This window comes from Neisseria sp. P0021.S007 (assembly GCF_051956855.1).
The window spans coordinates 456,946-569,371 of sequence record NZ_JBQCXA010000001.1; the positions used below are offsets into that span (position 1 = coordinate 456,946).

Consider the following 112,426-nt stretch of genomic DNA (forward strand, 5'->3'; position numbering starts at 1 on the left):
CACTGGCGCAAGCCGTGTTGTATCTCGCCGCCGCCGCGAAATCCAACGCGGGCTACAAGGCATACAACCAAATGCGCCGTTTCGTCAAAGAAAATGCCAGCGACGAAGTGCCTGTCCATCTGCGCAATGCGCCGACCAAACTGATGAAAGAATTGGGTTATGGACGCGAATACCGCTATGCCCATGACGAACCTAATGCCTACGCCGCTGGCGAAAGCTATATGCCCGACGGCTTGGATGAACCCGATTTCTATCAACCTGTCCCTCGTGGATTGGAAATCAAAATTGGCGAAAAGCTGAAATGGTTGAAATCCTTGGATGAAGATGCACTGGATGATTAAAACAATAAATGTACATAATACAAATCTAAGATCAAATTGAATTTTTCAGACGGCCTTTGCTGTTTGAATATTTTTAACCTATACCATACACACACACTTTTTCATGAATATTTTTAACCTATACCATACACACACACTTTTTCATGAATATTTTTGAAGCCTTACTATTATTGTGCCTGCTGATTGTCATTAGCGCGTTTGTATCCTGTTCCGAACTTGCGCTGGCTTCGGCACGCAAAATCAAATTGCAGGTCATGGCGAAAGACGGCGGCGATACGCGTGCGCTTGACGTAATCAATATGCAGCAGCAGCCGGGCAGTTTTATTACCGTTGTCCAAATCGGTTTGAACGCCGTCGCCATTCTTGCCGGTATTGTCGGCGAGGCAGCAATACGTCCGTATTTTGGCAAACTATTGGAGAACGCAGGTAGTTGGGGCAGCACAGTTGCCTCTTTGCTGACATTCTCGCTGGTTACAGGCAGCTTTATTTTAATTGCCGACCTGATGCCCAAGCGTATGGCAATGACCCATCCCGAAGCGGTGGCGGTACGCATTGTGCGTCCGATGATGTTTTTGATTTTTATCTTAAAGCCGTTTATTTTGATTTTTGACGGATTGGCAAACGCAATATTCAAGCTCTTCAAAATTTCCACCGTCCGTCAGGAACAACTGACTTCGGAAGACATTTACGCCGTCGTCGATGCCGGTGCGCAGGCTGGTGTGTTGAAAGAACAAGAACACTATCTGATTGAAAACATTTTCGATATGCAAGAGCGCAAGGTAACTTCCACCATGAGCACGCGCGAATACATTGTCTATTTTGATAAAAACGACAACAGCGATACCGTGTTGGAAATGATGTCGGACAAACCGCACAACAAATTCCTTGTGTGCGACGGCGATTTGGAACGCGTTATCGGCTATATCGAATCGCATACGTTGCTGACCTTATTTTTAAGAGAAAAAGATGTCCGGCTGACCGACAAGCGCGTGTTGCGTAAAGCCTTGTTTATCCCCGATACGCTGTCGCTTTACGATGTCTTGGAAACCTTCAAGACTTCTGGCGAAGACTTTGCCGTCGTAGTGAACGAATACGCGCTGGTGGTTGGCGTGGTAACGCTGAAAGATGTGATGAGCATTGTGATGGGCGAGCTGGTCAATACCGAAGAAGAGCCGCAAATCATCCGCCGTACCGAAGACACATGGTTGGTGGACGGCGCGACCCCGCTCGCCGATGTCATGCGTGCGTTGGATATCGAAGAGTTTCCCGATTCGGAAAACTACGAAACCATCGCCGGCTTTATGATGTATTCCCTGCGCAAAATCCCGAAACGTACAGATTTTCTGGTTTATGCCGGTTATAAGTTTGAAATTATCGATACTGAAAATTTGAAAATCGACCAGCTTTTGGTTTCCAAACAAGGAAATATGGTGGGAAAAATGTAACGGGTTGCTGGGAACACTTGAAAAGAAAATTAAAAAATGAATAAAAAGGAAAAAATATTATGACGACAACTGAACCTCAAAAATACGCCCGCAGCCTGCACGCGCCCATCAGCCTCGGCACGACTTCAGACGACCGCTTTATGCCGCGCGGCTTTCTTTCATATTTTGCCTCGCTGCCGAAATTGGTTTTAACCGAAAAATTAGATGGGCAAAACAACTGCTTTGCCGCGCACGGCCTCTATGCCCGTAGTCATGCTGCACCTACCCAGCATCCGTGGGATAAACCTTTGCTGCAACGATGGCAGCAAATCAAAGATGATTTGGGCGATCTCGAACTTTTTGGCGAGAATATGTACGGCATTCATTCGATTGCCTATTCTCAACTGGAAAGCTATTTTTATCTATTCGCCGTCCGCCGTGGCGGACATTGGCTTTCATGGGAAGAGGTTAAATTTTATGCGCAGCTGTTTGATTTTCCGACTGTGCCAGAAATCCCAATTGTCCAGCCGCTTGCAGATTCCACTCAAAAATACGCCAATGAAGATATTGCTTTAGCGCAATGGCTTGCCGCTAATTTGGGAGAGCCGTGGACAGACAGCGTACAAACTGCCGGTAAGCTTGGCGGCTACGATCCGAAAACAGGAGCGGCATGCAGTGAAGGTTTCGTTATCCGGAACGCCGCTGATTTTGCCACCAACAACGGCAACCTGCCTGTTCAATTCAATGAATTTGATAATCTTTTCAAATTGGTGCGAGCCAAACACGTTAAAACCGACGTTCATTGGACGAAAACTTGGAAGCCTGCCCGTCTTATCGATTACGACAAATATCATTGGCAAAGCTGGCAGTTTCAGACGGCCTGAAGTCCAATTATCCAATAATAAGAAAGACAATTATGTGGACATTCCCAGATTACATACCCGGTCAACTTCCTGATTGGCAAGCCTTAGAACGTCGTTTCAGCTGGTTTGCCGATATGAAGGATGTTCTGCAAGACCCTGAGTGGCATGCTGAAGGCGATGTATTTACGCATACCAAAATGGTGTGCGAAGCCCTTTTACAACTGCCCGAGTTTCAAGCGCTTGATGAACAGGAGCAACATATTCTGTTTGCTGCCGCCATACTGCATGATGTGGAAAAACGCAGTACGACCAAGCGTGAAATAGAAAACGGTAAAGAGCGTATCGTTTCGCCGCATCACGCAAAAAAAGGCGAGCATACTGCCCGTACTTTACTGTATACCGAATTTGCCGCTCCATTTGCCGTAAGAGAAGCAATCGCCAAACTTGTGCGCTTGCACGGATTGCCTTTATGGGCAATTAACAAGCCTAATCCTGATCGAGCTGTCATAGCGGCCAGTTTGCAGGTTAACACTGCACATCTTGCCATGCTGGCTAAAGCCGATGTCCTGGGTCGTATATGTTGCGACCAACAGGATATTTTGCTGCGCGTTGATTTGTTTCGTGAACTCTGTGAAGAAAATGCTTGTTGGGGTAAGGCACGTACGTTCGCCAGCGATTACGGACGCTATCTCTATCTTAACGGCCGTAGCGAAATGCCGGATTATCAGCCATTTGATGATCAGACCTTTGAGGTGTACGCCATGTGCGCCATAGCAGGTAGCGGCAAAGACAGCTACATCAGGCAACATCTTGCCCATTTACCTATGCTGTCGCTCGATGAGATTCGCCGTGAGCGTAAACTCAATCCCGCAGATTCCAAACATACCGCCGAAGCAGTGCGTTTGGGTAAAGAGCAGGCAAAAGAATACCTGCGAGCCCGTACGTCATTTGTCTTCAATGCGACCAATCTCAACCGCGACTTGCGCAGTAAATGGCTGCCGATGTTTGCCGATTACGGCGCACGTGTGCATCTCATTTATTTGGAAGTGCCTTACACGCAATTACTATCGCAAAACCGTAACCGCGAACATTCTGTTCCGAATGATGTGTTGCACCGCATGATAGAAAAGCTGGAAATCCCTGATTACAGTGAAGCGCATACGGTAGATTTTGTGGTCTCTTCTTAAAAAGTAAAGGGTTTTTGTAAGTAGGCCGTCTGAAACAATCTAATGTTTCAGACGGCCTTTTTATGAAATTAAAATTACTAGAGCTAAGGGGAAGGTCTTTATTCGCAATTTAAGCCTTTTGTTTTTTCAGCGAATGTATCCATGGCAATTTGGCACATGCGTTCACGTTGGCCTACGTCGGCAGCAGGCAGGATTTGGCGCAGGTATTTTGTGTTGTCACGTTGGAACGATGCTTTATCGCCTGCTTTTTGGTAACACGCATCCGCACGGGTAAAGTATTGCTGGCAGATTTTCGGCAATTCTTCAAAGGACAAGGGTTTGCTTTTGTGCATGCCGTGTGCGGAGACGGAGAGGGAGGAAAGGGCGCACAGCGCGATGATTAAGGTTTGGGAAATGGTTTTCATGGTAAGCCTATTTATTGAAGTGGTGTTTAAATCAATTGTTCGCCCCAATGCAGCTTTTGGCGCAGGGTTTTGAAGTATTGGTAATCGGTGGGATGGAGGACGCGCAAGGGATTGTGATAGCGGCGAATGATGATGCGGTCGAAGTTTTGCACGTCGATATGGGATTGTCCGTCAAAATGTGCGCGTGCGTCGCCGCTTTTGGTAATGAGGATTTCGATTACGCTGGTGTCGGAGATGGCAATCGGGCGGTTGGTCATGGATTGCGGACAGATAGGCACAAGCGTGAAGGCGTGCAGACCGGCTTGCATGATGGGGCCGCCGGCGGCAAGTGCATAAGCGGTCGAACCTGTCGGCGTGGAAATAATCAGGCCGTCCGAACGTTGGGTATAGACAAATTCTTGATTGATAAATACTTCAAATTCAATCATTTGGCCTGCACCGCCACGAGACAGTACGGTGTCGTTGAGGGCTAGGGCGCGTTCGATGGTTTCGCCGTCACGAATGATACTGGCTTCAATGAGGATGCGCTCTTCGGGCAGATATTTGCCTTCCAGTACGGGGCGGATACCCTCAACCATGGTGTCGCGTGAGATTTGGGTGAGAAAGCCTAAGTGGCCTTGATTGATGCCGATGATAGGAACGGCGCGCGGAGCAACTTCGCGGGCAGCGGAGAGGAAGGTACCGTCGCCGCCGAGCACAATGACGAGGTCGCAATATTTGCCCAGTTGGGCTTTGTTTACGGTTTCGCAGTAGGCGGAATCTTGGATATAGACGCAGTGTTCTTCTACGCTCAATTCATCCAGATAGATGGTGAAGCCGTTTTCGCGCAGAAAAGAAACCAATGTGTGGACGGTATCTTGAATTTCGGGCGTATTGGGACGTGTAACGATACCGATGTTTTTAAATGGGCTTTTCATGATAGTAGGCCGTCTGAAATTAAGTGTCTAATCTATCCAGATATCGCGCTCGAGGCGATCGAGGCGTTCGTTTAGGCGGGCAACGTCGTCACGCAGTTTGTCCACTTCTTCCAACCATGCGGCAAGCGTGGCTTGGTCGATAACAGGGGATTCGGGTTCGCGTGAAAAGTCGCTGATTTGCTCGGCAATGCTTTTGCCGATTTTTTTCATGGTGCGGCCGATGTCGCCGGCGCGCGAGCTGATACTTTCTGCGGCCACATGACCGAATACACGCGCCAAATCTTCGCTCGGATAATAGCGCAGTCCACCCAAAATAGGAAGGACGGACATGCCCAAGACCAAGTCGCCTTCGAGGCTGATGTCGCCCACGCCGGGCTGGCCGCCTTGGAGGATTTTTTGGATGGCGCTGTTGTGGAATGTGATGTTGGTGTCGGCGGTTTCATTTGCGGTTTCAAGAAAACCTTGTTCGCTGATGCGTCCGGTCAGTCTGAAACCGGTCAGGCTGATGCAGATGATGCTGCCTGCAAATTCAGACAGCTCGCGCTGTTGCTCTGGATTTTGCTGTATCAGGTGGTTGATAAGGGGAAATAGGGCGGACATGGTTTACTCTAAATGCCGTCTGAAACGGATTAATGGGTTGAGTCGCAATTTTACAGGCTTAGCCCGTCTGCGCAAACGGTATTTACAATTTTGCCGTTGCTTTTGTCATCAACGATGAAATCAGGAGCCGGTAGCCCGAGTTTGGCCGCTTCGGCAGTATAAAATTCGGCCCGGCTTGGGTGGCGGGGTTCGACAATATTGCGGATACGCTTGCCGTCAGCTTGGCAGGCCGTTTGAAAAAGGACTTGGACGGCAAGATCCTTATGAAGAATATTGACGGGTTGATTGCCGCCTTGAATGCGTGTTTTCTGAACCAGCTTGGTAACGGGATGACGGTCGGCAGAGTAAAGCCCGCCCAGTCGCAGTATATCGATATGGGGGACGGCGCTTTCAAGCAGGGCTTGCTCGACTACGAGGATTTGACGGGCAGATTCGGTTTGCGGATCGGGCGGCGTGCTTTCATCGCATATGCGTGCTTGGTCGCCATACACGCTGGTGCTGCTGGTAAAGATGATGTGTTGTACCTTAGATTGCTCGGCAAGTTGAATCCATTTTTTTAAGGTATCGGCGTAATGGTTTAATGATGAAGGCGGAAGCAGGCAAAACCATGTCGGCTTGTTGATATGGTTTTGCCATAAGGTCGAACTGTGAAAAATATCGTTTTGGTTTAAATCGATAATGTCGAGTTCAATTGGCAGATTGATGTCGTCGGAGGTCAGGTTGCGTTTGACGGCGGCTACCTGACTGCCTTGCTCATAAAATTTTTGTGCCAGCGGCAGGCCGAGATAGCCTAAGCCGAGAATGGAAATATCGGGAAGGTGCATAAATAAAGCATCCGAAAATTAACAGGCCGTCTGAAAATAGCTTTAACTTGGTTAAAGCCACGTTTTCAGACGGCCTTTGTATGGAAAAATTAATGGTTGCTGCCGATTTTTTGGTCGAATTCGGCACGGTGTTCCGGCAGGAGGTAGGGGCGTAACAGGCTGAGTGTGCGGCTGATGCCCCGTACTTTGGAATCCTCGGTCAACTTGGCTCGACCGCGCAGGGAGCTGTCGAAGTCGAACCAGTATTTCGTCACCATCCACATATTGACGGCAAGGTCGTTCATGGCGGTTTGGTCTGCGCTGATGATGTTCAGACCGTTGAGCTGGGTCAGCAGGTTGACCAACAGCGGGGACACTTTGGCTTGGGTAAAGGTATTGTGCTCGCCCAATAATTCGGCACTGCGGGCAAGCAGGGTATTCACATCGCTGAAAAGGAAACGGTATTCCCACATCACATCATAAATACCGGCCATGTAGTTGATGGAGTCTTCCACATTAGACGGCAATACGGCTTCGTTAAGGTAGACAAGCAGGGCTTCGCTGTAACGCTTGAACAATTGGACAATAATTTCGTCTTTGTTGCGGAAATGGTAGTAGAGGTTGCCCGGGCTGATGCCTAAGTGGGCGGCAATATGGTTGGTGCTAATATTGCGCTCGCCTTCTTCGTTGAACAAGGCGAGGCTGGCATTGATGATTCGTGTGTAAGTGTTGACTTTAGCAATGCGCGGCATGGAATACACTCCTTTGTTTTATAGGCTGTATGAAGTCGGCAGCCAGTTGGGTTCTGCGTGTAATTCTACCTGAAATTGAGTAAATACTGTATTACAAACATATTGTGCCAGCTGGTGGACATCTTGAGCGGACGCATTGTTTTTATTCACCAAAACCAAAGCCTGTCTGTCATGCACAGCCGCCCCGCCGATCTGATGGCCTTTCAGACGGCATTGGTCAATCAGCCAGCCGGCCGCGAGTTTGACCGAACCGTCAGGCTGCGGATAGCGTGGCATATTGGGGTATTGTTGCAACAAATCGGCAGCTTTTTCAGCGCTGACAACAGGGTTTTTAAAGAAACTTCCGACATTACCAAGCACGTTAGGATTAGGCAGTTTACTGTTGCGGATTGCACACACTGCATCGGAAACATCTTTAGCCGTTGCCTCGCGGTCTTGGCTTAGTTCGGCAACCGCTGCCGCCAAATCGCCATAGCCCAAGTTCGGCACAAAATGCTCTTTTAACGCGAATACAACCGAAACAATCACATAACGGCCTTTGCCTTCCTGTTTGAATAGGCTTTCACGATAGGCAAAGTCACAGTCGGCATTGGAAAGCTCGACAAAGGTTTCCGTATCCAAATCAAAGCAGCGTACGCTATGGATAACATCTTTCGCTTCAACACCATATGCACCGATATTTTGTACCGGAGACGCGCCGACCGTGCCCGGAATCAGACTGAGGTTTTCCAGCCCGCTTAAACCCAGCCCAACCGTGTGCAAAACAAAATCATGCCAAATTTCCCCAGCCTGAGCCTCGATATAAACCAGGCCGTCTGAACGCTCAATTTCGCGTATTCCCTTGTTTTCCATATGCACAACCAGACCGGCATAGTCCTCCATCAAAAGGATATTGCTGCCGCCGCCGAGCCATAAAACAGTATTTCGGTTGAACTCGGGCAGCCGGACGATGTCGCGCAACTCGTCGGCGTGTTTGAGTGCGATAAAGGCTTGGGCTTGGGCGCGAAGGCCGAAAGTGTTGTAGGGGGTGAGGTCGGTTTGGTATTGGATGGGTTGCATGATGATTTGTGATTTTGTGGATTCAGGTCGTCTGAAAACTTACTATTTAACAATTACGATAGGTAATGGGGTTTTGGGGCGCTTTATAGTTTTCTTGGGAAGAATAGGTCAGCTTGTCCACGATTTCTTGATAAATATTGGACTCTTTTGGTAACGGCTTGCCTTCAAACATCCAACGACCTTGAATAATATCGTCGGCAGAAATCCATCTTTCAATTTCATATACTGCCAATGTCCAGCCGCGATAGACTGCAACTGCATATTTTGCTTTTTCACGCCTACTTCCGATTTTCCAATATTTCCGTGTGCGCTCATAAATTTCCTTATGCCTATCGGCTTCAGGAATATTCCCTGATCTGATGTCTTTTTTCAGTTTCTCGTATTCGTTATTAATCGTAATTAAAACAATAGGTTTATCAGTTTTCAATTCTTGCGCATCATATTTTCGTTTTAATTCGGACAAGCTCATCAATCCTACTTCAGAAGAATGCGTGCCGCCTTGAATATTAGTCAGCGGCTGCTGGCTCGGCTTGACTAGGGAGAGTAGGTCTATTGCCATTGCTTCATATTCAAAAGCCTGTTTGTCTGTTTGGATGTTGTGCCGCAGAATGTAATACACGGGCTGGTTTCCGCTTTTATGTATTTCCCTAATCAAAGCAATTTTATCACTTGGCGTTTCTGTTTCTTGTAATGAACCTAGGGCATGATGGAAAACGCGATTGCCCACGCCTTTACCTACATAGAAAATATTGCCATCTCTAGGGTCAATCAAGCAATAAATATAGTAAGCAAGTTTTTCTATAATGGAAGTTGAAAACATTTTTTTCCTTAAGAGTGAATAAGCCGTAAATGAAATATCAATGGAGGTCGTCTGAAAGAAATTTCAGACGGCCTTATGTGATTTGACCATCTCTTTACTGCAAAGCTCCAAGCACCATACCAATGCAATGGCGGCAATCGTCAGCGAAACGGTCAGCGCGGTCCAGAAGCCGTAAATGCCCATATCGGCATGATAGGCAAGCAGGTAGCCGGGCAACAGGCCGCAGCCCCAGAAAGCCACGGCATGGATGAACATCGGCATTTTGGTCACTTTATAGCCGCGCAGCGCATATGAAGCGATACATTGGGTGGCATCTGCCAGTTGGAATAGGGAAGCGAAAAATAAAACGGTTGCGGCAATGCCTAATACTGCCGCATCGTTGGTGTACATACCTGCCAACTGAAAGCGAAAGACAACCAAGAGCAGCGCGGTGCAGGTGGCAAGTAGCCAGCCCAACACCAGCGAAACGCCTGAAATATAACGCGCCCGCAAAAAATCGCGCCGCCCGAGCGAAAAGCCAACGCGTACCGTGCTTGCCGAGCCGACACTTTGCGGAACCATATACAAAATACCCGACAGGCTGATGACGACTTGTTGCGCGGCGACATAATCTTCGCCGAATGGCGCCACCAAAAAGACGATAAACGAAAACGCGCTGGCTTCTAGAAAATAAGACAAGCCGATGGGTGCGCCGATTTTCCAAATCTGTTTAAAGGCCGCCAAATCGGGTTTGCCGATTTTTGCCGTCAAGCCAAACGGACGGAAGAATTTTTCTTTGGTGATATAAAGCCACAAAGCCAATGCGCTGAACCAAAATACCGCTGCCGTTGCCACGCCGCAACCTGCGCCGCCCAAAGCAGGCATACCGAATTTGCCGTAAACGAACACATAGTTCAGCGGTACATTCAACGCAAATGCCGCGAAGCTGACCAACATAATTACGCGCGGACGGTTCAAGCTTGAGGCATAGGCGTGCAGAGCGCGGTGTATCATGGCGGCCGGCATAGCCAAGCTGGTAAAGAACATATATTGCGCCATCGTGTCTTCGACATAATTGTTCAATGTCAGCCAATGACGGAAAGGCGTAATCATCGCCCACATCAACAACATGCCGAATACGCCCAAACACAAGCCAAACCAAATGCCTTGCATTCCTGTTTTGCCGACTTCTTCGGTTTTACCTGCGCCGTACAACTGGGCAATCATCGGGTTCAACGCCGCCATCACGCCCATAAAGGTAATGTAAATCGTGGAAAATGCGCTGCTGCCCAAAGCCACCGCGGCCAAATCTTCCTTACCTGCGCCACCAGCCATTACCGTATCGACAAAACCAATACCCACTTGCGCCACTTGCGCCAACAGCATAGGCAGGGCGAGGGCAGTAAGCAGGCGGGTTTCTTTTAAGAAAACAGGAAAGGCAAAGCGGTTGAGGTTCAGTAGCATAATGTGTGCGATTTGAGGATAAAGGCCGTCTGAAAACAGAAACGTAAAATTATAAAGGGTAAAGTTGATAAGCAGGCAATATGTTGTTTAATCGCTAAATTTTTCAGACGGCCTTAAAAGTCGGATGTCTTTTTACTGCTTCCAACCAGCTGTCCGGCGTTTGAAACTGCATCAGGCCGTCTGAAAGCGATACTGCGGCTTGGGTAGTCGAAGCGCGGGTCAGTTTTTCGTTGGTTTCAGCATCGTAAATGGTGTAATCGATACGCAGGCAGCTTTCGATTTCAACGATATCCATATCAACGCGGATTTTTTGGCCGAAACGGGCAGGACGGATGTATTTGAGGTTCATCTGCACAATCGGCCAGCTGTACCCCTGTCGCCCCATTTCATTGTAGTCATAACCGATGGAAGACAAAAAAGCGCAACGTGCGGTTTCAAGGTATTTGACATAGTTGCCGTGCCACACGATGTGCATGGCATCTACGTCAAAAAAAGGAACTTCGGTTTTAAAGCTGTGTTGGCAGTAGATGTGTTTTTTCATGGTTTAAAAGAGTAAGTGTGATGGTTTCAGACGGCGTCTTCGCCCCAAAAATCATAAAAATTGAACCATTGTAGCGGATTTTGCGCACATTCTTGCGCCAGAATGTCGGCAAAACCCTGCATCGCGTCTTTGACGGCAGCCTCGCGGTTGCCGCGTTTCCAGCTGGAAGTATCGGTAAAGCGGCGCAGTTTCAAATGATAGCGGCCGTTTTGTTTGACGCAAAACAGCGTGTTTACCTGCGTTTTTAAAAGCGAAGCCAACAGCCATGCGCCTTGCGGCATAGGGGCAGTGTGGCCTAAGAAATTAATGTCGGCGGTTTTCTCGCCGCGTACAGGCACGCGATCGGCCGCGATGGCAATCCATTCGCCGTTTTCGATACGGTGGTTTAATTCCATCATCAGGGTGGTGTCCAAATCTGTCACCTGAATCAGACGGATATGATCTGCGCCGGCTTTTTGCAATGCCTCGTTAAATGCCTGCGCGTGTTTGCTGTGCACCAATACGTTGAGTCTGAAATTTTTATGGTGCGACACCAGCGCACGGCAAACTTCGGTATTGCCCAAGTGTGAGCAGGCAAAAATCTGGCCGCGTTCGTTGCGCTTGACTTGCGAATAGATGTCGTCCGGATCTTCAATTACCAAATCTTCATAACGGATTTTGCGTTGCCACACGGCAAAACGGTCGCAAACTGCTTCGCCAAATGCAACGAATTGTTTGAATACGCTGTGTTTCGGCAGGACGGTATGGGGAAAGGCCGTCTGAAGACGGGTTTGATAGCGTAAGACATGACGGCGCGGTTTGGGCGCGGTTGCATAAAAATACAGCACCACAAACCAAATGCACGGCCTCATTAAAAAGGCCGGCAGATGGCGCACCATCAATGTAGTCAGGGCGAGAAACAGGCGGCTGCCGCGTTCGGGTTGGGCCGCCCAATGGGTTTGTTTATGGTCGGTCATGGTTTCAGACGGCCTTTCCAAAAACTTTGCCCAATCGGTGTTTCAACATACCGAAAAACAGCCGTGTGTGCATTTTGCTGATGCGGACATTGTCGGCAAAGGCATCGAAGTGGGACACGCCGTCGGCGGCGTATTGGACGGGTGTTTTAACCCAAACCGGTTTGACGTCGCGCCAGTACAGGCGGATAAGGATTTCCGTGTCGAAGTCCATACGGTCGCCTACGGTTTCTTCGCGGACGACGGATAGCGCGGGTGCAAGCGGATAGAGGCGGAAGCCGCACATGCCGTCTTTGATGTCGCATGACCAAGTGTGCAGCATATTCCAAAAGTCGGTAATTTTGCGTCCGTAAAGCCGTGCTTTGGGCGCGTCGTCGCCGTATTGCGGCCAACCGCAGACAACGGCTTCGGGATTTTGTTCCGCAGCAGCAAGGAGTTTGGGTGTATCGTTTAAGCAGTGTTGGCCGTCTGCATCAACCTGCAAGACGTGGGTATAACCATGCTCTTCGGCGTATTCCAAACCGGTTTTGACCGCTGCGCCTTTGCCGCCGTTAATGGGGCGGTAAAGGACATCGATGCCGTCTGAAACCAAAGCCTGCAATACAGGTTTGCATTCTTCGCGTGAACCGTCGTCCACAATTAAAACGTTTAAACCGAAGCTGCGCATGGTTTCGGCAACGTGGCTGATGGTGGTCGGGTGGTTGTAATGTGGAATGAGGGCCAGGGTTTTCATCAATATTCTTTAGGCGACGTTAACACAATGCAGAGTATAACAAATAAACATGCCATAGCGTTTGAAAAGGCCGTCTGAAACGGCACTGACAAAATCGTTTGATTTCGTTTTTCACTGTTTCAGACGGCCTTTTATATGCCATTAATTCAGCATTGTACATGACTGACATCGAGGCATAAATCATGGAACTCGTTGAGCGTGCTGCGGTGTCCGATGCTGATGATGATGCTGTCGGGCAGTTTTTGTTTTAAAGCACGGTAGAGCATGGCTTCGGTCGGTTCGTCCAAAGCGGCGGTGGCTTCGTCGAGCAGGATGATTTTGGGCTTGGAGAGCAGGGCGCGGACGAAGGCGACGCGTTGCAGTTCGCCGGGGGAGAGTTTGTGTTGCCAGTCGTCGGTTTTGTCCAATTTATCAATGAGATAACCTAGGCGGCAGGTATTCATGGCTTCGGCTAACTCAGGATGCTGTTTGTCGATGTCGGGGTAACAAATCGCGTCGCGCAGGCTGCCTTGCGCCGTGTACGGGCGTTGCGGCAGGAAGAGGATGTCTTGATGCGGTGGATGGCTGACTTTACCACTGCTGCCGAAAGGCCAAAGCCCAGCCAGCGCGCGCAGCAATGAAGTTTTACCGCAACCGCTCGGGCCGCGTATCAACAGGGAATTGCCGCTTTTGAGGTTGATGTTGATGCCGTCTAATAAAACTTCGCCGTTGTGGCGGTATAGGGCGACGTTTTCCAAGATCAGGCCATCTGAAACTTCAGTAAGCTCGGGTTGTTGTGCAGTGTGTTGTTCTTCCGTGCTCAGCAAAAAGCCGTATAGACGTTCCAATCGGGCGCGGTAGGCGGTGAATTTGTTGTAGAACATCCGGAAGAAAGACAGCGCGTTTTGCAGTCGTGCGAAGGCTTGGACGGTTTGCTGGATGTCGCCGATTTTGATTTGTCCGGCAAACAGGCGCGGGGCTTGCAAAATAATGGGGAAGAGCTTGATACCGTTGGTGAACATATCGTTAAAGCCGCTTAAGCAGACGCTTTGCCGCGCGATGCGCCAACGGTTGCGGATGATGGCTTTGAAGCGGTCGGCAAGCTGGTCGTGTTCGTGTTTTTCGCCGTTGTAAAACGCGACGCTTTCGGCATGGTCGCGCACGCGGACAAGGGAATAACGGTAGTCGCCGTTGAGTTTTTCGTTTTCATAATTAAAACGAATCAAAGGGTTGCCTATCCACATGGCGATAAAGGTCGCCAAAATTACAAACATATAGACAAACCAAACGATGCCGTGCGGAATATCGAAGCCGAACACGGTCAGGATGCCCGCCAAACCCCACAAAACAACGGCAAATTCCAGCGAGGTAACGACCGAATTGACCATGCCGCGCACAAATTCGATGGTCGAAGCGATGAATTCCTGCGCGTCCTGTTGGATACGCTGGTCGATATTGTCCGGCGCATGGCGGCGCATTTGCAGGCGGTAGTAGTTTTTGTCGGCAAGCCAGCGCGAAGTCAAAACTTCATTGAGCCGCTCCGACCATTTAATCGCCAAGCCTTGATCGAGAAAGTCGTTGACGACGTTGTTAAACGCCCGTATCAGCACCACGCCCGCATTCATCGCTGCAAACATCCAAAACGCGGAGGCGTTCAAATCCTGCATCGAGTCGTAAAGCCCTTTGGACATAAATGTACTCAACACATTCAGCCGCACTTCGGTTAACAGCAACGTAATCATCGCCGTAATCAGCAGCAATACTTTAACTGCACTTTTCGGCGTCAGGCAAAGGCGCAGGATATAGCTAAACTCGCGCCCGAAGCGTGTGTTGCGTGCAAAAAACAGAATCACCGCCGAAGCTGCGGCGACCATCAACAAGGTCTGCACCAACCAAGACGGTGAGGAATAAAGCTCGGTTTGCCATTTTTGCATGGGTGTATTCTCTAAAAGGGTCGTAAAGGCCGTCTGAAAAGGACGGCAAATTTATTAAATTATGATCACTATGAAAATAGTTTTTCAAACTGTTGTATTTTTGTATTTACAAACAGTTCTTATTTGTTTTTGTGGAAAGTAGGAATCTTATCAAATATAATCACAAAGCTAAATTACTTTGTAATTTTTTACCCGATATAAGAATTATTAATATTTCAACTCAGAAGGAATTTATGAAAAGCAAATTAGCCTTAATGCCGCTTGTGGTTGCAAGCGCATTCGCCTACGCCGCCGATGAAGCCACTCCTGCTCCCGAAGCCCATGCAGAAGTGCAGGAAGTCAAAGTCCACGCCAACGCCAAACGCGTGAAGGCCGCACGCTCGTATTCTATTGCCAGTGACGGCGATATGCGCGACCGTGTGAATTTGGGTGTATTGGGTAAAGCCAATGCCTTTACCGCACCGATTACCGTGGTCAATTACGACGAAAAAGCCCTCAATAATACCGAAGCGCGTACTTTGGTAGATGCCGTAGCGAAAAAAGACGCTTCCGTTTGGCAGTTTGGCGGCGAAAGTAATACCTTGACCGGCCTGTATTTCCGCGGTTATCAGCTTGACTCGCGCCAATTCAGCGTCAACGGCTTGGCCGGTATGTATGGCACACAAGGTACGGCCAGCGTGCAAGCCGGCTCCGCACAACTGATTAAAGGCGCGTCCACCGCCGTAAACGGCATGGACCCTGAAGGCGCGGTATCCGGTTCCGTCAATATCGAAACCAAAAAAGCCGCCGACGAAGGCAACCGCAAAATCGGTTTGGGCTGGTTCAGCAACAACCGCGCCCAAGGTACGTTCGACTTGGGCCAACGCTTCGGCGAAAACAAAGAATTCGGCGTACGCGCCAACGGCAAACTGCGCCACGGCGACACCCCGCGCCACGGTTACAGCGAAGACAACAAAGAATTTGCTTTAAATGCCGACTACCGCGGCGAAAAAGTGCGCGTGGCGTTCGACTCCATCTACGCGAAACGCAAAACCAACGGCGGCCGCGCGCGTATGCAGGACATTCAAAACCTGCAAGGCCGTCTGTTTGATGCACCTGACGGTAAAACCAACCTGCTGCCTTCTTGGAACTGGCAAAACACCGTCGGCCAAACCAATATGCTGACGTTTGAATGGGATGCGTTCGACAATGCACAGATTACAGGCGGTATCGGCTACAACAAAGCGCGTTATTACGGTACGCTGATTTCCCCTACTGTATGTTTGAATGCCACCAGTACTTGTACCGATGCGCAAAACACAAACGCCAGCGGCAAAGTAACGGCCCGCAACTATGACTACAACACCGGTACGGCCCGTCTGACCGACCAATACTTCCGCACTTTAAGCATGAACCTGTCTGCGCGAGGCGAATTTGAAACCGGTCCGGTTACGCATAACTGGAGTACGGCTTTTGACCGTGTTATCCGTCAACGCGCCACTACGCGCGGTTTGTCAGCAGGCAGCAGCAGCGCGAAAATTTCTGCAAGCGGCGATATTGCTGAGCAACTTGATTCTTTCCAACCGGACTATGCAACCGATTGGGAAAGCTCTGCCAATCTTGATGCCAATATCAAAGTCAACAGCTTAGCCTTGTCTGATACACTGGGCTTTGCCGACAACAAATACCGTCTGACTTTGGGCGGTCGTTTCCAAGCGGTTGAATATACCGATAAAAAAGCAGGCCAAAGCGGCGATGCCAAACGCTTCAGTCCTATGTTTATGGCCGCGTGGGTGCCGCAACCTGATTTGGTCGTTTACGGCAACTACATGGAAGACTTGGAGCCTGCGGATATCAAAACCGACGATGACGGTAATACCACCATGTCTAAACCGCGTGTCAGCCGTCAGTTTGAAGTGGGTGTGCGTAAAAACTGGGGCAATTTCGTGACCACGTTAAACGCGTTCCAAATCAAACGTCCGGGCTACTGGCGCGGTTCTACCACCGGCAAAACAGACTTTGCCGCGTATAAAGCTTTGGGCGGCGCGGCAGGCGACAAACAAGGCATGGAACGCAGCCGCGGTATTGAGTTCAATACCTACGCGAACTTGCTCAACAATACTTTGCGTCCGACTTTGGGCCTGATGTATCTGCAATCGACCGTGAAAGACTACCCAAATTCACGTGATATGCTGGTTAACGGCGTACAAGTTGCCAATCCGCGCGTAATTGCCAAAGCAGGTTTGGAATGGGATACCCCGTTTACCAAAGGCTTGACCTTGAGCAGCAATGTTTCGTATTTTGGTAAGTCTTACCAAGACACGCAAAAACAATACGCCTTCCCGTCCTATACCTTGGTTGACGTAGGCGCGCGCTACAAAACCAAACTGGGCAAAAATACTTTGACCGTCAGCAGCTCGGTAGAAAACCTGTTTAACAAAAACTACTGGCAAGTACAGCGCGGCCAATACGACCGCAGCTTCGCCGTCGTCGGTATGCCGCGTACTTACTGGCTGAAAGCGGAATTGGATTTCTAATCTGATTTCGGTTTGACCGTAATAGCAGGCCGTCTGAAAAGGAATGATAAAAAGCAAAAATTTGTTTTTTATCCCTTTTCAGACGGCCTGATTTGATTGCCTTATGTTTTTTGCTTGAAAAATCTTACATGTTTTTTATGGATTTCACGCGAAACAAGGTTAATATTCCATTTTCACAATACATCATTCGAGAAGACATATGAAAAAATCCATCAAACTGACCCTGTGCGCCCTCGCACTCTCACTTTCCGTGCAAGCGCAAGCGGTTACCCATGCCGTGATTGAAACCAATATGGGCAACATCCAACTGGAATTGGATGAAGTCAAAGCGCCGAAAACCGTGGCAAACTTTGTCAATTATGCCAAAAAAGGTTTTTACGACAACACGATTTTCCACCGCGTTATCGACAATTTTATGATTCAAGGCGGCGGATTTACCGAGAAAATGGTTCAAAAATCCACCGATAAAGCCATCACCAATGAAGCATACAACGGCTTGAAAAATAACGTCGGCACCATCGCTATGGCGCGCACCGGCGATCCGAATTCAGCAACCAGCCAGTTTTTTATCAATACAGCCGACAACGACTTTTTGAATTTCAAAAGCAAAACCCCTCAAGGCTACGGCTATGCCGTTTTCGGTAAAGTCACTTCCGGCATGGACGTGGTCCGTAAAATCAGCAAAGTGAAAACAGCGACACGCGGCTATCATCAAGACGTTCCAACCGAAGCCGTGATTATCCGTAAAGTCAGCATCAAATAATTTTGATTGTTTGAACCCAAACAACAGGCCATCTGAAACATTCAGACGGCCTGAATTTATTTATTTGATAATAAGCGGCAATTTGGGCGATAATTCAGCATCTACCATTTAAGGAGTCGATTATGCAAACCCGCCTGCCTTTTTTCAGCGTTGTCCGTGTCAGCGGTGAAGACAGAGCTTCATTTCTTCATGGTCAATTATCCAACGATATTAATAATTTAGCTTCTGGTCAAGCATGTTATGCTACATACAATACGCCTAAAGGCCGTGTGTTGGCCAATATGTTGGTCGTCAATCGCGGAGAAGATTTACTGTTGGTCATGGCTCAAGATTTGACCGAAGCCATCGTCAAACGCCTGAGAATGTTTGTCTTGCGTGCAAAAGTCGTCTTCGAGCTGATGCCTGATTTAGCAGTAAGCGGCGAGTTGGCAGACAATGCAGAACCTCATCCTGCTACCGAACCGCAACTGTCTTTTTCAGCCCAAATTCAAGAAAACACCGTAGAAATTGCCTTGCCGCACACAGGCCGTCTGAAAATTTCAGTAGCTGAAAATGCAGCCGAATATCAAGCAGGAGCCGAAAACGCGTGGAACCTGCACGAAATCCGCAGCGGCTATCCGTGGATTTGCGCCGCAACCAAAGAAGCGGCTGTTGCCCAAATGCTCAACCAACATATCATCGGCGCAGTCCATTTCCGTAAAGGCTGCTACCCCGGCCAAGAAATCATCGCCCGCGCCCAATACCGAGGCCAAGTCAAACGCGGTCTGGCCGTATTAAGCGGCGATTCTTTAGAAGCCGCCGGTATTGCCGTCAAAGTCGGCGAGGAAGAAGCAGGCGTTATTCTTAATACTGCACTCACAGAGCAAGGCAGCCTCAGCCTCGCCGTTATCAAGTTTTCCGTAACGGAAGCAGCATTGACCGATGCAGACGGCAATGCTTTGAAACAGGAAGAACTGTTTTTTACGGTAGAGAAAGATTGATGTTAGATGATTGAACAAAAAGCTTAAATATCAGCTTGAAATGAAAACAGAAAGGCCGTCTGAAATTCAGACGGCCTTTGATATTGAGTTTTGTTGGTACATGACCCAAGCTGCGTTTGCTGCCGACTGGATTACGGCATGGTTTGGAATCATTCGGTAGCAACAAAAACCGCGTGCGTGCGTACCGCACACACCCTACACCTCAATCTTAAGGTTTGCGTCGCCCGCAGTGGTAGGGTGTGTGGTCTAGCCACGCACGCGGTTGACAGGGGTGCGGGCTACGGCTTGCTGAAAACGGGGTTTGGGTTTTCAGACGGCCTTACAAAGATTTAAAACTGACGATTAGTTGGAAAACTTGGATTTGTAGGTCGGGCATTCATGCCCGACCTACTGCTGCTAACACAGTATATTTAGATCAATGGAATATCCTGCTTGTTTCAATTCGATAGCTAATTTTAACTTCCATCCTCCCGCGTCATCTACTTTCTGGTATACGACACCACTAATATCTGATGGAAATTCAACCTCTTCTTTAACCAATGCACACACTTTATTTCTTCCTAGTTTCCCTATAAGATAACCATGTTCAAAAACAACATTTTGTCTGGCTCTTGGTTTTAAATCGGTATCTAAATTACTTAACTTTTGACCACCAATATCACAGGGTGTATATAGAACAATTCCAAATCCAACATTCGTATATTCTTCAATTTTTTCAATAATAGTTTTTCCTGAGTTTGGTTGCTCATGTAGAATTATTGCGGATAAACCTAGTTTTTCAATAAGTCTTGCCACTTCTACTTTTAATAAATCATCTCTCCCATGCACTATAAATACGTTATTAGATACTATTGATGAGTTCTTTACTTCCATATTAGCCCCTTTCCTTGTGATGTAATTTTTATAATCTCGAGCAAATGGTATTAATACCTGCCTATTAAAGCTATGAATTCCTGCAATAATTTTATTGCCGCTATAGAAATAGTGATGGCAAAAATCAAGTACTTCGTTGGTATCATTAGATAACCAATTTACCAGCAAAATAATATAGCCCAATCTTTCTTTCATATCTGTTGGTAACAATAATTTTGAGCTACCAACAAAACTACCACCTGTGTTAGAGCTATCTTCTAGAAGTTTTTCTAAGTTTAAATTTTCTGTTAGCTCATCGTTGTGAACTTTTAAAACTTCATCATTTAATAGTTCGTTTAACCTTTTTAATGACCATTCAAAAGTTTGCAGTTCCGATGATTGCAAGTCCAATATAGCATTATTAATTTCTTCAAAAATATCTAATCCCATTTATTCACCTTTTTTGAGTCGTGCTTCGGCTGCTTCCCTAATAATTTCACTACGTGCATTTTCCTTGAGTCCCTCTAATAGCGAAGAAATTATTGGATTATTAATTTCATCTCCTGCTATTGAATCAAGACCATAATTATATTCCTGAATGGCTGATTCAATACTCAAAGGGTCAAATGGATCAAATTTAAGATTAATTGGTTGCGCCTCTAATTCGTTAAGTATCAGTTCTAGCTTATTGAGATTTTTCAAAAGAGATTTCATTTCAAATCCTTTGAGTTAAAAATATAATGATTATAGGATATATAAGGTTGGAGCATGCCCCAACATTCTTATATTTCACAAAATCTGTTGGATCGAGACCCAATCTACGGCTAGATAGTTGGCAAAGGCCGTCTGAAAACACGTTTCAGACGGCCTTTCCACATCAAGCCAGCTTCGCGCCGACCCAATCTTTCACGCTCTCAATCATCGCGGGCAGTTTCTCGACATCGCTGCCGCCGGCCTGTGCCAAGTCCGGTCTGCCACCGCCTTTGCCGCCGACTTGTTCGGCTGCAAATTTAACCAGATCGCCTGCTTTGACTTTGGCAGTCAACGGTTTGGATACGCCTGCGCACAGGGAAACTTTGCCGTCGTTTACTGCGGCGAGTAATACGATGGCTTGTTCTGATTTGCCGGTCAAGTCGGTCACGATTTCGCGCAGGGCTGCGGCATCGGCTTCGATTTGGGCGGCAACGAGTTTGGCTGCGCCCAAGTCTTTTGCGTTGTCCAAGAGTTTGGCGCCTGCGTGGACGGCGAGTTCGGCTTTGGCGCGTGCCAATTCTTTTTCCAATGCTTTGGCGTGTGCCGCGCCTGCTTGGATTTTCGCCAGTACGTCTTTTTCGGTTTGGGCTTTGGTTTCGGCAATGATGTCTTTAACCAAACGCTCTTGATCTTGCGCCCATTTGAGTGCGTTCAGGCCGGTGATGGCTTCGATACGGCGTACGCCTGCGGCAATACCGCCTTCGCTGATGATTTTGAAGAGGCCGATGTCGCCGGTGCGTGAAACGTGTGTACCGCCGCACAATTCGGTAGAGAAACCGCCCATTTGCAGTACGCGTACTTCGTCGCCGTATTTTTCGCCGAAGAGCATCATGGCGCCGGTTTTTTGGGCATCCTCCATGCTCATAATGGCGGCGTTGACGGCAACGTTGGCCAAAATGGCTTCGTTGACGCGGCGTTCGACTTCGGCGATTTCTTCGGAAGTTACTGCTTGAGGATGGGAAATGTCGAAACGGGTGGATTCGGCGGTAACTAAAGAGCCTTTTTGTTCAACGTGTTCGCCCAATACATCGCGAAGGGCTTTGTGCATCAAGTGGGTCGCGCTGTGGTTGCGCATATTGGCATTGCGGATTTCGTCATCCACTTTGGCGGTAACGCTGTCGCCGACTTTCAGACGGCCTGAAGTTTGTACGCCGAATTGACCGAATACGGCCGCTTTGATTTTTTGGGTATCGCGTACTTCAAAGCGGTTTTCGCCTGCGAAGATATAGCCGACGTCGCCGACTTGACCGCCGGATTCTGCATAGAACGGGGTAAAGTCGATAACGATGGCACCTTCGTCGCCTTCGTTCAATTCGTTGACTTGCTCGCCGTCTTTGTAGAGGGCGAGGACTTTGGATTCGGTTTGGCGTTCGCTATAACCTTTAAACTCGGTGTCCTGACCTTCGTAAGGCAGTTGGGCGTTGGCTTTGAAGCTTTGTGCGGCGCGTGCGCGTGCGCGTTGGGCTTCCATCTCACGCTCGAAGCCTGCTTCGTCCAAGTCGATGCCCAGTTCGCGCGCCATGTCGGCGGTTAGGTCGTAGGGGAAACCGTAGGTGTCGTAGAGTTTGAAGATGTGTTCGCCGCCGATAACGAGTTTGCTGTTGGCGATGTTGTCCATCAAGTAGGTGTTCAAGGCTTCGGCAAACGGTTTTTCCGCGTCGGGAATATGGGCGGTTTCCAAAGCAGCCTGCAAATCGATATACATGCCTTCGTTCAGGCTGCCTGAAACTCGAGGACGGATAACGATTTGCTTTTTGCCCGGAGTAACACGGGAAGCGGCGGTAAATTCCACACCATCTGCAGTTTTCAATGTCAGTGGTTTGCCCACACCGTCTTGCGGCAGCAGGCTTTCCAGTTTCAGGAATTTCATGCCGTTGAGCACTTGGTTGAACAAGCCCATGCCTTTTTCCAGCGTTTCGCCGAAGCGGCTTTCTTCCGCGCGCAAGGCTTCCATAATCTGTGTCTGTTTCTCTTTCAACTCAGGATACGCATCACCCATTACTTTGACTAAATCGGGCACAAGTTTGTAGAAAAACGCCTGTTTCTGACCGAGTTTGTAACCGTGGCGTACAGCGCGGCGGATAATGCGGCGCAATACGTAGCCGCGGCCTTCGTTGGAAGGCAATACGCCGTCTGCAATCAGGAAGGAGCAGGAGCGGATGTGGTCGGCGATGACTTTCAGGCTGGGTTCTTCCATGCTGAATGGCGCGCCGGTTTCGCGGGCAACGGCTTTGAGCAGGTCTTGGAACAAGTCGATTTCGTAGTTGCTGTGAACATGCTGCATGACGGCGGCCATACGCTCCAAGCCCATGCCGGTATCGACGGAAGGCTTAGGCAGCGGATTCATATTGCCTTGTTCGTCGCGGTTGAACTGCATGAATACGCAGTTCCAAATTTCGATCCAGCGGTCGCCGTCTTCTTCAGGGCTGCCCGGAATGCCGCCCCAGATTTCTTCGCCGTGGTCGTAGAAAATTTCGGAGCAAGGGCCGCAAGGGCCGGTGTCGCCCATTTGCCAGAAGTTGTCGGATGCGTATTTCGCGCCTTTGTTGTCGCCGATACGGACGATGCGCTCGGCAGGCATGCCGATTTCGTTCAACCAAATGTTGTAGGCTTCGTCGTCTTCTGCGTAAACGGTCGCCAAGAGTTTTTCTTTAGGGATATTCAACCATTCGGGAGAAGTCAGGAATTCCCAAGCGAAGTGGATCGCGTCGCGTTTGAAGTAGTCGCCGAAGGAGAAGTTACCCATCATTTCAAAGAAGGTGTGGTGGCGGGCGGTGTAGCCGACGTTTTCCAAGTCGTTGTGTTTGCCGCCTGCGCGTACGCATTTTTGCGCGGTAGTGGCGCGGTTGTAGGGGCGTTTGTCAAAGCCGAGGAATACGTCTTTAAATTGGTTCATGCCTGCGTTGGTAAACAGCAGGGTCGGGTCGTCGTGTGGCACGAGCGAGGAGGAGCGGACGATGGTGTGGCCTTTAGATTCGAAAAATTTTAGGAATTTTTGGCGTAGTTCGGTGGTTTTCATAATGTCTCGATAAATTTTTTACAAGGATTTCAGACGGCCCGGACGGCGCGTTGCGATTAAAAACGAATGGGCGTTATCTTACCGCAAAACCATATTTCAAGCTATCGGCAGAAAGGTTTTAAGTTGGCTGCAACCTATCTTTCAGACGGCCTTAAGCGGGACGATATCTTTTAACAATGAAGCCTATCCGCTCGGGCTTGCCTGCTTTATAATGCCTCTCTATTTTCAACCGGATACGCAAGGAATGATAATGACCAAACATCTGCCCCTCATCGTACTGACTGCGCTGGCGCTGGCCGGCTGCGGCGGCTCGGACAAAACTTCTGCCGACAAGGCGGCTCAAACCGATAATCAAAAGGTATTGAGCATTTACAACTGGTCGGAATATGTCGATCCCGAGACGGTTGCCGCGTTTGAGAAAAAACACGGTATCGCAGTAACTTACGATGTATATGACAGCGATGAAACGCTGGAAAGCAAGGTATTGACCGGCAAGTCGGGTTACGACATCGTGGGTCCTTCCAATGCGTTTGTCGGTAGGCAGATTAAGGCAGGTGCGTATCAAAAAATCGACAAATCCCTTATTCCCAACTATAAAAACTTGAATCCACAACTGATGAAGCTGATGGAAGGTGTCGATCCGGGGCATGAATATGCCGTTCCGTTTTATTGGGGTACTAACACCTTCGCTATCAATACCGAGCGTGTGAAAAAGGCTTTGGGCACGGATCAGCTGCCGGACAATCAATGGGATTTGGTGTTTAACCCCGAATACACGTCCAAACTCAAGCAATGCGGCATCAGCTATTTGGACAGCGCGGCGGAAATTTATCCTATGGTGTTGAACTATATGGGTAAAAATCCAAACAGCAGCGAAACGGCTGATATTAAGGCGGCTACGGAAGTCTTGAAGAAAAACCGTCCGTACATCAAGCGGTTTACCTCGTCCGGTTTTATCGATGATTTGGCACGCGGCGATACTTGTGTAACGATTGGTTTTGGCGGTGATTTGAACATTGCCAAACGCCGTGCGGAAGAAGCAGGCGGCAAGGAAAAAATCCGTGTGATGATGCCGAAAGAAGGCGTGGGGATTTGGGTGGATTCGTTTGTGATTCCGAAAGATGCCAAACATGTGGCCAATGCCCATGCATATATCAATGATTTCTTAGATCCTGAAGTTGCGGCGAAAAACGGCAATTTTGTTACTTATGCGCCGTCCAGCAAACCGGCTCAAGAGCTGATGGATGAAGAGTTTAGAAACGACAATACGATTTTCCCGACTGATGAAGATTTGAAAAACAGCTTTATCATGGTACCTATCCAACCGGCGGCGTTGAAATTTATGGTCCGCCAATGGCAAAGCGTGAAAGCAGGGACATAAGCTGATTTAAACGTATTAAGGCCGTCTGAATGGTGTAACCGAAATCCTTAATTTCATTTTACGGCTGTTCAGACGGCCTTTGTTTTGTGTCAGATTGGCTTGGGTAAGGTTTAAAAACAAAGGGCGTGTCTATCAATCACGCCCTTTGTGTTTGTTTCAGACGGCCTTAGAATTTCACGCCTTTATGCAGGGCAACGATGCCTGCGCTCATGTTGTGGTAATCCACGCTGTCGAAGCCTGCATCCAGCATCATTTGCTTCAAGGTTTCTTGGTCGGGGTGCATACGGATGGACTCGGCGAGGTATTGGTAGCTGTCGGCATCTTTGGCAATCAGTTTGCCCATAATCGGCAACAGTTTGAAAGAGTAGAGGTCGTACACGCCTTCCAAAGGTTTGTACACTTTGGAGAATTCCAACACCAGCAGGGTGCCGCCCGGTTTCAATACGCGGTACATTTCTTTCAGCGCGGCATCTTTGTGCGTCATGTTGCGCAGGCCGAATGCGACGGAAACCAGATTGAAATAGTTGTCGGGAAACGGCAATTTTTCAGCGTCTGCCAACGATACGGGCAGAATCATGCCTTCGTTGAGCAGGCGGTCGCGGCCGACCGTCAGCATGGAGGAGTTGATGTCTGTCAGCCAAACTTCGCCTTCTTTGCCCACACGTTTCGCCCAGCCTCGGGACAAATCGCCAGTACCGCCGGCGATGTCCAATACTTTGTCGCCTTTTTTCAGGCGGGCGGTATTGATGGTGAAATGTTTCCAAACACGGTGCAGACCGCCGGACATTACGTCATTCATAATGTCGTAGTTTTTTGCCACGGAGTGGAAGACTTCGGCAACTTTGCCTGCTTTTTCGTCTTCGTCAACGGTAGAGAAGCCGAAATGGGTTTTGTGGTCGCTCATAGTGTCTGCCTTCTTAAAATAATACGGATTCAGATATTGAATACGTCGAAATCGCCAACCACTTTCGACGCGGGAAATATAGTTTGTGGCTGCCGCTCCAGCATCAGGCATTGCTCTTCTTCGGTATAACGTGCGCTGATGTGGGTCAGGTAAAGTTCTTTCACATTGGCTTGCAAGGCCAGCTTGGCGGCATCGGATGCGGTCGAATGGAATACTCGTTCCGCTGTTTCTTCATCGCCTGCCGCAAAGGTTGCTTCATGCACCAAAACATCTGCGTTTTGCGCGGCGCGCACTGCCTGCGGGCAGGCTTTGGTATCGCCGAAGATGGCCACTACCCATCCTTTTTTGGGCGGGGAGATGAACGCTTTGCCGTCAATGATTCTGCCGTCGTCCAATGTCGGCTTCGCCTTTTTTCAGACGGCCTTTCCGCCGCAACCGCCGCTACCGCAGGAATGTGTGCGTTTGGGTTTTAAATCTTCTGCACTTGGCGTTCTAGACGCGCCTGCTTTCTCGAGGCGGTCGAGATAGTCTTGCCAAAGCGCGTCTTGATTGTGCGCCAGTCGGTAGAGATAGTCCCAGTCGTAAAGGCCGCTGTCGTGGCCGTCTGAAAAAGTAATTTTCAAGGCGTATTGGCCGACGGGGTCTAAATCGGTAATGCTGACTTCGGCTTTGCCTGTTTGCAAAACATCTTGGCCGGCACCGTGTCCGCGCACTTCCGCGCTGGGCGAGTACACGCGCAGGTATTCGGCAGGAAGGCTCTTGGCACCGTCAACATAGACCAAAGTCAGTACGCGCCGCTCTTGCTGGAGGCGGATTTCTTGTGGGATTTTATCGGCTTGGGTCATGTCATGCTCCGTTCTTTTTACGCAAATAGGCAACGCGTACAGAAAAAATACCGCCAAGTACGGCAAATAGCACGATTGCGTAGAGTGAAAACCGTATTAGGCTCACTTGGGTGTCCGCCGTCAGCCCCAAAGGCAGCAACATCACGGCAACGAACAGTAAAAATGCGGCCAACATGGCGGCAATGCTGGCAAAGGCATAGCGGGTATTGGCTGCTGTTTGCGGATGTTTGGTCATATTGGATAGCTTGCCATAGGGGGGTGAGGCGGTATTTTATCAGCTTTTTGGTGCTTCATGCCGTCTGAAAACGGCTTTATTTCCATAAATAAAGTGTAATGGCGCGCCTGTCTTCGCCTTCGGGCATTAAGCGGATGCTGCTGCCTTTGCTTCCGTTGACACGGATAATAATACCGCCGGCCTGTCGTTCGATAATGTCGATTTGGGTGTCGCGGTTCATGCGGTAGTTGTAGCGTTCGCATTGCTTCAAGCACCAAAAATCCTGCCAATGGATAAAATATTTTTGTCCGGATTCGATGGCCAGCGTTTCACCGCCTTTGACGATGAAGTAAGGATAATCGGGTTTTTGCGTGCTGAATGTCCATTCGGCCGTTTTGTCTTTTCCGTTTTGACGGTATTCGAACACGGCTCGGTAGTCGGTGTCGTATTCCAATGGTTGTAAAGGAAACAGCGCAAATTGACGTTCGGTCAGGAGGCGGTTCGGGTCATTATCTTTATCTAAGATTTTGACGTCTCTGATTTCTTTTGTGTCCTGATACAGTTTGAACGAACGCATTTTGACCGGAGGCGATTGTTCTGAGAAGGCGATGCTGATCGGATTGCCGGTCATTTCATAATGCGGCATAGGGTCGGGACGTTCGCCGTGGAAAACCGGCGAAGCGAAGTTGCCTTGCGGATAGGTGATGTAAGGCTGGGTTTTGCGGTTGGAAATTTCATCCGCATAAACAATGGCATGACCATGACAGGCATCTTGATAAAACGAACGGCTGAGGTCGGATAGGGGGCGGTTTTTTTGGCAGAGGCTGTTGAATCTGCTGTCGCCTTGATTGATGCTTAACGCGATTTGTTTGCCTTGTGATTCAAACGACGCTCCGGCCTCGTCGATATTTTGATCGAGTAAGGAGAGACGGTGGTAAATCGCCGTCATTAGATTGTCCAGCTGATGTTGGGCAGGCAGATGGTCGTTGATTTTTTCGTTTGGCGGGTGCTGGCCGGTGCTGACGTTTTCGTGCACGCCTTTATAGGCATAACCGGCTTTGCGCGTGCGGTCTGATGGGCGTGGGCCTGTATAAAAGGGATTGCGTATATTTTTTTCGTCATGTCCGTCGTCAGGGTTTTGCAGCAGATAGCGGGCATGATTACGCGCGGCGCGTTCGAGTGTGGCTGAGTGCGCCAGTGCGGGCAGATTGGCTGAGGCGCGGAGGAAGTTTAAATACGCCAAGGCGTCAAAATCGGCAACGGCAGAACGATTTTGCGGCGGTTGGGCGTAGATGAGCTGGTCTTCGGAATAGCGATGGGTTTCGTAGTATTGGAATATACCGAGGGCGACGGCAAAACCACCCAGCCAGTAAAGAATGTGTTTCATTATATGTACTGCGTTCAGACGGCCTTGAGCTACGGCTCTTTTTCTTTGAAACTCATGCCGTTAAATGATTATTTTGATAGCGGCTTGACTTGGAATGCTTCAGGATGGGATTTGAAATATTCGACAGCGATAAATCCGCCGCCAATAATAATCAACAGGGCAATGGCCATGCCGATCATCGCTAAAATGAATTTGTCCATATTTGTCCGTTTGAATGAAGGCCGTCTGAAACACTTGAAAGCGTTCAGACGGCCTTAAAGTCAGGTTAATTAACGTTCGATTTGCGATACGTCGCGTACTGCGCCTTTGTCGGCGGAAGTCGCCATCGCGCCGTAGGCACGCAGGGCTGCGGAGACGTAGCGGTCGCGGTTTTCCGGTTTCCACGCTTTGCTGCCGCGTGCTTCCATTTCGGCACGGCGTGCGGCAAGCTCTTCATCGGAAATGACAAGGTGGATGCTGCGGTTTGGAATATCGATTTCGATGGCGTCGCCTTCGTGTACCAAACCGATTGCGCCGCCTTCTGCCGCTTCAGGCGAAGCGTGACCGATGGACAGGCCGGAAGTACCGCCGGAGAAGCGGCCGTCGGTCAGCAGGGCGCAGGCTTTGCCCAAACCTTTGGATTTCAGGTAAGAAGTCGGATACAGCATTTCTTGCATACCCGGGCCGCCTTTAGGGCCTTCGTAGCGGATAATGACGATATCGCCGGCCACGATTTGATTGCCCAAAATACCTTCTACTGCGTCTTCTTGGCTTTCAAACACGCGGGCGCGGCCGGTAAATTTGAGGATGCTCTCGTCCACGCCTGCGGTTTTCACCACGCAGCCGCGCTCGGCGATGTTGCCGAACAATACTGCCAAACCGCCGTCTTGCGAGTAGGCATGTTCAACATCGCGGATACAGCCTTTTTCGCGGTCGAGGTCGAGGGTTTTCCACATACGGTTTTGCGAGAACGCCTGAGTAGTGCGCACGCCGCCGGGAGCTGCTTTGAAACGCTCGATGGCATGGGTGTTTTCAGGGTTGGTCACGTCCCATTTTTCAATTGCGTCTTTCAGGGTCGGCGCGTGGATGGTGTACACGTCGGTGTGCAGTTTGCCTGCTTTGTCCAATTCTTTCAGGATGGCGAAAATGCCGCCGGCGCGATGCACGTCTTCCATGTAGTAGTCGTGGTTGTTTGGCGCGGTTTTACAGATGCAAGGTACAACGCGGCTCAGGCGGTCTATGTCGGCCATTTTGAAATCCACGCCCGCTTCGTTGGCAACGGCGAGCAAATGCAGGATGGTATTGGTAGAGCCGCCCATGGCGATGTCCATGGTCATGGCGTTTTCAAACGCTTTTTTAGTGGCAATACTGCGCGGCAATACGGTTTCGTCGTCTTGCTCGTAGTAGCGTTTGGTGATTTCGACAATCATGCGGCCGGCTTCGAGGAACAATTCTTTGCGGCCTGTGTGGGTCGCCAAGTATGAACCGTTACCCGGCAGGGAAAGGCCGAGTGCTTCGGTCAGGCAGTTCATGGAGTTGGCGGTAAACATGCCGGAGCAGGAGCCGCAAGTCGGGCAGGCGTTTTGCTCGACTTCTTCGACTTGTTTGTCGCTGATATTGTCGTCAGCCGATTCGATCATAGCGTCAATCAAGTCCAAACGGCGTTCTGGTTGAATATTGGCTACGCCGATAACTTTACCGGCTTCCATCGGGCCGCCGGAAACGAAGATGGTCGGAATGTTCAGGCGCATGGCGGCAATCAGCATGCCTGGGGTGATTTTGTCGCAGTTGGAAATGCAGACCAGAGCATCGGCGCAGTGGGCGTTGACCATGTATTCGATGGAGTCGGCAATCAGGTCGCGGCTGGGCAGGGAGTAGAGCATGCCGCTGTGGCCCATGGCGATGCCGTCGTCAATGGCGATGGTGTTGAATTCTTTGGCAATGCCGCCGGCTTTTTCGATTTCACGGGCAACCAGTTGGCCCATATTGTGCAGGTGCACATGGCCTGGGACGAATTGGGTGAAGGAGTTGGCAATGGCGATAATCGGTTTGCCGAAGTCGGTTTCCATGACGCCGGTCGCACGCCACAATGCGCGCGCGCCTGCCATATTGCGGCCGTGGGTAGAGGTTTTGGAGCGGTATTCAGGCATTTTTGTTCCTTTGTTTTATGCTGAGGCCGTCTGAAATAGGCTGGTTGGTTGGCGGCCCGTTGTAGAAATAACTGGCTATTTTATACCAATTACGAGCGATGAAGCACGCTATTTTGTAATAAAACTAAACTGTGTTTGCTTCACCTGAATTTGCTGTCCTCTCGTTCAGACGGCCTGAAGTTTTCTTAGGATGAAACGTTGTCTTTCTCATTTGCAAAAAATGTTGGCATCAAAAAGTGATATGATAGGGAACTTCTCACATTTCTAAGGATAAGACGATGAAAAAAATCATGTTTGCATTGTGTTCGGCCATGTTGGCTTCTGCTGCGTCTGCCGCTGTTTATAAAGTGGACGAATTCCATGCCAATGCCCGCTTTGCCATCGACCATTTCAACACCAGCACCAACGTCGGCGGTATTTATGGTTTGACCGGCAATTTGGAATTTGACCGTGCCAAACGCCAAGGCTCAATCGATATCGTATTGCCTTTGTCCAAACTGCAAACCGGTTCTGACCGCTTTACCCAACACTTGAAATCTGCCGATATTTTCAATGCAGACAAATACCCTGAAATCCGTTTTGTATCCACCAAATTCAATTTCAACGGCAAAAAACTGCTTTCCGTTGATGGCAATCTGACTATGAACGGCAAAACTGCGCCGGTGAAACTCAAAGCCGACAAATTCAACTGCTACCAAAGCCCGATGTTAAAAGCAGAAGTGTGCGGCGGCGATTTCAGCACCACCATCGACCGTACCAAATGGGGCTTGGATTATTTGGTAAGTGCCGGTATGAGCAAAAAAGTTAACATAAATATCCAAATCGAAGCAGTGAAACAATAATACTGCTTGATTTCAAAATAAAGGCCGTCTGAACAGGTAAGGCAGAAATCGTTGATTTCGTTTATCCCTGTTCAGACGGCTTATGATTAAAGACGTTTAGGATTCTTTATTTTTATCGGCTTTGGCTGCCCAATAAGTTGCCAGAAGCGAGCCGGAGATATTGTGCCACACGCTGAACAATGCGCTGGGAACGGCAACGACCGGCGCGGCGGCAAAGTGTGCGGCGGCAAGGGCGGCACCCAAGCCTGAGTTTTGCATACCGACTTCGATGGCCAGCGTTTTTTGTGCATCATAAGGCAGGCCGGTCCATTTGGCGGCAAAGAAGCCGAGCAGATAGCCGATGCCGTTGTGGAGTACGACAACCGCGAAAATCAGCAGGCCGCTTTCAATAATCTTGCCTTTGCTGGCGCCGACTACCGCGCCGATAATCAGTACGATGGCGGCAACGGAAACCAGCGGCAGCGCGTCGGTCAGTTTTTCAGTTTTGTTGCCCAAGGCTTTATGGACAATCAAGCCCAAAACGATGGGGAATAAAACCATTTTGACGATGGACATCAACATACTGCCCGCTTGGATTTCCAGCATTTCACCGGCAAGCATCAGGAAGATAGCGGGGGTCAGCAATGGAGAAATCAGAGTAGAAACCGATGTAACGGCAACCGACAAAGCCACATTGCCGCGCGCCAGATAAGTCATTACATTGGAAGCCGTGCCGCCCGGGCAGCAGCCGACCAAAATCACACCGACTGCGATTTCGGCAGGCAGGTTTAACAGCTTGGCCAGCAGATAGGCGGTTGCCGGCATGATGGCGAATTGTGCAATCACGCCGATGATGACGGCTTTGGGGCGTTTGAACAAAATATCGAAGTCGGAAGGTTTGAGCGTCAAGCCCATGCCGAACATAATGATGCCCAGAAGCCAAGGAATGTAAGGGCCGACCCATTTGAAGGTGTCGGGTGCGAAAAAAGCGATGCCGGCAAAGAGCGCCGCCCAAAGGGAAAATGTTTTTCCAATAAAGTTGCTGATTTTATTGAGGATACTCATGATAATATGTTGTGAAGTTGTTTTTAAGGGAAATCAAGGATACACGCCTTAACCTTAATTTGCAAAATGACTTAAAAATAAACCAGGCCGTCTGAAAATAGAGATTGATTTTCAGACGGCCTGCAATTTGTATTTATGATATAGATAGTATTACTCTTTTGATAAAATATTGCGCAGCCATCGGGCGGCAGGTGCGATTTCTCCGGCGAGCATACCGGTTTCGATTTGGCCGCTGTGTTTGATAACATCGGCTGCCGCTCCGTGCAGCCATACGCCGGCGCAGGCGGCTTGGAATGTCGGAATGCCTTGTGCCAGCAGGCTGCCGATAATGCCGCTCAAGACATCGCCGCTACCTGCGGTGGCCAAACCGGCATTGCCGCTGGTGTTGGTATAGACTATGCCGTCTGCCGTGGCCACCAATGTATGATGGCCTTTTAACACGACGGTTGCGGCATATTTACGGCTGATTTCGGTTACGGCTTTTTGCCTGTCGGCTTGAACTGATTGAGTATCGGTACCGAGTAGGCGGGCGGCTTCGGCCGGATGAGGTGTCAGGATGATATGTTTGTACGATTTGAGGCGTTCGGCCAATTCGGGAGAACGGGCCAGCAGTGTCAAGGCATCTGCATCGAGCAATAAAGGCCGGTCATGGTGTGTCGACAGGATTTGGAGCAGCAGCTGCTCTGATAATCCGTCCAAACCGAATCCGCAGCCGATTACCCGTGCGCTGACATCGTTGTGCTCCATCAGTTGGGCCGCAGTGGCGAGCATGATTTCAGGGCGTTCGGGAATGATGGCAAAAGGCAGCGTGGCTTGGTTGAAACCCGCCCAAACCTTGCCGCATCCTTGATATATGGCGGCTGTAGCTGCCAAAACTACCGCACCGCTCATTCCCGTTGCGCCGCCGATAATGGTAAGCGTGCCGTATGTGCCTTTGTGCGACTCTTGGGCACGAGGGCGGAATACGTCGGGAAATACTAAGGCCGTCTGAAAGGCCTGAAGCGATTCGGGAAGCGTGTAGATGGGCTGCATGGCGTAATCTTCCAAGATAAGAAATTTAATTTTAAATCAGAAAGTAAAAGGTAATGAAGCAAAAAATAAAAGTTTGGGACGCACCTACGCGCCTGTTCCATTGGCTCTTGGTGTTATTGATGGGATTCATGTGGTACAGCGCCACCCGAGGCGGCGATATGCTGGTATGGCACTTGCGCGGCGGCTTGTTGATGCTGGCTTTGGTGGTTTTCCGCTTGTGCTGGGGGATATGGGGCAGCGATACGGCAAGATTCAGCCGTTTTGTGCGTCCTTTTTCCGAAATCCGCCGCTATACGCAAGGTCAAATGTCTGAAGACGAATTGGTCGGCCACAATCCTTTGGGCGCGCTGATGGTCATCGCTTTATTGGCCGCCTTGGTTTTTCAGACGGCCACAGGCTTATTTGCCGCCGATGAAAATACGTTTACCAATTCCGGCTTTTTAAATCATTTGGTCAGCGAACACGCCGGTACGCTGGCGCGAAAAATCCATGTCAATTTCTTTAATGTTTTAGCTGTTTTGGCGGGTGTACATATCGCGGCTGTTTTGCTGTATCGCTTTGTGAAAAAACAGGATTTGATTACGCCGATGATGAGTGGCTTTAAAACTATTGATGCCCAACAGCCTAAATTGGCAGGAATGGGACAACTGCTTGCCGCTTTGTCGGTAGCGATTGTGTTAGTGTGTGCAATATGGATGTTGCGCGGCTGATGTTTTAAAACGGATACCAAAAACAAACCGACCCCGATAGCCGAAATGGCTGTTGGGGTCGGTCTCTTTTTAGGGTTTAAAAGATGATGTTCAGACGGCCTTAACGCAGCGCAAGATGCTGTGGCCGCGGCCGATGCCGTCTGAAATTTCCGCTACTTTCAATCCGGCTTTTTCAACGCAACGGATCAGGTCTTCAGAATGGAAGATTTTGCTGTTGCCGTTGGCCATGGCAGTGAAATACAGGCTGGTCATGGTCAGGCAGTAGGCAGCGGTTTCGTAGCGTTGTCTGTCCCAGAAAGGCTCCATGATGTAGAGGCTGGTGTTTTCGCTCATAGATGCAGCGGCGCGTTGAAGAATGCTGGTGGCTTGTTCTTCGGTGAAACAGTCTAGGAATTGGCTCATCCAGATCGCGTCAAAACCGGTTGGGAACGGAATCTCAGGATCAAGCAGGTTGGCCGGATGGGCGTGGATACGGTCCGCGCCGTTTTTGCCTTTAGTCGCCTCGCGCATCAAGCCGATTTGTTGCGGCAGATCCATGATGGTTACTTCGACTTTGGCATTGTGGTTGACGCATTGTTCCGCCCAGCGGCCGGTATTGCCGCCGACATCGAGCAGTTTTTTAACCGGTTTGGCGAACACGGTGTTCAGTGCTTCGGCGAAGGAGTTGTCGGAATAATAATGGTCGAATGCAAACCATTTTTCCTGCGCGACGCTTGGCAATGAAGACAAGCCTTCGTAAATGGTCGGCCAGTCGCCGAATACTTTCAGGCCTTCGGGCTTGCCGGTTTGCAGGGTTTTTTCCAAATCAAACATGCCTAGGTAGCAGATTTCCTGCGTGAAATCCATGTTGACGCGGGCCATTTTGTCTTTGAGGACAAACCAACCGGCCTTGCTGATGAAATAGCGGTTGTCGCGAGTCAAGACAGTGCCGATAGACAGCGAAGCTTCCAGCAGGACTTGTGCCGCGTAGTTGCTGATTTTCGCTTTTTCAGCAATTTCGGCTTGAGTGAGGCCGTCTGGATGGTCGTTCAGCAGGTCCAGAATGCCAAATTTCACCATCAGGCGGGAAACTTGGAACACAATCGGTGCAAAAGCGATTTCTTGAGCCAGACGTTGAGCCTCGCCTGCAGACTGGTGTTCGTGGGAATAGCGTTGTTCTAGGGCAGGGAAGAGTTGCATATTGTTGGTTTTCCACTAAAAAGTTAATAAGTATATTCAGACGGCCTCAAACACAATCCGTCCTGATGCACACGGATACTCTCCGTTGTTGATTTTAAAGCTCAGTTTGTTTTTACCTTCATCGTATTTTAGCTCTACCGACACTTTATCGTGAGGACGGATAAACTGCTGATATTTTAGATTTTCGATGCGGATGACGCGCTGTTTACTCCATGGCTGGGGCGCGATCAGGTTGCGCACCCATTGCAGCTCGACCACGCCTGGAACCAGCGGGAAGGTGGCAAAATGGCCGCCGAAATAAACCAAATCCAAAGGCACGCGCCCGATAAAAGTTTCGGTATTGGTTTCATCGTCAGATGATGTTTTCGACCAAACGGGCGAAGTTTGGGCAACGGTAAAGGCCGTCTGAAAATCCACCGCAGCGATTTTGGCTTGGGCATTGCGCGGCAGGCTGTCGGTAAAACGCCAGTAACGCGGCAGGGCAATGGTGTCCTGTGTGGAGGCAAGATGGCGTTTGAGCGTATCGGCAACCGCAGCACGGCCTTTCTCGCGTAAGGCGGCGATACCGTCTGCATTTAATGCCGCCCATATGGCAATGCGTTGGTGTTGCGGATGGCGGCCGCAGTGGGCGTCGGCAATCCAAGGGTGTTGTAAAAGTTCGTGTTCGATTTGAGTCAGCGACACGCGTTTGTCCTCGAATTTAATAATGCGGTCTTGACGACCGAGTAACAGGAAACCGTCATCTTGCGGCTCGATCAAATCGGCGGTTTGGCGGGGTTCGGGCGACCAAGGCGAAGAAGCCCATAGTGCGCCTTCTTCGTTTTGCCCGATTTCCACGCCTTCGAAAGGCTGCCATTCTTGGCGTTCGCAACGTGAGGCAATCACACCGGTTTCGGTACTGCCATAAACTTCAAACGGGCGGACGGCAGCCTGTTGCAGCAAATCCGCCGTGGCTGCGGGCAACGCACCGCCGGCCGAGACAATGCCTGTAATTTTATGGCCGATACTCTGCCAGTTGCGGTTTTTGCCCAAGCGGTTGAGCACGGCCGGACTGGCAATCCAAACCACTTTATCGTGTGCGGCCGTGCTGGAAAGCAGGTTTTCCGGATAAACCGCCTGCTGTCGCTCCATAGTCCAACCCATTATCAGTGCGAGTGCGAAGCGGAACGTGAAGCCGTAAAGATGTTGCGGAATCACGCTGCCGATCACGGTTTCACTGTGTTGTCCAAATGGCAGCGTATTTGCCAAAGTCAGAGCTTCTGCCTGCATTTGCGCGGCGGTTTTCACAATAATCTGCGCTTCGCCGCTGGAGCCCGATGTTTTCAGCCATGCTTCGGCATGGTCGGGAATCAGATAGTTTTCAGGATAGGTGCTCAGTCCTTCCGATTCTGTTTGAGTCAATACATCAGGCAAGTGCCAGACGTTCAGGCCGTCTGAAGACAGCTTTTTATCTGTTGAATCTGTTAAAAACGCCTCTGCCGTTTTCCCCCACTCCAAATTGTCTTGCGCCAAATTGGGCAGCAATAAAACCTTTCCGCCAGAATGCCACACTGCCAACACGGCACAGGCAAACAGCGCGGCATCGTCAAACCACAACGCGGCAGTTTGCACGCCTGCCTGTTTCAGACGGCCTGACAGATGAAAAACCGCACGGTTGAAATCAGCACGCGTCCAATTCGGATGGGCGGCGATAAGGTCGTGTTGGGGTAGGTCGGGGGATAGGATTCGGATTAGGTGCATGATGGTTCTAAGGTTTTATAATTTTGATGTATTTGCCTTGGTATCTTCTTTGAATTGGGCCAAGCATTCATCGTATTGTTTGTTTGTCGTTTGGCGTATCAATTCGTAATCATTTGCCTGCCACTCTTCCAATGAATGGCTTTCACTTCGTTTGAAACAATGGAGTAAGTGATCGGTTTTGCCGCTTTGTCCGTCTAAAAAAAGGCTGACTTCATTGTTCAGAAAGAATCGGTCTCGTTTATTGAATTTTTCATAAACCAAATAGAAACGACCCGGTTGGACAAATAGTTTTTTATTGGCACTATTGCCTTTAAATGACCATTTTGCCGCCCAATCGCGAACTTTTGGGGAGAATTGTTCAAAAACGGGATTCGCAAAATTCGGTTTAATAGGCTTCCCGCTTAAACTGTGTTTGTCCAGCAGGTCAGGACCTTCATATCCAATATGATTGCTGTTGCGGGCAAGAATAAGTAATGCAAAAGTTGCTGTAAATACGGCTGTTTGTGCAGCTCTTGCTTTTACCGTATTGGATTTCCGAATAATCATCAAATTCATGCTGCTGGTTGTAGTATCGTCAGAATAACGATTGTGTATTCGGTCAATGACGGTCAGGTTTCCCGAGCGCGTTTTGATGGTGTGGCTGGCAACTTCCGTATAATTTTTCTTGTATTCGGCTTCTGCCTTTTCTTCTGGGGATAAAGGCGTTTTAGATGTCGAAGAACATGCGGTAGATGTGAAGGAAATCAGGGTAAGTAGGATGATTTTTTTCATTATGGTTATTCGTCTAATTGATAAAATATTTTTAATGGATTAAACCTTCAAAACCAATTTCCGATAAAGCCACTCTCCGGCAAATAAGATTCCCATTAACACATAAGACACGATGCCCGTATAAGCCGCCCACCAGTCGTAATATTGCAAGCCAGCCAAAATGGCGGCGGTTGCGCCGTTGAAAATGAAGAAGGCGCACCAGATTTGCGTAACGCGCCGAGTGTGGCGCACGCCTTCGGGGGAAAGGTCGGGATGTTGCAGTCGGGCGAGACGTTCAATGACGGTTTGTTTGGCAAACAGGCTGCCGCCGAAAACGGCAAGCATCAGCGCGTTGACGGCAACGGGATACCAATACATCGAGTCAGGCCGTCTGAAAACCAGTACCGCCGCAAAAAAAGCAGCAAGGATAATCGCTGTAATGCGTTGGGCTGTGGTTTGCGGCATGGCGGCGCGTATCAGCCATAACACACACATAGCCGCTGCAAGCCAGAAAAATGAGCCGTTTTCCCTGCCGTAATACCATAGGAGCGGATACGCGAGACTGGCAAGGGTCAGTAGGAGTTTTCCTAGTATTTTCATGGTTGTGATTGATTTTCAGACGGCCTTGCGGATTGACAAGGCCGTCTGAAAATATGCTGATTCAAAGCGGAATCAGGAATCTTGTTGTACTTTTAAGACCGCTTGAACCACGTCTTCTACGGTGCGCACGTTGCGGAAGTCTTCGGCTTGCAGTTTGCGGCCGGTTTCGCGTTTGATGTGGTCGATAAGGTCGATGGCGTCGATGCTGTCGATTTCCAAATCTTCGTAGAGGTTGGTTTCGGGTTTGATGCGTTCCGGTTCGATTTCAAACAGGTTAACTAGTGCATCGGTCAGCAGGGCGCGTACTTCTTGTTCGGTCATCTTCTCTCTCCCTTATGCTTGGCGGCTCTTGACGAACTCGGCCAGTGTTTTGACGTTGGCGAAGTTTTCGCGCAGGTTGTCGTTTTCTCCGTCGAGCTGGAAGCCGAAGGTTTTTTGTACGGCCAAACCAAGTTCCAATGCATCAACCGAATCCAGACCCAGGCCGTCGTCGCCGAAAAGCGGATCTTCGCTGCCGATGTCGGCAACGGTAATATCTTCCAGACCTAAGCTGTCGATGATTAATTGTTTGATTTGGTTTTCTAAATTGCTCATGTGGTTTTCCTTGTAAAATAGTCTTGCAGGTATTCGTTTAAACGTCGTGCGGCGATGGGCAGGGGTTTTTCTGCCAGCCATTCTTCAGGCAGGATATCGTCGCCGACGGTAATTTCATAATGAATTTTTTGTGGCGGGATTTTGTACCACGGCTGCCCCTTTTTAAAATTGGGCGGCGTCATCTTGATGCACACGGGCGTGATGACTGATGCGCTGCGCAAACCGAGCGATACGGCGCCGCGGTGCATTTTAACCTGTCCGTCCCAACCTGTGCGCGTGCCTTCGGGGAAAATCAGCAGACTTTGCCCGCTTTTGAACACGGCATCGATTTCTTCCAGCATTTCCATGCTTTCATCGTTGGGGATGTAGCCGGAAGCGATAATCTGGCTTTTCATGCTGGGGTTGTGCAACAGGTCTTTTTTAACCAGTACGTTCGGCTCGGAATAATGGCTGATCAGCAAGACGACATCCAAAAGCGAGGGATGGTTGGCAAGAATGAGCTGACCGGGTTTGCCGAGTTTTTCCAAGCCGTTGAAACGGACGCTCAATACGCCCGACCATTGCAGGTAGCCGACGAAGAAACGCCAAACTTTGCCTATCATGCGTCTTGCTTCAAGTTGGCGTTTGATGTCGCCTTTGGTCGATTTTAGCGTATAGGGCAAAAGTGCGATTTTGAACAATACGCCTGCAACGCCGAAGAGGATGAAGCCGAAGAGTGTAGCAAAAAAGCGACGGAAATAGTCTAAAGTCTTCATGCGTTTTTCTGCCAGTGCCAGTTTCTACCGATATAGTGTTGAGTATGTTGTCGGCCGTCTGAAAGCAGGAAGCGTATCCACTCCAAGCTGCTCCAATAGGGCTCGACTGTTGTATCGTTAGGATTTTCAGACGGCCTTGCGGCTGTGGTTTCCAAGCTTAAGGTATAGTCTTCGCCTTTGGTAATGACCAGTGCCAATGCATAGGCAAACGGTGCACGTGTAGCCAAGACGGGATAGTCTTCGGATAACGGATCATCGGCGACAATTACTAAAACAGACGGTGCACCGTCTTGCAAAAGCGCGAATGCCTCGGTCAACGCGGTTTCAAAGGAGTCGGCGGCAACGGCCAACGCGGTATGTTCGCTCATGTCTTTGCGCAACATCGACCATTGCCCAATCGTTGCGTTGTGGACGGACAGGCCGAATGAGGTCGGGGATACGGTATGCGTGTTCAAAAGCTCTTGCCATAATTCAAAGCTGCGGTTGCTTTCGCCGTCGTGCGAAACGTAAACCGGTACGCTTTCGGGATATTGGTCAGCCAGATTCCATGCGGCATCACAAACCAAGCGTGCCGCTTTACCCAAGCGGCGGCGTTGCATAGGCGGCAAAAAGGAGAGCGCGGGTTTGCACTCCGGCAGGGAGGTGGTATCGAGTTTTCCCTGCGCCCAGTCCTGCCATTGCTCCGGCGTACTGATTTTGCTGGAGGAGGCCTGCCATGCGGCGATATTGAAGCTGAAACGGCAAACGTTTTGAGGCATGATGTCTTTCAATGTTTTACATTTTCATACATTGTAATGAAATGAGTTAGTAAAAGCTAGGCTCTGTTATAATGCATATTGTAACGTAATTTATTCCCGGATGACATTTTATGCCTTCAATACCGAGTGCCCCGATTTATGATGTGGCTTCGCTGCTTCCGCACAGCGGACATATGGTGCTTATCGACTGTGTGAAAGAATTTGGCGATGACTATACGGTTTGCCGTGCGCCGGTTGGCGATAAGCATATTTTGCTGCAGGACGGCGTGTTGCCGTCTATGGCTTATATGGAATTGATGGCGCAGGGCATAGGCGCGTTTGCAGGCATTGAGGCTTTAAAGGCCGGAGAGCCTGTCCGTTTGGGTTTTTTATTGGGAACGCGTAAGCTGGATTTGTTTGCCGATTCAGTGCCTGTCGGTATTGAGTTGGAAGTCAGGGCGCATGTGTCCATTCAGGATTTGGGCGGCATGGGCGTATTTGATTGCGAGTTGCGCTGGACGGATGCGCCGGAAGATGTGAAGCATCTGTTGCCGCCGGACGGTTTGCTGGCAAAAGCCTCTTTAAATGTGTACAGTCCGAAAGACGGTCAAATCATTTAAACCGTTTACAAGGCCGTCTGAAAAGACAAAGATTCAGACGGCCTGTCGATATAGTGAGAAAACGTATGAGTGAAACTATTTTAATTACAGGGTCTAATCGCGGTATCGGCAAAGCCGTCGCACTTGGTTTGGCGCAGGACGGCTTTGATATTGTCGTCCACTGCCGCAGCCGCCGCGATGAAGCGGAAGCTGTCGCGGAAGAAATCCGTGCATTGGGTAGAAATGCGCGCGTGTTGCAGTTTGACGTATCTGACCGTGAAGCCTGCCGTGAAATTTTGATTGCCGACATTGAGGTAAACGGCACATATTACGGCGTGGTGTTGAATGCCGGCCTGACGCGCGACAATGCGTTTCCTGCGTTTACTGATGATGATTGGGACTTGGTGCTGCGTACCAATTTGGACGGTTTTTATAATGTGTTGCACCCTTTGACCATGCCGATGATCCGCCGCCGCAAAGCAGGACGGATTGTGTGCATGGCATCGGTGTCCGGTTTGACGGGCAACCGCGGTCAGGTCAATTACAGCGCGTCCAAAGCGGGCCTAATCGGCGCAGCAAAAGCCTTGGCAGTTGAGTTGGCAAAACGCAAAATTACCGTCAACTGTGTGGCGCCGGGTCTTATCGATACCGATATTATCGATGAGAACGTGCCTGTCGAAGAAATCTTAAAGGCCATCCCTGCCGCGCGTATGGGATTGCCCGAGGAAGTGGCGCATGCGGTGCGCTTTTTGATGGATGAAAAAGCGGCGTACATTACGCGCCAAGTGATTGCTGTGAACGGAGGTTTGTGTTGAATACCAGAAGAGTCGTAGTAACAGGTATCGGCGGTATTACCGCCTTCGGCCGTGATTGGCAAAGTATTCAGACGGCCTTTAAAGCCGAAAAAAACGCGGTCAAATACATGGACTGGAGTGGACGCTTTCCTGAATTGGAAGCGCAACTGGGTGCGCCGATTGAAGGCTATTCTCCTCCCGAACACTGGACGCGCAAGCAGCTTAGAAGCATGGGTCGCGTATCGCATTTGTGTGTTGATGCAGCGGAACAAGCCTTGACGGATGCAGGCTTGCTGGGTGATGAAAGCATTACAGACGGCCGTATGGGCGTAGCGTGCGGTTCGTCTGTCGGCAGCACCAAGGACATCGGCGATATGGGCGAACTTTTGATAACAGGCACATCGCGCAATTTCAACGCCAATACTTATGTGCGTATGATGCCGCATACGACTGCCGCCAATATCGGTATTTTCTTCGGCTTGAAAGGCCGCATTATCCCGACCTCGAGCGCGTGTTCTTCGGGTAGCCAAGGCATTGGTTATGCTTACGAAGCGATTAAATACGGCCTGATTGATATGATGCTGGCCGGCGGCGGCGAAGAATTTTGTCCGTCTGAAGTTTATGTTTTCGATTCACTTTATGCCGCCAGCCGCCGCAACGGCGAACCTGAGCTGACGCCGCGCCCTTACGACAACGCTCGAGACGGCTTGGTCATCGGCGAAGGCGCAGGCATTTTCGTATTGGAAGAATTGGAACACGCCCGTGCGCGCGGTGCAAAAATCTATGCCGAGCTTGTCGGCTATGGTGCCAACAGCGACGGCAGCCACGTTACCCAGCCGCAAAAAGAAACCATGCAAAAATGTATGGAGCTTGCGCTGAAAGACGCCGGTATTACGCCTGATATAGTCGGCTATGTCAGCGGCCACGGTACGGCGACCGAAAAAGGCGATATTGCCGAAACATTGGCTACTGGGGCGGTGTTTGGTTTTGTGCCTATGAGTTCGCAAAAAAGCTATCTCGGCCATACACTCGGCGCGTGCGGCGCGTTGGAAGCCTGGTTTACCATCGAAATGATGAACAGCGGCTGGTTTGCGCCGACTGTTAATTTGGAAAACATCGATCCGCGTTGCGGCAAGGTGGATTACATCCAAACTGGCGGACGCGAGATTCAAACCAATTATGTGGTCAGCAATAACTTTGCTTTTGGCGGCGTCAATACTTCGCTGGTGTTCAAACGTTGGCAAGAATAATCATCGCTTGATGTTATGATTAAAGGCCGTCTGAAACGTATCTTGAGTTTCAGACGGCCTTTATTTCATTTAGAGCTTGAGCCGCTTTTGGATTTTATTCATTTGTTTTCTTCTGACTCAAATCCACCAGCCTTGTTCCGGCCAAGAAGTCGTAGAGGAACTGGCGGTCGGGATGGAACAGGGCGAAGCCCCATGGCAGGATGAGCCAAATGAGCGCGGCACCGAATGCGCCTTTAGGCGGGATATTGAGCAGATGGCGCAATCCGGCGTAGGCAAATAGAGGAATGAAAACAATAAAAATGCTAGCCCAAATAAAGCGCAGGCGCAGTTGTGGTAGGGGCGGTTGGGTATCGTTTTTATCGGCTAAACCGATCTTCCATGTCTGCATGGCGAGGGTTTGGCCTTTTTTGTCCCAGTTGGCGCGGAAGTAGAGCCACCATGCGTAGAACAGAATCAGACAGGTTGTCAGCATGGACAGGCGCGTGGAAATTGGATTGAGAAAGATGGCGACAATACCGGCTGCAAGGGCGGCAATGCTGGTCACGGCGCCGGTCAGTAGAAGTTCGTAAACCAGTGCGGCGAGGCGGCGTTTGAGTGGGGCGGTAGGAAGACGGGTCATAATGCGATGGAAACGGAAATGGGTTTGATGGAAATAAAAACAGGCCGTCTGAAACGGGATAGGATGTTCAGACGGCCTGTTACTGTCAGGATTAACGATGTGGACGTTTTTGACCGCGTGCCTGTTGGGCAGCCATTTGGTTCATTTCCTGACGGGTCGGACGTTTTTTGAAGATGGCGTGCGCTTCGTCAACGGAACATTTTTGTGACAGGCAAACCAAGGTAATTGCGTCTTTTTGATGTTGGCCGCCGCTGTGGTACATACGGCGCAGGTTGGCTTCGTTGATACGGCCTTTTTCCGGATCGATGTCGAATTTTTTCAGGCGCTCGAGGAATTGGCGTTGCTGACGGCGTGAAGTCCAAACGAAACCGCCTGCGGCAGCGGCTACGATGATGGCGGCCAACAGGATGGCGAGCGGCCATGAGTCGACGATCAGAACGATGATGAGGCTTAATACGGCAGTGGTCAGCAGGGCCAGACCGCCGATGCGAAGTTTGGTTTTATTATCCATATGGTTGGTGTTTCCTTGTTTTTTGCTGGAAGAGGCCGTCTGAAATGCGAGGTTCAGACGGCCTGAATTTGAGTTTACGCTATTTTACAGTATTTTCTGTTTTTGGGGCGTATTGCGTGCAAGTTTCTTGACGCGTGGAAACGGTTTTTAGGCGGCCAGCGAAGTAACGAGTTGTTTGAACTCGGTCCATGCATCGCCTTCTTCCGCGCCTTTGATGATGCGGTCGATTTTGGCGCAGGTTTTGAGCGCGTCGAGCAGGCGGTTGATGGAAATGCGTTTGGCCGCCATCGGTGCAAGGGTCTGCTTGTCGCCCCATAAACGCAGGCTGTTGCGCAGGCTTTGGATGTTTTGTCCCTGCTTGAGTGCGGCAGTCAGGCGGATTAGGGTGCGGATGTCTTCGGAAACCGCCCACAACAGCAAAACCGGCTCTTCGCCTTCTTCTTCCAAACCGTCCAGCAAACGGGAAACGCGCAGGGCATCGCCTTTCATCCATGCGCCCGCCAGTTGGAATACGTCGAAGCGGGCGACGGTGGCAACCGCGGCCTCTGCGTCGGCAATATTGATCAAATGGCCTTGAGGATGGAGCAGGGCGAGTTTTTCGATTTCCTGACGGGCGGCCAAAAGATTGCCTTCGACGCGCTCGGCAAAAAGGGCGAGTGCTTCAGGTTCGATATCCAAACCCTGCTGTTTCAGACGGCCCTGTATCCATTGCGGCAAAGCATGTGGCGCAACGGCTTTGGCTTCTAAGACGATGCCTTTGCCTGCCAATGCGGAAAACCATTTGGACTGTATTTGCGCTTTTTCAAGCTTGGGCAGGAGGATAAGCGTAACCGTATCTTCGGGCAGGCGTTCGGCGAAGGTTTGCAGGGCATCGCCTCCGTTTTTGCCGGGTTTGCCGTTGGGAATGTGGATTTCCAGTAGTTTCAAATCTGCAAACAAACCTGCGCTGCCGGCACTTTGCAACAGCTCGTTCCAGTCAAAATTGTTTTCGGCGGTATAGACTTCGCGGTTGAGATAACCTTGTTTTTTTGCGGCTGCGCGCAGCGTATCCAAAGCCTCGATGCGCAACAAATCCTCTTCGCCGTGAATAATGTACAACGGTTTGAGCGGCGTATCGGGGCGCAGGCTCTCAATGGGCGCGGCAGCCATTATTGCGCCTTCAGAAAAGTCAGGCGGCGGACGATTTGATCTGCGGCGTCAATGCGCATTTCAGACCAAATGGTTTCTTCCTCTTCCTGTTTACCCAAAACTTCGCTGTCGGCGTAGTCCATGGTGCGGTGAACCTTAATTTCCAGCGGTTCGCCAACCGGCTCGCCGTTGCGGAAGGCTTGGGCTTTGACGGTCATGGCCAGCAGGTATTCGTTGATTGCGGCGGCGCGGGTGATGGTGTAGATATCGCGGCGTTTTTGAAAGTCGACAACGCGCAGGGTGATTTGTGATTCGGCTTCGCTAACCGGATGACCGTCGGCACGGCGTAAGGCATTTTCCAGCGCTTTTTGCATGACGGCTCCGCCTTCTACATGCCAGTTTTGATAAGGCAGCGGCTGAGAAGTCACGCCTGTGCCTTTCAGGTGGAAACCGCAAGAGGCAAGCAATAGGGCGAGTGCAGGCAATAGGATTTTTTTCATTGGATATTCCTTCGTTGAAACCGGTTACGGTATCGTCGGATTATAACGAATAATGTTTAGGCCGTCTGAAACCGTAAACGGAAAGTCTTTCAGACGGCCTTGTCTTTGATGGCGAAAATCTTATTTTTCCAACCAAATCAGGCTGACCATGCGGCCGGTTTGTCCGTCGCGGCGGTAGGAGAAGAAAGTATCGCGCTCCAAGACAGTGCAATGGGTGCCGCCATAAATCATGTTCACGCCTTCGCGGTGCAGAACCATGCGCGCCAAAGCGTAAATGTCGGCAAGGTATTTGCCGCCGCCGATGTCTTCAAACGCATCTGCAGCTTCTGGCATGGGTGTGCAAAACGCATCAAATACATCTTGTCCCACCTCAAACGCATCAGGGCCGATGGCAGGGGCGAGATAGGCCATGATTTCCAACGGCTCGACATTCATTGCTGCAATAGTGTTTTGCAAAACGCCACCGGCCAAACCGCGCCAACCTGCATGAGCTGCTGCAACGACTGTCCCTGCTTTGTCGCAAAACAAGACAGGCAGGCAATCGGCAGTCATCGAAGCGCAAGCGACTGTTCCCGTTGTATCCACCGAGGCATCAGCGTCGGGTGTATTTCCTAACGCTTCGACGGCATTTACAACAATGGTGCTGTGGATTTGATTGAGGTAGGCAACGGGCAGGCCGACTTGTTCCTGTACGATTTCGCGGTTGCGGAGCACGGCTTCCAGATTGTCGCCGACGTGCGAACCGACATTCAGGCTGCGGTATACGCCTTCGCTGACACCGCCGTTGCGCGTGGTAATAAGCGTTTTAACATTGGCAGGAGCAGACCAGTCGGCAGTTAAAAAATTTTTGCCTTGCGGGGTGAGGTTTAGGGTATCTGTGATGGTTTTCATAATCTTTGAGTCGCTGAAATATTGGAACGGATTGATTTCAGACGGCCTCAAAATAATATTTTAGGCCGTCTGAAAAATGGATTTAATCCCTCACATAAACCACTTCGACATCGTAGTCGTCTTCATTCCAATCGTCGTCATCGTCCATGCCGAATTTCTCTTGCCATTCTTCCTCGTTGCTTAGGGACGAATCCAAACCGGCTTCCAGACGCAGGACGGAAAGCAGGTGGTACATATCGTCAGGCATAGGCGCTTCAAAGGAAACGGTTTCGCCGGTTTTCGGGTGTACAAAGCTCAAGCGGTAGGCATGCAGGGCTTGGCGCGCGCCGAGGGCTTTGATGGCTTCTTTAACCGCATCGCTGCATGGATGGCGCAGGTTGCCGTAAACAGGATCGGCGGCCAGCGGATGGTTGGCTTCGCGCATATGAACGCGGATTTGGTGGGTGCGGCCGGTTTCGAGCGAGCATTCGATGTAGCTGTGCGCCAGATAACGTTCCAACACTTTGACGTGGGAAATGGCAGGTTTGCCGCCAAATTTGACGACTGCCATTTTCAGGCGGTTGTGTGGATCGCGGCCGATTTGGGTTTCAATTTTGCCGTCGAAAGGAACAATGCCGTTGGCGACTGCACGGTAAATGCGTTTGACTGTGCGCTCTTGAAGTTGTTGAACCAGTGAGTTTTGCGCCGGCAGGGTTTTAGCGACCACCATCAGACCGCTGGTTTCTTTGTCCAAACGGTGTACGATACCCGCACGCGGCACTTGGCTTAATTCGGGACAGTGCGCCAACAGGCCGTTGAGCAGGGTGCCGCTCCAGTTGCCTGCGGCAGGATGGACGACCAATCCGGCCGGTTTGTTGATGACGATGACGGTATCGTCTTCGTAAATAATGTCCAAATCCATCGGTTCGGGCGTGAACGCGAGGTTTTCTTCGCTCGGACGTACCGTAACGGCAATCAATTCACCGCCTATCATTTTATCTTTGGGTTGCGCGGGCTTATCGTTTACAATGACTGCACCCTCTTTAATCCACGAACTCAGGCGGTTGCGCGAGTAGTCGGGCATGAGTTTGGCCAATACGGCATCCAGCCTTCCGCCCGCCATTTCGAGCGGAACGGTCAAATTAACACAACTTTCTGTTTCAGGGGATGACGGAAAGTCTAAATCATCGCTATAATCGGCTTCGTTATCAAAGGAAGTATTCTGCATGAAAAAAATTCTTTTAGTAGTTTCTTTAGGTTTGGCACTGAGTGCCTGCGCAAATAAAGGCACAATCGATAAAGACGCCCAAATTACTCAAGATTGGAGTGTGGAAAAGCTTTATGCCGAAGCGCAAGACGAGTTGAACAGCAACAATTATACGCGAGCTGTCAAGTTATACGAAATTTTAGAATCCCGTTTTCCAAACGGCCGCTATGCCCAGCAGTCCCAGTTGGATACGGCGTATGCCTATTATAAAGACGATGAGCCGGAAAAAGCCTTGGCTGCCATTGCGCGCTTCCAACGCCATCATCCGCAACATCCGAATATGGACTACGCGCTGTACTTGAAAGGTTTGGTCCTGTTTAACGAAGACCAGTCTTTCTTGAACAAGCTGGCTTCCCAAGACTGGTCCGACCGCGACCCGAAAGCCAACCGCGATGCTTATCAGGCGTTTGCCGAGTTGGTTCAACGTTATCCAAACAGCAAATACGCTGCCGATGCAACCGAGCGTATGGCCAAACTGGTGGACGCTTTGGGTGGTAACGAAATATCTGTGGCGCGTTATTACATGAAACGCGGTGCTTATGTCGCAGCGGCCAACCGTGCGCAAAAAATCGTTAGCCGTTACCAAAATACCCGTTACGTCGAAGAAGCTTTGGCGATGATGGAATTGGCATACAAAAAACTGGACAAGCCGCAACTGGCTGCCGATACACGCCGTGTTTTGGAAACCAACTTCCCGCAAAGCCCGTTCTTGCAACACGAATGGCGATCTGACGATATGCCTTGGTGGCGTTACTGGCGTTAAGCGTCGAGTTGTTCAGGCATGAATAAGGCCGTCTGAAAATGATGCATCTATGCATTTGGTTTTCAGACGGCCTTTGTTTTTAATGTTTTTTTACGTTTCCTGCAAACAGGGTGCAAAATTTGTTTTAATATGGTAAAGTCTGATTTTAATAACTCGACGGTTTGAAGCCGTCACTCAGGGGCTGTTTAAATTTAAAATCAGTTTTGTTGAAGCCGCATCGGATGTGCCATCGATGCATTCAGGAAAATTTCAGTCGTCAGGCTGATTTGGTTTTAAATTTAAGCAGCCCTTTGTGTTTACAAAAAACAGAGGTAGATTCTCATGAAGTCTTGGCAGCTTCCTGAACACGTCGCCGACGTATTGCCGACCAATGCGCGACAATTGGAAAGCGCCCGTGAGCGGCTGTTGGCTTTGTTCCGCGTGCATGGTTATGAATTGGTGCAACCGCCATTGATGGAATACAGCCATTCTTTATTGACGCATATCGATGCCGGTTTGTCTTTGAAAACCATTTTGGTCGTCGATCAGCTTAGCGGCCGTCAGCTCGGTATCCGCGCGGATATTACGCCGCAGGTGGCGCGTATTGATGCCCACTTGCTTTCTGCCAACCAGGGCATCAACCGTTTATGCTATGCCGGTTCGGTGCTTCATGCGCGGCCTGACGGATTGCTCAATATGCGCGAGCCTTTACAGGCAGGTGCGGAAATGTATGGCTTGGAAGGCATTGAAGCGGATATTGAATTGATTGATTTGATGCTGAAAAGCATGAAGATTGCCGACATGGGCGAAGTTTTGCTTTCGTTGGGCCATATCGGCGTATTCCGTGCTTTGGCAAATGCCGCGCATTTAGATGAGCAGCAATCGGCAACCCTGCTGTCATCGATGCAGGACAAAGATGCCGAGGTTGTCAGCCAGTTGGTTAAAGAGTGGAAACTTGACGGTATGTGGGCAAAAGCGTTTTCATTGTTGCCCCGACTGTACGGTGGTCGTGAAGTGCTGACTGTGGCTCGTGAGAAATTACCGGAATTGTCCGCAGTCAGTGCGGCCTTGGATGAATTGCAGGCAGTATGCGATGCGTTCACAAATCAAAAAGTGCATATAGATTTGTCGGAACTGCGCGTTGACAATTACCACACCGGTTTGCTTTACGCGGCTTATGGTTCAAACCGTCATGATGCCGTGGCACGTGGCGGCCGTTATGACGGATTGGGCGGATACTTCGGACGAGCGCGTCCTGCAGCCGGATTCAGTTTTGATTTGCGCAGCTTCATCGGCCGCCTTCCTGCTATCGGACGGGAATCCGTGGTGGCTGTTGATGTAAAAGACATGCCCGCAGCTCAAGAAGCGGTAGATGCTTTGCGCGAACAAGGACAATGTGTCGTTATCGATTACGGTATCGGCTATAACGGTTCGGAAGAGGTTACAGGCCGTCTGAAACAGGTAGACGGCGTTTGGAAAGTAATCGCTTTGAACGATTGAGTTTTATTTTGAAATTTTGTATCTGAAATAAGGTTAGATGGCTATGGCTAAAAATGTTGTCGTAATCGGTGCCCAATGGGGTGATGAAGGCAAAGGTAAGATTGTTGACTGGCTGGCGGAAGAAACCAGCGGTGTAGTACGTTTCCAAGGCGGCCACAATGCCGGCCATACTTTGGTCGTCGGTGGCAAAAAAACCATTTTGCGCCTGATTCCAAGCGGCATTTTGCACGAGACTTTGGACTGCTTCATCGGCTCAGGCGTTGTCGTTTCTCCTGAAGCATTGTTGGGTGAAATCGATGAATTGAACGCTGCCGGTGTGAAAAACGTCGAAGGCCGTCTGAAAATTGCGCCAACCTGCCCATTGATTCTGCCTTACCACATTGCGCTTGACCAAGCACGCGAAGCTTCCCGCGGTAAAAGCAAAATTGGTACAACCGGTCGCGGCATCGGCCCAGCCTATGAAGATAAAGTTGCCCGTCGCGCGATTCGCGTGGTGGACTTGTTGCACCCTGAAAAACTGGTTGAAAAACTGGAAGCTGTTTTGGCTTATTACAATGTTCAGTTGCAACACCTGCACAATGCCGAGCCGGTAAAAGTTGAAGATGTGATGGCGGTCATTGAAAAAGTTGCACCGCGCATTACGCCGATGATTACCGATGTTTCCCGTGTTTTGAACGAGAAAAACCGCAAAGGCGAAAGCCTGTTGTTTGAAGGCGCACAAGGTACGTTGCTGGACATCGACTACGGTACTTATCCGTTTGTAACTTCGTCCAACTGCTTGGCAGGTGCCGCTTCTGCCGGTGCAGGCGTGGGCCCGCAAATGCAGGATTACGTTTTGGGTATCGTTAAAGCCTATACCACCCGCGTGGGTTCCGGCCCATTCCCGACTGAATTGTTTGACGAAGTGGGCGCAGGCTTGGCTGAACGCGGCCATGAGTTCGGCTCCGTAACCGGTCGTGCGCGTCGTTGTGGCTGGTTTGACGCAGCTGCTCTGAAACGCTCTATTCAAGTTAACGGCATTTCCGGCATGTGCATTACCAAGCTGGACGTGATGGATGGTATTGAGAATATCAATATCTGTGTAGGTTATGAATTGCCTGATGGCAGCAAAACCGACATTCTGCCTTGCGGCTCCGATGCGGTAGAAACCTGCAAACCGATTTATGAAACCATGCCGGGTTGGAGCGAGTCGACTTTCGGTGTGAAAGAGTACGACAAGCTGCCTGAAAACGCTAAAGCTTATCTGAAACGTATTGAAGAAGTGTGCGGTGCGCCTGTGGCCATTGTTTCAACCGGTCCTGACCGTGAAGAAACCATTGTTTTGCATCATCCGTTTGCTTAATTGATTAAGTGAATAAAAGGCCGTCTGAAAATTCAGACGGCCTTTTATATAAAATGCAATAAAAACTCAGCCCTGAAGAACACCTGTCTTCAGGGCTGAATTTTGTATTTTACGCTGTTTTTAAGTACGAATGTTTGGAAAGTGAGATGTAGTGCCAAGTAACAATTATTCTCATTGACGTAAATCAAGAAAAACCAAATCTGTAATTTTATTTCATAAAAACCCCTGTAAATAAATGGGTATTGATGTTATCCTTTCAGAAAATTTACAGTCTATATTTTCAATAAAATTAGGAGCTTGATATGTCAAATGATGTTCAGCAACGTCCAGCCGCTTGGGAAGGTTTTGTCGGTGGCAACTGGGAAACCAACGTAGATGTCCGCGATTTTATTCAAAAAAACTACACGCCATATGAAGGCGATGCCTCTTTCTTGGCACCAGCAACCGAAGCCACAACCAAACTGTGGGCGGAAGTGATGGAAGGTATCAAGGTTGAAAACCGTACACACGAGCCGTATAAAATCGACGCGCAAATCGTCTCCGGTATTACCAGCCACGCTCCAGGCTACATCAACAAAGATTTGGAAACCATTGTCGGCCTGCAAACAGACGAGCCTTTGAAACGCTCTATCATGCCGTTTGGCGGTTTGAAAATGGTGCAAGACGCGTGCAAAGTGTACAACGTTGAATTGAATCCCGAAGTCAGCGAAATTTTCACCAAATACCGCAAAACCCACAACCAAGGCGTATTTGACGTTTATACGCCCGACATCCGCCGCTGCCGCAAATCAGGCGTGATTACCGGCCTGCCGGATGCTTATGGCCGCGGCCGTATTATCGGCGACTACCGCCGCGTGGCATTGTACGGTATCGACTTCTTGATGAAAGACAAACTCAACCAGTTCAACTCACTGCAAGCCGATTTGGAAAACGGTGTGGACTTGGAAGAAGTGATCCGCCGCCGCGAAGAAATCAATGAGCAATATAAAGCATTGAACCAAATGAAAGAAATGGCAGCTTCTTACGGCTACGATATTTCCGGCCCTGCAAAAAATGCACAAGAAGCCATCCAATGGACTTACTTTGCCTACCTCGCTGCCGTTAAATCTCAAAACGGTGCGGCGATGTCTTTCGGCCGTGTATCTTCATTCTTGGACATCTACATCGAACGCGACCTGAAAAACGGTGTGATTACCGAAACCCAAGCGCAAGAATTCATTGACCACTTGGTGATGAAACTGCGTATGGTCCGTTTCCTGCGTACTCCGGAATACGATCAACTGTTCTCCGGCGACCCGATTTGGGCAACCGAATCTATCGGTGGCATGGGCTTGGATGGCCGTACCTTGGTAACCCGCACCAACTTCCGCGTGCTGCATACTCTGTACAACATGGGCCCGTCTCCTGAGCCAAACATCACTGTATTGTGGTCAGAACAACTGCCGCAAGGCTTTAAAGAATTCTGCGCCAAAGTATCCATCGATACTTCGTCCATCCAATACGAAAACGACGATTTGATGCGCCCTGACTTCAATAGCGACGACTACGCCATTGCCTGCTGCGTCAGCCCGATGGTGGTCGGCAAACAAATGCAGTTCTTCGGCGCACGCGCCAACTTGGCTAAAACTCTGCTGTACGCAATCAATGGCGGCGTGGACGAGAAATCTAAAGAGCAAGTTGGTCCGAAAACCGAGCCGATTATGGACGAAGTTTTGGACTACGACACTGTCTTTGAGCGCATGGACAAATTCATGGATTGGTTGGCAACCCAATACGTTACCGCGCTGAACATTATTCACTACATGCACGACAAATACAGCTACGAAGCTGCATTGATGGCATTGCATGACCGTGATGTGAAACGTACGATGGCATGCGGTATCGCCGGTTTGTCTGTGGCTGCCGACTCATTGTCCGCCATTAAGTACGCCAAAGTGAAACCGATTCGTGACGAAAATGGCATTGCCGTTGACTTCGAAATCGAAGGCGAATACCCACAATTTGGTAACAACGACGACCGCGTTGACGATATTGCTTGCGATTTGGTTGAACGCTTCATGAAAAAAGTGGCAACCCACAAAACTTACCGCAACGCCACTCCGACTCAGTCCGTACTGACCATTACTTCCAACGTTGTTTACGGTAAGAAAACCGGTAATACTCCAGACGGCCGCCGTGCAGGCGCTCCGTTTGGTCCGGGTGCAAACCCAATGCACGGTCGTGACGTCAACGGTGCAGTCGCTTCATTGACTTCCGTAGCCAAACTGCCATTTGAGTTTGCCAAAGACGGTATTTCCTATACCTTCTCCATTATTCCTGGCGCGTTGGGTAAAGACGAGTATTCTCGCGAACGCAACCTTGCCGGTTTGATGGACGGTTATTTCCACCATGAAGACGGTATTTTGGAAGGCGGCCAACACTTGAACGTCAACGTATTGAATCGCGAGACTTTGGAAGATGCGATGCACAATCCAGAGAAATATCCGCAGTTGACCATTCGTGTGTCCGGTTATGCGGTTCGCTTCAACTCGCTGACCCGCGAACAACAGCTTGACGTGATTACCCGTACATTCACAGAAACCATGTAATCCGGGTGGAGAAACAAACCGGAAGCTAAATTTGCATTTGGTTTGTTTTGAAACAAAGCTCCGAGGCCGTCTGAAATGTTCAGACGGCCTTTATTATCGTACAATCCATATAAGCAAAAACATTTTTGAGCCGAACACTATGTCCACGACTTTTGCCATTACCCCCGAGCTGGCACTGAAAGACCTTGGCCACCGTCACTATAACGGTAAAGGCATTATTCATTCGATTGAATCTTGCGGTGCTGTCGATGGTCCGGGTTTGCGCTACGTGCTCTTTTTGCAAGGCTGCCTGATGCGTTGCCTGTATTGCCATAATCGTGACACATGGGATCTTCATACTGAGCAGGCGCAGGAATTGGATGTGGCAACTGTGATGAAGCAGGTCATGACCTATCGTCATTATTTGCGTGCGACAGGCGGAGGCGTAACGGCAACCGGCGGCGAGCCGTTATTGCAATATGAGTTTGTATGCGATTGGTTTACGGCCTGTCGGGAACACGATATCCATACCTGTCTAGACAGCAATGGCTATGCTTTGCACTATGATTCGATTTTGGATGATTTGCTCGATCATACCAATTTGGTCATGCTCGACTTAAAACAAATCGATCCTGAAATTCATAAAGTGCTTGTCGGTATTCCAAATACCAAAACGCTGAAATTCGCGCGCTATCTTGCTGAACGCAATCAGCCGACGCGTGTGCGTTATGTGGTTGTTCCCGGTTATACCGATGATGAGCGGTCAGCGCATTTATTGGGCGAGTTTATCGGTGATATGGATAATGTCGAAATGGTCGAGCTCTTGCCGTATCACGAATTGGGCGCACACAAATGGGCTTTGTGCGGCGACGAATACAAATTAAAAGGCGTACATCCGCCGCCCAAAGAAACCATTCTGAAAATCAAAGAAATATTAGAGAGCTACGGAAAAAACATTATTTATTAAAACAGAAAAAGGCCGTCTGAAACGAAATAATCAGTTTCAGACGGCCTTTTCATTATTGAAAAAAATTTAAGCGTTCAATGCGGCCAAAACCTTGGCGACAACTTCTGATACTGCAACGGCTTGAGCCTGATTGTTACGGCGCTCGGCATATTCGACATTGCCTTCTTTCAATGCGCGATCGCCGATCACGATGCGGTGAGGAATACCCAACAGCTCGGAGTCATTCAGCAATACGCCTGCACGTTCGTCGCGGTCATCCAACAAAACATCCGCACCAGCAGCCAAAAGCTCGGCGTAGATTTTGTCGGCGGCTTCGCGCACGGCGTCTGATTTTTTGTAGTTCATCGGCACGATAACGACTTCAAACGGCGCCATTGCTTTGGTCCAAACAATGCCTTTTTCGTCGTTGTTTTGTTCGATGGCGGCGGCCACAACGCGGGTAATACCGATACCGTAGCAGCCCATTTCCATGATTTGGGATTTGCCGTTATTGTCCAAGAAGCTGACATTCATGGCTTGGGTATATTTGTCGCGCAATTGGAAAACGTGGCCGACTTCAATACCGCGCGCCAGTTTCAGACGGCCTTGTTCGTCAGGGCTAATGTCGCCTTCGATGACATTGCGTAAATCGACAAATTCAGGCTCGGCAGCATCTCGGCCGAAGTTGAAGCCGGTATAGTGGTAGTCGTCTTCGTTTGCGCCGATAACCCAGTCTGCGCCTTTTTCGGTGGCGAAATCGGCATAGACTTTGCCTTTGAAGTTGACAGGGCCGAGAGAGCCGCCGTTGGCGCCGAACTGTTCAATAATCGCGGCAGGGCTTGCCATGGTCAGTGGCGATTTCACGCCGGCCAGTTTTTCCGCCTTGATGTCGTTAAACTCATGGTCGCCACGCAACAGCAGCAGGACGAGTTCGCCTTCGTTTTCGCCTTCAACCACGATGGATTTGAGGGTTTGTTCAACCGGAATATTGAGGAATTCAACCAAAGACTCAATGGTTTTGACATTTGGTGTATGTACTTTGGTCAACTCGGCCTGAGCAGCGGCGCGTTCGCCTTTGAGCGGCAAGGTGGGTGCCAATTCGATATTGGCGGCGTAATCGGAAGTATCGCTGTATGCGATAACGTCTTCGCCGCTTTCAGCCAATACTTGGAATTCGTGAGAGCCGGTACCACCGATGCTGCCGGTGTCTGCGGCTACGGGGCGGAATTCCAAGCCCAGACGGGTAAAGATACGGCAGTAAGCGTCGTACATATCCTGATAGGTCGTCTGAAGCGAGGCATAGTCGGCATGGAAGGAATAAGCGTCTTTCATGACGAACTCGCGCGCGCGCATCACACCGAAGCGCGGACGCACTTCATCGCGGAATTTGGTTTGGATGTGATAAAAGTTTTTCGGCAGTTGTTTGTAGCTGTTGACTTCTTTGCGCACGATGTCGGCAATCACTTCTTCACAAGTCGGACCCATACAGAAATCACGGTCATGACGGTCTTTCAGGCGCAGCAGTTCTTTACCGTAAAACTCCCAGCGGCCGGATTCCTGCCACAGCTCGGCAGGTTGTACCACCGGCATCAGCAGCTCCACGCTACCTGCGCGGGCCATTTCTTCACGCACGATATTTTCAACTTTGCGCAATACGCGCAGACCCATCGGCATCCAAGTATAAAGACCGGATGCGTTGGCTTTGATCAAGCCGGCACGAATCATCAGCTTGTGGCTGGCAAGTGCGGCTTCGGCAGGGGCTTCTTTAAGGGTAGAAATGAAGAACTGGGAGGCTTTCATGGCGTATTTTTCTTTCTTAAAAATAAGTGCGTATTGTAACGCAAAATGTATGGCCGCGTGTCTTTTGAATGGCATCTGATGAAATCGGCCGTTGTTTTACGCAGCTTTTGATTCGGGGTGATTTTTAGGGATGTCAACCCTAATTTATGCACAAAGCCGCATAACCTTGTTTTACCTATAAATTTTCACTGTATGATTATAGTAAAATCTTATAAATATAACCACTTGATTTTATTATATTTTATTTGATTAAATTTTAGTCAATTTAAGACTTGGTTTGTTCCTAAAGAAAATTTTACGATTACCCAAAGCTTATCAACAGATTTATCCACAGAGATTGTGTATAGATTTTAAATGCTGTCGGCGTAATGATTTCGCATGATTGGCAAGCCTTGTTTAAAGCAGATTGGGTTGCCTTAAAAAGATGGGGCAACAACACGATGAGCAGGTTTTGCGCTAACATTCTGCTCATTGTTGTTTCCTTACAAGGAATAAAATGAAAAATTCAGAATTGCATTTGCTGGAACGCAGAAAGATGTTTAACGGGTATCAGGAACGGTACCGCCATTTTTCTCAAACCTGCCGGACGGATATGGTATTTGATGTCTATCTGCCGCCACAAGTCTTAAAAGGCTATCCCGCGCCTGTTTTATATTTTCTTTCCGGCTTAAATAGTGATGGTTCTGAATTGGTTCAACAAAGCGGGATCCAACGTTTTGCGGCGCAATGGAATATTATCGTGGTTTTCCCGGATACCTCGCCACGCGGTCGGCATGTTGCCGACAGTGAGGAACATTATCTTGGACAGGGCGCCGGATTTTATGTCAATGCAACTGAAGCACCTTGGGCGCAGCATTACCAAATGGAAAGCTATATCAGCCAAGAATTGCCTGATTTGATCGAGCATCATTTTCCGGTAACGCAAGAGCGCAGCATTGCAGGTTTCAGCATGGGCGGGCATGGTGCGCTGCAGTTGGCTTTGAAGCATCCCGGCCGATATGCTGCGGTTTCAGCCTTTGCGCCTTTATGTCATCCTATCGATACGGAAGGCGGCAGGCAGGCGTTTTCGGCTTATTTGGGCCAAAACGTGGAAACGTGGAAACGCTATGACAGTACAGAGCTGCTTCAGACGGCCTCGCATAAATTGCCTGTTTTGATTGATGTCGGCAGTGAAGATGCTTTGTATCCTGAAGTCCTGCAACTGGAAGGGTTTGTCCGCTCAGCACGCGAAAAAGGTTTCAATATCCAATATAAAGTACGCCCGGGCTATGGGCATGACTATTTCTTTATTGCCAGCTTTATCGATTCGCATATTGAGTTTCATGCTCAGGCATTGGGGCTTTAAGCAGTATTGAATAAAAGGCCGTCTGAAATCCGATTAATGGTCGGATTTCAGACGGCCTTTTATTTGGTCTTTAACCTTTAATTTCAGACAGACTTATTCCTCAGGACGTTCGCCGTCGGTGTCGTCCAATTTGCCTTCGGTAATATCGACATTGATACCGACTGCCGCACGGATTTTGGCATCGATTTCGTTGGCGATATCAGGGTTTTCTTTCAGCCAAACGCGTACATTGTCTTTACCTTGGCCGATTTTTGCGCCGTTGTAGCTGTACCATGCGCCGGATTTTTCAACGATGTCATGTTTGACGCCCAAGTCGATCAATTCACCTTCCCAGCTAATGCCTTCGCCGTAAAGAATATCGAATTCGGCTTGACGGAACGGAGGGGCAACTTTGTTTTTGATGACTTTGACTTTGGTTTCGTTACCAATCACGTCATCGCCTTTTTTAATCTGACCGGTACGGCGGATGTCGAGGCGGACAGAGGCATAGAATTTGAGCGCGTTACCGCCGGTTGTGGTTTCAGGGCTGCCGAACATCACGCCGATTTTCATACGGATTTGGTTAATGAAAACAACCAATGTATTGGTGCGTTTGATGTGGCCGGTCAGTTTGCGCAGGGCTTGGCTCATCAGGCGGGCTTGCAGGCCGACGTGGCTGTCGCCCATTTCGCCTTCGATCTCGGCTTTAGGCACAAGTGCGGCTACGGAGTCGACAACGACCATATCGATACCGCCGGAGCGTACCAAGGTATCACAGATTTCCAATGCCTGTTCGCCGGTATCCGGTTGGGAGAGATAGAGTTCTTCAACTTTTACGCCGAGTTTGCGGGCGTAAATCGGGTCAAAAGCATGCTCGGCATCGATGAATGCGCAGATGCCGCCATTTTTTTGGCATTGGGCAATGGCTTCGAGACAGAGTGTAGTTTTACCGGAGGATTCCGGGCCGAAAATTTCAACCACGCGGCCGCGGGGCAGGCCGCCGACGCCGAGTGCTAAGTCCACGCCGAGGGAGCCGGTGGAAATAACATCAAGGTTTTCTTCCTGTTGGCTGCCGTCCATTTTCATGATGGAGCCTTTGCCGAAGTTTTTTTCGATTTGGGCAAGGGCTGCGGCTAAGGCTTTGCTTTTTTCGTCTGACATGTTTTCTCTCCGAAAGGAAATATGAATCGCTAAGAATTTATTTAGCTATTATCGCACAAATTAAGAAAAAGTATAGTTTTATTTTTATTTTTCAGACGGCCTGTGTTTTTTGTATGCAACAGGCCGTCTGAAATGTTGAATAATCAATCAGTTGGTCAATGATGCAAAAACTTGGAAATAGTCGGGGAAAGTTTTATGCGTACATTTCGGGTCGTTGATGATGACGGGGACGCCCAAAAGCGAAACCAGCGAGAAACACATGGCCATGCGGTGGTCGTCGTAAGTGTCGATAACGGCATCGGGGGTAAGCGTTTCGGGCGGCGTAATATGGATGGCTTCGGCTTCTTCGATGACGTCTGCGCCCAGTTTGCGCAGTTCGGTTGCCATGGCGGCGATACGGTCGGTTTCTTTGACGCGCCATGAGCCGATATTGCGCAGGGTGCAGGGTTGTTTGGTGGCCAGCGCAACAATGGCCAAGGTCATGGCCGCATCAGGAATATGGTTGGCATCTAAATCAAAAGCCTGAATCTTGCGCTCGGCAGGACGGGAAATTTCTACAAAATTTTCGCCCCAAATGACATCTGCGCCGATTTTTTCCAATTCACGCGCAAAGGCAACGTCGCCTTGAATACTGTGTGCGCCGATGCCGGTTACGCGGATGGGTGTACCGGCAATCAGGCCTGCGCCCAAGAAATAAGACGCGCTGGAGGCATCGCCTTCTACATATAAATGTTCGGGCGCATGATATTTGGCACCGGCCGGGATTTTAAATACACGGTAGTCTTCATTGATGATGTCCACACCGAACTGCGCCATCAGCTTGAGCGTGATGTCGATATAAGGTTTGGAAATCAACTCGCCTACCATGTGGATTTCAAATGCTTGTCCCGTCAAGGGCAAAGCCATCAGCAGGGCGGTCAGGAATTGGCTGGAAACATTGCCTTTAATCGGAATAACGCGCTCGCCGTTGTCTTGGCGTTTGCCGATCTGAAGAGGCGGATAGTTTTCATTGCCCAGATATTGTACGTCCGCTCCGGCAATACGCAACGCGTCGACCAAATCGCCGATAGGGCGTTCGTGCATACGCGGTACGCCATGCAGATGATAGTCGCCGCCCAAAACGGCAAGTGCGGCAGTCAAGGGGCGGAATGCCGTACCGGCATTGCCTAAAAACAAATCGGAGGATTGGTTGGGAAAGCGGCCGCCGGCACCATGAACTTTCAGACGGCCTTCAGGTAAAGATTCAATTTGCACGCCGAGTTTGTCGAGTGCTTCAAGCATTCGGTCGGTATCGTCGGATTTGAGCAAAGAATGGATTTCGCAAACGTTGTCGGAGAGTGCTGCCAAGAGCAGCGTGCGGTTGCTGATGCTTTTGGAACCGGGCAGGGCAACGGTGGAGGGCTTGAGTGTGGAAGCGGGCAGGCGGATGGATTCGGTCATTGGTTAGGATTTCAAATTGTAGACAAAACGATATTATACGCAGGCAAAGGCCGTCTGAAAAATGGAAGTGGCGTTGCAGGCAAGAAAAGCCGGACTCTTTTTGAAAGTCCGGCTTTGGGATGCTCGATATTTTAATGGTTAACCTAAAATATGCATTAACTGGTCAATGTTGAACGTACCTTCGTCAAAGCGGAATTCGCTGACTGAGGGGATTTTTTGACCTTGGACGTCGGTATGGATGTCGGCATATTGGTGGTCGATGGTGATGAGGTCGTTGTGATTGTTTTCGCCACGAATGGTGATGTTCCAAGTCGTGCCGTCTTTTTCGTTGACCGTTTCGAGCGACAGATCCGAGAGGGAAATGCCAGCGCCGAATTGGATGGCGTTTGTGCTGTGATGGTCGAAAATGGTGTCATGGCCTTCGCCGCGATTGAATACGTAGGTATCGTTACCGGCTTCGCCGTGCAATATATCGTCCCCTAAGCCACCAAACAGTGTGTCGTTGCCTGCGCCGCCGTGAAGGATGTCGTTGCCTGCTTCGCCCAACATAGTATCGTTACCGGAGCCGCCATACAGCGTGTCGTTGTCTAATCCGCCGTTCAGATGGTCATTGCCACCGCCTCCGTAGAGAATATCGCTGCCGGCATCGCCGTTGATGACATCGTCGCCGGTGCCGCCGGACAATTTGTCATTGCCGCTGCCGCCGTGAATCTCATCATTACCCCGGTTGCCGTAGATGATGTCTTCGCTTTCAGTACCTTTGATATGGTCGTCGGCGTGGGTGCCGTTGAATGTGGTTTTGCCGTCGGCAAAGGTTTGGCTGACGCTTGCCTGCCCTAAATTGCTGACATAAAGCATATCCCAGACATCCAGGCTCGGGACGGTGACTTCCAGTGCCACCGGTTTGCCGTTTTCATAGATGACGGAAGATTCCAATGTGTGCATGGATATATCGTCTGAGTCGGGGGAAGCCAGTTGTACGATGGCTTGCTCGGCCTGTTCTGCGCTGATTTCCATATCAAACGGGATTCTGACTTTAGGGTTGTCGAGTTTCAGCGTGTGGTGGTTGGAGCTGTTCCAATTGGTGTCTTTGTCGAGGCCTGCGAGATTGATTAATTGGACAACTCGGCCGCCGTCTGCGGTGGCCTTGGTCCATGTATAAACTTTGCCTCCTTCGCCTGAAGTGGAAGTCATGTCATAGCCGTCGGATGCTACGATGGAGGCATGACTGTCTTTGAGTTCAACCAAGCCTTCGCCGCGAAGCAGCTCCTCATAGGCGGTAATGAATTGTTGATAGTTGAATTCTGATTTGGCCAGGGTTTCGTTGGTTTTGAGCGTCTGAGCGGGATAGTATGGATCTTGCAAAATACCAAAACCATGTGCGTTTTTATCCGGGAGGTTGTTTAATGCGGCAACAGTCATGTGGTAGCCGCCACTCGCTGCGATAACGGCATCGACCAGCAATTCGTTGTCCGGATTGAGTTCGGAAGAATTATCTTCCGGGTGGGTACCTTTTCGAGTATAGGCGGCAATAATCGGGGAAACGTGATTGTAATCGTACAGACGGCCTACCAAGCGTTTAAGCTCGGCATAGTTGTGGTTTTCATAATGGGTATTTCCGGCTGTATCTTTAAAATCGCGCGGCCAGATTTCTGAGTAAGGAACATCCATGCCGGTGGTGGATAAGACATCGGCCCTGCCTGTGCTGATGTCGTTGATCATATAAGTTTGACCGTAATCGTGTAACTTTTCCGCAGCCGCGGCTGACAAATCGTCATAACCGTCAGACATTCTGAAGTTTTCAGTCTTTTGGCCATTTTGTATTTTGTAAACGAGGTTATCACCCATGGTATCGGCCTGCCAGCCGTCAAAGCCGCCTGTTTTCAGGGCTTTGATCATGGTGTTGACGATATAGTTTTGCCAGCTTTTGTCGGCAGGATCGACGAATTGTTGTACGGATGTTTTGGTCTCTGCACCGGCTTTGCCGAAGTTGGAATGCTCTTGGGCATTGTAGAGTTTGACATTATTTAAAATTTCTTTGATGGCCGGATTATCGAGTTCGTCATTGGAGGCGGCGTTAAGCATATTGTAGAGCATGGCACTGCCGCCTTTTTCGTGAATTTTGTTCACGAGGTTTTTAATCAGCAGGGTATCGATTTGGGGAGGGTTGGGTTGGCCGTTGTCGACAGCCCAAGTCGCCCATTCTTGCTTGAAGCTGTTGACATTTGGAAATGGATTGGAGGTTGTGTCGTACACATCATAGAAGAAATAATTGTTGATGTGCATTTGTGCCAGCTGATCGATATTGTTTTGATAGCCTTCGAGCTGGTCATTGGTCATGGCGTTGTTTCGTTCTGCCGAATTATCGTTAGATCCTGCCACTACGCCATAGCGGGGAAAAATAGTCCAGTCGTCTTCGACAGACAATCCCAGTGTTTTGCTGGTGTGGTTGCCGGTGTTGTCAACGGTTTCTACTTTGACGACGTAGCCTGAATTGGGTGAAAAAATATCGGAAGAGAGTTTGACGGAGGTTGAGTTCAGATGATCCAATTTTTGGATTTCCGTACCCAAATGGCTGACGGTGACAGAGGTGATTTTGTCTGTCGCATTGGAGATGTTCAGAATAACATCATCGCCGTTGGTATAGGCTACCTTGTTAAAGAGAATAGTCGGTAAAGGGGCTGTTTTTGCTTCAGTTGTCATGCTGTATATTCGCTTCTAAATATTATATTTTGAAATTACCTTAATAAATCAATATCACTTAAGTTGTTGATATGAATAATTGTTAAGACTTTTTAGTAGGCAGAGCGGAAAATAAGTTCCCCGTTTGATAGCAAATATCTAAAATAATTCGGTTTGTGATTGAAATTTAAAAATGCTGTCTGAATGTTTTGTTATTCAAAAGACGGTTTTTTGCAGGTATATAACCAAACACCATAAGAAAATCAGAAACCATTCTTTCCTATTTTTTCAGACGGCCTTTAATATCGGCGGACAATCATTGATAAAGTAAGAGCACGACTATGAGCCATTATCCGTTGTTTGCCGATTTGAAAAACCGCCCTGTTTTACTGGCAGGTGCGGGTAAGGTTGCCGAGCGTAAGGCGGAAAGCCTGTTGTCTGCCGGAGCGCGCGTGCGTGTTGTTGCGGAAACTTTGAATCCGCAGTTTCAGCAATGGGCGGCTGAAGGGAAAATAGTTTGGCTGGGTGGCTTGTTTGAAGAAGCCATGCTGGACGAGGTGTATTTCGTTATTGCGGCGACGGATAATGGCATGTTTAACCGCCGTGTTTTTGAAGCGGCGGAACGACGGGTGAAATTGTGCAATACGGTGGATACGGCGGACTTGTGTTCGTTTATCGTGCCTGCCGTGGTGGATAGGGGGCCATTGAAGATAGCCATATCCAGCGGCGGTACTGCGCCTGTATTGGCGCGTAAATGGCGGCAGATTATTGAAACATTGATTCCGCTGCATACGGGCACGATGGCGCGTATTGCCGGTAAATGGCGCGAAAAGGTTAAACAGACTATTCATCATGTCGAACGACGCCGTTATTTTTGGGAAAAGTTGTTCGACAGCCGTTTCAGTATTTTTGCGGCTCAAAACAATATCGAGGCGGCAGAACGTGAATTGATCACGCAGTTAAACCGGGAAACGCCGTTTGGCGGCGAAGTGGTTTTGGTGGGCGCAGGGCCGGGAGATCCGGGCTTGCTGACCATACATGCTTTGCAGGCGATACAGGCTGCGGATACCGTGTTTTACGATGCTTTGGTGTCGGATGAGATTTTGGCGATGGTGCGTAAAGATGCGGTGAAAATCAGCGTGGGTAAACGTGCTGGTGCGCACCATGTTCAGCAGGAAGAAACCAACCGTCTATTGGTTGAACACGCTCAAAAAGGCGAGCGTGTGGTAAGGTTGAAAGGCGGCGATCCTTTTGTGTTCGGTCGCGGCGGGGAGGAAGTGCAAACCCTGCATCAGGCCGGGATTGCCTACCGCATTGTGCCGGGTATTACTGCCGCGCTTGGAGCTACTGCTTATGCCGGTATTCCGTTAACCCATCGCGATTGTGCCCAAGGTGCTTTATTTGTAACCGGCCACAGCAAACACGAGGGCAGTCAGCCCGATTGGCAGACTTTGGCTTTAAGCCGCCAAACGTTGGTAATCTATATGGGCACGCTTAAAGCGGCTGAGATTGCGGAAAAGCTGATGGCTTATGGCAGGCAGCCTTCTACACCTGTTGCCGTGATTTCCAATGGGACTTTACCGCATCAAACCGTGCGGACAGGCCGTCTGAAAGATTTGGGCTTGTTGGCTGCCGAAGCAGAACGTCCGGCTTTAATGGTAATTGGCGAAGTGGTTGCCCTGCGCGATGAGATGAAATGGTTTGGAGAATTTGTCGAATGCTATGAAGAAGCTGCATAAAGAGGATTGATCAAACAAGGCCGTCTGAATATTGGTTTTCAGACGGCCTTGCCTTATTTAAAAGCTTGGCAATATTGCTGATAACGTTCTGCCAGTCCATATAGGATGATTGCTGTCAGCCCCCAGATGTCGTAGTGTCGGAAAGGCAGGGCGGGGAGGGCGAGGGTTTGATTGTTGTGATGAAGATGACGGTATGAGTAGTTTTGCAGGTTTAAGGTGAAGTCCAAAGGCAGATAAAAAATTTCTGCTACTTCATCGGGATTTGCTTTGGGGTTGACGGGCTGGGTGCAAATTGCCGGAACAGGCGTAACACGGTAGCCGGAAGGTGTGTCATAAAAGGGTAGCGGCGCAAAAGTCTGCCATGCGGCAATCGGAATGGCGGTTTCTTCGTAAGCTTCTCTTAACGCCGTTGCCGTTAGGCTGTCGTCTTGGGCATCTTTGCGGCCGCCGGCAAAGGCGATTTGTCCGGTGTGTTGCCTTAAGGTCTCGGCCCTTTTGGTCAGTAAAATTTGCCACGCTCCTTCATGCAAGGCGATGCCGACCAAAACGGCTGCTTCTTTGACCGTTTTAGTGGTAACTAATTGATTGCGCTCTGCTTGCATACGGCTGCTGAAGCGTGAAGCTTGAGTTAGGAAATGGATAAGGTGGTCGGTATTCATTTTTGGCGCTGATCGTTTTATGCAGATGAGGATTACACAAGGTTTACGGTTACCGTGTCAACAAAATAGGGTGCGTGTGTTACAGTTATGCCTGAATGATAAATAAAGCTTTGCGTCTGTTCTGCAAGTGCTTAGGCCGTCTGAAAATGTCGGCAGGTTCTCAAAAAGGATAGTTATGTTGTTTTCCCCATCCCGTATTCGAGTGGCAGCTGCGGCTGTCATGATGTTGTTTGTTACACAAACTTTTGCCGCGCCCGGCGATTCAAATGCAGTTTTTGAATCGGCTAAGATTATTAAAAAGAAAAGCCGTACCGACCGTTTTTCTCCCGAAGAGCGCGAGCAGGAGCGGATACGTCTGTTGGGTATACAAAACCGTACATCTCAGGTTTTCACTTTGTTAAATTCAGAACTGGCCCTGCAAAAGGGTGATGCAGCTTCTGCGTTGTTTACTTATATTTTAACGTTGCATCGCACCAAATCTCCCGAAGTGGCCGAACGCGCTTTGGAGATGGCGGTTTCGTTAAACGCATTTGAACAGGCTGAAGCCATTTACCAAAAATGGCGCGAAATCGAGCCGGAGCCTGGTGAAACACAAAAGCGTATGACTTGGTTGCGCAATTTGCTGCTGGGTAAAGCCGATAAGAATTTGAGCGGATTGGACAAGGTAATTGCCGGCGGTAGTGAAGATGAGCAAAAGCGCGTGTTCCTGCTTTTAGCACAAACCGCAGCACAACAGCCGAATCTGACCAGCGATGCGGTTAAACAGGTGCATAAAACGGCCTTGAATTATAAAGACTTTCCAGAAGCGGCGATTGCGGATGCAATTTTTAGTGCAAAAGACGGTCAAAAGAAACACGCCATTGCGGCATTGCAGCGATTGGCCAAGTTGGACAACGAAATTTTGCCGCCGACTTTTGTGACGTTGCGGCTGATGGCGCAACGGCATCCTGATATTTTGGACGGCTTCTTCAAAGAGACAGACACCAAAACCTTATCTCCGATTTGGCAGGAATTGGACATCGCCAATTTGATCGCCCATGGTCAAAATGATAAGGCCTTTAAGCGTTTGCAGACTTTATTGGAAGAAAATCCCAACCCTGATTTGTATATTCAGGCTGCCTTATTGTCAGCGAGCAAGACAGAAAATATTTCTGCGGTAAACAGCTATCTGGAAAAGGCTTATAAAGCTGGCACGGAAGAGCAGCGCAGCCGTGCAGCGTTGATTGGTGCGGTTTCATATAATGATGTAGAAGAATTGGCCAAAGCCAAACAATGGCTGGATAAGGTAACGGCTACGGCTTATACGTTTGATAAAACCATTTTGGCTGCTTCTATCGAAGCCAAACAGGGCAACCATAAAGAGGCTTGGGCTTTGGTACAACGCGCACAAAAAATGCCCGAGCAAAGAGGACGTTATTTTGAAGTTAAGGATTTGTTGAGTACGGCTTTGTTCGTATTGTCTAAAAATACCAATCTTCAAGAATCGTTGAACGCTTTGAACAGCTTGGTAAATTCCACCGAAAAATCCTTGAAAACCCAAGCTTCTCCGGAGCTGCTTGCCAATGTGCTGTATCAGCGTTCGATGGTGTATGAGAAGCTGAATCAGCCAGGCAAGGCGATTGCCGATTTGCGCCGAGTTGTTGAGTTGTATCCGGACAATCCGCATGGTTGGAATGCTTTGGGCTATACCTTGCTGTCCAACGGCAAGGATTTGGACGAGGCTTTCAAAATGGTTCAGATGGCCTATCAAATGGATCCGGAAAGCGCAGCCATTAATGATAGTGTAGGCTGGGCATATTATCTTAAAAGCGATGCCCAAATGGCTTTGCCGTATATCCAATATGCCTATGGAAAAGAACCTGAAGCCGAAGTCGCCGCACATTTGGGCGAAGTCCTATGGACGCTTGGAGACCAAGACAAGGCCAAAGAAATCTGGAATGACGGCTTGAAACGTGGAAGCAATCTCCGAGTATTAAAAGAGACAATGTCCAAATTCGGTATAACGCCCAGCAAACCGCATACTCAAAAACACAAATAAAACCCAAAGGCCGTCTGAAAGCGTTTGATTTCAGACGGTCTATGAAGGAATATCCATGAATTTAAAACGATTATCATCGGTTGCAGCCTTATTGCTTTTAGCTGCCTGTGCGCAGCCAAACTTACCTCAGCAAAACAGTTGGCAAGCAGCAGAGCAGGTGCAGGATTTTAGCGCAGACGGTCGTTTGGCTGTCAAAGTGGAAGGAAAAGGCTCTTATGCCAATTTCGATTGGACTTATCAGAACGCGGTTCAAACCATTGATGTGAATACCCCATTGGGCAATACCGTAGGCCAGCTGTGTCAAGACAGTGAAGGTGTATTGGCGGTAGACAGTAAGGGTAAGGTTTATCAGGCGGAAACTGCTGAGGAATTGAGCAGACAGCTTTTGGGCTTTGCTTTGCCGGTACAATATTTGCATATTTGGGCAGATGGTAAACGCGTTGCCAATGCGCCATACAAAATCCTGCCTGATGGACGTCTGGAGCAGTTTGACTGGACGATATCGCGCACTTTAAATAGTTCAGGACAGCCCAAAACGCTTCAACTTGAAAATGCCAAGTTTAATATCCGCTTGGTGTTTGACACGGTAAACCACTCTTTGGATAAGAATGGACAAACCCGATGCGCAGCACGCAAATAGAGGATGCCATGTCTGTTTCAGAGGAAATCCAAGCCTTTCCTGCGCCGGCTAAATTAAATTTGGATTTGAGGATTACCGGCCGCAGGAGCGATGGTTATCATAATTTGGAAAGTATTTTCTGTTTGATCGGCTTATATGATACCGTTCATCTGAAAATCCGTACTGATGGGCAGATTATTCTGCATACGCCGGTCGAAGGGCTTGAACCTGAGCAAGACTTAACTTATCGGGCGGCTAAATTATTACTGCCATATGCAAGCGTAGCGCACGGTGTCGAAATCTGGTTGGATAAAGTGATTCCAACCGGAGGCGGATTGGGCGGCGGAAGCTCTGATGCAGCCACGGTTTTAATGGTTTTAAACCAATGGTGGCAATGCGGTTTGAGTAGGCAGCAACTGATTGATTTAGGCGTAAGTCTTGGTGCAGATGTTCCTTTTTTTATTTTTGGCAGAAGTGCTTTTGCCAAAGGTGTGGGTGAGAAGCTGGCTGAAATAGATGTCCCTAAACAATGGTATGTTATCGTTAAGCCCCCCGTCCATGTGGCAACAGTTAAAATTTTTGCACATGAAGGCTTGACACGGGATTCCAAACCCAGCATAATGCCGACTTTCCAATCGTTACAGCCGTTTCAAAATGATATGCAGGCGGTTGTATTTCAGGAATATCCTGAAGTTTGGAAGGCTTATGTTGAGTTATCCCAATATGGTCATGCATTAATGACCGGTTCTGGGGCTTGTTTGTTTATAGCAAGTGAATCTCATCAAGAAGCAAATACAATTTACCAACAGGTTTCTCAATCATATGAAGCTTATTGTGTGGAAGGGTTAGATATTCATCCGCTGTTTCATATGATTTAGTAAGTTGGGGAGTCGTCAAGCGGTTAAGACACTGGATTTTGATTCCAGCATGCGAAGGTTCGAATCCTTCCTCCCCAGCCAAACCCTTTGTTGGGGAGTCGTCAAGCGGTTAAGACACTGGATTTTGATTCCAGCATGCGAAGGTTCGAATCCTTCCTCCCCAGCCAACACCCTTTATTGGGGAGTCGTCAAGCGGTTAAGACACTGGATTTTGATTCCAGCATGCGAAGGTTCGAATCCTTCCTCCCCAGCCAAATAAAAGCGTGTAAGTTTTCTTACACGCTTTTTTATGCTCAGAGCGCAATAACGCTGAAAAACTTTTTTTTACCCGTCTTTACGCGTATAATCGCATAATTAGTGTCTTAGACATAGGGCAAAGGGAAGCGTAATGTTTTCTGAGCGTAAATCAAATCTAGAATCAGGTGAAGATATGGCTGCTTATGACAGTTTAATGGTGTTTACCGGTAATGCAAATCCGGAATTGGCACAACGTGTTGTCAAACATTTGGATATTTCACTCGGTGAAGCCACCGTTTCCAAATTCTCTGATGGCGAAGTAGCCATTGAATTGTTGGAAAATGTGCGTGGTCGCGATGTGTTTATTTTGCAACCTACCTGCGCGCCAACCAATGATAACCTGATGGAAATTTTGACTATGGCCGATGCACTCAAACGTGCTTCTGCCGGTCGTATTACTGCCGCGATTCCTTACTTTGGCTATGCGCGTCAAGATCGTCGTCCTCGCTCTGTTCGTGTACCGATTTCTGCTAAATTGGTAGCGAATATGTTGTACTCCGCAGGTATCGACCGCGTATTGACTGTTGACTTGCATGCCGACCAAATTCAAGGTTTCTTTGATATTCCGGTAGATAATATTTACGCTACCCCGATTTTGTTGAACGACATTAAACAACAACGTATCGACAATCTGACTGTTGTCAGTCCTGATATCGGTGGTGTTGTACGTGCACGTGCTGTTGCTAAATCTTTAAATGCTGATTTGGCCATTATCGATAAACGCCGTCCTAAAGCCAACGTGGCTGAAGTGATGAATATCATTGGCGATATTCAAGGCCGTACTTGCTTGATCGTAGATGATATGATCGATACGGCAAACACCTTGTGTAAAGCGGCTGTAGCCCTGAAAGAGCGCGGTGCAGAACGTGTACTGGCATACGCTAGCCATGCAGTATTCTCCGGTGAAGCAGTGAATCGAATTGCTTCTTCCGAAATTGACCAAGTAGTTGTGACAGATACGATTCCGTTGTCTGAAGCAGCTAAAAAATGTGAACGCATCCGTCAAGTTACCATTGCCGGTTTGCTGGCTGAAACGGTACGCCGTATTAGCAATGAAGAATCCGTCTCATATCTTTTCAATGAAGATGTGATGATTGGCGGCATGTTGCTGCCATAACCCGATGTCGTCTTAAGCTGGTCGCGGCCGATGACGACGATTTTATCTAAATTGGAGTATTAAACATGACTTACGAAATTCAAGCCTCTGTTCGCGAAGCCCAAGGCACTGGTGCGAGCCGCCGCCTGCGTCGCGAAGGCCAAATCCCTGGCATTCTGTATGGTGAAGGTCAAGAGCCTGTTGCTATCGCTGTAGACCACAAAACTGTATTCTACGCATTGGAAAAAGAATCTTTCCATACTGCTTTGATTAAACTGTCTTTGAACGGTGAAACTAAAGACGTTATCGTGCGTGACTTCCAAATGCACCCATTCCGTCGCGAAGTTCAACACATCGACTTCCAAGCTGTAAAAGCTGATCAACCTGTACGCATCCGCGTTCCTCTGCACATTGTTAACGCTGAAAACTCTCAAGCTGTTAAATTGCAAGGTGGCCGCGTATCTCTGTTGAACACTTCTGTTGAAGTAGTTGCTTTGCCTGCAAACATTCCTGCTTTCTTGGAGTTGGATTGTGCATCTGTAGTTGCTGGCGACATTCTGCACTTGTCAGACATCAAATTGCCAGAAGGTGTTGAAAGTGTTTCTCTGAAACGTAATGAAAACCTGGCTGTTGCTACTGTTACTGGTAAAAAACGCTAATAGGTAGTTAATATAAGAAAACCGTATCAGATAAATCTGATACGGTTTTTGTTTTACATATAAAATCATTTGCCATAATAAAACTTAGGCAAATGCAGCAGCATATGTACTTTATAAGATTGAAGCAATTTCATTGCGAAGTTTATTAAGAAAGCGGCCATGCCGTACCCATTGTGCGGCCGATTCATAATCCTGTTGTTCAAATGCTTGTTGTAAATCTTGATATAGGTTGCTTTGTACTTCTTGGATTTCTTGATCCAGCGCTCGGATGGCATCATGGTTTTGTTCCATTTGTGCATCCATCAATGTTTCCCGCCATTCCATCTGCTGCATGAGGAATTCTGGTGAAAACGAAGTGTGTTCAGGTGCATCAGCATCGATATTTTGGCTTTTCAAGAGATAAGCGGCTCGATCAATAGGGCTTTTTAATGTGCGGTAGGCGTCATTAATTGTAGAAGACATCATAACGGCTTGTTTCTGCTCAAAAGCTGAAGCAGAAGCAAATTTATCGGGATGAAAACGGGCAGCTAAAGCTCGATAGATCTGTTCGAGTGCTTCGGTATCAATATTGAAAGATGGCTCAAGCTGAAAGAGGTTGAAGTATTGAGACATGATATCAAAGGAAAAAATCTAAAGAAGAGGATTATTTTACGATATAATCCAGAAACTGTTTATACGAAAGGAAAACAATATGACCGGTAAGGTGCAACACAATAAAGGCAAAATACGAGACAATGCCTTAAAAGCCTTAGTCAAATCTGATTTGTTCCGACACAAAGTAGAACGAAAAAGAAAAGGCAAGGGTAGCTATAATAGGCAAGAAGCCAAAAAATGGCGGGATGGTTTTGATACTTTCTCGCTATTTTTGATATTTTAAACGTGGAAGCTCTCGCCACAGCCGCAGGAATCTTTAACGTTTGGGTTTTCAAATTTGAAACCTTCCTGTAATCCTTCTTTGGTGTAATCGACTTGCGTGCCGTCTAGATAAACCAAGCTTTTCGGATCGATATAAACGCGTGCGCCGTGTTCTTCAAAAATCAGGTCATCCTCGTTCACTTCATCGACAAATTCAAGGTTGTATGCCATGCCTGAGCAGCCGCTGGTTTTCACACCCAAGCGCACGCCCAAACCTTTACCGCGTTTGGTCAGGTAGCTGTTGATGTGTTTGGCTGCGTTTTCTGTGATGGTAATCATGCTTTTTTCCTCATTTCGCAATCATTTTCTGTTTTGTCTGCTTTTTTATTTCAGATGGCCTCTTGAACTATCAGGCCGTCTGAAAACGCTGTTTTGCCCACTCTATTGCGGCAGTAATGGCAGCTTTGGCCTGCGGACTATTTTTCCAACAGGTTGAGCCGGTTAATTGTGCGCCCTGTTCCAAAATATCGTCTAAATCCGCAACCTCCAGAGTGGCAATATCATCAATCCCATTTGCTGCAAACGCTGCAATATGGTTTTACCTATTCCTTTGACAGCAAGTAGGGATTGGATTTCTTCATCGGTAAAAGGCATATCGTCTTCTTTGATTTTGCAGGTACTGGCGCACTTATATGGCAAGTTGGGCCTATCAAGCCGATTTAGACATTAATGTCTGCAAACTAAGTATCTGGCAAACAAGGTTATTTGTTTTCCTGACGTTTGCGATAGTCGGCAACGGCTGCTTTTACCGCATCTTCAGCCAAGATGGAGCAGTGGATTTTTACCGGCGGCAGCTCCAATTCTTCGGCGATTTCGCTGTTTTTGATTGCCAGCGCGTCATCCAAGCTTTTGCCTTTTACCCACTCGGTAATCAGGCTGGAAGAAGCGATAGCAGAGCCGCAGCCGTAAGTTTTAAATTTTGCATCTTCGATAATACCCTCATTGTTTACTTTGATTTGCAGACGCATTACGTCACCGCAGGCCGGTGCACCGACCATGCCGGTACCGACAGATTCGTCGTTTTTGTCGAAAGTACCGACGTTGCGGGGGTTTTCGTAGTGGTCGATTACTTTATCGCTGTATGCCATGATGTGGTTTCCTTTGTGTTTTTAGTGGTGTAAATGGTTTGTTTACGAATATTCAGACGGCCTGAAGTTTAGATTTTGCACGCGCCGCCTTCGCAGCCGTCATCATTCTCTGAATCAACGCCGCCTTCTACGGTAACGCCGTCAAAATCTTCGAGCAGGTTGTCGAGATTGTCGAGGTCGAGTTCTTGTTCGTCCATGGGTTTGTATCCTTAATTTGAAGATTGTGGCTTTTAGGTCGTCTGAAAAGGTATATTTTTAGAGTTTCAGACGTCCTTTTTAATGTCTAAGTTGATTATCTATTACAGTTGTTTTATCAGCCATTTATAAAGGCACATTCTAAAATTGTTTGGGGTTTTCCGTTAACATTAATCGGTTTTAGTTTTGCTTGCAGGGTTTCGTATTCTTCTAAAATCAAACTGTATTTTCGAATAGGGCGGTATTTTCCTTTTAACACCTTGCGTGCCTGTCCCAAAGGTACATCCAACAATAAACGGGTGTAACTGTAACCTGCGGTTTCTACTTGGAACGTCTGGCTGATATGAACCACAGGCAAGCCATAGTAAGTACCGCTGAGTTTCAAACGGGTTTGATCAAGAATAAACGGTTTTCCATCTTCACTAAATTCCGTGCGGTGCAAAGTCATCGGAGGGTGCGCAAGATCACGGTAAGCCTTTGGCAGCTTGACTCTATTGGGATAATTCAAACGCAGGTTTTGATATTTAGAGTCTTTATCGTTCCAGTCATAGCTTACATCACTAAATGGATCCAACAGGTTTTCCAAATGTTTATCGAATTGGCAGCCATTTTCAAATGATTTGAATATAGTTGACCAATCAGATTGTGTCTGTGCTGAAACCAGCGGGGCCGAGCATAGAATCAGACAAGAAAGTAAGTGGCGTATTTTATTTTTTATTATCGTCATTTTTAGTATTTTTCTTGATGAGGTCGTCTGAAAAGGTAAAGGCCTTGTGGATTTTTCAGACGACCTTTTCTCTTGATTAATGCGCCGCCCATTCAATCGAGTTCAAATCGATACCTTCTTTAAACATTTCCCACAGCGGAGACAGTTCGCGCAGTTTGCCGATTTTGGATTTAATCAGTTCTGCTGCGAATTGGACTTCTTCTTCAGTGGTCATGCGGCCGAAGGTGATGCGCAGGGAAGAGTGCGCCAATTCGTCGTTACGGCCGAGTGCGCGCAGGACGTAGCTTGGTTCGAGACTGGCAGAAGTACAGGCGGAGCCGCTGGATACGGCGAGTTCTTTGACTGCCATAATCAGGCTTTCGCCTTCGACGAAGTTGAAGCTGACGTTCAGGTTGTTTGGAGCGCGGTGTTCGAGGTCACCGTTGATGTAGACTTCTTCGATGCCTTCGATACCTTTGAGGAAGATATCGCGCAGTTTCAGGTAGTGCGCCATGTCTTGCTCGAGTTCTTCTTTGGCGATGCGGAAGGCTTCGCCCATGCCGACGATTTGGTGGGTGGGCAGGGTGCCGCTGCGGAAGCCGCGTTCGTGGCCGCCGCCGTGCATTTGGGCTTCGAGGCGGACGCGTGGTTTACGGCGTACATACAGGGCGCCGATGCCTTTAGGGCCGTATACTTTGTGGCCGGACATAGACAGCAAATCAACTTTGGCGGCTTCAACGTCGACAGGCACTTTGCCGCATGCTTGTGCTGCGTCAACGTGGAAAATGATTTTGCGTTCGCGGCAGATTTCGCCAATGGCAGGAATATCTTGAACTACGCCGATTTCGTTGTTTACCCACATTACGGAAACGAGGATGGTGTCTTCGCGGATAGCGGCTTTCAGCACGTCTAAGTCAACCAAACCGTTTTCTTGTACGTCCAGATAAGTTACTTCATAACCTTGGCGTTCGAGTTCACGCATGGTGTCAAGCACGGCTTTGTGCTCGGTTTTCACGGTAATGAGGTGGTTGCCTTTGGATTTGTAGAAGTGCGCCGCGCCTTTAATGGCGAGGTTGTTGGATTCGGTTGCGCCGCTGGTAAAAACGATTTCTTTAGAGTCGGCGTTAATCAGGGCTGCGATGTCTGCACGTGCTTTTTCTACGGCTTCTTCTGCTTCCCAGCCGAAGCTGTGGCTGTTGGAGGCTGGGTTGCCGAAAATATCGGACAGGTAGGGAATCATTTTTTCGGCAACGCGGCGGTCAACGGGAGTGGTGGCGGCGTAGTCGAGGTATACGGGGGTTTTGACGGTCATGGTTTGCTCTTTCGTTTGGTCATCTGCCTGCGGTCTTTGCCGCAAGTCGGTTTAATGAATGTGTGTAAAAGTAACGACATGACTGCTGTCGCTGCAGTTTTTTTGTTCAATGATGCTTTGCAGCGTAACGCTGCTGAGGTAATCATTGATGGTTTTGTTTAAGTTTTCCCAAAGGTCATGGGTCAGACAGGGGGCACCGTGGTGGCAGTTTGCTTTGCTGCCGCATTGTGTGGCATCCAGTCGGTCTTCGGCTGCGGAGATGATTTGTGCAATATTGATTTGCTCGGCGGGTGCGGCAAGGATATAGCCTCCGCCTGGGCCGCGTAGGCTTTCAACCAATCCGGCACGGCGCAGCTTGCTGAATAATTGTTCGAGGTAGGACAGCGATATGCTTTGTCGTTCGCTGATGGCACTGAGTTTGACAGCGCCGGTTTGCGCGTTCATCGCCAAATCTATCATGGCGGTTACTGCAAATCGCCCTTTGGTAGTCAGTCTCATGGTGTGGTTGCCTGTGTGGGGCGTTTTTATTAGTAGGGGAATTGTCTAATATCTGAGTGTTTCAGTCAAGTATGTGGCGGTTCGGTTTGATTGTTTGTTTAAATGGTGGCATGGGCTGATTTTTAAATCGGAAAATATTTTCCTTATTTTTCTGTAATTTGGACTTAAGGCCGTCTGAAAAAAGGCTATCAACCCTACAAATATCAGGGTTAAAATGTTTTGATTTAATATTGATACTGATATAGATTATCAAAATTATTCTTAAAATTTAGTTGTTTTGATGGAGTAAAATAATGAGGTGTTTGAAATGTTCAGACGGCCTTGACCATCCATCTTTACCTTAACAGAGGCAATCGACAATGAAATGTAATTTAAGCAAAATAACCTGTATCGAAGACTTGCGCCTTGTTGCCAAACGTAAAATGCCGCGTATGTTTTATGACTATATTGACTCAGGCTCTTGGACGGAAACCACTTATCGTGAAAACACTTCGGATTTTAAAGACATCCGTTTCCGCCAAAAGGTATTGGTTAATATGGAGGGGCGCAGTCTCGAAACCAAAATGATTGGGCAGGATGTGAAAATGCCGGTAGCGATTGCGCCAACAGGTTTCACGGGTATGGCGCACGCCGACGGTGAAATTTTGGCGGCGCGTGCGGCGGAAAAATTTGGTATTCCGTTTACGCTGTCGACCATGTCCATTTGTTCGATTGAGGATGTGGCTGAAAACACCAGCGCGCCGTTTTGGTTTCAGCTTTATGTGATGCGCGACCGCGAGTTTATGGAAAACCTGATTAAGCGTGCGAAGGATGCCAAATGTTCGGCTTTGGTATTGACCGCTGATTTGCAGGTCTTGGGTCAACGCCACAAAGACATCAAAAACGGCCTGTCCGCGCCGCCGAAACCAACCATTGCCAATTTAATCAATTTGGCGACCAAACCGGAATGGTGTATGAAAATGCTGAACACGGAACGTCGCACCTTCCGCAATATTGTCGGTCATGCGAAAAACGTGGGCGATTTGTCTTCGCTGTCTTCGTGGACTTCCGAACAATTCGACCCGCGCCTGAGCTGGGATGATGTGGCGCGCATTAAAGATTTGTGGGGCGGCAAGCTGATTATCAAAGGCATTATGGAGCCTGAAGATGCGGAAAAGGCAGCGAAAAGCGGCGCGGACGCATTGGTCGTTTCCAATCATGGTGGCCGTCAGCTTGACGATACCGTGTCCGCCATTAAAGCTTTGCCTGATGTGGTCAGCGCAGTTGGCAGCGATATCGAGGTTTGGATGGACAGTGGTATCCGCAGCGGTCAGGATATTTTGAAGGCTTGGGCTTTGGGTGCGAAAGGTACGATGATTGGTCGGGCGTTTCTGTATGGTTTGGGTGCGTATGGTGAAGAAGGCGTAACCCGTGCGCTGGAAATCCTGTATAAAGAAATGGATATTTCCATGGCATTTACTGGTTATCGCAATATTCAAGATGTGGATTCCAGCATTTTGCGTTCTACGCGTTGGGCTCAAGATGAATTTTAATTTTTAAACATAAGAAAAGGCCGTCTGAAAATCTGTTTTCAGACGGCCTTTTTATAGACGGCTATTTCTCGTTTTTGCGATACCATTCGATGAAGGCATCGGGTTTGACAAAGCCTAATAAGGCTTCGCTATGACTGCCGTCGGCGCGGACAACAAACACGCCCGGAGGACCGAAGAGGCCGTATTCTTTCAGTAAGGCCTGATGGTCGGGAGTGTTGGCAGTTACGTCGATTTGGAAGAAGCGCTGCATATCGACCGCTTCGTGTACCTGCGGTTGGTTGAGCGTGTAGGCGGCCATTTCTTTGCAGGATACGCACCAGTCGGCGTAGAAATCAATCAGCACGGGCTTGCTTGGATCGGCTTTCAAGGCGGCATCCATAGCGGCTTTGAGTTCGCTGACATCGGTAAACATCTTGCCGTGGTCGGTTTCTTGTCCGGCTTCGGATGGCGGAACCAGCGTTAAGAAGTGGTGGAGGGCGGTGGTTTGTTTATTGAGGCTTTGCCAGCCAAACCATGAGCCGCCAATCAGCAGTAAAAAGCCCAATACGGCGGCAACCGTTTTCAGACGGCCTTTTTGTTTGCCGGATTTCGCTAAAAGCATAAGGGCGGGAACAATCATCAGCAAGGTGTAGAGGCTGACTACTGCGAAATAAGGCAGATGCGGTGTAGCAAGGTATACGGCAACAGCCAGCAAGATGAAGCCGAATGCGTATTTGATGCCGTTCATCCAGTCGCCTGCTTTAGGCAGGATATGGCCGCCGAATGTACCGATGATGATGAGCGGCACGCCGGTGCCGAGTGCCAAGACATAAAGCGCAAGACCGCCCAATACGGCATCGCCGGTCTGGCCGATATAGCCCAAAGCAAATGCCAGCGGAGGCGCAACGCAAGGGCCGACAATCAGGGCGGACAAAATACCCATGATGAAGACGGAAATGATTTTGCCGCCGGAGAGTTTGTTGCTTTGGTTTTGGAAATAGGATTGGACGGAGTTGGGCAGTTGGATATTGAAGAGGCCGAACATGGACATAGCCAGTACCACCATCAGCGCGGCGGCGGCAAGTACGACCCAAGGCTGTTGCAGCCATACGGTCAACAGCGCACCGGTCAAACCGGCAATCACGCCGACCAAGGTATAGGTCAATGCCAAGCCTTGTACATATACCATAGACAAGGTAAACGCGCGGCCTTTGCCGGCTTTTTTATCGCCCACGACAATACTGGAAACAATCGGCAGGAGCGGATACATACAGGCGGTAAAGCTTAAGCCTAAACCTGCGACAAAAAACGCCAACAGGTTGGCGTTTAAAGTATCCCAAGAGAGCTTGAAGCGGCTGCTGTCGGGATTGTTTGTACTGGGTTGCGTTGGCATTTGGCCGTCTGAAGAGGCGGACGGTTGTAAAAAGCGGTCTTTGGCAGAAACCGGCTCATCGCTTTGCGGCTGATAAACCCCGTTGCCTTTTACGTCAAACTCGGTGTCCACAGGCGGATAACATACACCGGCTTCGGCACAGCCTTGATAAGTCAGCGTCAGTTTGTATTGCGGTGCGGCTTGTTTGTAAGGCAGGTCAACCTGTGCGGTATGGTGGTAAACCGTTTGTTTGCCGAAGAATTCGTCTTCTTTTTCTTCGCCTTTGCTGAATTTGGGTTCGCCTAGGATTTTGTCAGGATTGGTCGCTGCAACGATTTTGGACTGGTACATATAGTAGCCGTCGGCGATTTTGAACTGCACGCTGATGCCTTGGTCGGTTACATTGACTTGAGGTACAAAGGCTTGCTCTGGAGGCAGTAAATCATTGGCATCTACTGCGAATGCGAAGCTGCTCAAGCCTAAAAATGCAATGAGGAAATAAAGGAATTTTTTCATAGTATCTACGGAGTTGCCGTTGAGGAACCGTCATTATAAATGATGGAAAAAACAATCGGCTTAATTTATGTTAAATATTGCGAGAGAAATCTAATGCTTTTGAATTATATCGAAATAGAGTTGCCCATATATGACCGATAGTCTCATGTTATCGTTCAATCTATGCCAAAGGCCGTCTGAAATGTTCAGACGGCCTTTGTTTTTATTCTGCTCGGCTTTTAAGGATAAGCGATATAAGCGTAAGCGGAATGGTTGTGTATCGATTCGAAGTTTTCGCTTTCGACGACGAATGATTCGATGCGTTTGTCTGCAATTAACACCGTGGCCACATCACGAACCATGTCTTCGACAAACTTCGGATTTTCGTATGCTTTTTCCGTTACATACTTCTCGTCAGGGCGTTTGAGCAAACCGTAGAGCTGGCAGCTTGCCTGTGCTTCGACGTAATCGATGATTTCTTCAATGCCTACATCCGCGTTTGCAATAAGACTGACCGTCACATGCGAACGTTGGTTGTGCGCGCCGTATTGGGAAATTTCTTTGGAACACGGACACAAGGAAGTAACCGGAACCATCACTTTCAGGCTGTGGCTGTATGTACCGTTTTTGATTTCGCCGGTCAGGGTAACATCATAGTCGAGCAGCGATTGGATGCCGGAGACGGGCGCACTTTTCTTGCGGAAAAACGGGAAGGTAACGCTGATTTTGCCGGAATGGGAATCCAACAGGGCAACCATATCGGCGGTCAGCTTGTGCAGCGTATCGAAATCCAAAGCATCGGTTTGTTTTTCCATCAGGGCGACAAAGCGCGACATATGCGTGCCTTTTTGGTCGGCAGGCAGGAAAACCGTCATGGTCAGGCGGGCGACGGTGGATTGTTCGCCTTCTTTGCTTTTGAGGGAGATTGGAAAGCGCAGGTCTTTGATGCCGACCTGATTAATCGGCAGGTTGCGTAAATCGCGGCTGGATTGCACGTCTGCAATGGCGTTCATGCGTGGTATGTCCTTCATGATAGGATTGTTGAGATGCGTGTGGAGGGAGTCGGCTCGTGTCGGCCGATTTGCAAATGCGAGATTATATCACTTGCTTTATCCGCCTGCATTGATTGTTTCTATTTTTCAGATAGTGATAAAATCTTCAATTATTCACATCTATATAGGCAGAGACCCAATGAAATTCGCCACGAAAGCCATCCATTCCAGCTACGATTGCGACGAACACAACCGTGCGCTGATGCCGCCGATTTATCAAAACAGTATGTTCGCGTTGCACGAGATTGGCGAAAATGTGCCTTACCGCTACTCGCGCCTGAGCAACCCGACCCGACAGGTCTTGGAAGATACCGTTGCCGATTTGGAGCACGGTGTGGCCGGCTTTGCGTTTTCCAGCGGTATGGCGGGGATTGATGCCGTATGGCGTACTTTCCTGCGCCCGGGCGATACCATTGTCGCAGTCGCCGATATTTACGGCGGCGCTTATGATTTATTGGTCGATGTTTATCAAAAATGGGGTGTGAACGTTGTTTTTGCCGATTTGGGCAATCCGGATAATCTGGACGAGCTGCTTAAAGCGCACAATGTCAAACTGGTTTGGCTGGAAACGCCGTCCAATCCGCTTTTGCGCTTGGTGGACATCAAAGCGCTTGCCGCGAAAGCCAAAGCAGCCGGTGCGCTGGTCGGCATCGACAACACCTTTGCCACGCCGTATCTGCAACAGCCGTTGGATATGGGCTGTGATTTTGTGTTCCATTCCGCTACCAAATATTTGTGCGGCCATTCGGACGTACTGATGGGCGTAGTCGTTGCCAAAACCAAAGAGCTGGCGCAGCCTTTGCACGACATGATGGTGCATACCGGCGCGATTGCAGGTCCGATGGATTGTTGGCTGGTGTTGCGCGGTATTAAAACACTGGCTCTACGCATGAACGCCCATTGCCAAAACGCACTCGAAATCGCGCGCCGTTTGGAAGCCCATCCTGCCATTGAAAAAGTGTTCTATCCCGGCCTGCCGTCTCACGAACATTACGAACTCGCCCAAGCACAAATGCCCAAAGGCATCGGTGGCGTGGTTACGGTTTACCTCAAAAACGACACGCGTGAAGCGGCCAATAGTGTGATTAAAAACATGAAACTGGTCAAAATGGCTTCTAGCCTTGGCGGAGTGGAAAGTTTGGTCAACCATTGCTATTCCCAATCCCACAGCGGCGTGCCGCATGATGTGAAAATGGAAATGGGCATCAAAGTCGGCCTGCTGCGTTTCTCTGTCGGTATCGAAGATGTGGACGATATTTGGAACGATATTTCCAAAGCATTGGATACGACTTTGTAAATAAGGCTTAAAGGCCGTCTGAAGGTGGATAGTTTTTCAGACGGCCTTTAAATTATGGTGATTAAGATGAATATCCCTGAAAAATTTATTCGTCCATTCCCCTCTCCGGAAGAAGTTTTTTCTGAAGAGATAGAGCGACACGCGAAACATTTTTTACCCATTTGTTCGCTTAATCTTCAATTTATACGTCCTGATAGTGAAGAGTTTTGGATACATTTCGTCCAGCCTGCGGAAATTCATTCGGGTTGCGTAGGTGAGCATACATCGGCATTTCATGACCGCTATAATTTTGAGGACAGTATTTGTTTTGATGTCGATGAGAACGGTAAATATCGATTTAATGGCGATTGGCATTTTTTTATTTTGGAAAACAAGGAAATGCCGTCTGAAATTAAAACCAGAATAATGGAACAGGCGCAAAAGATTGCGGAAAAACAGGGTATGAGTTTTGATCAGGCAGCTTGGTATAAAACGCCGCATATTTATCGGCAGGATACGCAGGAAGAATTAGAAAACGTATATAGAATCAATCATCTTTGTTTTAATGCCATCAAAAATTTGTATCTGAAATATGGAAAATTCCTTCAGGGATATGTACCCATTGAGCTGGACAGTAAATATACTTTGGAAGAATTGGTTGCATTGAAGGAAGCTGCAGATTCACAATGTCAGGATGACGGGTTGGATAGAGATTTGATTGAGGATGCCGGCGGATTATCAGAGGGTATGTTGGAAGAAGGTTTTAACCATATTGATGGAATGTTCCAAGAAGAGTACGGTAATTTAGTGGATACACCCAAACGAGATGATGGAAAAGTTTTTTCTTATGTCGGCTATTTGAGCGGATATAAATTTCAGGAATATGGTTGCGATGAGTTGTACCTATTTTTTGATGCGGATAGTAAAAAAGCCGTTGTCCGTTTGGTGTACAGTTAGACGATAAAGAAGATTTCTAAAAAAGGATGAGTCATGAAAACCCTTATTTCAGCAATGATTGGTGCATTTGTATTGGTTGCTTGTTCTACGCCTGCCGATAAGCCTTTATCAAGTCAGCCACATATTTCTTCTAGCAAATCATCTGAATCAAAGCAAATGAAAATGCCTACTTTAGCCGCTAAATGGCGTGTTGTCGCTTTCAATAAATTCACTGAAAAAGAATTGGCAGATAAAAACGCCTATTTGGATTTCAGCAAAATGCCTAAGGCTTATGGCAATATGGGTTGCAACGGTATGATGTTTCAAGCGAATGTAATCGGAGCGGACAAAATTGATTTTGGCCATATTGCGGTAAGTATGATGCTGTGTGAAGACATGAAGCTGGAAGATGCGTTTTTGCGTAAACAAAGCGTGTGGAACTATCGTTTTGATGGTAACGATTTGATTTTGGAACAAAAAGGCATCAATATCCGTTTGCGCCGTGAATAATCTTAAAGGCCGTCTGAAAATAAATATTTCAGACGGCCTTTTGAATCTTTATAATAAGCCCTATTTGAAACTGATACCGAATATCAAGGAAACCTATTATGGCAGCTTCTCCAGAAGCCAAGTTTACAGAAGAAAAAGTCTTGTGGATCAAACACTATACGCCCAAGCTGATGACTTTTGCCATCAGCCGCCCTGAGTCCTACCGTTTTTCGGCAGGGCAGTTTTCGCGCCTTGGTTTCCGTGACGGCGAGGGCTTTATTTGGCGCGCGTATTCTGTCGTGTCTGCCGAATACGCCGATACGCTTGAGTATTTCGCAGTATTAATCGAAGGCGGCCCGATGTCGGCGCGTTTTGCTGCGATGAAAGAGGGCGATACTATTTTGCTGGATAAAACGGCTACCGGTTTCCTCTTGCCCGAGCGTTTCCCCGACGGCAAAGATTTGGTTATGCTCTGCACGGGTTCAGGCATTGCGCCTTTCCTCTCTATTATTGAGCAGCCTGAAATTTGGCAGCGTTTCGACCGTTTGGTTTTGGCGCATTCCGTCTCTTACGCCGACGAGTTGATTTTCAACCAGCGCCTTGCCGATTTGAAAGAGCATCCGCTGATTGAAGAATATTTCCATAAATTCACTTTTGTTCCGGTCACCACGCGTGAGGAAACGGAAGGCGCATTGAGTGGCAAACGGATTCCCGAATTGCTGAAGAATGGCGGCTTGGAAGAAAAAGTCGGCTTCAAGTTCACCAAGGCCGATACGCGCTTTATGGTCTGTGGCAATCCGGCAATGGTCAAAGACACTTTCCAAGCCTTGATGGATTTGGGCTACGCTATGCACCGCAACCGCATCCCCGGCGAAATCATGATGGAAAATGGTTTTTAACAGATAAATGGTCAAAGGCCGTCTGAAAGTTTCAGACGGCCTTCAATATTAAATATAAACAGAAAATCAGAGAAAATATGAATATCAAACAATTTATCCAAGCCCTGCCCAAAGCCGAGTTGCACGTTCATATCGAAGGGACGTTTGAGCCGGGGCTGATGTTTGAAATCGCCAAGCGCAACCATATAGCAATTCCTTATGAAAATGTCGATGCGGTACGGCAGGCTTATGATTTTCACAATCTGCAGTCGTTTTTGGATATTTATTATGCCGGTGCCGGCGTATTGTTGCACGAGGCGGATTTTTACGATTTGACCCGCGCGTATCTTGAGCGTTGCCGTGAAGACAATGTCGTGCATACGGAAATATTTTTCGATCCGCAAACCCATATTGCGCGGGGTGTGGCGTTTGAAACCGTGATTAACGGCATTGTCCGCGCCTGTCATGAAGCCGGACAGCAATGGGGAATAAGCACGCGTTTGATTATGTGTTTCCTGCGTCATTTGTCGGAAGAAAGCGCATTTGAAACCTTAAATCAGGCTTTGCCTTATAAGGAACACATCATTGGCGTAGGCTTGGATTCGAGCGAGCAGGGGCATCCGCCGTCCAAGTTCGAGCGCGTGTTTGCGCAGGCGCGGGCGGAGGGTTTGTTGACGGTGGCACATGCCGGAGAAGAAGGCCCGCCGGAATATGTTTATGAGGCTTTGGACTTGCTGCATATCCGCCGTATCGATCATGGCGTACGGGCGGAAGAAGATGAGGCCTTGATGGCGCGTTTGATTAAAGAACAAATGCCGTTGACCGTTTGCCCGTTGAGCAATTTGAAATTAAAAGTGTTCCCTGAAATGGCGAAACACAATTTGCGCCGTATGTTGCAACGCGGCGTCTTGGTAACCGTCAATTCCGATGATCCGGCATATTTCGGCGGCTATATGAACCGCAATTTTGAAGCGCTTGCCGAGGCTTTGGATTTGAGTGCGGAAGAAATCAAAACCTTGTGCGCCAATTCGTTCCGCGCTTCGTTTTTGAGCGAGGCGGAAAAGGAAGAATGGATACGGAAGATTGAAGGTTTTGATGCTGAATAACGATAAAAGGCCGTCTGAAAAAGTTTTAGACGGCCTTTTATGTCGGCGACGGGCTTATTCGCCTACGGTTTTTTGTATCAGTTTTTCGGCGTTTGCCAAAGTGTTTGCCACTTCGTCAAAACCGATGCGGCTGCCGGCGATGAGGGCGCGCGTATCGGTATAGGCGGCGCGTACTTTGCCGTCCGTTTCGGTAACGAGGACGCGCAGGGGCAGTTGCAGGGCGAAGGCGGGGTCTTTGACCATCAGCGGCGTGCCGGCTTTGGGCGTGCCGAAGACGATGACTTTTGCCGGCTGCATCGTTAAGCCGTTTCGGCGGGCGGCTTCCTGATGGTCAATGACGGCAAAAATGTCCATTCCTTTGCTTTTTATGGCGGTTTCAAGGCGGCTGACGGTTTCGTCAAAGCTGTATTTTGAGGTGAGGGTATGCGTGGTCATAGCGGTTTCGTTTTGGGTGGACGGTTCGCCGGTAGGATGTGCCGAAGCGGTTGAAATGCAGAGTGCGGATGCGGCAATCAGGGGGAGTATGTGTTTCATCGTATTTCCTTATTGGTTTGTTTATCAGGCTTCGGACGGGGCGGCACGCGCCGCGCCTGATGTTGCGCCGCGTGCCGGAGTGCCGTATGCCGTCTGAAAGCCTGTCCTTTCAGACGGCATTATGATGGCGGTTAATAGTCGACTTTGATTTTGGGTGTTTCCTGCGCGGCTTTGTATTCTTCTTCCAATTCAAAGCGCAGCGGATACAAATTCAATTTTTCCATTAGCAGGCGGTCGCCGTCTTCGTCCGGATTGCCCGTAGTCAGCAGCTTGTCGCCGTAGAAAATCGAGTTTGCGCCAGCCATGAAACACATGGCCTGCATGGATTCCGGCATATTGCTGCGGCCTGCGGACAGGCGGACGTAGCTCTCGGGCATGGTAATGCGCGCCACAGCGATGGTGCGGACAAATTCTGTCCAGTCCAAATCTTCGGCATCGGCCAGCGGCGTGCCTTCCACTTTGACCAACTGGTTGATCGGCACGCTTTCGGGTTGCGGGTCGAGGTTGGCAAGGCTGGCAATCAGGCCTGCGCGTTCGGCGCGGGTTTCGTTCATGCCGACGATGCCGCCGCAGCAGACTTTCAAACCGGCATTGCGGACTTTGCCCAAAGTATCCATGCGGTCTTCGTGTTTGCGGGTGTGGATGATGTCGTTGTAGCGTTCAGGGTCGGTGTCGAGGTTGTGGTTGTAGTAGTCCAGACCGGCTTTTTTGAAGTCTTCAGCCATGCCGTCTTCGAGCATGCCGAAGGTGCCGCACACTTCCATGCCCAAGCCTTTCACCGCGCTGATGATTTCGGAAACGACAGCCACGTCTTTGGGTTTGGGGCCGCGCCATGCCGCGCCCATGCAGAAACGGCTGGCGCCGCGAGATTGGGCAATTTTGGCTTTTTCGACGATTTCGTCCACATCCATCATTTGCTCTTTGCCCAGATTGGTGTTGTGGTGTGCCGATTGCGGGCAGTAGGCGCAGTCTTCGGGGCAGCCGCCGGTTTTGATGGAGAGCAGGGTGGAAAGCTGGATTTCGCGCGGGTTGAAGTTTTGGCGGTGGATTTCGGCGGCTTGGAAAACGAGGTCGAGGAAAGGCAGTCCGAATAAAGCCTCGACATCGCATTTTTTCCAATAACGCGCAGTCGGATGCGGCTTGCGCTCGGTTTGACGGCGCAAGGCTACGGGAGATACGGTCATAGTGTGTTCTTTCGTGTTTACAGCGACGCAGTGTCGCTGACGGCTTGACTGCCGGCGCAATGACGGCAGCAGCAGGTTTGAAATCAATATAAAAGGCCGTCTGAAACGGCGCAGCAAGTGTAACGCTTTTGATAATGTAGAGCAAATGTTTCAGACGGCCTGAAATATGGTTTGCCCGGGTTTGCTATAATCGCATTTTTAATTTTTCCGTTTTCTTATGAACGCGCCCAAAGCCTTCGCCGTACTCGGCCCGACCGCCGGCGGTAAAACCGCACTGGCCTTAAATATTGCCCGATCGTTGCCGGTAGAAATCATCAGTTTGGATTCCGCGCTGGTGTATTGCGGCATGGACATCGGTACGGCCAAGCCGACTGCCGAAGAGCTTGTTGCCGTACCGCATCATTTGATTGATATTATCTCGCCGCTGGAAAGTTACAGCGCGGCGGATTTTGTCGGCGACTGCGTGCGCTTGGTGAACGAAATACATGCGCGCGGTCGCTATCCGCTGATTGTCGGCGGCACGATGATGTATTTCCATGCGCTGACGGAAGGTTTGAACGATTTGCCCGGCGCGGATGCGGCGGTGCGCGCACAGCTTCAGGCGGAAAAAAAAGAACACGGTTTGGCAGGCCTGTATCGCCGTTTGCAGGAAGTTGACCCGATAACGGCAGGCCGTCTGAAAGCCAATGACAGCCAGCGTATTGAGCGCGCTTTGGAAGTCTATCTTCTGACCGGCAGGCCTTTGAGCGAACATTTCACAGAGCAGAAGCAGGCTGCGTCTTTATTGGATTTATGCACGGTTGCCCTTATCCCCGAAGACCGCCATTTGTTACACCAGCAAATCGAAAAACGCTTTTTAAGTATGCTGGAGCACGGTTTCCTAGATGAAATACACGCCTTACGCCGCGATTATCCGCAACTGCATGCCGATATGCCGTCTATGCGCTGCGTGGGCTACCGTCAGGCTTGGGATTATCTCGAAGGCGAAACCGATTATGACACCTTTGTCGAAAAAGGCATTATCGCCACGCGCCAGCTTGCCAAACGCCAGTTGACCTGGTTGCGGAAAATTCCTTTGGCGCACACGTTAGATCCTTACGCAGACAGCGATTATGTTCAAACGGCCTTAGCCTTGGCGCGTCAGCATTTTCAGGAATAATCCATGCTGACTACGCCACCACTTGCCCCTAAAGCATTGACCGCGCTAAAAGAATTGGGTATTTGTACGCTGGAAGATTTACAGGAAATCGGCGCAGTCCACGCATTTCTATTGCTGAAAGCGTCGGGTTTGACCGTAACCAAAAGCACCTTATGGCAACTGGCTGCGTTGGTTTCAGGTGTGGATGCCCGGCGTATTTCCGAGGAGAGAAAGACGGAGCTGTGCGAGGATTTGAAAAAACATCCGCCTGTTGCCGTTTTCCCTTCGCAAAGCGATATGGAAACCTTTATGCGGTTGGCGATAGAACAGGCCAAACAATCGGCGGTATTGGGCGAAGTGCCGGTTGGCGCGGTCATCGTATATCAAGGCGAGGCAATCGCAGCGACACACAATACCTGCATTGGCGACCACAATGTCAGCCATCATGCCGAAATCAACGCGCTTGCCGCCGCAGGTAAGACCTTGCAAAACTACCGTTTGGAAGACTGCGACGTGTACATTACCTTAGAGCCTTGCTCCATGTGCGCATCTGCCTTGATACAGGCGCGGGTCGGGCGTGTGATTTATGGTGCGGCTGAAGCTAAAACCGGTGCGGCAGGCAGCGTGGTCGATTTGTTTGCCGACAAACGTCTGAACAAGCATACCGCAATTTTGGGCGGCATATTGGCAGAAGAATGCCAAAGCGTATTGCAGGATTTCTTTGCGGCCAAACGTAAGGCCGTCTGAATTTCAGACGGCCTGTCAGCAAAAACACTTTATTTTAAATTTTCGGATTTCCCCATGTCAGTCAATCATTACGAAAACTTCCCAGTCGGCTCTATTGTGCTGCCGCGCCGTTTGCGCAAGCCGGTTCACGCCGTTTACGCTTTTGCGCGGACGGCGGACGATATTGCCGACGAAGGCAATGCCGAAGCAGTCGAACGCCTGCGCCAACTGGACGAACTGAAGGCAGAGTTAGACCGCATTACACAAGGTGGGAAATCGCAAACAGCTTTGATGCAGCGTTTGTACAACGAAGCGATTGAGCCGTTTCAATTACCGTTGCAGCTGTTTTACGATTTGTTGGCGGCGTTCAGTCAGGATGTGGTCAAAAACCGTTATGAAAATTTTGGCGAATTGATTGCCTATTGCCGTTTGTCCGCCAATCCGGTGGGGCGCATTATGTTGCATTTGTACGGGCAAACCGATGAAGTGAGCATAGCGCAAAGCGACGGCATTTGCACTGCCTTGCAGCTGATTAATTTCTGGCAGGACGTGGCGGCAGATTGGCAGAAAGGGCGCGTGTACATCCCTCAGGAAGATTTGCAGAAGTTCAAAGTCAGCGAAGAACAGATTGCGGCCGGCAAAGCCGACTTTGCTTTTCAACGACTGATGGCACACGAGTGTCAACGTGCCTTTCAAATACTGAAGGCCGGTTCGCCGTTGGGCAAAACCCTCAAAGGACGAATCGGTTTTGAGTTGCGCATGATTATTGTCGGCGGCCAGTTGATTTTGCAGAAACTGGACGGTTGCAAATATGACGTGTTTAACCAGCGGCCGCTGTTGGATAAGAAAGACTGGATGATTATCATCAAACGGGCTTTGATGAAGAAATAAAAAAAGGCCGTCTGAAATTGATGTTTCAGACGGCCTTGATGTTTTCGATTAGCGGTTTTTCAAACGGTTGATGCGGTTGTCCAAAGAAGGATGGGTGCTGAACCAAGAATCTTTGGCTTCGCTGGCAATGCCCATTGCGGTCATGGTTTGCGGCAGATCGCTGGTGCTGCCTTTTAAGCGTTGCAGGGCGGCAATCATTTTCGGCGCGCCCACCAGTTTTGCAGCGCCCGCATCGGCGCGGTATTCGCGTTGGCGGCTGAACCACATCACAATGATGCTGGCGAGGAAGCCGAATACGATCTGCAATACCATGCTGACCATGAAATATGTACCTTGCGACGTACTGCCGTCATTGTTGCGCGCCACCATGCTGGAAACAATACGCGCCAAGAAGACAACAAAAGTATTCACAATACCTTGAATCAGTGTCAGCGTTACCATATCGCCGTTGCCGACGTGTGCCATTTCATGCGCCAAAACGGCTTCGACTTCATCGCGGGTCATGTGGTCGAGCAGGCCGGTGCTGACAGCGATGAGCGAGCTGTTTTTGGTCGCGCCGGTTGCAAAGGCATTAGGCTCTGGGGAGTCGTAAATGGCTACTTCGGGCGTTTTCAGATTCCATTGGCGGGCTTGCGCTTCAACAGTTGCCAACAGCCAAGCTTCTTCTTCGCTTTGGGGCTGGTCGATGACGACGGCGCCGACCGAATGTTTGGCAATGGTTTTCGACATCAGCAAAGAGACAATCGAGCCGCTGAAGCCGACGACTGCGGAATAAGCCAACAGGCTGCCGACTTGGTCGGTACTGTTGATGCCCAAGATGGCCAAAATAATACGGATGACAACCAGAACTGCGATATTGGTTGCGATAAATAAGAAAATGCGTTTCACCGATTATTCCTTTTTAGTGTGGTTTGTGAGGTGATTTTTATATGGGCGCATTGTCTCAAAAACTCTATAGAGATGAAACAGCATGATAGGCAAAGGTATGCAAATTCAAAGCAATTGAAGCAAAGGCCGTCTGAAAAGGTAGTCTCAACCAGTGAGAATCGCTTTTCAGACGGCCTCTTATAGGTAAAACTATCTGCCGGCTTCTTCCAGCCAGTTGCGCGGTATAAGGAATTGATTGAGGCGTGCTTCGGGTGAACCTTCTTCCGGCACATATTGATACTCGAAGCGTACCAAAGGCGGCATGGACATCAAAATGCTTTCCGTACGGCCGCCGCTTTGCAGGCCGAACAGCGTGCCTCTGTCCCAAACCAAGTTAAACTCGACATAGCGTCCGCGACGGTAGAGTTGGAAATCTCGTTCACGTTCTCCATAAGGCGTGTTTTTACGTTTGGCCACAATCGGCAGATACGCTGCGATATAGCCTTCCCCAACCGCCTTGATAAAATTCAGGCAGGTATCGAAATCCCAACGGTTTAAATCGTCAAAAAACAGGCCGCCCACGCCGCGTGTTTCGTTACGGTGTTTCAAGTAGAAATATTCGTCACACCATTGTTTGAATTCAGAATAAACCGATTCGCCAAATGGCGTGCATACGTCTCGCACCACTGTGTGCCAATGCACGATATCTTCTTCAAAAGGATAAAACGGCGTCAAATCAAAGCCGCCGCCAAACCACCAAACCGGCTCGGCATTTTCAGGATAGGCAATAAAAAAGCGCACATTGGCATGGCTGGTCGGGACATAAGGATTTTTCGGATGAATGACCAGCGACACGCCCATGGCTTCAAACGCCGCGCCTGCCAATTCAGGACGATGGGCAGTGGCAGAAGCCGGCATTTTGGTTCCCTTTACATGCGAAAAATTTACACCGGCCTGCTCGAATACTGCGCCGTTTTTCAATACGCGGGTTTCGCCGATACCCAGTTTCCCCGTCCACGCTTCATGCACAAATTTGGCTTCGCCATCTTCTTGCTCCAGCGCGGCGCAGATTTGGTTTTGCAGGGTTTTGAGGAGGGTTAGAACGGATTCTGTGTGCATGATATTTCCTTGATGGTGTTTTGTTATGGGTAAATTTTTGCAGGGCTTATCTTGTAATCAAGCTTGACTCATCAGCAATAGATTGAAAGGTATCGATGATGTGGCGATACCTTTCAGACGGCCTTGATTTATTCAGTAAAAAAGGTATGTGCGCCCAAATAGTTTTTGGCGTAGAACGGGGTGGAAAGTTTTTCGGTTTTGATGGTTTTGCCGCTGCTGGGGGCGTGGATGAATTCGCCGTTGCCGATGTAGAGGCCGACATGGGAATATTTGTGTGCGCCGCCGGTATTGAAAAAGACAAGATCGCCGGCTTTTAATTTGTCATCGGAAATTTTACGGCTGGCTGCGGCCATATCGCGTGCGGTGCGTGGCAGATTGACATTGAGGGCGTTTTTATAGACGAATTGGATCATGCCGCTGCAGTCAAAGCCTGTGGCTGTGGTACTGCCGCCCCATTTGTAGGGCGTGCCGATCAGGCCCATGCTGTGAAGCATCAATTCCTGCGAACCTTGTGTGCGGTCAATATGGGAAATGCGGACAGGTTGGACTTTTCTGGCGGTTATTTGCGGCTTGTGGGATTTGTGTTTGCTGGTGGTGCCGCAGGAGGCCAACAATAGGCTGGTGGTACAAACAAATAGGGTTTTGCAGATGAGTCGAGACATGGTGAATTTCTCCGGTCGCATGATTTATGTTTTCAGACGGTCTCTATAATAATCCTTCTATGGGCAGGATGGACAGGATTTTTGAAGTAACCCGTTTCCAGAATTTGGCTTCTGGTTCTTGTGCGTAAGTTCGTTTTTCACTTGGGTCATACCAGTATAGTTTATTGTAATTGCCAAGCGTTACCTGATAGGCGTAGTTTGGGGTGGTCGTAACGAGGGTGCGCTGCATTTGGCCTGCGATTTGGGGACTTTCGATGACGACACCCATTTCGGTATTGAGGCGTGCGGAACGTGGGTCGAGGTTGAATGAGCCGATGAAAATGCGTTTCTCGTCCACGATGAATGTTTTGGCGTGCAAGCTGGTGGCGGAGCTACCGGTCAAGCCGCGGTCTTTGGAGGTCGGAACGGCGTGGTTGGGCTGGAGCTCATAGAGTTTGACCCCAGCTTTAAGCAAGGGCTTGCGGTATTTGACGTAGCCGGAATGGACGGCGGCAACGTCGGTTGCTTGGAGCGAATTGGTCAAAACGGTAACGTCCACGCCGTTGTGAATCAGCTTTTCTATGGCTTTAACGCCCGATTTTGTGGGCACAAAATAGGGTGAGACAAGGTAAACGCTTTTTTCAGGTTGCTTGAGGGCGTCTTGTAGGCGTTCGGAAATAGGCGGTTTATGCCGGTCACGGTCTAAGCCTTTGGCCGGGTCATCGCTGATCAGGCGTGTGCTGACACTTTGCCACTCCATAAGGTTGCTCTGTATTTTTTGATAGAGGTTGGAGTGTTCAATGCTTTGACGGTAGCGGATGAGCGTTTGGTTTTTATCTTGGTCGGTGTAATTAAGTTCGGCTAGTCCTTTTTGCAGGTTTCCCCGTTTGATTATGCTACTTGCATTGTAGGCGGAATGGCTTGCCCAGTAGCGGTCGAAGTCTTGGGACACTTCTGTTACTACGCGTCCTGTTGCGAGGATATCGAGGTCGGCAAAGATGGTATCGTCGTTAACCTTAAAATATTCGTCGCCGATATTGCGTCCGCCCAAAATGGTGGCACGGTTGTCGGCGGTAAAGGATTTGTTGTGCATTCGGCGGTTAAGTCGCGGAAAGTCGGCAACGTAGCCGAGCGCACGCCATTTTCTGAAAATGAAGGGATTAAACAGACGGACTTCGATATTGGGATGATTGTCGAGTGCCAGCAGGAGATCATCCATGCCGTTGGTGTTGTTGTCGTCCAGAAGCAAACGCACACGGACGCCGCGTTCGGCCGCGCGATGAATCAGGTTGAACAAAAGCTTGCCGGAGATGTCGTTGTGCCAGATATAGTACTGCAAATCAAGAGTATGGTCGGCGGCTTCAATTAAGGCTGCTCGGGCAACAAAGGCTTCATGGGCATCGTTCAGCAGATAGATATGGGAAATATCGGCCTTGGAGGGGGTAGAAGGAATACCTAAGGCGCTGTCCAGTCGCGGCGTTGAAGGGATGTCAAGATAACTGCTTTGGGTGCGTTCGTCCAATGATGGCAAAAACGCGGCGCAACCGCCCAATAGCAGGGTATAAAGAAGAGGAAGATGAAATTTCATGGGAAACCGGTACAAACAATCCCTACCTAAATGATATTTAGGCAGGGATTGAATTGAAATTAGGTTGCTTGAATCAGCTTAGAAGGCAACATAATTTGCCGGATTGACTGGTTTGCCGTTTTGACGGATTTCAAAGTGCAACTGAGTGCGGGATGCATCGGTATTACCCATGTGCGCAATGGTTTGACCGCGTTTCACGGTTTGGTTTTCATTAACCAGCAGGCGTTGGTTGTGACCGTATGCGCTCAAGAATGAGGAGTTGTGTTGGATGATGACCAAGTTGCCGTAACCGCGCAAGCCTGAGCCTGCGTAAACGACTTTACCGTCTGCCGCTGCAACAACAGGCTGGCCTTGCGTACCGGCGATATCCACACCTTTGTTGCTGCCGCCGAAGTTGGCGATAACGTTACCGGTAGTCGGACGCTGCCATGTGATGCCGCTGACGTTGCGGCTGCTGCCGGTAGATACGGTCGGTGTATTGGCAGGCGTGCTTGGAGTCGGAGCAGTAGTTGTAGTTGTTGGAGTAGAAGGTTTGCTTGCAGAAGCTGCAGGTGCAACGTAGCCTTCAGGTTTCACACGGAGGGTTTGACCAATGCTGATGGTGTTGTCGGCCAAGTTATTCCATGCACGCAGATTGTCTTGGGTAATGTTGTAGCGTTTGGAGATGTTGTAAACGGTATCACCACGAACAACGGTATGTGTCGCTGCATTAATATCAACAGGCGCATAAGAAGGCGTGTAAGTGCCGGTGCTGCCGCTGTTGTACGTTGGAGCAGGTGTACTTACCGGCGGAGTGTATGGAGCATCTGCCGCTGGGCTGGTGTTGGTATTGTAAGGCGCTGCACCGTAAGGATTGTCAGCGGTAGAGCTTGTTGTTGAACCACCGCTTTGTGTGCCGACGACTACAGGAGCCGGTTGTTGGCTGGCACAGGCTGCAAGTAATAAAACCAAAGCTGCCGATCCGGCATAAGATACACTTTTTTTCAACATGTTAATGACTTTCGTATTCGGGTAATTGTTCTCGTCGAGGCATATCATAATAAAAATATGCTTGTTTCTCAAGTGTTCGGCTGTTAGGGACTGTTAAGGCGCAGGGATTTCTGACCAAAAGGAAGCGGTTTGCTCCATTTGTCCGTAGGCAGTCAAATCGACTTGCAGGGGGGTAATCGTGATGAAGCCGGACGCGCATTCGCCAAAGTCGGTACCTTCTTCGCTGTCGGAAACATCGCCGACCGGCCCAATCCAATAAATTTGTTCGCCACGTGGATTATACATGGGAACAATGCTTTGTTCATGATGACGACGGCCGAGCCGTGTAATTTTTATGCCTTGGATATCCTCAGGTGCGACGGCAGGGATATTGATGTTCCATAAGATGGGTTTGGAAATAGGGCGTTTGAGAAAGTAGGAAAGCAGTATCCAAGCGGCTTTTTCCGCGGTTTCCCAATAACGGCCGCTGGAGTCGGCAAGCGAAAAAGCAATGGCGGGAATGCCCATTAAATAGGCTTCAGTCGCGGCGGCAACCGTACCGGAATAAAGCGTATCGTCGCCCATATTTGCGCCGTTGTTAATGCCGGACAAGACTAAGTTGGGTTTGAAGTCGGCAAGGGCATGCTGGCCGACATGAATGCAATCGGTGGGGGTGCCGTTCACATAGTAAAACCCGTTTTCCGCCTGTTTCAGTTGTAAAGGACGGTCTAGAGTCAGGGAATTGCTGACGCCGCTGCGATCGCGTTCGGGCGCAACCACCCTGACATTGGCAAATTCTGCACACACTCTTGCCAAAACAGCCAAACCGGGCGCAAGATAACCATCGTCGTTTGAGATTAATATGTTCATGTGACAATATTGTGTCTATCGGTAAGATGGACGGTATTGTACTGGTTTGCTTGAGCGATTGTCCACGAATCGGCAACGTTTGGGCGGAAAGGATAATAATGAAACATTATGAGTTAGACCCCAAAGCTTTATTGGGCGGCGTGATTGCTTCAGACGGCAATCAGGAGATTGTTCAGCTTTCACTGCAGAAGAATAATGAAATTCCGGCATATGAGGCGGATGCGATTATTTTGCTTTTGGTTTTAAACGGCAAAGCCGAAATCAAAACGGTGGACGAAGTTTTGCAAACCGAAGGCTTGCAAGTTATCCGTCTTGAGCCGATGGAAGCGCACAGCATTCGCGCGTTGGCCGATAACACCAATATTTTGGTTATCAAACAATTAATTCACGAAACCGGTCTCAGCAAACGTTTGAGATTTGGAAGTTGCTGTCTGTAATGCAATAAAGGCCGTCTGAAAAGTTTCAGACGGCCTTTTTAAAATCAACTAGATTTATTTCAAACCTTTTTTCACCAAGTCTTCATAACCGCCATGGTTGGTTACGTTGGTGTAGCCGGCTTTTTTCAGCTCAGTCAGCGCGGCTTCTGCACGGCGGCCGCTGCGGCAGTAGAGGTTTACCGGTGCGTTTTTATCCGGGCTGACGGATTTGATGCGGTCAACGATTTGGTCATGCGGAATATTGAGCGCACCTTGCAAATGGCCTTCTTTAAATTCTTCGGCAGAGCGGACATCAATCCAAACGCCTTTTGCTTTTGCAGGCTGTGCCGCAATTTTTTCAACTTTAGGCATAGAGGCAGCGGAAGCGGCCAAAGGAGTGGCAACAGCGGCGGCAAAAAGTACGGCGGTCAGCAGTTTCTTCATGGTTCAATCTCCTATTAGACAGAAAACAATATGATAACTTTATCAGTTTAGCATTTCATCAGGCCGTCTGAAAGGGGAGTTGGCTTTCAGACGGCCTGATTTTACAAACCGATTAGCGTTGGGTTTCTACTGCTTCCAAAGCGCGTAAAGCGTAGGTATAAGCGGCACCAGCGTTCAGGGCGATAGCAGTGGCCAATGCGCCGGCGATTTCACTTTCGGTTGCACCTGCTTTGGCTGCGGCGGCTGCATGCACGCTAATACAGCTTTCGCAACGTGTGGTAATAGCAACGGCAATGGCAATCAGTTCGCGTGTTTTGGCATCCAGTGCTTCGGCAGCGGCTGCTTGATCCAGTACGCCGTAGGCTTGCAGCATTTTAGGATGGTTTTTACCCAATTCGCCGAATGCTTTTTTTACCAAGGCGGTATGTTCAGGCCAGTCTTTAAACATGATATGTCCTTTCTTAATGTGAGTGGATAAGATAAAAAATCCTATCCGTTTGTATTTGGTGTGTGTATTATTGCAATAATTTGAAGATTTAAATCGTCAAAACATCTCATTTATTGGTAAAAAACACTATGGATATTTTGGATAGGCTGGTCGAATTGGCGCAGGTAAAAGGCAGCGTGGATGTTCAATGTCTTTTTCGGGGGGAATGGTATGTGCGGCATGAACCAAAGCGTGCGCATGGTTTGGTACATATCGTAACTGCCGGTTCGGGTTATATCCGAATTGATGGGGAGCAAGAGGCTAGGCTGCTGAGTGCGGGGGATATCATTTTTTTTCCGCGCAGCGTAGGGCATACTTTGAGCAACGACAGCAGTTGTGAAAATCTCGGTGTCAGCGTGCTGACGAGTGAAAAAGGCGCATTTAAAGTCAAGCAGAGTCATGCAGGAGGCGATGCGGCTTTGCATCTTTTCTGCGCGCGGTTTGAATATGAAGCGCAGGCGGATATTATGGCGGGACTGCCTGATACTGTTTTGCTGAATATCAACCATCCTTCTTTACAGTATTTGGTGGCATTGTTGCAATATGAGAGCGGTCAGGCTTTGTCCGGCTCGGTAGCGGTCGTGAACGCATTGGCTTCGGTGTTGCTGGTATTTCTACTTCGAGCCAGCCTGGAGAAAAATGGGGCAGCGCAATTAAGCGGTTTGCTGAATGGTTGGCAGGACAAACGTTTGCGGAATTTGCTTCAGGCAGTAGTGGATAAGCCGGAAGAGGAATGGAATATCGAGAAAATGACCGAGATGGCCAACTTATCTCGCGCCCAGTTGATGCGGGTATTTAAGCAGCAGACGGGAACAAGCCCTCATGCTTTTGTAAACAGTATCCGCTTGCAGCAGGGGGCGTTATTGTTAAAGCAGACAGCCGATTCGGTTTTATCGGTTGCGCTCTCGGTGGGTTTTCAATCGGAAACGCATTTTGGCAAGGCATTTAAAAAGCAATATGGGATATCGCCGGGGCAATATCGTAAGAATGATCGCGCTGATGAAGCAGCAGTACAAGCGGAAGAAATGCCGATTTACTTTATTTGAACAGATGATAAAAGGCCGTCTGAAAGTGTAAAAATGAAATCTAGGATTTCCAAAACACTTTTCAGACGGCCTCAATTTTAAAACGTATCAATCAAACAGAATTAGTCCAGTTTTTTGAAATGACGGCGACGTTCCAATTCGCTCAGGTAGCGTTTACGCAGGCGGATGGATTGTGGCGTGATTTCAACCAGTTCGTCATCGTCGATGAACTCAACTGCACCTTCCAAAGTCAATTTGATAGGCGTAGTCAGGCGCACGGCTTCATCTGTACCGCTGGCGCGGACGTTGGTCAGTTTTTTACCTTTCAGAGGGTTTACCACCAAGTCGTTGTCGCGGCTGTGAATACCAATAATCATACCTTCGTAGACTTTGTCGTTTGGAGAAACGAACATACGGCCGCGGTCTTCCAAGTTCCACAGGGCGTAAGCAACAGCTTCACCTTGCTCTTGAGAAACCAGGACGCCGTTGTGACGACCTGGCATATCAGGTTTAACCGGAGCATAGTCGTCAAAAACGTGGCTCATCAAGCCGGTACCGCGGGTCAAGGTCATAAATTCACCTTGGAAACCGATCAGGCCGCGTGCAGGAATATGGTATTCCAAACGTGTACGACCGTTACCGTCGCTTTCCATATTGGTCAATTCGCCACGGCGGCGGCCGAGTTCTTCCATGACCGCGCCTTGGTTTTCATCCGGCACATCCACAGTCAGATTTTCGTAAGGCTCGCATTTTTGACCGTCAATTTCACGGAATACCACGCGCGGTTTGCCGACTGCCAATTCAAAGCCTTCGCGGCGCATGTTTTCCAACAAAATGGTCAAGTGCAATTCGCCGCGGCCAGAAACGCGGAAAACGTCGGCATCGGCTGTATCTTCAACACGCAGGGCAACGTTGGTCAGCAATTCTTTTTGCAGGCGGTCGCGGATTTGGCGGGAAGTCACGAATTTGCCTTCAGTACCGGCAAGAGGAGAAGTGTTGACCATAAAGTCCATGGTCAGGGTCGGCTCGTCCACGCTCAACATAGGCAAGCCTTTGGGATTGTCTTTGTCGGTAATGGTTACGCCGATACCGATGTCTTCAATGCCAGAAATAATCACGATGTCACCGGCCTCAGCTTCTTCCAAAGGTACGCGTTCCAAGCCTTGGAAGCCCAACAGCTGGTTGATGCGGCCTTGGGCGACTTGTTCTTCATGATTCATGACGGCAACGACTTGGCCGGGTTTGATGCGGCCGTTCAGGATGCGGCCGATGCCGAGGCGGCCGGTGTAGTTGTCGTAGTCCAGTTGGGAAATTTGCAGTTGCAGCGTTTTGTCCGCGCTGCCGCTTGGTGCAGGCGTGTGTTTCAAAATGGTCTCGAACAGAGGGCGCATGTCGCTGCTCTCGTCGTTTTCATCCAGTTTGGCAAAGCCGGACAGGCCGGAAGCATAGACGATAGGGAAGTCCAATTGTTCGTCGGTTGCGCCCAAGTTGTCGAACAATTCGAATGTTTGGTCGATAACCCAGCTTGGACGGGCAGATGGTTTGTCGATTTTGTTGATAACAACGATAGGTTTAAGACCCAAAGCCAAGGCTTTTTTGGTCACGAAACGGGTTTGCGGCATAGGGCCTTCTTGTGCGTCAACCAACAGTACGACGCAGTCAACCATGCCCAATACACGTTCCACCTCGCCACCAAAATCAGCGTGTCCCGGGGTATCTACGATGTTAATGTGGTAGCCTTCGTATTCGATGGCGGTATTTTTAGCGAGAATGGTAATGCCGCGTTCTTTTTCAAGATCGTTGCTGTCCATGACGCGTTCTTCGACTTGCTGGTTGGAACGGAATGTACCGGACTGACGCAGCAACTGGTCAACTAATGTGGTTTTGCCATGGTCGACGTGGGCGATGATGGCAATATTGCGGATTTGTTTCATGATAATTTATGTGTTTCAGCTAGGTGCTTAAAAAAAAGATAACTGGCGATTATAGCACGATTCCTAAGTATTGACGGAGTAGAAGATTCAAAAAAATGAGGCAAAAGCAGTTGAGAATAATTCATAATTAAATTTGATTGATTTTGTTGGATTATTTGCTTTTATTTATGGTTAACAAATGTAAATGTTTTTGAATGATGCAATGGATTCTTAATACTAATGTCAAAAAATTGTCATTAAAAACAGGGGATTAATTTTTCAGACGGCCTTTTTGGCTGGTTAACTTTTTTGATAATTGTTTGTATTTTAAATAGAAAATTTGTCAAAAGTGCTTCTTGTGCATACAATTACCTCGTTCCATAACAACACACGAATCTTCATTTCGTGATTATCAACTTTTAAAAGAAAGAGAAAGAATTATGCAAGGCAACCAAGCAGTTATTGATTACATGAACGAATTATTGTCTGGTGAGTTGGCTGCTCGCGACCAATATTTTATCCACTCTCGCCTGTACTCTGAATGGGGTTACACCAAACTGTTCGAACGTTTGAACCACGAGATGGAAGAAGAAACCACTCACGCCGAAGACTTCATCCGTCGTATCCTGATGTTGGGCGGTACTCCTAAAATGACACGTGCCGAACTGAACATCGGTACTGACGTAATCTCTTGTCTGAAAGCAGACTTGAACACTGAATACGAAGTACGCGATGCGCTGAAAAAAGGCATCAAATTGTGCGAAGAAGCTCAAGACTACGTTACCCGCGATTTGATGATTGCCCAACTGAAAGACACTGAAGAAGATCACGCTCACTGGTTGGAACAACAACTGCGTCTGATCGAATTGGTCGGCGAAGGCAACTACTACCAAAGCCAACTGTAATCTAGCGTATAACATATTAAGGAGCTGAATATGAAAGGCGATCGCTTAGTTATTCGCGAGCTGAACAAAAACTTAGGTTTGTTGCTGATTACCATTAACCAATACTTCCTGCATGCCCGCATTTTGAAAAACTGGGGCTTTGAAGAATTGGGCGAACACTTCTTCAAACAATCCATCCGCGAGATGAAATCCGCAGACGATTTAATCGAGCGTATTTTGTTCTTGGAAGGTCTGCCTAATCTGCAAGAATTGGGTAAACTGTTGATCGGTGAATCTACCGAAGAAATCATTGCCTGCGATCTGAAAAAAGAGTATGAAAAACATGATACTCTGGTTGCAGCCATCGCTCTTGCAGAAGAGCAACAAGACTATGTCAGCCGTGATTTGTTGGAAAAACAAAAAGACATCAACGAAGAACACATCGACTGGCTTGAAACTCAGCAGGAATTGATTGGTAAAGTTGGTTTGCCAAACTACCTGCAAACAGCGGCGCAAGAGGACTAAAACACAAACCACTGCCAAATATAGCAGTCCCTGCTCCCATCGACGGCATATCTTTACGGATATGCCGTTTTCTTTTATAAAAATGCTTAAAGGCCGTCCGAATGTTCAGACGGCCTTGATTTTATATCGCTTTCAAACGGTATAGATAAGTAGTTTCCTTGTTTCTGGCAAACGCCAAAGGATCGGATTCATCTATTGCTTTTTTGTGTTGCGGTTTAGTTTTCAAAATATCGACTACATTGAGTGAGGCCGTCTGAAAGCATTGGTTTAGAAAGTCTTTGTTGCGCAAATGTAAGTGTTCTGCCAAGTCGGAAATAATTAACCAGGCTTCGCCGTTTGGATTTAAGTGCTGGCGTACGCCGTTGAGGAACGCGGTTAACATGGCATGATTGGGGTCGTAAAGGGCGGTCTCGATGGCAGAGGTCGGTTTTGCCGGCAGCCAAGGCGGATTGCAGACGATAAGGTCGGCGCAAGTTTCGGGAAATAAATCAATCGATTGGATGTTGACAGCTTTATCCAGGCTTAGACGCTCAAGGTTTGCTGTGGCGCAGGCTATTGCTTTTGGGTTGGTGTCTGTGGCAATGATGTCGGGTATGCCTCGCTTGGCCAAAATTGCGGCAATAACACCTGAGCCGGTGCCGATGTCAAAGGCCGTCTGAATATGGGGAGCGAGTGGGGCTTGTGTGATTAAATCCAAATACTCGCCGCGCAGTGGAGAGAATACGCCGAAAGGAACATGGATTTTTCCATCAAGCTGAGGAATGTCTATGCCTTTTTTGTGCCATTCGTGTGCACCGATAAAACCCAATAATTGATTTAGCGGCAAAAGAAACGGTTTGTCGTTTAGTGTGTCGTAAACATCGCACAAGGCGGCGTAGATGTCGGGTGCGCGTGCATTGTCCAGTTGAAAATTAGGTTGGATTTCGATGGCAAGCATATTGAGCAAACGGCTTTGTTGCGCCTGTTTCATACGGTGGGCATGAAAGGCTGTCTGAATATCGGCAGGTGCGCCTTTCTTTTTTTCAGACGGCCTGCGGATACGTTTTTTCATTGCAGATAAGACTTGCTTGGCATTGTGAAAATCGCCAGTCCAAACAGTTGCAGTTTGCGCGTGGGCATTTTTTAAGATTTCTGTTGCGCCTGCTTCTTGTATGTAAACCGCCTGCTTGGGTGGCTTTTGTGTACTTTCGTTGCGCCATTCGATGTCGGAGCGGTTGGTAGGGATGGTATGGGGCATAATGTGTTTCAAATCGGGGAAATAGGGGATTAGTTTACTATATTTAGGATGTGTTCGGTTTGAGAGGAGCTTTTAATAGTCCAAATTAGACAAAATGTATAAAAATTTCTCAAGTTTTAAAATTTATACCAATATTTTGATAAAAATAGATTGTCGTTTTGTCTAAAATGAGTATAATGCAAAACCAGAACACAATAATCTTAATCAGATTTGGACAAGGAACATCATGCAATTAGACATTGACCGTTTGGTTGCCTATTTTGGCGGCGTAAACGCGCTGGCCGAAGCTCTGAAACAGCACGACCCGGAAAATGCTGCGACCACAGCGGCTATCTACAAATGGCGTACACGCGGGTCCCTGCCTTTGGCTCAGTTGCAAAAACTGACCGCTTTGGCGGAAGCGCAAGGCAGACCGCTTGATTTGAATGCTTTTTTACAAAAAAATGAATCTCTGGAGAGAACAGAAATGACACAAACCAACCGCGTTATCATTTTCGATACCACCATGCGCGACGGTGAGCAGTCCCCCGGCGCATCCATGACCAAAGAGGAGAAAATCCGTATTGCCCGCCAGTTGGAAAAGATGGGTGTCGATGTGATTGAGGCAGGTTTTGCAGCAGCCAGTCCGGGCGATTTTGAATCGGTTAATGCGATTGCCAAAATCATTACTAAATCTACAGTTTGCTCATTGGCGCGTGCCGTTGAAAACGATGTGCGCAAAGCAGGCGAAGCTGTTTCCCCTGCTCCGAAAAAACGTATTCACACTTTTATCGCCACCAGCCCCATCCACATGGAGCACAAACTGAAAATGAAGCCGCAGCAGGTCATCGATGCGGCGGTCAAAGCGGTAAAAATTGCCAAAGAATATACTGACGATGTGGAATTTTCCGCCGAAGACGCCGTGCGTTCGGATTTGGACTTTCTCGCCAAAATCTTTACGGCGGTTATCGAGGCAGGCGCAACCACCATCAATATTCCCGATACTGTCGGCTACTCCATCCCTTCCGTATGGTACGAGCGTATCAGTAACATCATCAAAAGCGTGCCCAACGGCGACAAAGTAGTCTGGTCGACCCACTGCCACAACGACTTGGGTATGGCGGTTGCCAACTCGCTGGCCGCTGTTCAGGCAGGCGTGCGCCAGGTGGAATGTACCATCAACGGTTTGGGTGAACGTGCGGGTAATGCCAGCCTTGAAGAAATCGTGATGGCGTTGAAAGTGCGCCACGACCTTTTCGGCTTGGAAACCGGCATTGATACCACGCAAATCGTGCCAGTATCCAAACTGGTATCTACTATTACCGGCTATCCGATTCAGCCAAATAAAGCAGTAGTCGGCGCAAACGCCTTTGCACACGAATCAGGCATCCACCAAGACGGCGTGTTGAAACACCCTGAAACCTATGAAATCATGACTGCCGAATCAGTTGGCTGGTCAACCAACCGCCTGACTTTGGGTAAACTCTCCGGCCGTAATGCTTTCAAAACCAAGCTGGCAGATTTGGGTATTGAGTTGGAAAGTGAAGAGGCGTTGAATGCGGCATTTGCACGCTTCAAAGAGCTGGCGGATAAGAAACGCGAAATCTTTGATGAAGACCTGCACGCTTTGGTGTCTGACGAAATGGGCAATATGAATACCGAAAGCTACAAATTCATTTCCCAAAAAATCAGCACTGAAACTGGTGAAGAGCCGCGCGCCGATATTGTGTTCAGTATTCGCGGTGAAGAAAAACACGCTTCCGCTAGCGGCTCAGGCCCTGTTGATGCCATCTTCAAAGCCATTGAAAGCGTAGCACAAAGTGGCGCAACCTTGCAGATTTACTCTGTCAATGCGGTAACTCAAGGTACAGAAAGCCAAGGCGAAACTTCCGTCCGCCTGCAACGTGGCGACCGTGTGGTCAACGGCCAAGGTGCGGATACCGACGTATTGGTGGCAACTGCCAAAGCCTATTTATCTGCGCTGAGTAAATTGGAATTCGGCCAAGCCAAGCCAAAAGCGCAAGGCAGAGGCATGATTTAATTTATTGAAAAGGTTAAGGCCGTCTGAAATCGTAGTGATACGTTTCAGACGGCCTTTTTTATTTGGTTAGAAAATAGTTTATTTATTGAAGTTTAAGCAGTCGGTCTTGTTCGACCGACAATACGCCATTTATTTTTTTGAAATAGGCAATGGCATCTTCAATCTTGGTCTTGGAAGACGGACGAATAGCAATGCCGTTCAGGTTTTTGTATTCATAAATCAAACTTGCACCCGAGGTTTTCACTGCTTTTAGCAATGGCGCAGAACCGGTTTGGGCATCATAGAAGATAATCAGGTTTCCATTTGTATCTTGGGCTTGTTGCTGAGATGGGATGGCAGTTGATTGAGTAGGAGTACTTGGGCTTTGGCAGGCGCAAAGCAGGGTGGAGAGTAGGATGAATGCTAGGGTTTTCATGGCATTAATTCAATTTGATAAAACACTAAGGCCGTCTAAACAATCGTAAAACGAAATCAAAGTTTCCCTTTACAACTTTCAGACGGCCTTTGTCAGTTATGCTTCAGGCAATTCCATGGCTAGAACGGTTTGCTCTTGTTTGGCACGGAAAGCCGCCAATTTTTCAGCCAATTCAGGATTTTCATTGGCCAAAAGTGAAATAGCAAACAGCGCTGCATTGGCCGCACCGGCTTCGCCAATGGCAAATGTGGCAACAGGAACGCCTTTGGGCATTTGTACAATCGAAAGCAGGGAGTCTTCGCCGCGCAGATATTTGCTGGGCACGGGAACACCCAAGACGGGCACCGTGGTTTTGGCTGCAACCATGCCTGGCAAATGCGCTGCGCCGCCTGCGCCGGCAATGATGGCTTTGATGCCGCGTTCGCGTGCGGTTTCGGCGTATTCAAACATCAAATCAGGCGTACGGTGTGCAGAGACGACACGCGCTTCGTATTCAACGCCGAATTCTTTGAGAAATTGTGCTGCCTGCTGCATCACCGGCCAATCGCTGTTGCTGCCCATAATAATGCCGACTTGGATCATGAAGAGTTCCTTTTGCTTGAATGGATTAAGGGTAAAAAAATATTCAGACGGCCTTGGGGATGACAAGGCCGTCTGAACGTTTATCTTTGTTTGAGACTGATGGAAGCGCGTTTTGCCGCTTCGCTGTTGGGGAAGCTTTGTATCAGTTTGCGCCATGTGCTGCGGGCGATGTCTTTTTGTTGCAGTTTGTATTGGCATTGGCCGATGCTGTACATGGCATCGGGAGCTTGCGGGCTGTTGCGGAATCGGTTGGCGTAGCGGTTGCCGATTTCGATAACGGATTCGCAGTTGCCCAGACGTTGTTGGCTTTGCAGGAGCAGGTACATATTGCGGCGGGCAATTTCGCTGCCATTGCCGCCGTCAGCCTCTTTCAAAATGGCCACTGCGGCGGAATAGTTGTTACGCTGATAGTATTTTTGCGCCTGATTATAAAGGCGTAATTCGTTTTGTGCGGCTGAGTCTGTTTCAGACGGCACGCCGCCGCCATTTGCCAAATAGTTCATTTTCAGCTTGCGGTCGTCCAATCGCTGGGCTTTGGGATTGGAAGCAGAAGTAGTCGGACGTTTGATAGTCCGTTGTTGTTCCAATGTGTGCAAGCGTTGATTTAATTCTTCAACCGTGCGTTCCAGTCGGGCAATTTGTATACCTAAGTGGTCAATCTGGGTTTGTGCGTCCAAACGCGGATAGGGAATACTTTTTTCAGGCAAAGGCTCACGCGGAATATCCGGCAGGACGAAGTTAGGATTATCGGCTGGTTGAAGAGGATGGGAAACGGCGCACGATGTGGCCAATAGAGTAAGCGGCAAAAGAAACAGGGAATGTGATAATGTTTTCATCGGATTGTGTCGTTTTATTTTTTTAGTAGCAGTGTCAAACCGTCGCCGACAGGCAGGGTAATGGGAATAATGCGTGTATCGCGCGGCAGATTTTGGTTGAAATGGCGCAGGATATCCAAGCTTGGCGGATCATTTTCGGCAGCTTCATTCATGACGCGCCCACCCAACAAGATATTATCGATGGCAATCACGCCGCCACTCCGTACCAGTTGCAAACAGCGTTCGAAATATTTTGGCGTAGGCGGTTTGTCGGCATCGATAAGTGCCAAGTCGTAGCTTTCCGATTCGCCTTGCGCAATCAAATCGTCCAAAGTCAGCAAAGCTGGTTGCAGATGAAGCGAGATTTTATGCGCTATACCTGCTGCCTGCCATGTTTCTCGGGCAATATCGGTAAAGGTTACATTAATGTCGCAAGCCGTGATTTTGCCGTCTTCGGGGAGGGAAAGCGCCATGGCGGTGCTGCTGTAACCGGTAAAGACACCAACTTCCAAATATTTTTTAGCATTCAATAATTTGGCCAACCACACCAACATGGCTGCCTGCTCTTGGGCGATGGCCATCTTTCCCAGACGATGTGATTGGGTACGCTCACGCAATGCGGTCAAAACGGGATGTTCGTGCTGACCGATGCTGTTGAGGTACTGCTGTAACGCCGGATCGGTATTGTGGGTGTTGGTCGTCATACCGATACGGGTTAGTCTTGATAGTAGGTGTAAGGTTTTTTGTTGACTTTGGCCGCTTCAAATTCAGCCTGTTCGGCCGGATTAAGGGTTACATCCCACAGTAAATGGCGGTTTTCGAGGCGTTGCGCTTCTAATTCGGGATGGTCGGACATGAGTTTGTCGAGGAATTGGGTAGCTTCGGATTTGTAGTGGTACATGATGTTTTGCCTGAATCGTTGTCAGACCGTCATTATAGCCGATATTTTTTGCCAATACGCTAATTAATCGAACTTCCATAAGGTATAATGGCACGTCTTTTTTAGGCTGTCTGAAGCCTTTGCTCAATGTTTTGTCTTTAATCTACGGCAGGATATTGTGCAAAGGCTTAAGCCGGACAAGTTTCAGACGGCCTTTTTTATCGTGAAAAGAGCTGCTTATGTTAAAAAAATGGCTGCATAAAGTGTTGCCTAAAAAACACGTCAAGTCGTTGCCCGAAAAGGAGATTATTCCGCTTGAGCAACATGGTATCCATGCGGATATGTTGAGCTTTGCCGCTGAGAAAATTGCCAAACGCCTGCATGAAGCCGGTTTTCAGGCTTATGTTGTAGGGGGAGCCGTTCGGGATTTGTTGCTCGGGGTTGAACCCAAAGATTTTGATATTGCAACCGATGCCACGCCGGAGCAAATCCGTAAAATATTCCGCCGCAGCCGCATTATCGGCCGCCGCTTTCAAATCGTTCATGTGATGATTGGTCCTGAAACTATTGAAGTGACGACGTTTCGCGGTGGCGATAAGGTTCAGCAAAATGCGCAAGGCCGCATTATGAAGGACAATACTTACGGCAGCATTGAAGAAGATGCCATGCGCCGCGATTTTACTTGCAATGCGCTGTATTACGACCCGATTAAAGAGGAAATTTGGGATTTCCATCAAGGCGTGGCTGATGTTGCCGATAAGAAATTGGTGATGATAGGTAATCCTGCTGAACGCTATCAGGAAGATCCCGTCCGTATTCTTCGCGCCGTCCGTTTGTCGGGTAAGTTGGGCTTTGAAGTGGAAGAGCAAACGGCTTTGCCGATTGCCGAATACGCAGGCCGTCTGAAAAATGAACCGGTGGCCCGTCTTTTTGACGAAATCATGAAAATCCTGTTTTCCGGCCATTCCCGTGCCTGTTTGAAACGGTTGAACGAGTTGGGTATTCCCGAAGGCATCCATCCGCTTTTAGATGCCTTGAAAACTGCCGAAGCAGCCGACAAACGTATGATTATGTTGGCTTTGAAAAATACCGACGAGCGTCTTCGTGCGGATAAGTCCGTTTCTGTCGGTTTTGTATTGGCGGCGGTATTGTGGCCGACACTAAACGCCATTTGGCAACGCAATCAAAGCCATGGTCAAAAACCTGTCCCTGCGCTGATGGATGCGATGAACACCATGCGCGATACGGTGGAGAAAGGTTGGGGCGTACCGCAAAGATTCTCTGCAACCATGCGTGAAATCTGGCAATTTCAGCCGCAATTCGACAATATGCGCGGTGCGCGCCCGTATCGTCTGTTGGCTCAAGCCCGTTTCCGTGCCGCTTATGACTTCCTGATTTTGCGTAGCGAAGTTGGCGAGGTTGATAAAGAGATGGCTTCTTGGTGGACAACTTTCCAGCATGCCGATGAGGAAACCCGTCAGCAAATGACTGCGGCCAATGAGCGCAAACGTCAGAAACAAAGTGGATCAACTGACGGCAAACCCAAACGTCGCCGCCGCCGTCCAAAAAAGAAAACCACTGAGGCTGAATAAAATTTAAGGCCGTCTGAAACCATTAAATCTTTTGAGATTTGGTTTTCAGACGGCCTTTTTGTATTTTAATAAAAACCGCAGGTCTTTCAACCTGCGGTTTGCTTTTACGATTTGTTTTCTTCGCTGTCGAGGAAGCTGCGGAGGCGGTCGCTGCGGGTAGGATGGCGCAGCTTGCGCAGGGCTTTGGCTTCGATTTGACGGATACGTTCGCGGGTTACGTCAAATTGTTTGCCGACTTCTTCCAAAGTGTGGTCGGTATTCATATCGATACCGAAACGCATACGCAACACTTTGGCTTCGCGCGGGGTCAGGCTTTCGAGGATTTCTTTGGTTACTTCGTGCAGGCTGGTGTACATCGCAGCTTCTGCCGGCGCAACGTTGTTGGCATCCTCGATGAAGTCGCCCAAGTGCGAATCGTCGTCGTCGCCAATCGGTGTTTCCATGGAAATCGGCTCTTTGGCGATTTTCATGATTTTGCGGATTTTGTCCTCCGGCATTTCCATCAACTCGGCCAGTTTGGCGGAATCAGGTTCTTCACCGGTTTCTTGCAGGTATTGGCGCGAGATACGGTTCATTTTGTTGATGGTTTCAATCATGTGAACCGGAATGCGGATGGTACGCGCTTGGTCGGCGATGGAACGGGTAATCGCTTGACGGATCCACCATGTGGCGTAAGTCGAGAACTTGTAGCCGCGACGGTATTCGAATTTGTCCACCGCTTTCATCAGACCGATATTGCCCTCTTGAATCAAATCAAGGAACTGCAAGCCGCGGTTGGTGTATTTTTTGGCAATGGAAATAACCAAACGCAAGTTGGCCTGAATCATTTCCTGTTTGGCTGCTGAGGTTTCTTTCTCGCTCAGTACCATGTTTTTGTTGATTTCTTTCAACTCTTCGATGGAAATGCGGGTTTCGGTTTCCATATTGGCCAGCTCGGCTTGTTTTTCTAGGATGGCGTGGCGGAAACGATCCAATGCGTTTGCCCATACACGGCCTTTGGCTACTTCTTTTTCAACCCATTCCAAATCGGTAATAGCAGGCAGGAAGTTTTCGATGAAGTAGTCGCGTTCCATACGTACGCGGTCGATACAGATATCGCGGATTTCGCGTTCGAGTTTGCGGATGTTTTCAACGCGACTGCGTAGGTTGCTGCTCAAATTTTCGATTTGACGTGTGGCAAAACGGACTTCTAACAGTTTGTTGGCAATGGCATCGCGGTGTTTCAGGTAGTTGGCGTGCTGACTGCCGTGTTTTTCCAACTGCTTGATCATTTTGCCGTATTCGCTCTCGATAAAGGCGAAGTGTTCCAAAACTTTTTGTTTCAGTTCGGCTAAATGGGCGGCGGATATGGCTTCAGAGTCGTTACCTGAATCGTCTTCATCTTCCTCGTCGCCATCTTCATCATCGCTATCGGTTTCACCTTCTTCATCATCAGGTTTGGCATTTTCCAAATGACCTAAGCCCAATTCGTTCAACAAAACTTCATTAGGGTCGATGATGGCTTCAACGACCTCATCCACACGGATTTCGTCGTTGCGGACTTGCTCGATCAACGCCAGAATTTCGGCAATCGAACCCGGGCAGGCGGAGATTGCCTGCACCATGTTTTTCAGTGCATTTTCGATTTTTTTGGCGATGATGATTTCGTCTTCACGCGTCAACAGATCGACTTGCCCCATTTCACGCATATACATACGCACAGGGTCGGTTGTGCGGCCGAATTCTGAATCTGCGCTGGAGAGTGCTGCTTCGGCTTCTTCAACAGCATCGTCGTCGGTCATGGCGGCGGCGTTGTCGCTCAAGAGGATGTCTTCAGCATCGGGGGCTTGCTCGGTTACTTGGATGCCCAAGCCGGAAATCATGCTGACGATGTTGTCGATTTGTTCGGCATCGGACATATCGTCGGGCAGAGCGTCGTTAATTTCAGAATAAGTGATGTAGCCGCGTTCTTTACCCATGATAATGAGTTGGCGCAGACGCGCGCGCTGCTCTTCGATACTCAAGGGACGGTTGTCATCTTGGTCTTGGTATTCTTCGTAGTTTTGGTTTTTAGACATGGATTGCTCTCTAGGTTGATAGGATGCCGACGGTTTACGGTGATGTGGCCGTACCTGAAGGCGGAGCAGAGCTTTTTGTTGTGAAATCAGATTTCACTTTAATACTCTGAGGCTGTCTGAAAATATTACAGATGGAGTGTTCTGCGTGTCATGTTTCGCAGCGTGTGTTTAGATTGTTCAGACGGCCTGAGGGGTTAGTTTTGCTTTGCCGTCAAAAGCGACAGCAATAGTCTTTTTTCATTTTCAGTCAAACCAGTTTGAATACTTTTTTGCTTTAAAGTTTCGATTTGACTGTATTTTAATTCATTTAACAACTTTTTCATGCCGATTTGGAAACTTTCGCAATCTTCTTCGTTATCCCCTTCCATTTCTTCAGAGTGAAGGGTCGATAAAAAGATTTGATTGACGGTTTCCTCATAGGGCGAACCGCGCATATATTCAAACACTTGTGCAGTTGCAGGAGTCGTGTCGTGATGCTTGATGGTTTCGGCCAAATTGGCAAGGCAGGCAAAATCGCCGCTTAACGCCAGATAATCGGGCAGGTCTATATATGAAGCCCAAGCCGGATTTATCAAGAGGCTTCGTATCTGTCTTTGAACCAGTGTCAGCATGGTTGGCTGTTTGACAGAAATAGGCGGCAGTTTGTAACTTTTTTGTTTGACGTGCCGCTTGGGCGCTTCTTGTCCGAGTAACTGGGCGAGGTTGTCAGGATCAATACCCACCAACTCACTAAGTTTTTGTTTCAGGAGATAGCCCAATGCCGGCGCGGTAATTTGCGCTAAAAGCGGAGAACTGGTTTTGACCAATTCTGCTTTGCCTTCTTGCGTATTGAGGTTGAGGCCGTCTGAAAGATGTTCCCAAAAGTATTCCGATAGGGGCTTGCTTTGGTTTAACAAGGCATCTTCAAATTGAGCCTTGCCATAGGCACGGATGTAGCTGTCTGGGTCGTGTTCTTCGGGTAGGAATAGAAAATGCAGCGATTTATCGTCTTTTAATTGCGGTAACGCATTTTCCAGCGCGCGCCAAGCCGCTTTACGTCCCGCGCTGTCGCCATCAAAACAAAAATAAATACTGTCGGCCTGACGCATCAGGATTTTGACGTGTTCCGCCGTGGTTGCCGTACCCAAAGCCGCTACGCCGTAGCCGACGCCGAACTGCGCCAATGCGACCACGTCCATGTAGCCTTCGACCACCAAAATCCGTCCTGCCTCTTTTACGGCAGCACGCCCTTCATATAGCCCGTAAAGGTTTTTCCCTTTATCGAACAAAGGG

At 48.9% G+C, this 112,426-nt stretch carries 113 protein-coding genes, 3 tRNA genes and 2 pseudogenes (2 of these 118 running past the window's edge); 45 read left to right on the forward strand and 73 right to left on the reverse strand.

The annotated features are described in order from the left end of the window. The 4 genes from ACTHUR_RS02140 to ACTHUR_RS02155 all read left to right on the forward strand — a co-directional run. A protein-coding gene (locus ACTHUR_RS02140; protein WP_049336804.1) for a replication-associated recombination protein A crosses the window boundary here: on the forward strand, positions 1 to 341 show its final stretch. It extends 967 nt beyond the left edge of the window; 341 of the gene's 1,308 nt are visible here — the last part of the coding sequence; the start codon falls outside the window, past its left edge; the stop codon is at positions 339 to 341. Positions 342 to 484: 143 nt separating this feature from the next. Next, positions 485 to 1,786, forward strand: coding sequence for a hemolysin family protein (locus ACTHUR_RS02145; protein WP_049336803.1), 1,302 nt, complete (start codon positions 485 to 487; stop codon positions 1,784 to 1,786). 59 nt (positions 1,787 to 1,845) lie between these two features. Next, entirely contained in the window at positions 1,846 to 2,649 is an 804-nt protein-coding gene (locus tag ACTHUR_RS02150; protein WP_004519970.1) for an RNA ligase family protein, read from the forward strand. 32 nt (positions 2,650 to 2,681) lie between these two features. Continuing rightward, on the forward strand, positions 2,682 to 3,815 hold the full coding sequence (locus ACTHUR_RS02155; protein ID WP_004519969.1) for an AAA family ATPase: 1,134 nt from the start codon (positions 2,682 to 2,684) through the stop codon (positions 3,813 to 3,815). A gap of 98 nt (positions 3,816 to 3,913) precedes the next feature. On the opposite strand, the gene ACTHUR_RS02160 is transcribed toward ACTHUR_RS02155, so the two are convergent. From ACTHUR_RS02160 to ACTHUR_RS02215, 12 genes are all read right to left on the reverse strand, one after another. Then, on the reverse strand, positions 3,914 to 4,219 hold the full coding sequence (locus tag ACTHUR_RS02160; protein WP_003746349.1) for a hypothetical protein: 306 nt from the start codon (positions 4,217 to 4,219) through the stop codon (positions 3,914 to 3,916). Positions 4,220 to 4,245: 26 nt separating this feature from the next. Beyond that, entirely contained in the window at positions 4,246 to 5,136 is an 891-nt protein-coding gene (locus tag ACTHUR_RS02165; protein WP_036491160.1) for an NAD(+) kinase, read from the reverse strand. A gap of 27 nt (positions 5,137 to 5,163) precedes the next feature. Then, positions 5,164 to 5,736: a ubiquinone biosynthesis accessory factor UbiJ gene (locus ACTHUR_RS02170; protein WP_004519967.1), complete on the reverse strand. Its 573-nt coding sequence runs from the start codon at positions 5,734 to 5,736 to the stop codon at positions 5,164 to 5,166. Between the two features lie 50 nt (positions 5,737 to 5,786). Beyond that, positions 5,787 to 6,560 carry a hypothetical protein gene (locus tag ACTHUR_RS02175; protein ID WP_004519966.1) on the reverse strand — a complete coding sequence of 258 codons (774 nt, stop codon included), beginning with the start codon at positions 6,558 to 6,560 and terminating at the stop codon, positions 5,787 to 5,789. A gap of 89 nt (positions 6,561 to 6,649) precedes the next feature. After that, a complete protein-coding gene (locus ACTHUR_RS02180; protein WP_004519965.1) occupies positions 6,650 to 7,291 on the reverse strand; it encodes a TetR/AcrR family transcriptional regulator in 642 nt (213 codons plus the stop codon). Between the two features lie 18 nt (positions 7,292 to 7,309). Then, positions 7,310 to 8,350 carry a UDP-N-acetylmuramate dehydrogenase gene (murB, locus tag ACTHUR_RS02185; RefSeq protein WP_004519964.1) on the reverse strand — a complete coding sequence of 347 codons (1,041 nt, stop codon included), beginning with the start codon at positions 8,348 to 8,350 and terminating at the stop codon, positions 7,310 to 7,312. Between the two features lie 46 nt (positions 8,351 to 8,396). Then, positions 8,397 to 9,170, reverse strand: coding sequence for an LEM-3-like GIY-YIG domain-containing protein (locus ACTHUR_RS02190; protein ID WP_004519963.1), 774 nt, complete (start codon positions 9,168 to 9,170; stop codon positions 8,397 to 8,399). A gap of 63 nt (positions 9,171 to 9,233) precedes the next feature. Next, the gene (locus tag ACTHUR_RS02195; RefSeq protein WP_049336801.1) at positions 9,234 to 10,613 is read right to left on the reverse strand and encodes an MATE family efflux transporter; all 1,380 of its coding nucleotides are present in this window, start codon (positions 10,611 to 10,613) and stop codon (positions 9,234 to 9,236) included. Positions 10,614 to 10,716: 103 nt separating this feature from the next. After that, positions 10,717 to 11,154 carry an acyl-CoA thioesterase gene (locus ACTHUR_RS02200; RefSeq protein WP_070625666.1) on the reverse strand — a complete coding sequence of 146 codons (438 nt, stop codon included), beginning with the start codon at positions 11,152 to 11,154 and terminating at the stop codon, positions 10,717 to 10,719. 26 nt (positions 11,155 to 11,180) lie between these two features. Then, on the reverse strand, positions 11,181 to 12,110 hold the full coding sequence (locus ACTHUR_RS02205) for an LpxL/LpxP family acyltransferase (RefSeq protein WP_070695660.1): 930 nt from the start codon (positions 12,108 to 12,110) through the stop codon (positions 11,181 to 11,183). Positions 12,111 to 12,114: 4 nt separating this feature from the next. After that, the gene (locus ACTHUR_RS02210; RefSeq protein ID WP_049322164.1) at positions 12,115 to 12,840 is read right to left on the reverse strand and encodes a glycosyltransferase family 2 protein; all 726 of its coding nucleotides are present in this window, start codon (positions 12,838 to 12,840) and stop codon (positions 12,115 to 12,117) included. 146 nt (positions 12,841 to 12,986) lie between these two features. Continuing rightward, on the reverse strand, positions 12,987 to 14,753 hold the full coding sequence (locus ACTHUR_RS02215; protein ID WP_070695659.1) for an ABC transporter ATP-binding protein/permease: 1,767 nt from the start codon (positions 14,751 to 14,753) through the stop codon (positions 12,987 to 12,989). 233 nt (positions 14,754 to 14,986) lie between these two features. Here ACTHUR_RS02215 and ACTHUR_RS02220 point away from each other — a divergent pair, with 233 nt between their 5' ends. The 4 genes from ACTHUR_RS02220 (at position 14,987) to ACTHUR_RS02235 (ending at position 19,345) form a co-directional block, all read left to right on the forward strand. Further along, positions 14,987 to 17,269, forward strand: a complete 2,283-nt coding sequence (locus tag ACTHUR_RS02220) for a TonB-dependent receptor (protein WP_070695658.1) — start codon at positions 14,987 to 14,989, stop codon at positions 17,267 to 17,269. A gap of 199 nt (positions 17,270 to 17,468) precedes the next feature. After that, positions 17,469 to 18,032: a peptidylprolyl isomerase gene (locus ACTHUR_RS02225; RefSeq protein WP_049332503.1), complete on the forward strand. Its 564-nt coding sequence runs from the start codon at positions 17,469 to 17,471 to the stop codon at positions 18,030 to 18,032. A gap of 122 nt (positions 18,033 to 18,154) precedes the next feature. Further along, the gene (ygfZ, locus tag ACTHUR_RS02230; protein WP_440361123.1) at positions 18,155 to 19,012 is read left to right on the forward strand and encodes a CAF17-like 4Fe-4S cluster assembly/insertion protein YgfZ; all 858 of its coding nucleotides are present in this window, start codon (positions 18,155 to 18,157) and stop codon (positions 19,010 to 19,012) included. 90 nt (positions 19,013 to 19,102) lie between these two features. Then, on the forward strand, positions 19,103 to 19,345 hold the full coding sequence (locus ACTHUR_RS02235; protein WP_440362640.1) for a hypothetical protein: 243 nt from the start codon (positions 19,103 to 19,105) through the stop codon (positions 19,343 to 19,345). Between the two features lie 63 nt (positions 19,346 to 19,408). Here ACTHUR_RS02235 and ACTHUR_RS02240 read toward each other — a convergent pair whose 3' ends face one another. From ACTHUR_RS02240 to alaS, 3 genes are all read right to left on the reverse strand, one after another. Continuing rightward, positions 19,409 to 20,314 carry a TIR domain-containing protein gene (locus tag ACTHUR_RS02240; protein ID WP_070849820.1) on the reverse strand — a complete coding sequence of 302 codons (906 nt, stop codon included), beginning with the start codon at positions 20,312 to 20,314 and terminating at the stop codon, positions 19,409 to 19,411. Beyond that, positions 20,315 to 20,578 carry a hypothetical protein gene (locus ACTHUR_RS02245; protein WP_049351259.1) on the reverse strand — a complete coding sequence of 88 codons (264 nt, stop codon included), beginning with the start codon at positions 20,576 to 20,578 and terminating at the stop codon, positions 20,315 to 20,317. A 163-nt stretch (positions 20,579 to 20,741) separates the two neighbouring features. Then, positions 20,742 to 23,636, reverse strand: coding sequence for an alanine--tRNA ligase (gene alaS, locus ACTHUR_RS02250; RefSeq protein WP_070822080.1), 2,895 nt, complete (start codon positions 23,634 to 23,636; stop codon positions 20,742 to 20,744). A 250-nt stretch (positions 23,637 to 23,886) separates the two neighbouring features. Here alaS and ACTHUR_RS02255 point away from each other — a divergent pair, with 250 nt between their 5' ends. Then, positions 23,887 to 25,017: a polyamine ABC transporter substrate-binding protein gene (locus ACTHUR_RS02255; protein ID WP_003685623.1), complete on the forward strand. Its 1,131-nt coding sequence runs from the start codon at positions 23,887 to 23,889 to the stop codon at positions 25,015 to 25,017. Positions 25,018 to 25,183: 166 nt separating this feature from the next. Here the strand turns inward: ACTHUR_RS02255 and ubiE are convergent, their stop codons facing one another. The 7 genes from ubiE to ilvD all read right to left on the reverse strand — a co-directional run bounded on the left by ubiE (position 25,184) and on the right by ilvD (position 30,496). Further along, positions 25,184 to 25,921, reverse strand: a complete 738-nt coding sequence (gene ubiE / locus ACTHUR_RS02260; RefSeq protein ID WP_004519946.1) for a bifunctional demethylmenaquinone methyltransferase/2-methoxy-6-polyprenyl-1,4-benzoquinol methylase UbiE — start codon at positions 25,919 to 25,921, stop codon at positions 25,184 to 25,186. A 29-nt stretch (positions 25,922 to 25,950) separates the two neighbouring features. After that, positions 25,951 to 26,316, reverse strand: coding sequence for an MBL fold metallo-hydrolase (locus tag ACTHUR_RS02265; protein ID WP_224783360.1), 366 nt, complete (start codon positions 26,314 to 26,316; stop codon positions 25,951 to 25,953). 18 nt (positions 26,317 to 26,334) lie between these two features. Then, positions 26,335 to 26,766: a gamma-butyrobetaine hydroxylase-like domain-containing protein gene (locus tag ACTHUR_RS02270; RefSeq protein WP_049344227.1), complete on the reverse strand. Its 432-nt coding sequence runs from the start codon at positions 26,764 to 26,766 to the stop codon at positions 26,335 to 26,337. A gap of 1 nt (position 26,767) precedes the next feature. Continuing rightward, entirely contained in the window at positions 26,768 to 27,001 is a 234-nt protein-coding gene (locus ACTHUR_RS02275; RefSeq protein ID WP_003679719.1) for a hypothetical protein, read from the reverse strand. Between the two features lie 76 nt (positions 27,002 to 27,077). Then, on the reverse strand, positions 27,078 to 28,367 hold the full coding sequence (locus ACTHUR_RS02280; protein ID WP_004519942.1) for a CAP domain-containing protein: 1,290 nt from the start codon (positions 28,365 to 28,367) through the stop codon (positions 27,078 to 27,080). Positions 28,368 to 28,435: 68 nt separating this feature from the next. Continuing rightward, complete coding sequence (locus ACTHUR_RS02285; protein ID WP_256388404.1) at positions 28,436 to 28,567, reverse strand: hypothetical protein; 132 nt, start codon at positions 28,565 to 28,567, stop codon at positions 28,436 to 28,438. A 69-nt stretch (positions 28,568 to 28,636) separates the two neighbouring features. Further along, complete coding sequence (ilvD, locus tag ACTHUR_RS02290) at positions 28,637 to 30,496, reverse strand: dihydroxy-acid dehydratase (protein WP_070695653.1); 1,860 nt, start codon at positions 30,494 to 30,496, stop codon at positions 28,637 to 28,639. Positions 30,497 to 30,774: 278 nt separating this feature from the next. Between ilvD and ACTHUR_RS02295 the strand changes: the two genes are divergently transcribed. Further along, complete coding sequence (locus ACTHUR_RS02295; RefSeq protein WP_004519939.1) at positions 30,775 to 31,338, forward strand: YceI family protein; 564 nt, start codon at positions 30,775 to 30,777, stop codon at positions 31,336 to 31,338. A gap of 96 nt (positions 31,339 to 31,434) precedes the next feature. Here ACTHUR_RS02295 and ACTHUR_RS02300 read toward each other — a convergent pair whose 3' ends face one another. Then, complete coding sequence (locus ACTHUR_RS02300; RefSeq protein WP_004519938.1) at positions 31,435 to 32,382, reverse strand: bile acid:sodium symporter family protein; 948 nt, start codon at positions 32,380 to 32,382, stop codon at positions 31,435 to 31,437. 150 nt (positions 32,383 to 32,532) lie between these two features. After that, positions 32,533 to 33,414 carry an NAD(P)H-hydrate dehydratase gene (locus tag ACTHUR_RS02305; protein ID WP_004519937.1) on the reverse strand — a complete coding sequence of 294 codons (882 nt, stop codon included), beginning with the start codon at positions 33,412 to 33,414 and terminating at the stop codon, positions 32,533 to 32,535. 53 nt (positions 33,415 to 33,467) lie between these two features. Between ACTHUR_RS02305 and ACTHUR_RS02310 the strand changes: the two genes are divergently transcribed. Continuing rightward, positions 33,468 to 34,124, forward strand: a complete 657-nt coding sequence (locus ACTHUR_RS02310) for a cytochrome b/b6 domain-containing protein (RefSeq protein WP_004519936.1) — start codon at positions 33,468 to 33,470, stop codon at positions 34,122 to 34,124. Positions 34,125 to 34,214: 90 nt separating this feature from the next. Here ACTHUR_RS02310 and ACTHUR_RS02315 read toward each other — a convergent pair whose 3' ends face one another. From ACTHUR_RS02315 to ACTHUR_RS02350, 8 genes are all read right to left on the reverse strand, one after another. Continuing rightward, on the reverse strand, positions 34,215 to 35,303 hold the full coding sequence (locus ACTHUR_RS02315) for a methyltransferase (protein ID WP_004519935.1): 1,089 nt from the start codon (positions 35,301 to 35,303) through the stop codon (positions 34,215 to 34,217). Positions 35,304 to 35,339: 36 nt separating this feature from the next. Beyond that, positions 35,340 to 37,043 (reverse strand): AMP-binding protein, encoded by a 1,704-nt coding sequence (locus ACTHUR_RS02320; RefSeq protein ID WP_070625637.1) that lies wholly within the window; start codon positions 37,041 to 37,043, stop codon positions 35,340 to 35,342. Between the two features lie 15 nt (positions 37,044 to 37,058). Then, the gene (locus tag ACTHUR_RS02325) at positions 37,059 to 37,814 is read right to left on the reverse strand and encodes a hypothetical protein (RefSeq protein WP_440361122.1); all 756 of its coding nucleotides are present in this window, start codon (positions 37,812 to 37,814) and stop codon (positions 37,059 to 37,061) included. Positions 37,815 to 37,853: 39 nt separating this feature from the next. Further along, entirely contained in the window at positions 37,854 to 38,393 is a 540-nt protein-coding gene (locus ACTHUR_RS02330) for a membrane protein (RefSeq protein WP_049344236.1), read from the reverse strand. A gap of 72 nt (positions 38,394 to 38,465) precedes the next feature. Then, entirely contained in the window at positions 38,466 to 38,714 is a 249-nt protein-coding gene (locus tag ACTHUR_RS02335) for an acyl carrier protein (RefSeq protein ID WP_049344238.1), read from the reverse strand. 12 nt (positions 38,715 to 38,726) lie between these two features. Beyond that, positions 38,727 to 38,987 carry a phosphopantetheine-binding protein gene (locus ACTHUR_RS02340; protein ID WP_003680822.1) on the reverse strand — a complete coding sequence of 87 codons (261 nt, stop codon included), beginning with the start codon at positions 38,985 to 38,987 and terminating at the stop codon, positions 38,727 to 38,729. Continuing rightward, positions 38,984 to 39,742 carry a lysophospholipid acyltransferase family protein gene (locus tag ACTHUR_RS02345; RefSeq protein WP_070695649.1) on the reverse strand — a complete coding sequence of 253 codons (759 nt, stop codon included), beginning with the start codon at positions 39,740 to 39,742 and terminating at the stop codon, positions 38,984 to 38,986. The genes ACTHUR_RS02340 and ACTHUR_RS02345 overlap by 4 nt, the downstream gene beginning before the upstream one ends. Next, positions 39,739 to 40,500 carry a beta-ketoacyl synthase chain length factor gene (locus tag ACTHUR_RS02350; RefSeq protein ID WP_070695648.1) on the reverse strand — a complete coding sequence of 254 codons (762 nt, stop codon included), beginning with the start codon at positions 40,498 to 40,500 and terminating at the stop codon, positions 39,739 to 39,741. The genes ACTHUR_RS02345 and ACTHUR_RS02350 overlap by 4 nt, the downstream gene beginning before the upstream one ends. Positions 40,501 to 40,610: 110 nt before the next feature. On the opposite strand from ACTHUR_RS02350, the gene ACTHUR_RS02355 reads away from it, so the two are divergent. From ACTHUR_RS02355 to ACTHUR_RS02365, 3 genes are all read left to right on the forward strand, one after another. Further along, positions 40,611 to 41,099 carry an ApeP family dehydratase gene (locus tag ACTHUR_RS02355; RefSeq protein WP_141754823.1) on the forward strand — a complete coding sequence of 163 codons (489 nt, stop codon included), beginning with the start codon at positions 40,611 to 40,613 and terminating at the stop codon, positions 41,097 to 41,099. A 65-nt stretch (positions 41,100 to 41,164) separates the two neighbouring features. Beyond that, complete coding sequence (gene fabG / locus ACTHUR_RS02360) at positions 41,165 to 41,893, forward strand: 3-oxoacyl-ACP reductase FabG (protein WP_070695646.1); 729 nt, start codon at positions 41,165 to 41,167, stop codon at positions 41,891 to 41,893. Beyond that, entirely contained in the window at positions 41,887 to 43,122 is a 1,236-nt protein-coding gene (locus tag ACTHUR_RS02365) for a beta-ketoacyl-ACP synthase (RefSeq protein ID WP_440361121.1), read from the forward strand. The genes fabG and ACTHUR_RS02365 overlap by 7 nt, the downstream gene beginning before the upstream one ends. 94 nt (positions 43,123 to 43,216) lie before the next feature. Here the strand turns inward: ACTHUR_RS02365 and ACTHUR_RS02370 are convergent, their stop codons facing one another. The 6 genes from ACTHUR_RS02370 to rluD all read right to left on the reverse strand — a co-directional run bounded on the left by ACTHUR_RS02370 (position 43,217) and on the right by rluD (position 47,978). Next, positions 43,217 to 43,741, reverse strand: coding sequence for an RDD family protein (locus tag ACTHUR_RS02370; RefSeq protein WP_070695644.1), 525 nt, complete (start codon positions 43,739 to 43,741; stop codon positions 43,217 to 43,219). 91 nt (positions 43,742 to 43,832) lie between these two features. Further along, positions 43,833 to 44,252: a hypothetical protein gene (locus tag ACTHUR_RS02375; protein ID WP_070695643.1), complete on the reverse strand. Its 420-nt coding sequence runs from the start codon at positions 44,250 to 44,252 to the stop codon at positions 43,833 to 43,835. 147 nt (positions 44,253 to 44,399) lie between these two features. Further along, complete coding sequence (gene holA / locus ACTHUR_RS02380; RefSeq protein ID WP_070695642.1) at positions 44,400 to 45,401, reverse strand: DNA polymerase III subunit delta; 1,002 nt, start codon at positions 45,399 to 45,401, stop codon at positions 44,400 to 44,402. Beyond that, on the reverse strand, positions 45,401 to 45,880 hold the full coding sequence (locus tag ACTHUR_RS02385) for an LPS-assembly lipoprotein LptE (RefSeq protein ID WP_070695641.1): 480 nt from the start codon (positions 45,878 to 45,880) through the stop codon (positions 45,401 to 45,403). The genes holA and ACTHUR_RS02385 overlap by 1 nt, the downstream gene beginning before the upstream one ends. A 120-nt stretch (positions 45,881 to 46,000) precedes the next feature. Further along, positions 46,001 to 46,771, reverse strand: coding sequence for a peptidoglycan editing factor PgeF (gene pgeF, locus ACTHUR_RS02390; RefSeq protein WP_070695640.1), 771 nt, complete (start codon positions 46,769 to 46,771; stop codon positions 46,001 to 46,003). Positions 46,772 to 46,853: 82 nt separating this feature from the next. Next, complete coding sequence (rluD, locus tag ACTHUR_RS02395) at positions 46,854 to 47,978, reverse strand: 23S rRNA pseudouridine(1911/1915/1917) synthase RluD (protein ID WP_070695639.1); 1,125 nt, start codon at positions 47,976 to 47,978, stop codon at positions 46,854 to 46,856. Between rluD and ACTHUR_RS02400 the strand changes: the two genes are divergently transcribed. The 5 genes from ACTHUR_RS02400 (at position 47,977) to pflA (ending at position 55,135) form a co-directional block, all read left to right on the forward strand. Continuing rightward, a complete protein-coding gene (locus ACTHUR_RS02400) occupies positions 47,977 to 48,780 on the forward strand; it encodes an outer membrane protein assembly factor BamD (RefSeq protein ID WP_003680807.1) in 804 nt (267 codons plus the stop codon). The two genes, rluD and ACTHUR_RS02400, sit on opposite strands and share 2 nt — an antisense overlap. A 321-nt stretch (positions 48,781 to 49,101) precedes the next feature. Then, positions 49,102 to 50,259 (forward strand): ATP phosphoribosyltransferase regulatory subunit, encoded by a 1,158-nt coding sequence (locus ACTHUR_RS02405; protein WP_049336776.1) that lies wholly within the window; start codon positions 49,102 to 49,104, stop codon positions 50,257 to 50,259. Positions 50,260 to 50,302: 43 nt separating this feature from the next. Beyond that, on the forward strand, positions 50,303 to 51,601 hold the full coding sequence (locus tag ACTHUR_RS02410) for an adenylosuccinate synthase (protein ID WP_049336775.1): 1,299 nt from the start codon (positions 50,303 to 50,305) through the stop codon (positions 51,599 to 51,601). 302 nt (positions 51,602 to 51,903) lie between these two features. Continuing rightward, a complete protein-coding gene (gene pflB / locus ACTHUR_RS02415) occupies positions 51,904 to 54,189 on the forward strand; it encodes a formate C-acetyltransferase (RefSeq protein ID WP_049336774.1) in 2,286 nt (761 codons plus the stop codon). Positions 54,190 to 54,328: 139 nt separating this feature from the next. Then, positions 54,329 to 55,135, forward strand: coding sequence for a pyruvate formate lyase 1-activating protein (gene pflA, locus ACTHUR_RS02420; RefSeq protein WP_440361120.1), 807 nt, complete (start codon positions 54,329 to 54,331; stop codon positions 55,133 to 55,135). A gap of 66 nt (positions 55,136 to 55,201) precedes the next feature. Here pflA and ACTHUR_RS02425 read toward each other — a convergent pair whose 3' ends face one another. Continuing rightward, positions 55,202 to 56,914 carry a proline--tRNA ligase gene (locus ACTHUR_RS02425; RefSeq protein WP_039862211.1) on the reverse strand — a complete coding sequence of 571 codons (1,713 nt, stop codon included), beginning with the start codon at positions 56,912 to 56,914 and terminating at the stop codon, positions 55,202 to 55,204. Positions 56,915 to 57,215: 301 nt separating this feature from the next. Then, positions 57,216 to 57,386 carry a hypothetical protein gene (locus ACTHUR_RS02430; RefSeq protein ID WP_004519914.1) on the reverse strand — a complete coding sequence of 57 codons (171 nt, stop codon included), beginning with the start codon at positions 57,384 to 57,386 and terminating at the stop codon, positions 57,216 to 57,218. Between the two features lie 24 nt (positions 57,387 to 57,410). On the opposite strand from ACTHUR_RS02430, the gene fghA reads away from it, so the two are divergent. Then, positions 57,411 to 58,259 (forward strand): S-formylglutathione hydrolase, encoded by an 849-nt coding sequence (fghA, locus tag ACTHUR_RS02435; protein WP_049336773.1) that lies wholly within the window; start codon positions 57,411 to 57,413, stop codon positions 58,257 to 58,259. A gap of 93 nt (positions 58,260 to 58,352) precedes the next feature. Here fghA and recA read toward each other — a convergent pair whose 3' ends face one another. The 3 genes from recA to ACTHUR_RS02450 form a co-directional block, all read right to left on the reverse strand. Beyond that, a complete protein-coding gene (gene recA, locus ACTHUR_RS02440; protein WP_003680794.1) occupies positions 58,353 to 59,399 on the reverse strand; it encodes a recombinase RecA in 1,047 nt (348 codons plus the stop codon). Between the two features lie 147 nt (positions 59,400 to 59,546). Next, positions 59,547 to 60,839, reverse strand: a complete 1,293-nt coding sequence (gene aroA / locus ACTHUR_RS02445) for a 3-phosphoshikimate 1-carboxyvinyltransferase (RefSeq protein ID WP_039862183.1) — start codon at positions 60,837 to 60,839, stop codon at positions 59,547 to 59,549. A 138-nt stretch (positions 60,840 to 60,977) separates the two neighbouring features. Continuing rightward, the gene (locus ACTHUR_RS02450) at positions 60,978 to 63,542 is read right to left on the reverse strand and encodes a glycoside hydrolase family 66 protein (RefSeq protein WP_004519910.1); all 2,565 of its coding nucleotides are present in this window, start codon (positions 63,540 to 63,542) and stop codon (positions 60,978 to 60,980) included. A 320-nt stretch (positions 63,543 to 63,862) separates the two neighbouring features. Here ACTHUR_RS02450 and cysG point away from each other — a divergent pair, with 320 nt between their 5' ends. Continuing rightward, on the forward strand, positions 63,863 to 65,260 hold the full coding sequence (cysG, locus tag ACTHUR_RS02455; protein ID WP_004519908.1) for a siroheme synthase CysG: 1,398 nt from the start codon (positions 63,863 to 63,865) through the stop codon (positions 65,258 to 65,260). A gap of 53 nt (positions 65,261 to 65,313) precedes the next feature. Here the strand turns inward: cysG and ACTHUR_RS02460 are convergent, their stop codons facing one another. Then, positions 65,314 to 65,919, reverse strand: coding sequence for a CoA pyrophosphatase (locus tag ACTHUR_RS02460; RefSeq protein WP_049336772.1), 606 nt, complete (start codon positions 65,917 to 65,919; stop codon positions 65,314 to 65,316). 175 nt (positions 65,920 to 66,094) lie between these two features. Here ACTHUR_RS02460 and ACTHUR_RS02465 point away from each other — a divergent pair, with 175 nt between their 5' ends. The 8 genes from ACTHUR_RS02465 to ACTHUR_RS02500 all read left to right on the forward strand — a co-directional run bounded on the left by ACTHUR_RS02465 (position 66,095) and on the right by ACTHUR_RS02500 (position 71,506). Then, complete coding sequence (locus ACTHUR_RS02465) at positions 66,095 to 67,957, forward strand: tetratricopeptide repeat protein (RefSeq protein WP_004519906.1); 1,863 nt, start codon at positions 66,095 to 66,097, stop codon at positions 67,955 to 67,957. A 55-nt stretch (positions 67,958 to 68,012) separates the two neighbouring features. Beyond that, positions 68,013 to 68,597 carry a lipoprotein insertase outer membrane protein LolB gene (lolB, locus tag ACTHUR_RS02470; protein WP_004519905.1) on the forward strand — a complete coding sequence of 195 codons (585 nt, stop codon included), beginning with the start codon at positions 68,013 to 68,015 and terminating at the stop codon, positions 68,595 to 68,597. 8 nt (positions 68,598 to 68,605) lie between these two features. Further along, positions 68,606 to 69,454, forward strand: coding sequence for a 4-(cytidine 5'-diphospho)-2-C-methyl-D-erythritol kinase (ispE, locus tag ACTHUR_RS02475; protein WP_039862210.1), 849 nt, complete (start codon positions 68,606 to 68,608; stop codon positions 69,452 to 69,454). Between the two features lie 5 nt (positions 69,455 to 69,459). Next, positions 69,460 to 69,535: transfer RNA gene (locus ACTHUR_RS02480), tRNA-Gln, on the forward strand. A gap of 10 nt (positions 69,536 to 69,545) precedes the next feature. Continuing rightward, positions 69,546 to 69,621 (forward strand) — tRNA-Gln (locus ACTHUR_RS02485). Between the two features lie 11 nt (positions 69,622 to 69,632). Next, positions 69,633 to 69,708: transfer RNA gene (locus ACTHUR_RS02490), tRNA-Gln, on the forward strand. Positions 69,709 to 69,884: 176 nt separating this feature from the next. Further along, positions 69,885 to 70,868 (forward strand): ribose-phosphate pyrophosphokinase, encoded by a 984-nt coding sequence (locus ACTHUR_RS02495; protein WP_100066646.1) that lies wholly within the window; start codon positions 69,885 to 69,887, stop codon positions 70,866 to 70,868. 65 nt (positions 70,869 to 70,933) lie between these two features. After that, positions 70,934 to 71,506 (forward strand): 50S ribosomal protein L25/general stress protein Ctc, encoded by a 573-nt coding sequence (locus ACTHUR_RS02500; RefSeq protein WP_004519902.1) that lies wholly within the window; start codon positions 70,934 to 70,936, stop codon positions 71,504 to 71,506. A gap of 111 nt (positions 71,507 to 71,617) precedes the next feature. Here ACTHUR_RS02500 and hscB read toward each other — a convergent pair whose 3' ends face one another. Then, a complete protein-coding gene (hscB, locus tag ACTHUR_RS02505; protein ID WP_004519901.1) occupies positions 71,618 to 72,118 on the reverse strand; it encodes a Fe-S protein assembly co-chaperone HscB in 501 nt (166 codons plus the stop codon). A gap of 79 nt (positions 72,119 to 72,197) precedes the next feature. Between hscB and ACTHUR_RS02510 the strand changes: the two are divergent. Continuing rightward, positions 72,198 to 72,420 (forward strand): annotated as a pseudogene (locus tag ACTHUR_RS02510) (alternative ribosome-rescue factor A). On the opposite strand, the gene iscA reads toward ACTHUR_RS02510, so the two are convergent. The 7 genes and pseudogenes from iscA to iscR form a co-directional block, all read right to left on the reverse strand. Beyond that, entirely contained in the window at positions 72,380 to 72,700 is a 321-nt protein-coding gene (gene iscA, locus ACTHUR_RS02515) for an iron-sulfur cluster assembly protein IscA (RefSeq protein ID WP_003685774.1), read from the reverse strand. The pseudogene ACTHUR_RS02510 and the gene iscA overlap by 41 nt on opposite strands. A 70-nt stretch (positions 72,701 to 72,770) precedes the next feature. Continuing rightward, positions 72,771 to 73,015: pseudogene (locus ACTHUR_RS02520) on the reverse strand (recombinase RecA). A 107-nt stretch (positions 73,016 to 73,122) separates the two neighbouring features. Continuing rightward, positions 73,123 to 73,509, reverse strand: coding sequence for a Fe-S cluster assembly scaffold IscU (gene iscU / locus ACTHUR_RS02525; RefSeq protein ID WP_049335285.1), 387 nt, complete (start codon positions 73,507 to 73,509; stop codon positions 73,123 to 73,125). 68 nt (positions 73,510 to 73,577) lie between these two features. Continuing rightward, positions 73,578 to 73,706 carry a hypothetical protein gene (locus tag ACTHUR_RS02530; protein WP_004519897.1) on the reverse strand — a complete coding sequence of 43 codons (129 nt, stop codon included), beginning with the start codon at positions 73,704 to 73,706 and terminating at the stop codon, positions 73,578 to 73,580. Between the two features lie 116 nt (positions 73,707 to 73,822). After that, a complete protein-coding gene (locus ACTHUR_RS02535) occupies positions 73,823 to 74,290 on the reverse strand; it encodes a hypothetical protein (protein WP_440366755.1) in 468 nt (155 codons plus the stop codon). Positions 74,291 to 74,507: 217 nt separating this feature from the next. Continuing rightward, positions 74,508 to 75,722 carry an IscS subfamily cysteine desulfurase gene (locus ACTHUR_RS02540; RefSeq protein ID WP_049335281.1) on the reverse strand — a complete coding sequence of 405 codons (1,215 nt, stop codon included), beginning with the start codon at positions 75,720 to 75,722 and terminating at the stop codon, positions 74,508 to 74,510. A 51-nt stretch (positions 75,723 to 75,773) separates the two neighbouring features. Next, positions 75,774 to 76,220 (reverse strand): Fe-S cluster assembly transcriptional regulator IscR, encoded by a 447-nt coding sequence (gene iscR, locus ACTHUR_RS02545; RefSeq protein ID WP_004519894.1) that lies wholly within the window; start codon positions 76,218 to 76,220, stop codon positions 75,774 to 75,776. A 359-nt stretch (positions 76,221 to 76,579) separates the two neighbouring features. On the opposite strand from iscR, the gene ACTHUR_RS02550 reads away from it, so the two are divergent. Next, positions 76,580 to 77,752, forward strand: a complete 1,173-nt coding sequence (locus ACTHUR_RS02550) for an alpha-hydroxy acid oxidase (RefSeq protein WP_049344453.1) — start codon at positions 76,580 to 76,582, stop codon at positions 77,750 to 77,752. A 61-nt stretch (positions 77,753 to 77,813) separates the two neighbouring features. On the opposite strand, the gene dsbD is transcribed toward ACTHUR_RS02550, so the two are convergent. After that, positions 77,814 to 79,619, reverse strand: a complete 1,806-nt coding sequence (gene dsbD, locus ACTHUR_RS02555) for a protein-disulfide reductase DsbD (RefSeq protein ID WP_070695637.1) — start codon at positions 79,617 to 79,619, stop codon at positions 77,814 to 77,816. Positions 79,620 to 79,837: 218 nt separating this feature from the next. Next, positions 79,838 to 80,611 (reverse strand): GTP cyclohydrolase FolE2, encoded by a 774-nt coding sequence (gene folE2, locus ACTHUR_RS02560; RefSeq protein ID WP_004519889.1) that lies wholly within the window; start codon positions 80,609 to 80,611, stop codon positions 79,838 to 79,840. Positions 80,612 to 80,789: 178 nt separating this feature from the next. Between folE2 and ACTHUR_RS02565 the strand changes: the two genes are divergently transcribed. The 5 genes from ACTHUR_RS02565 (at position 80,790) to ACTHUR_RS02585 (ending at position 85,335) form a co-directional block, all read left to right on the forward strand. Next, the gene (locus ACTHUR_RS02565; protein ID WP_039862178.1) at positions 80,790 to 81,947 is read left to right on the forward strand and encodes a trans-sulfuration enzyme family protein; all 1,158 of its coding nucleotides are present in this window, start codon (positions 80,790 to 80,792) and stop codon (positions 81,945 to 81,947) included. A 66-nt stretch (positions 81,948 to 82,013) separates the two neighbouring features. After that, on the forward strand, positions 82,014 to 82,883 hold the full coding sequence (locus ACTHUR_RS02570; RefSeq protein ID WP_141744538.1) for a hypothetical protein: 870 nt from the start codon (positions 82,014 to 82,016) through the stop codon (positions 82,881 to 82,883). A gap of 33 nt (positions 82,884 to 82,916) precedes the next feature. After that, positions 82,917 to 83,372: an META domain-containing protein gene (locus ACTHUR_RS02575; RefSeq protein ID WP_039862177.1), complete on the forward strand. Its 456-nt coding sequence runs from the start codon at positions 82,917 to 82,919 to the stop codon at positions 83,370 to 83,372. Between the two features lie 98 nt (positions 83,373 to 83,470). Next, positions 83,471 to 84,250: a ferredoxin--NADP reductase gene (locus ACTHUR_RS02580; RefSeq protein WP_004519886.1), complete on the forward strand. Its 780-nt coding sequence runs from the start codon at positions 83,471 to 83,473 to the stop codon at positions 84,248 to 84,250. A gap of 77 nt (positions 84,251 to 84,327) precedes the next feature. Next, positions 84,328 to 85,335 (forward strand): adenosine deaminase, encoded by a 1,008-nt coding sequence (locus ACTHUR_RS02585; protein WP_070695634.1) that lies wholly within the window; start codon positions 84,328 to 84,330, stop codon positions 85,333 to 85,335. A 54-nt stretch (positions 85,336 to 85,389) separates the two neighbouring features. On the opposite strand, the gene ACTHUR_RS02590 is transcribed toward ACTHUR_RS02585, so the two are convergent. After that, positions 85,390 to 85,869: a DUF302 domain-containing protein gene (locus ACTHUR_RS02590; RefSeq protein ID WP_003680761.1), complete on the reverse strand. Its 480-nt coding sequence runs from the start codon at positions 85,867 to 85,869 to the stop codon at positions 85,390 to 85,392. Between the two features lie 131 nt (positions 85,870 to 86,000). Further along, positions 86,001 to 87,053 carry a biotin synthase BioB gene (bioB, locus tag ACTHUR_RS02595; protein WP_070461800.1) on the reverse strand — a complete coding sequence of 351 codons (1,053 nt, stop codon included), beginning with the start codon at positions 87,051 to 87,053 and terminating at the stop codon, positions 86,001 to 86,003. Positions 87,054 to 87,270: 217 nt separating this feature from the next. Here bioB and miaA point away from each other — a divergent pair, with 217 nt between their 5' ends. The 3 genes from miaA to hpnC are packed head-to-tail and all read left to right on the forward strand — an operon-like array spanning position 87,271 to position 89,808. Further along, a complete protein-coding gene (gene miaA / locus ACTHUR_RS02600) occupies positions 87,271 to 88,212 on the forward strand; it encodes a tRNA (adenosine(37)-N6)-dimethylallyltransferase MiaA (RefSeq protein ID WP_004519883.1) in 942 nt (313 codons plus the stop codon). A 3-nt stretch (positions 88,213 to 88,215) separates the two neighbouring features. Then, entirely contained in the window at positions 88,216 to 88,938 is a 723-nt protein-coding gene (gene tadA, locus ACTHUR_RS02605) for a tRNA adenosine(34) deaminase TadA (RefSeq protein WP_004519882.1), read from the forward strand. Positions 88,939 to 88,992: 54 nt separating this feature from the next. Beyond that, on the forward strand, positions 88,993 to 89,808 hold the full coding sequence (hpnC, locus tag ACTHUR_RS02610; protein ID WP_004519881.1) for a squalene synthase HpnC: 816 nt from the start codon (positions 88,993 to 88,995) through the stop codon (positions 89,806 to 89,808). 48 nt (positions 89,809 to 89,856) lie between these two features. Here hpnC and htpX read toward each other — a convergent pair whose 3' ends face one another. The 6 genes from htpX to surE all read right to left on the reverse strand — a co-directional run bounded on the left by htpX (position 89,857) and on the right by surE (position 95,862). Further along, the gene (gene htpX, locus ACTHUR_RS02615; RefSeq protein ID WP_004520292.1) at positions 89,857 to 90,696 is read right to left on the reverse strand and encodes a protease HtpX; all 840 of its coding nucleotides are present in this window, start codon (positions 90,694 to 90,696) and stop codon (positions 89,857 to 89,859) included. Between the two features lie 189 nt (positions 90,697 to 90,885). Next, positions 90,886 to 91,794, reverse strand: a complete 909-nt coding sequence (hemF, locus tag ACTHUR_RS02620; protein ID WP_004520293.1) for an oxygen-dependent coproporphyrinogen oxidase — start codon at positions 91,792 to 91,794, stop codon at positions 90,886 to 90,888. A 128-nt stretch (positions 91,795 to 91,922) separates the two neighbouring features. Then, positions 91,923 to 92,456 carry a C40 family peptidase gene (locus tag ACTHUR_RS02625; protein ID WP_004520294.1) on the reverse strand — a complete coding sequence of 178 codons (534 nt, stop codon included), beginning with the start codon at positions 92,454 to 92,456 and terminating at the stop codon, positions 91,923 to 91,925. Positions 92,457 to 92,499: 43 nt separating this feature from the next. Next, positions 92,500 to 94,023 (reverse strand): phospholipase D family protein, encoded by a 1,524-nt coding sequence (locus ACTHUR_RS02630; protein WP_004520295.1) that lies wholly within the window; start codon positions 94,021 to 94,023, stop codon positions 92,500 to 92,502. Between the two features lie 78 nt (positions 94,024 to 94,101). After that, entirely contained in the window at positions 94,102 to 95,013 is a 912-nt protein-coding gene (locus ACTHUR_RS02635; RefSeq protein ID WP_049335267.1) for a peptidoglycan DD-metalloendopeptidase family protein, read from the reverse strand. Between the two features lie 93 nt (positions 95,014 to 95,106). Continuing rightward, a complete protein-coding gene (surE, locus tag ACTHUR_RS02640; protein WP_440361119.1) occupies positions 95,107 to 95,862 on the reverse strand; it encodes a 5'/3'-nucleotidase SurE in 756 nt (251 codons plus the stop codon). A 98-nt stretch (positions 95,863 to 95,960) separates the two neighbouring features. On the opposite strand from surE, the gene ACTHUR_RS02645 reads away from it, so the two are divergent. Further along, on the forward strand, positions 95,961 to 96,299 hold the full coding sequence (locus ACTHUR_RS02645; protein ID WP_004520298.1) for a hypothetical protein: 339 nt from the start codon (positions 95,961 to 95,963) through the stop codon (positions 96,297 to 96,299). A 54-nt stretch (positions 96,300 to 96,353) separates the two neighbouring features. Here the strand turns inward: ACTHUR_RS02645 and ACTHUR_RS02650 are convergent, their stop codons facing one another. Then, entirely contained in the window at positions 96,354 to 96,722 is a 369-nt protein-coding gene (locus ACTHUR_RS02650; RefSeq protein WP_440361118.1) for a rhodanese-like domain-containing protein, read from the reverse strand. Between the two features lie 112 nt (positions 96,723 to 96,834). Then, positions 96,835 to 97,170 (reverse strand): carboxymuconolactone decarboxylase family protein, encoded by a 336-nt coding sequence (locus ACTHUR_RS02655; protein WP_440361117.1) that lies wholly within the window; start codon positions 97,168 to 97,170, stop codon positions 96,835 to 96,837. A gap of 128 nt (positions 97,171 to 97,298) precedes the next feature. Between ACTHUR_RS02655 and ACTHUR_RS02660 the strand changes: the two genes are divergently transcribed. Continuing rightward, positions 97,299 to 98,255 (forward strand): cupin domain-containing protein, encoded by a 957-nt coding sequence (locus ACTHUR_RS02660; protein WP_440361116.1) that lies wholly within the window; start codon positions 97,299 to 97,301, stop codon positions 98,253 to 98,255. 101 nt (positions 98,256 to 98,356) lie between these two features. On the opposite strand, the gene typA is transcribed toward ACTHUR_RS02660, so the two are convergent. Continuing rightward, positions 98,357 to 100,168, reverse strand: coding sequence for a translational GTPase TypA (gene typA / locus ACTHUR_RS02665; RefSeq protein ID WP_049335263.1), 1,812 nt, complete (start codon positions 100,166 to 100,168; stop codon positions 98,357 to 98,359). Between the two features lie 419 nt (positions 100,169 to 100,587). On the opposite strand from typA, the gene bfr (ACTHUR_RS02670) reads away from it, so the two are divergent. Both bfr (ACTHUR_RS02670) and bfr (ACTHUR_RS02675) read left to right on the forward strand, forming a co-directional pair. Next, the gene (gene bfr / locus ACTHUR_RS02670) at positions 100,588 to 101,052 is read left to right on the forward strand and encodes a bacterioferritin (RefSeq protein ID WP_004520304.1); all 465 of its coding nucleotides are present in this window, start codon (positions 100,588 to 100,590) and stop codon (positions 101,050 to 101,052) included. A gap of 30 nt (positions 101,053 to 101,082) precedes the next feature. Further along, complete coding sequence (bfr, locus tag ACTHUR_RS02675) at positions 101,083 to 101,556, forward strand: bacterioferritin (protein WP_049335261.1); 474 nt, start codon at positions 101,083 to 101,085, stop codon at positions 101,554 to 101,556. 121 nt (positions 101,557 to 101,677) lie between these two features. On the opposite strand, the gene ACTHUR_RS02680 is transcribed toward bfr (ACTHUR_RS02675), so the two are convergent. Then, positions 101,678 to 102,793 (reverse strand): methyltransferase, encoded by a 1,116-nt coding sequence (locus tag ACTHUR_RS02680; RefSeq protein ID WP_049335259.1) that lies wholly within the window; start codon positions 102,791 to 102,793, stop codon positions 101,678 to 101,680. 226 nt (positions 102,794 to 103,019) lie between these two features. Between ACTHUR_RS02680 and ACTHUR_RS02685 the strand changes: the two genes are divergently transcribed. Beyond that, positions 103,020 to 104,813, forward strand: a complete 1,794-nt coding sequence (locus tag ACTHUR_RS02685; RefSeq protein ID WP_049330811.1) for a 2-isopropylmalate synthase — start codon at positions 103,020 to 103,022, stop codon at positions 104,811 to 104,813. Between the two features lie 82 nt (positions 104,814 to 104,895). Here the strand turns inward: ACTHUR_RS02685 and ACTHUR_RS02690 are convergent, their stop codons facing one another. From ACTHUR_RS02690 to ACTHUR_RS02710, 5 genes are all read right to left on the reverse strand, one after another. Continuing rightward, positions 104,896 to 105,228: a hypothetical protein gene (locus tag ACTHUR_RS02690; RefSeq protein ID WP_004520308.1), complete on the reverse strand. Its 333-nt coding sequence runs from the start codon at positions 105,226 to 105,228 to the stop codon at positions 104,896 to 104,898. Positions 105,229 to 105,324: 96 nt separating this feature from the next. Then, positions 105,325 to 105,810 (reverse strand): 5-(carboxyamino)imidazole ribonucleotide mutase, encoded by a 486-nt coding sequence (gene purE, locus ACTHUR_RS02695; protein WP_003686478.1) that lies wholly within the window; start codon positions 105,808 to 105,810, stop codon positions 105,325 to 105,327. Positions 105,811 to 105,890: 80 nt separating this feature from the next. Continuing rightward, positions 105,891 to 106,646 (reverse strand): tetratricopeptide repeat protein, encoded by a 756-nt coding sequence (locus ACTHUR_RS02700; RefSeq protein ID WP_004520309.1) that lies wholly within the window; start codon positions 106,644 to 106,646, stop codon positions 105,891 to 105,893. A 14-nt stretch (positions 106,647 to 106,660) separates the two neighbouring features. Then, the gene (locus ACTHUR_RS02705) at positions 106,661 to 107,329 is read right to left on the reverse strand and encodes a class I SAM-dependent methyltransferase (RefSeq protein WP_004520310.1); all 669 of its coding nucleotides are present in this window, start codon (positions 107,327 to 107,329) and stop codon (positions 106,661 to 106,663) included. An 11-nt stretch (positions 107,330 to 107,340) separates the two neighbouring features. Then, positions 107,341 to 107,526, reverse strand: coding sequence for a DUF3460 family protein (locus ACTHUR_RS02710; protein ID WP_004520311.1), 186 nt, complete (start codon positions 107,524 to 107,526; stop codon positions 107,341 to 107,343). A gap of 218 nt (positions 107,527 to 107,744) precedes the next feature. Between ACTHUR_RS02710 and ACTHUR_RS02715 the strand changes: the two genes are divergently transcribed. Next, entirely contained in the window at positions 107,745 to 109,097 is a 1,353-nt protein-coding gene (locus tag ACTHUR_RS02715; protein ID WP_004520312.1) for a polynucleotide adenylyltransferase PcnB, read from the forward strand. Positions 109,098 to 109,201: 104 nt separating this feature from the next. Here the strand turns inward: ACTHUR_RS02715 and rpoD are convergent, their stop codons facing one another. Both rpoD and dnaG read right to left on the reverse strand, forming a co-directional pair. After that, complete coding sequence (gene rpoD, locus ACTHUR_RS02720) at positions 109,202 to 111,154, reverse strand: RNA polymerase sigma factor RpoD (RefSeq protein WP_004520313.1); 1,953 nt, start codon at positions 111,152 to 111,154, stop codon at positions 109,202 to 109,204. A gap of 194 nt (positions 111,155 to 111,348) precedes the next feature. Next, on the reverse strand, positions 111,349 to 112,426 hold the 3' portion of the coding sequence (gene dnaG / locus ACTHUR_RS02725; protein WP_049335257.1) for a DNA primase. Its footprint extends 695 nt past the window's final position; only the last 1,078 of its 1,773 coding nucleotides appear in the window; the start codon falls outside the window, past its right edge; the stop codon is at positions 111,349 to 111,351.

Coding starts and splice junctions, on each gene's coding strand:
- ACTHUR_RS02400 (WP_003680807.1), top strand. CDS start 47,977: ATGAAAAAAATTCTTTTAGTAGTTTCTTTAGGTTTGGCACTGAGTGCC.
- iscU (WP_049335285.1), bottom strand. CDS start 73,509: ATGGCATACAGCGATAAAGTAATCGACCACTACGAAAACCCCCGCAAC.
- ilvD (WP_070695653.1), bottom strand. CDS start 30,496: ATGCCTGAATACCGCTCCAAAACCTCTACCCACGGCCGCAATATGGCA.
- ACTHUR_RS02370 (WP_070695644.1), bottom strand. CDS start 43,741: ATGACCCGTCTTCCTACCGCCCCACTCAAACGCCGCCTCGCCGCACTG.
- ACTHUR_RS02345 (WP_070695649.1), bottom strand. CDS start 39,742: ATGAAGACTTTAGACTATTTCCGTCGCTTTTTTGCTACACTCTTCGGC.
- ACTHUR_RS02350 (WP_070695648.1), bottom strand. CDS start 40,500: ATGCCTCAAAACGTTTGCCGTTTCAGCTTCAATATCGCCGCATGGCAG.
- ACTHUR_RS02210 (WP_049322164.1), bottom strand. CDS start 12,840: ATGAAAACCCTGGCCCTCATTCCACATTACAACCACCCGACCACCATC.
- ACTHUR_RS02195 (WP_049336801.1), bottom strand. CDS start 10,613: ATGCTACTGAACCTCAACCGCTTTGCCTTTCCTGTTTTCTTAAAAGAA.
- ACTHUR_RS02150 (WP_004519970.1), top strand. CDS start 1,846: ATGACGACAACTGAACCTCAAAAATACGCCCGCAGCCTGCACGCGCCC.
- ACTHUR_RS02660 (WP_440361116.1), top strand. CDS start 97,299: ATGGATATTTTGGATAGGCTGGTCGAATTGGCGCAGGTAAAAGGCAGC.
- ACTHUR_RS02550 (WP_049344453.1), top strand. CDS start 76,580: ATGAAATGTAATTTAAGCAAAATAACCTGTATCGAAGACTTGCGCCTT.
- ACTHUR_RS02690 (WP_004520308.1), bottom strand. CDS start 105,228: ATGAAAACCCTAGCATTCATCCTACTCTCCACCCTGCTTTGCGCCTGC.
- ACTHUR_RS02225 (WP_049332503.1), top strand. CDS start 17,469: ATGAAAAAATCCATCAAACTGACCCTGTGCGCCCTCGCACTCTCACTT.
- fabG (WP_070695646.1), top strand. CDS start 41,165: ATGAGTGAAACTATTTTAATTACAGGGTCTAATCGCGGTATCGGCAAA.
- ACTHUR_RS02270 (WP_049344227.1), bottom strand. CDS start 26,766: ATGACCCAAGCCGATAAAATCCCACAAGAAATCCGCCTCCAGCAAGAG.
- hemF (WP_004520293.1), bottom strand. CDS start 91,794: ATGCACACAGAATCCGTTCTAACCCTCCTCAAAACCCTGCAAAACCAA.
- folE2 (WP_004519889.1), bottom strand. CDS start 80,611: ATGAACGCCATTGCAGACGTGCAATCCAGCCGCGATTTACGCAACCTG.
- ACTHUR_RS02220 (WP_070695658.1), top strand. CDS start 14,987: ATGAAAAGCAAATTAGCCTTAATGCCGCTTGTGGTTGCAAGCGCATTC.
- hscB (WP_004519901.1), bottom strand. CDS start 72,118: ATGTCTCAATACTTCAACCTCTTTCAGCTTGAGCCATCTTTCAATATT.
- ACTHUR_RS02385 (WP_070695641.1), bottom strand. CDS start 45,880: ATGAAAAAAATCCTATTGCCTGCACTCGCCCTATTGCTTGCCTCTTGC.
- ACTHUR_RS02215 (WP_070695659.1), bottom strand. CDS start 14,753: ATGCAAAAATGGCAAACCGAGCTTTATTCCTCACCGTCTTGGTTGGTG.
- aroA (WP_039862183.1), bottom strand. CDS start 60,839: ATGACCGAATCCATCCGCCTGCCCGCTTCCACACTCAAGCCCTCCACC.
- ACTHUR_RS02530 (WP_004519897.1), bottom strand. CDS start 73,706: ATGGACGAACAAGAACTCGACCTCGACAATCTCGACAACCTGCTCGAA.
- ACTHUR_RS02355 (WP_141754823.1), top strand. CDS start 40,611: ATGCCTTCAATACCGAGTGCCCCGATTTATGATGTGGCTTCGCTGCTT.
- ACTHUR_RS02565 (WP_039862178.1), top strand. CDS start 80,790: ATGAAATTCGCCACGAAAGCCATCCATTCCAGCTACGATTGCGACGAA.
- bfr (WP_049335261.1), top strand. CDS start 101,083: ATGAAAGGCGATCGCTTAGTTATTCGCGAGCTGAACAAAAACTTAGGT.
- ACTHUR_RS02285 (WP_256388404.1), bottom strand. CDS start 28,567: ATGGACAAATTCATTTTAGCGATGATCGGCATGGCCATTGCCCTGTTG.
- ACTHUR_RS02325 (WP_440361122.1), bottom strand. CDS start 37,814: ATGAAAAAAATCATCCTACTTACCCTGATTTCCTTCACATCTACCGCA.
- dsbD (WP_070695637.1), bottom strand. CDS start 79,619: ATGAAAAAATTCCTTTATTTCCTCATTGCATTTTTAGGCTTGAGCAGC.
- ACTHUR_RS02240 (WP_070849820.1), bottom strand. CDS start 20,314: ATGGGATTAGATATTTTTGAAGAAATTAATAATGCTATATTGGACTTG.
- ACTHUR_RS02180 (WP_004519965.1), bottom strand. CDS start 7,291: ATGCCGCGCATTGCTAAAGTCAACACTTACACACGAATCATCAATGCC.
- ACTHUR_RS02165 (WP_036491160.1), bottom strand. CDS start 5,136: ATGAAAAGCCCATTTAAAAACATCGGTATCGTTACACGTCCCAATACG.
- ACTHUR_RS02175 (WP_004519966.1), bottom strand. CDS start 6,560: ATGCACCTTCCCGATATTTCCATTCTCGGCTTAGGCTATCTCGGCCTG.
- rpoD (WP_004520313.1), bottom strand. CDS start 111,154: ATGTCTAAAAACCAAAACTACGAAGAATACCAAGACCAAGATGACAAC.
- ubiE (WP_004519946.1), bottom strand. CDS start 25,921: ATGAGCGACCACAAAACCCATTTCGGCTTCTCTACCGTTGACGAAGAC.
- ACTHUR_RS02405 (WP_049336776.1), top strand. CDS start 49,102: ATGAAGTCTTGGCAGCTTCCTGAACACGTCGCCGACGTATTGCCGACC.
- ACTHUR_RS02430 (WP_004519914.1), bottom strand. CDS start 57,386: ATGAGCAGAATGTTAGCGCAAAACCTGCTCATCGTGTTGTTGCCCCAT.
- purE (WP_003686478.1), bottom strand. CDS start 105,810: ATGATCCAAGTCGGCATTATTATGGGCAGCAACAGCGATTGGCCGGTG.
- ACTHUR_RS02715 (WP_004520312.1), top strand. CDS start 107,745: ATGTTAAAAAAATGGCTGCATAAAGTGTTGCCTAAAAAACACGTCAAG.
- pgeF (WP_070695640.1), bottom strand. CDS start 46,771: ATGAAAACCATCACAGATACCCTAAACCTCACCCCGCAAGGCAAAAAT.
- ACTHUR_RS02425 (WP_039862211.1), bottom strand. CDS start 56,914: ATGAAAGCCTCCCAGTTCTTCATTTCTACCCTTAAAGAAGCCCCTGCC.
- ACTHUR_RS02680 (WP_049335259.1), bottom strand. CDS start 102,793: ATGCCCCATACCATCCCTACCAACCGCTCCGACATCGAATGGCGCAAC.
- rluD (WP_070695639.1), bottom strand. CDS start 47,978: ATGCAGAATACTTCCTTTGATAACGAAGCCGATTATAGCGATGATTTA.
- cysG (WP_004519908.1), top strand. CDS start 63,863: ATGAGCCATTATCCGTTGTTTGCCGATTTGAAAAACCGCCCTGTTTTA.
- ACTHUR_RS02540 (WP_049335281.1), bottom strand. CDS start 75,722: ATGACCGTCAAAACCCCCGTATACCTCGACTACGCCGCCACCACTCCC.
- ACTHUR_RS02335 (WP_049344238.1), bottom strand. CDS start 38,714: ATGACCGAACAAGAAGTACGCGCCCTGCTGACCGATGCACTAGTTAAC.
- bioB (WP_070461800.1), bottom strand. CDS start 87,053: ATGACCGTATCTCCCGTAGCCTTGCGCCGTCAAACCGAGCGCAAGCCG.
- ispE (WP_039862210.1), top strand. CDS start 68,606: ATGTCTGTTTCAGAGGAAATCCAAGCCTTTCCTGCGCCGGCTAAATTA.
- pflA (WP_440361120.1), top strand. CDS start 54,329: ATGTCCACGACTTTTGCCATTACCCCCGAGCTGGCACTGAAAGACCTT.
- ACTHUR_RS02190 (WP_004519963.1), bottom strand. CDS start 9,170: ATGTTTTCAACTTCCATTATAGAAAAACTTGCTTACTATATTTATTGC.
- ACTHUR_RS02710 (WP_004520311.1), bottom strand. CDS start 107,526: ATGTACCACTACAAATCCGAAGCTACCCAATTCCTCGACAAACTCATG.
- ACTHUR_RS02315 (WP_004519935.1), bottom strand. CDS start 35,303: ATGCAACTCTTCCCTGCCCTAGAACAACGCTATTCCCACGAACACCAG.
- ACTHUR_RS02655 (WP_440361117.1), bottom strand. CDS start 97,170: ATGTTTAAAGACTGGCCTGAACATACCGCCTTGGTAAAAAAAGCATTC.
- ACTHUR_RS02170 (WP_004519967.1), bottom strand. CDS start 5,736: ATGTCCGCCCTATTTCCCCTTATCAACCACCTGATACAGCAAAATCCA.
- ACTHUR_RS02305 (WP_004519937.1), bottom strand. CDS start 33,414: ATGCAGCCCATCTACACGCTTCCCGAATCGCTTCAGGCCTTTCAGACG.
- ACTHUR_RS02300 (WP_004519938.1), bottom strand. CDS start 32,382: ATGAGTATCCTCAATAAAATCAGCAACTTTATTGGAAAAACATTTTCC.
- ACTHUR_RS02590 (WP_003680761.1), bottom strand. CDS start 85,869: ATGAAACACATACTCCCCCTGATTGCCGCATCCGCACTCTGCATTTCA.
- iscR (WP_004519894.1), bottom strand. CDS start 76,220: ATGAGACTGACTACCAAAGGGCGATTTGCAGTAACCGCCATGATAGAT.
- ACTHUR_RS02295 (WP_004519939.1), top strand. CDS start 30,775: ATGAAAAAAATCATGTTTGCATTGTGTTCGGCCATGTTGGCTTCTGCT.
- ACTHUR_RS02580 (WP_004519886.1), top strand. CDS start 83,471: ATGGCAGCTTCTCCAGAAGCCAAGTTTACAGAAGAAAAAGTCTTGTGG.
- ACTHUR_RS02495 (WP_100066646.1), top strand. CDS start 69,885: ATGGCTGCTTATGACAGTTTAATGGTGTTTACCGGTAATGCAAATCCG.
- ACTHUR_RS02645 (WP_004520298.1), top strand. CDS start 95,961: ATGAAACATTATGAGTTAGACCCCAAAGCTTTATTGGGCGGCGTGATT.
- recA (WP_003680794.1), bottom strand. CDS start 59,399: ATGTCAGACGAAAAAAGCAAAGCCTTAGCCGCAGCCCTTGCCCAAATC.
- ACTHUR_RS02330 (WP_049344236.1), bottom strand. CDS start 38,393: ATGAAAATACTAGGAAAACTCCTACTGACCCTTGCCAGTCTCGCGTAT.
- lolB (WP_004519905.1), top strand. CDS start 68,013: ATGAATTTAAAACGATTATCATCGGTTGCAGCCTTATTGCTTTTAGCT.
- ACTHUR_RS02375 (WP_070695643.1), bottom strand. CDS start 44,252: ATGGATAATAAAACCAAACTTCGCATCGGCGGTCTGGCCCTGCTGACC.
- pflB (WP_049336774.1), top strand. CDS start 51,904: ATGTCAAATGATGTTCAGCAACGTCCAGCCGCTTGGGAAGGTTTTGTC.
- ACTHUR_RS02155 (WP_004519969.1), top strand. CDS start 2,682: ATGTGGACATTCCCAGATTACATACCCGGTCAACTTCCTGATTGGCAA.
- ACTHUR_RS02625 (WP_004520294.1), bottom strand. CDS start 92,456: ATGTCTCGACTCATCTGCAAAACCCTATTTGTTTGTACCACCAGCCTA.
- ACTHUR_RS02700 (WP_004520309.1), bottom strand. CDS start 106,646: ATGAAAACATTATCACATTCCCTGTTTCTTTTGCCGCTTACTCTATTG.
- ACTHUR_RS02650 (WP_440361118.1), bottom strand. CDS start 96,722: ATGAAGAAACTGCTGACCGCCGTACTTTTTGCCGCCGCTGTTGCCACT.
- ACTHUR_RS02460 (WP_049336772.1), bottom strand. CDS start 65,919: ATGAATACCGACCACCTTATCCATTTCCTAACTCAAGCTTCACGCTTC.
- fghA (WP_049336773.1), top strand. CDS start 57,411: ATGAAAAATTCAGAATTGCATTTGCTGGAACGCAGAAAGATGTTTAAC.
- ACTHUR_RS02685 (WP_049330811.1), top strand. CDS start 103,020: ATGCAATTAGACATTGACCGTTTGGTTGCCTATTTTGGCGGCGTAAAC.
- ACTHUR_RS02340 (WP_003680822.1), bottom strand. CDS start 38,987: ATGAGCAATTTAGAAAACCAAATCAAACAATTAATCATCGACAGCTTA.
- tadA (WP_004519882.1), top strand. CDS start 88,216: ATGCTGACTACGCCACCACTTGCCCCTAAAGCATTGACCGCGCTAAAA.
- ACTHUR_RS02630 (WP_004520295.1), bottom strand. CDS start 94,023: ATGAAATTTCATCTTCCTCTTCTTTATACCCTGCTATTGGGCGGTTGC.
- typA (WP_049335263.1), bottom strand. CDS start 100,168: ATGAAACAAATCCGCAATATTGCCATCATCGCCCACGTCGACCATGGC.
- ACTHUR_RS02160 (WP_003746349.1), bottom strand. CDS start 4,219: ATGAAAACCATTTCCCAAACCTTAATCATCGCGCTGTGCGCCCTTTCC.
- ACTHUR_RS02575 (WP_039862177.1), top strand. CDS start 82,917: ATGAAAACCCTTATTTCAGCAATGATTGGTGCATTTGTATTGGTTGCT.
- surE (WP_440361119.1), bottom strand. CDS start 95,862: ATGAACATATTAATCTCAAACGACGATGGTTATCTTGCGCCCGGTTTG.
- alaS (WP_070822080.1), bottom strand. CDS start 23,636: ATGAAAACCACCGAACTACGCCAAAAATTCCTAAAATTTTTCGAATCT.
- ACTHUR_RS02450 (WP_004519910.1), bottom strand. CDS start 63,542: ATGACAACTGAAGCAAAAACAGCCCCTTTACCGACTATTCTCTTTAAC.
- ACTHUR_RS02635 (WP_049335267.1), bottom strand. CDS start 95,013: ATGTTGAAAAAAAGTGTATCTTATGCCGGATCGGCAGCTTTGGTTTTA.
- ACTHUR_RS02255 (WP_003685623.1), top strand. CDS start 23,887: ATGACCAAACATCTGCCCCTCATCGTACTGACTGCGCTGGCGCTGGCC.
- miaA (WP_004519883.1), top strand. CDS start 87,271: ATGAACGCGCCCAAAGCCTTCGCCGTACTCGGCCCGACCGCCGGCGGT.
- ACTHUR_RS02410 (WP_049336775.1), top strand. CDS start 50,303: ATGGCTAAAAATGTTGTCGTAATCGGTGCCCAATGGGGTGATGAAGGC.
- holA (WP_070695642.1), bottom strand. CDS start 45,401: ATGGCTGCCGCGCCCATTGAGAGCCTGCGCCCCGATACGCCGCTCAAA.
- ACTHUR_RS02705 (WP_004520310.1), bottom strand. CDS start 107,329: ATGACGACCAACACCCACAATACCGATCCGGCGTTACAGCAGTACCTC.
- ACTHUR_RS02245 (WP_049351259.1), bottom strand. CDS start 20,578: ATGAAATCTCTTTTGAAAAATCTCAATAAGCTAGAACTGATACTTAAC.
- ACTHUR_RS02275 (WP_003679719.1), bottom strand. CDS start 27,001: ATGACCAAACATCCGCAAACAGCAGCCAATACCCGCTATGCCTTTGCC.
- iscA (WP_003685774.1), bottom strand. CDS start 72,700: ATGATTACCATCACAGAAAACGCAGCCAAACACATCAACAGCTACCTG.
- ACTHUR_RS02200 (WP_070625666.1), bottom strand. CDS start 11,154: ATGAAAAAACACATCTACTGCCAACACAGCTTTAAAACCGAAGTTCCT.
- ACTHUR_RS02280 (WP_004519942.1), bottom strand. CDS start 28,367: ATGAAACACATTCTTTACTGGCTGGGTGGTTTTGCCGTCGCCCTCGGT.
- ACTHUR_RS02310 (WP_004519936.1), top strand. CDS start 33,468: ATGAAGCAAAAAATAAAAGTTTGGGACGCACCTACGCGCCTGTTCCAT.
- hpnC (WP_004519881.1), top strand. CDS start 88,993: ATGTCAGTCAATCATTACGAAAACTTCCCAGTCGGCTCTATTGTGCTG.
- ACTHUR_RS02320 (WP_070625637.1), bottom strand. CDS start 37,043: ATGCACCTAATCCGAATCCTATCCCCCGACCTACCCCAACACGACCTT.
- murB (WP_004519964.1), bottom strand. CDS start 8,350: ATGCAACCCATCCAATACCAAACCGACCTCACCCCCTACAACACTTTC.
- ACTHUR_RS02465 (WP_004519906.1), top strand. CDS start 66,095: ATGTTGTTTTCCCCATCCCGTATTCGAGTGGCAGCTGCGGCTGTCATG.
- ACTHUR_RS02570 (WP_141744538.1), top strand. CDS start 82,014: ATGAATATCCCTGAAAAATTTATTCGTCCATTCCCCTCTCCGGAAGAA.
- ACTHUR_RS02145 (WP_049336803.1), top strand. CDS start 485: ATGAATATTTTTGAAGCCTTACTATTATTGTGCCTGCTGATTGTCATT.
- bfr (WP_004520304.1), top strand. CDS start 100,588: ATGCAAGGCAACCAAGCAGTTATTGATTACATGAACGAATTATTGTCT.
- ACTHUR_RS02205 (WP_070695660.1), bottom strand. CDS start 12,110: ATGACCGACCATAAACAAACCCATTGGGCGGCCCAACCCGAACGCGGC.
- ygfZ (WP_440361123.1), top strand. CDS start 18,155: ATGCAAACCCGCCTGCCTTTTTTCAGCGTTGTCCGTGTCAGCGGTGAA.
- ACTHUR_RS02585 (WP_070695634.1), top strand. CDS start 84,328: ATGAATATCAAACAATTTATCCAAGCCCTGCCCAAAGCCGAGTTGCAC.
- ACTHUR_RS02500 (WP_004519902.1), top strand. CDS start 70,934: ATGACTTACGAAATTCAAGCCTCTGTTCGCGAAGCCCAAGGCACTGGT.